Annotated in this window: 78 protein-coding genes, 2 other RNA genes and 5 pseudogenes; 49 read left to right on the plus strand and 36 right to left on the minus strand. The window is 69.6% G+C overall.

Annotated elements, in window-relative coordinates; translation table 11 throughout:
* Positions 1–150: 150 nt before the first annotated feature.
* From ACH4YP_RS44720 to ACH4YP_RS44740, 5 genes are all read left to right on the plus strand, one after another.
* The gene (locus ACH4YP_RS44720) at positions 151–1,071 is read left to right on the plus strand and encodes a carbohydrate ABC transporter permease (protein ID WP_398497110.1); all 921 of its coding nucleotides are present in this window, start codon (positions 151–153) and stop codon (positions 1,069–1,071) included.
* A gap of 107 nt (positions 1,072–1,178) precedes the next feature.
* A complete protein-coding gene (locus ACH4YP_RS44725) occupies positions 1,179–1,958 on the plus strand; it encodes a carbohydrate ABC transporter permease (protein WP_361053328.1) in 780 nt (259 codons plus the stop codon).
* Positions 1,958–2,962, plus strand: coding sequence for an alcohol dehydrogenase catalytic domain-containing protein (locus ACH4YP_RS44730; RefSeq protein ID WP_398497112.1), 1,005 nt, complete (start codon positions 1,958–1,960; stop codon positions 2,960–2,962). The genes ACH4YP_RS44725 and ACH4YP_RS44730 overlap by 1 nt, the downstream gene beginning before the upstream one ends.
* 17 nt (positions 2,963–2,979) lie before the next feature.
* The gene (locus tag ACH4YP_RS44735) at positions 2,980–3,768 is read left to right on the plus strand and encodes a class I fructose-bisphosphate aldolase (RefSeq protein ID WP_398497114.1); all 789 of its coding nucleotides are present in this window, start codon (positions 2,980–2,982) and stop codon (positions 3,766–3,768) included.
* A gap of 3 nt (positions 3,769–3,771) precedes the next feature.
* Positions 3,772–5,082, plus strand: coding sequence for an FGGY family carbohydrate kinase (locus ACH4YP_RS44740; RefSeq protein WP_398497116.1), 1,311 nt, complete (start codon positions 3,772–3,774; stop codon positions 5,080–5,082).
* Between the two features lie 537 nt (positions 5,083–5,619).
* On the opposite strand, the gene ACH4YP_RS44745 is transcribed toward ACH4YP_RS44740, so the two are convergent.
* On the minus strand, positions 5,620–6,459 hold the full coding sequence (locus ACH4YP_RS44745) for an alpha/beta fold hydrolase (protein WP_398497117.1): 840 nt from the start codon (positions 6,457–6,459) through the stop codon (positions 5,620–5,622).
* A gap of 136 nt (positions 6,460–6,595) precedes the next feature.
* Here ACH4YP_RS44745 and ACH4YP_RS44750 point away from each other — a divergent pair, with 136 nt between their 5' ends.
* Positions 6,596–7,210: a TetR/AcrR family transcriptional regulator gene (locus ACH4YP_RS44750; RefSeq protein WP_398497119.1), complete on the plus strand. Its 615-nt coding sequence runs from the start codon at positions 6,596–6,598 to the stop codon at positions 7,208–7,210.
* A gap of 7 nt (positions 7,211–7,217) precedes the next feature.
* Here the strand turns inward: ACH4YP_RS44750 and ACH4YP_RS44755 are convergent.
* The 3 genes and pseudogenes from ACH4YP_RS44755 to ACH4YP_RS44765 all read right to left on the minus strand — a co-directional run.
* Positions 7,218–7,292 (minus strand): annotated as a pseudogene (locus ACH4YP_RS44755) (short-chain dehydrogenase); the annotation flags it as partial.
* Position 7,293: 1 nt separating this feature from the next.
* Entirely contained in the window at positions 7,294–8,034 is a 741-nt protein-coding gene (locus ACH4YP_RS44760; RefSeq protein WP_398497120.1) for an alpha/beta fold hydrolase, read from the minus strand.
* 19 nt (positions 8,035–8,053) lie between these two features.
* On the minus strand, positions 8,054–8,773 hold the full coding sequence (locus ACH4YP_RS44765; RefSeq protein ID WP_361053347.1) for an SDR family oxidoreductase: 720 nt from the start codon (positions 8,771–8,773) through the stop codon (positions 8,054–8,056).
* Between the two features lie 486 nt (positions 8,774–9,259).
* Here ACH4YP_RS44765 and ACH4YP_RS44770 point away from each other — a divergent pair.
* Positions 9,260–9,553, plus strand: a pseudogene (locus tag ACH4YP_RS44770) (winged helix-turn-helix domain-containing protein); the annotation flags it as partial.
* Positions 9,554–9,812: 259 nt separating this feature from the next.
* Positions 9,813–10,709: an SDR family oxidoreductase gene (locus ACH4YP_RS44775; RefSeq protein ID WP_361053350.1), complete on the plus strand. Its 897-nt coding sequence runs from the start codon at positions 9,813–9,815 to the stop codon at positions 10,707–10,709.
* Positions 10,710–10,743: 34 nt separating this feature from the next.
* Here the strand turns inward: ACH4YP_RS44775 and ACH4YP_RS44780 are convergent, their stop codons facing one another.
* On the minus strand, positions 10,744–11,427 hold the full coding sequence (locus ACH4YP_RS44780) for a TetR/AcrR family transcriptional regulator (RefSeq protein WP_398497123.1): 684 nt from the start codon (positions 11,425–11,427) through the stop codon (positions 10,744–10,746).
* A 210-nt stretch (positions 11,428–11,637) separates the two neighbouring features.
* On the opposite strand from ACH4YP_RS44780, the gene ACH4YP_RS44785 reads away from it, so the two are divergent.
* From ACH4YP_RS44785 to ACH4YP_RS44795, 3 genes are read left to right on the plus strand one after another with little or no spacing between them, the layout of a single operon-like run.
* Positions 11,638–12,606 carry an enoyl-CoA hydratase/isomerase family protein gene (locus tag ACH4YP_RS44785; protein WP_398497125.1) on the plus strand — a complete coding sequence of 323 codons (969 nt, stop codon included), beginning with the start codon at positions 11,638–11,640 and terminating at the stop codon, positions 12,604–12,606.
* A 7-nt stretch (positions 12,607–12,613) separates the two neighbouring features.
* Positions 12,614–13,537: an alpha/beta hydrolase gene (locus tag ACH4YP_RS44790; RefSeq protein ID WP_398497127.1), complete on the plus strand. Its 924-nt coding sequence runs from the start codon at positions 12,614–12,616 to the stop codon at positions 13,535–13,537.
* A gap of 35 nt (positions 13,538–13,572) precedes the next feature.
* On the plus strand, positions 13,573–15,039 hold the full coding sequence (locus ACH4YP_RS44795; protein WP_398497129.1) for a class I adenylate-forming enzyme family protein: 1,467 nt from the start codon (positions 13,573–13,575) through the stop codon (positions 15,037–15,039).
* Here ACH4YP_RS44795 and ACH4YP_RS44800 read toward each other — a convergent pair.
* Positions 14,934–15,788 (minus strand): SpoIIE family protein phosphatase, encoded by an 855-nt coding sequence (locus ACH4YP_RS44800; RefSeq protein WP_398497131.1) that lies wholly within the window; start codon positions 15,786–15,788, stop codon positions 14,934–14,936. The two genes, ACH4YP_RS44795 and ACH4YP_RS44800, sit on opposite strands and share 106 nt — an antisense overlap.
* Positions 15,789–15,948: 160 nt before the next feature.
* Positions 15,949–16,479, minus strand: a complete 531-nt coding sequence (locus ACH4YP_RS44805) for a PP2C family protein-serine/threonine phosphatase (protein ID WP_398497133.1) — start codon at positions 16,477–16,479, stop codon at positions 15,949–15,951.
* A gap of 120 nt (positions 16,480–16,599) precedes the next feature.
* Here ACH4YP_RS44805 and ACH4YP_RS44810 point away from each other — a divergent pair, with 120 nt between their 5' ends.
* Entirely contained in the window at positions 16,600–17,154 is a 555-nt protein-coding gene (locus ACH4YP_RS44810) for a hypothetical protein (protein WP_398497135.1), read from the plus strand.
* 216 nt (positions 17,155–17,370) lie between these two features.
* On the opposite strand, the gene ACH4YP_RS44815 is transcribed toward ACH4YP_RS44810, so the two are convergent.
* The 3 genes from ACH4YP_RS44815 to ACH4YP_RS44825 form a co-directional block, all read right to left on the minus strand.
* A complete protein-coding gene (locus tag ACH4YP_RS44815; RefSeq protein WP_398497137.1) occupies positions 17,371–18,432 on the minus strand; it encodes an alpha/beta fold hydrolase in 1,062 nt (353 codons plus the stop codon).
* Between the two features lie 136 nt (positions 18,433–18,568).
* On the minus strand, positions 18,569–19,105 hold the full coding sequence (locus ACH4YP_RS44820; protein ID WP_398497139.1) for a 2,4'-dihydroxyacetophenone dioxygenase family protein: 537 nt from the start codon (positions 19,103–19,105) through the stop codon (positions 18,569–18,571).
* 114 nt (positions 19,106–19,219) lie between these two features.
* A complete protein-coding gene (locus ACH4YP_RS44825; protein ID WP_398497140.1) occupies positions 19,220–20,302 on the minus strand; it encodes a zinc-binding dehydrogenase in 1,083 nt (360 codons plus the stop codon).
* A 199-nt stretch (positions 20,303–20,501) separates the two neighbouring features.
* Here ACH4YP_RS44825 and ACH4YP_RS44830 point away from each other — a divergent pair, with 199 nt between their 5' ends.
* The 7 genes from ACH4YP_RS44830 (at position 20,502) to ACH4YP_RS44860 (ending at position 28,766) form a co-directional block, all read left to right on the plus strand.
* A complete protein-coding gene (locus ACH4YP_RS44830; protein WP_398497142.1) occupies positions 20,502–21,578 on the plus strand; it encodes an AraC family transcriptional regulator in 1,077 nt (358 codons plus the stop codon).
* A 104-nt stretch (positions 21,579–21,682) separates the two neighbouring features.
* Positions 21,683–22,177, plus strand: coding sequence for a winged helix-turn-helix transcriptional regulator (locus ACH4YP_RS44835; RefSeq protein ID WP_398497144.1), 495 nt, complete (start codon positions 21,683–21,685; stop codon positions 22,175–22,177).
* A 697-nt stretch (positions 22,178–22,874) separates the two neighbouring features.
* Positions 22,875–23,603: an alpha/beta fold hydrolase gene (locus tag ACH4YP_RS44840; protein WP_398497146.1), complete on the plus strand. Its 729-nt coding sequence runs from the start codon at positions 22,875–22,877 to the stop codon at positions 23,601–23,603.
* Between the two features lie 105 nt (positions 23,604–23,708).
* The gene (locus ACH4YP_RS44845) at positions 23,709–24,656 is read left to right on the plus strand and encodes a 3-hydroxyacyl-CoA dehydrogenase (RefSeq protein ID WP_398497148.1); all 948 of its coding nucleotides are present in this window, start codon (positions 23,709–23,711) and stop codon (positions 24,654–24,656) included.
* Between the two features lie 46 nt (positions 24,657–24,702).
* The gene (locus ACH4YP_RS44850) at positions 24,703–26,223 is read left to right on the plus strand and encodes a flavin-containing monooxygenase (protein WP_398497149.1); all 1,521 of its coding nucleotides are present in this window, start codon (positions 24,703–24,705) and stop codon (positions 26,221–26,223) included.
* The gene (locus tag ACH4YP_RS44855; protein ID WP_398497151.1) at positions 26,220–27,107 is read left to right on the plus strand and encodes an alpha/beta fold hydrolase; all 888 of its coding nucleotides are present in this window, start codon (positions 26,220–26,222) and stop codon (positions 27,105–27,107) included. Before ACH4YP_RS44850 ends, ACH4YP_RS44855 begins: the two co-directional genes overlap by 4 nt.
* Positions 27,108–27,152: 45 nt before the next feature.
* Positions 27,153–28,766 carry a 4-coumarate--CoA ligase family protein gene (locus ACH4YP_RS44860; RefSeq protein ID WP_398497153.1) on the plus strand — a complete coding sequence of 538 codons (1,614 nt, stop codon included), beginning with the start codon at positions 27,153–27,155 and terminating at the stop codon, positions 28,764–28,766.
* Positions 28,767–28,934: 168 nt separating this feature from the next.
* Here ACH4YP_RS44860 and ACH4YP_RS44865 read toward each other — a convergent pair whose 3' ends face one another.
* Entirely contained in the window at positions 28,935–29,831 is an 897-nt protein-coding gene (locus ACH4YP_RS44865) for a TIGR03620 family F420-dependent LLM class oxidoreductase (RefSeq protein WP_398497154.1), read from the minus strand.
* 89 nt (positions 29,832–29,920) lie between these two features.
* On the opposite strand from ACH4YP_RS44865, the gene ACH4YP_RS44870 reads away from it, so the two are divergent.
* The 5 genes from ACH4YP_RS44870 (at position 29,921) to ACH4YP_RS44890 (ending at position 35,937) form a co-directional block, all read left to right on the plus strand.
* Positions 29,921–30,502, plus strand: a complete 582-nt coding sequence (locus ACH4YP_RS44870; RefSeq protein WP_398497156.1) for a TetR/AcrR family transcriptional regulator — start codon at positions 29,921–29,923, stop codon at positions 30,500–30,502.
* A gap of 130 nt (positions 30,503–30,632) precedes the next feature.
* A complete protein-coding gene (locus ACH4YP_RS44875; RefSeq protein ID WP_398497158.1) occupies positions 30,633–31,649 on the plus strand; it encodes an NADP-dependent oxidoreductase in 1,017 nt (338 codons plus the stop codon).
* 601 nt (positions 31,650–32,250) lie between these two features.
* Positions 32,251–33,417, plus strand: a complete 1,167-nt coding sequence (locus ACH4YP_RS44880) for an epoxide hydrolase family protein (RefSeq protein ID WP_398497159.1) — start codon at positions 32,251–32,253, stop codon at positions 33,415–33,417.
* Between the two features lie 251 nt (positions 33,418–33,668).
* Positions 33,669–34,367 carry an SDR family oxidoreductase gene (locus ACH4YP_RS44885; RefSeq protein WP_398497161.1) on the plus strand — a complete coding sequence of 233 codons (699 nt, stop codon included), beginning with the start codon at positions 33,669–33,671 and terminating at the stop codon, positions 34,365–34,367.
* Positions 34,368–34,491: 124 nt separating this feature from the next.
* Complete coding sequence (locus ACH4YP_RS44890) at positions 34,492–35,937, plus strand: DHA2 family efflux MFS transporter permease subunit (protein ID WP_398497163.1); 1,446 nt, start codon at positions 34,492–34,494, stop codon at positions 35,935–35,937.
* 162 nt (positions 35,938–36,099) lie between these two features.
* On the opposite strand, the gene ACH4YP_RS44895 is transcribed toward ACH4YP_RS44890, so the two are convergent.
* Positions 36,100–36,975, minus strand: coding sequence for an alpha/beta fold hydrolase (locus tag ACH4YP_RS44895; RefSeq protein WP_398497165.1), 876 nt, complete (start codon positions 36,973–36,975; stop codon positions 36,100–36,102).
* A 64-nt stretch (positions 36,976–37,039) separates the two neighbouring features.
* On the opposite strand from ACH4YP_RS44895, the gene ACH4YP_RS44900 reads away from it, so the two are divergent.
* Positions 37,040–37,645, plus strand: a complete 606-nt coding sequence (locus ACH4YP_RS44900; RefSeq protein ID WP_398497166.1) for a CGNR zinc finger domain-containing protein — start codon at positions 37,040–37,042, stop codon at positions 37,643–37,645.
* A 35-nt stretch (positions 37,646–37,680) separates the two neighbouring features.
* Here the strand turns inward: ACH4YP_RS44900 and ACH4YP_RS44905 are convergent, their stop codons facing one another.
* Positions 37,681–38,154 carry a helix-turn-helix domain-containing protein gene (locus ACH4YP_RS44905; protein ID WP_361053570.1) on the minus strand — a complete coding sequence of 158 codons (474 nt, stop codon included), beginning with the start codon at positions 38,152–38,154 and terminating at the stop codon, positions 37,681–37,683.
* A gap of 140 nt (positions 38,155–38,294) precedes the next feature.
* Between ACH4YP_RS44905 and ACH4YP_RS44910 the strand changes: the two genes are divergently transcribed.
* On the plus strand, positions 38,295–39,308 hold the full coding sequence (locus tag ACH4YP_RS44910; protein WP_398497168.1) for an NADP-dependent oxidoreductase: 1,014 nt from the start codon (positions 38,295–38,297) through the stop codon (positions 39,306–39,308).
* Positions 39,309–39,982: 674 nt separating this feature from the next.
* Here the strand turns inward: ACH4YP_RS44910 and ACH4YP_RS44915 are convergent.
* From ACH4YP_RS44915 to ACH4YP_RS44925, 3 genes are all read right to left on the minus strand, one after another.
* Positions 39,983–40,372 (minus strand): enoyl-CoA hydratase/isomerase family protein, encoded by a 390-nt coding sequence (locus tag ACH4YP_RS44915; protein ID WP_398497170.1) that lies wholly within the window; start codon positions 40,370–40,372, stop codon positions 39,983–39,985.
* The gene (locus ACH4YP_RS44920) at positions 40,357–40,992 is read right to left on the minus strand and encodes an enoyl-CoA hydratase/isomerase family protein (protein ID WP_398497172.1); all 636 of its coding nucleotides are present in this window, start codon (positions 40,990–40,992) and stop codon (positions 40,357–40,359) included. Before ACH4YP_RS44920 ends, ACH4YP_RS44915 begins: the two co-directional genes overlap by 16 nt.
* A gap of 67 nt (positions 40,993–41,059) precedes the next feature.
* Entirely contained in the window at positions 41,060–42,220 is a 1,161-nt protein-coding gene (locus tag ACH4YP_RS44925) for an iron-containing alcohol dehydrogenase (RefSeq protein ID WP_398497173.1), read from the minus strand.
* A gap of 127 nt (positions 42,221–42,347) precedes the next feature.
* On the opposite strand from ACH4YP_RS44925, the gene ACH4YP_RS44930 reads away from it, so the two are divergent.
* The 5 genes from ACH4YP_RS44930 (at position 42,348) to ACH4YP_RS44950 (ending at position 50,769) form a co-directional block, all read left to right on the plus strand.
* On the plus strand, positions 42,348–43,310 hold the full coding sequence (locus tag ACH4YP_RS44930; RefSeq protein WP_361053427.1) for a LysR family transcriptional regulator: 963 nt from the start codon (positions 42,348–42,350) through the stop codon (positions 43,308–43,310).
* Positions 43,311–44,099: 789 nt separating this feature from the next.
* Positions 44,100–45,011, plus strand: a complete 912-nt coding sequence (locus ACH4YP_RS44935) for an alpha/beta hydrolase (RefSeq protein WP_398497175.1) — start codon at positions 44,100–44,102, stop codon at positions 45,009–45,011.
* Positions 45,012–45,195: 184 nt separating this feature from the next.
* Positions 45,196–47,085 carry a propionyl-CoA synthetase gene (locus ACH4YP_RS44940; protein ID WP_398497177.1) on the plus strand — a complete coding sequence of 630 codons (1,890 nt, stop codon included), beginning with the start codon at positions 45,196–45,198 and terminating at the stop codon, positions 47,083–47,085.
* Between the two features lie 90 nt (positions 47,086–47,175).
* Positions 47,176–49,368 carry a SpoIIE family protein phosphatase gene (locus ACH4YP_RS44945; RefSeq protein ID WP_398497179.1) on the plus strand — a complete coding sequence of 731 codons (2,193 nt, stop codon included), beginning with the start codon at positions 47,176–47,178 and terminating at the stop codon, positions 49,366–49,368.
* A 333-nt stretch (positions 49,369–49,701) separates the two neighbouring features.
* Entirely contained in the window at positions 49,702–50,769 is a 1,068-nt protein-coding gene (locus ACH4YP_RS44950) for an alkene reductase (RefSeq protein ID WP_398497181.1), read from the plus strand.
* A gap of 289 nt (positions 50,770–51,058) precedes the next feature.
* On the opposite strand, the pseudogene ACH4YP_RS44955 reads toward ACH4YP_RS44950, so the two are convergent.
* Positions 51,059–51,287, minus strand: a pseudogene (locus ACH4YP_RS44955) (PaaI family thioesterase); the annotation flags it as partial.
* 139 nt (positions 51,288–51,426) lie between these two features.
* Between ACH4YP_RS44955 and ACH4YP_RS44960 the strand changes: the two are divergent.
* Complete coding sequence (locus ACH4YP_RS44960; RefSeq protein ID WP_361053442.1) at positions 51,427–51,999, plus strand: TetR/AcrR family transcriptional regulator; 573 nt, start codon at positions 51,427–51,429, stop codon at positions 51,997–51,999.
* A gap of 427 nt (positions 52,000–52,426) precedes the next feature.
* Here the strand turns inward: ACH4YP_RS44960 and ACH4YP_RS44965 are convergent, their stop codons facing one another.
* Positions 52,427–53,293, minus strand: a complete 867-nt coding sequence (locus tag ACH4YP_RS44965; protein WP_398497183.1) for an alpha/beta fold hydrolase — start codon at positions 53,291–53,293, stop codon at positions 52,427–52,429.
* 870 nt (positions 53,294–54,163) lie between these two features.
* Between ACH4YP_RS44965 and ACH4YP_RS44970 the strand changes: the two genes are divergently transcribed.
* The 3 genes and pseudogenes from ACH4YP_RS44970 (at position 54,164) to ACH4YP_RS44980 (ending at position 57,058) form a co-directional block, all read left to right on the plus strand.
* A complete protein-coding gene (locus ACH4YP_RS44970) occupies positions 54,164–54,739 on the plus strand; it encodes a TetR/AcrR family transcriptional regulator (protein WP_361053573.1) in 576 nt (191 codons plus the stop codon).
* 426 nt (positions 54,740–55,165) lie between these two features.
* Positions 55,166–56,083 (plus strand): annotated as a pseudogene (locus tag ACH4YP_RS44975) (NADP-dependent oxidoreductase).
* Positions 56,084–56,188: 105 nt separating this feature from the next.
* On the plus strand, positions 56,189–57,058 hold the full coding sequence (locus ACH4YP_RS44980; protein WP_361053449.1) for an alpha/beta hydrolase: 870 nt from the start codon (positions 56,189–56,191) through the stop codon (positions 57,056–57,058).
* 249 nt (positions 57,059–57,307) lie between these two features.
* On the opposite strand, the gene rnpB (ACH4YP_RS44985) is transcribed toward ACH4YP_RS44980, so the two are convergent.
* From rnpB (ACH4YP_RS44985) to ACH4YP_RS45015, 7 genes and pseudogenes are all read right to left on the minus strand, one after another.
* An RNA gene (rnpB, locus tag ACH4YP_RS44985) (RNase P RNA component class A) lies at positions 57,308–57,723 on the minus strand.
* 52 nt (positions 57,724–57,775) lie between these two features.
* Positions 57,776–59,863, minus strand: a complete 2,088-nt coding sequence (locus tag ACH4YP_RS44990) for a zinc-ribbon domain-containing protein (RefSeq protein ID WP_398497185.1) — start codon at positions 59,861–59,863, stop codon at positions 57,776–57,778.
* A gap of 276 nt (positions 59,864–60,139) precedes the next feature.
* An RNA gene (rnpB, locus tag ACH4YP_RS44995) (RNase P RNA component class A) lies at positions 60,140–60,537 on the minus strand.
* Positions 60,538–60,669: 132 nt separating this feature from the next.
* Positions 60,670–61,437, minus strand: a pseudogene (locus ACH4YP_RS45000) (DMT family transporter); the annotation flags it as partial.
* A 19-nt stretch (positions 61,438–61,456) separates the two neighbouring features.
* Positions 61,457–62,122: an AraC family transcriptional regulator gene (locus ACH4YP_RS45005; RefSeq protein ID WP_398497187.1), complete on the minus strand. Its 666-nt coding sequence runs from the start codon at positions 62,120–62,122 to the stop codon at positions 61,457–61,459.
* Positions 62,089–62,598, minus strand: coding sequence for a TetR/AcrR family transcriptional regulator (locus tag ACH4YP_RS45010; RefSeq protein WP_398497212.1), 510 nt, complete (start codon positions 62,596–62,598; stop codon positions 62,089–62,091). The genes ACH4YP_RS45005 and ACH4YP_RS45010 overlap by 34 nt, the downstream gene beginning before the upstream one ends.
* 97 nt (positions 62,599–62,695) lie before the next feature.
* The gene (locus ACH4YP_RS45015) at positions 62,696–63,169 is read right to left on the minus strand and encodes a DUF4260 family protein (protein WP_398497189.1); all 474 of its coding nucleotides are present in this window, start codon (positions 63,167–63,169) and stop codon (positions 62,696–62,698) included.
* A gap of 177 nt (positions 63,170–63,346) precedes the next feature.
* Between ACH4YP_RS45015 and ACH4YP_RS45020 the strand changes: the two genes are divergently transcribed.
* Positions 63,347–64,126: a MerR family transcriptional regulator gene (locus tag ACH4YP_RS45020; RefSeq protein WP_398497191.1), complete on the plus strand. Its 780-nt coding sequence runs from the start codon at positions 63,347–63,349 to the stop codon at positions 64,124–64,126.
* Complete coding sequence (locus ACH4YP_RS45025) at positions 64,123–64,830, plus strand: hypothetical protein (RefSeq protein WP_361058733.1); 708 nt, start codon at positions 64,123–64,125, stop codon at positions 64,828–64,830. The genes ACH4YP_RS45020 and ACH4YP_RS45025 overlap by 4 nt, the downstream gene beginning before the upstream one ends.
* On the opposite strand, the gene ACH4YP_RS45030 is transcribed toward ACH4YP_RS45025, so the two are convergent.
* A complete protein-coding gene (locus ACH4YP_RS45030; protein ID WP_398497192.1) occupies positions 64,781–66,226 on the minus strand; it encodes an RNB domain-containing ribonuclease in 1,446 nt (481 codons plus the stop codon). The two genes, ACH4YP_RS45025 and ACH4YP_RS45030, sit on opposite strands and share 50 nt — an antisense overlap.
* 126 nt (positions 66,227–66,352) lie before the next feature.
* Here ACH4YP_RS45030 and yaaA point away from each other — a divergent pair, with 126 nt between their 5' ends.
* Positions 66,353–67,135, plus strand: coding sequence for a peroxide stress protein YaaA (gene yaaA / locus ACH4YP_RS45035; RefSeq protein ID WP_398497194.1), 783 nt, complete (start codon positions 66,353–66,355; stop codon positions 67,133–67,135).
* A gap of 133 nt (positions 67,136–67,268) precedes the next feature.
* The gene (gene eda / locus ACH4YP_RS45040) at positions 67,269–67,925 is read left to right on the plus strand and encodes a bifunctional 4-hydroxy-2-oxoglutarate aldolase/2-dehydro-3-deoxy-phosphogluconate aldolase (protein WP_361058727.1); all 657 of its coding nucleotides are present in this window, start codon (positions 67,269–67,271) and stop codon (positions 67,923–67,925) included.
* Positions 67,926–67,952: 27 nt separating this feature from the next.
* Here the strand turns inward: eda and ACH4YP_RS45045 are convergent, their stop codons facing one another.
* From ACH4YP_RS45045 to ACH4YP_RS45060, 4 genes are all read right to left on the minus strand, one after another.
* The gene (locus ACH4YP_RS45045) at positions 67,953–69,200 is read right to left on the minus strand and encodes a bifunctional RNase H/acid phosphatase (protein ID WP_398497196.1); all 1,248 of its coding nucleotides are present in this window, start codon (positions 69,198–69,200) and stop codon (positions 67,953–67,955) included.
* Between the two features lie 42 nt (positions 69,201–69,242).
* On the minus strand, positions 69,243–69,986 hold the full coding sequence (locus ACH4YP_RS45050; protein WP_361058813.1) for a C4-type zinc ribbon domain-containing protein: 744 nt from the start codon (positions 69,984–69,986) through the stop codon (positions 69,243–69,245).
* Positions 69,983–70,822, minus strand: a complete 840-nt coding sequence (locus ACH4YP_RS45055; protein ID WP_398497198.1) for a Nif3-like dinuclear metal center hexameric protein — start codon at positions 70,820–70,822, stop codon at positions 69,983–69,985. The genes ACH4YP_RS45050 and ACH4YP_RS45055 overlap by 4 nt, the downstream gene beginning before the upstream one ends.
* A gap of 111 nt (positions 70,823–70,933) precedes the next feature.
* Positions 70,934–71,977 (minus strand): iron-siderophore ABC transporter substrate-binding protein, encoded by a 1,044-nt coding sequence (locus ACH4YP_RS45060; protein ID WP_361058721.1) that lies wholly within the window; start codon positions 71,975–71,977, stop codon positions 70,934–70,936.
* A gap of 376 nt (positions 71,978–72,353) precedes the next feature.
* Between ACH4YP_RS45060 and ACH4YP_RS45065 the strand changes: the two genes are divergently transcribed.
* Positions 72,354–74,435 (plus strand): hypothetical protein, encoded by a 2,082-nt coding sequence (locus tag ACH4YP_RS45065; RefSeq protein ID WP_398497200.1) that lies wholly within the window; start codon positions 72,354–72,356, stop codon positions 74,433–74,435.
* Positions 74,436–74,525: 90 nt separating this feature from the next.
* Positions 74,526–74,702, plus strand: coding sequence for a hypothetical protein (locus tag ACH4YP_RS45070; protein WP_361058719.1), 177 nt, complete (start codon positions 74,526–74,528; stop codon positions 74,700–74,702).
* 91 nt (positions 74,703–74,793) lie between these two features.
* On the opposite strand, the gene ACH4YP_RS45075 is transcribed toward ACH4YP_RS45070, so the two are convergent.
* From ACH4YP_RS45075 to ACH4YP_RS45085, 3 genes are all read right to left on the minus strand, one after another.
* Positions 74,794–75,747: a 3-oxoacyl-ACP reductase gene (locus tag ACH4YP_RS45075; RefSeq protein WP_361058717.1), complete on the minus strand. Its 954-nt coding sequence runs from the start codon at positions 75,745–75,747 to the stop codon at positions 74,794–74,796.
* Positions 75,748–75,852: 105 nt separating this feature from the next.
* A complete protein-coding gene (locus ACH4YP_RS45080; RefSeq protein ID WP_361058715.1) occupies positions 75,853–76,929 on the minus strand; it encodes a Zn-dependent alcohol dehydrogenase in 1,077 nt (358 codons plus the stop codon).
* 148 nt (positions 76,930–77,077) lie between these two features.
* Entirely contained in the window at positions 77,078–77,953 is an 876-nt protein-coding gene (locus ACH4YP_RS45085) for a MaoC/PaaZ C-terminal domain-containing protein (RefSeq protein WP_361058713.1), read from the minus strand.
* Between the two features lie 315 nt (positions 77,954–78,268).
* Between ACH4YP_RS45085 and ACH4YP_RS45090 the strand changes: the two genes are divergently transcribed.
* The 4 genes from ACH4YP_RS45090 to ACH4YP_RS45105 all read left to right on the plus strand — a co-directional run bounded on the left by ACH4YP_RS45090 (position 78,269) and on the right by ACH4YP_RS45105 (position 82,050).
* The gene (locus ACH4YP_RS45090) at positions 78,269–79,234 is read left to right on the plus strand and encodes an ABC transporter ATP-binding protein (RefSeq protein WP_398497214.1); all 966 of its coding nucleotides are present in this window, start codon (positions 78,269–78,271) and stop codon (positions 79,232–79,234) included.
* Positions 79,234–79,950: an ABC transporter permease gene (locus ACH4YP_RS45095; RefSeq protein WP_361058711.1), complete on the plus strand. Its 717-nt coding sequence runs from the start codon at positions 79,234–79,236 to the stop codon at positions 79,948–79,950. The genes ACH4YP_RS45090 and ACH4YP_RS45095 overlap by 1 nt, the downstream gene beginning before the upstream one ends.
* Before the next feature lie 15 nt (positions 79,951–79,965).
* On the plus strand, positions 79,966–81,243 hold the full coding sequence (locus ACH4YP_RS45100; protein ID WP_398497202.1) for a sensor histidine kinase: 1,278 nt from the start codon (positions 79,966–79,968) through the stop codon (positions 81,241–81,243).
* 174 nt (positions 81,244–81,417) lie between these two features.
* On the plus strand, positions 81,418–82,050 hold the full coding sequence (locus ACH4YP_RS45105) for a response regulator transcription factor (RefSeq protein ID WP_361058809.1): 633 nt from the start codon (positions 81,418–81,420) through the stop codon (positions 82,048–82,050).
* A gap of 139 nt (positions 82,051–82,189) precedes the next feature.
* Here ACH4YP_RS45105 and ACH4YP_RS45110 read toward each other — a convergent pair whose 3' ends face one another.
* The 3 genes from ACH4YP_RS45110 to ACH4YP_RS45120 form a co-directional block, all read right to left on the minus strand.
* Positions 82,190–83,626 (minus strand): DHA2 family efflux MFS transporter permease subunit, encoded by a 1,437-nt coding sequence (locus tag ACH4YP_RS45110; RefSeq protein WP_398497204.1) that lies wholly within the window; start codon positions 83,624–83,626, stop codon positions 82,190–82,192.
* A gap of 101 nt (positions 83,627–83,727) precedes the next feature.
* Complete coding sequence (locus ACH4YP_RS45115; protein ID WP_398497205.1) at positions 83,728–84,918, minus strand: lipid-transfer protein; 1,191 nt, start codon at positions 84,916–84,918, stop codon at positions 83,728–83,730.
* A 20-nt stretch (positions 84,919–84,938) separates the two neighbouring features.
* The gene (locus ACH4YP_RS45120) at positions 84,939–87,158 is read right to left on the minus strand and encodes an acyl-CoA dehydrogenase (protein WP_398497207.1); all 2,220 of its coding nucleotides are present in this window, start codon (positions 87,156–87,158) and stop codon (positions 84,939–84,941) included.
* A 241-nt stretch (positions 87,159–87,399) separates the two neighbouring features.
* Here ACH4YP_RS45120 and ACH4YP_RS45125 point away from each other — a divergent pair, with 241 nt between their 5' ends.
* From ACH4YP_RS45125 to ACH4YP_RS45140, 4 genes are all read left to right on the plus strand, one after another.
* On the plus strand, positions 87,400–89,172 hold the full coding sequence (locus ACH4YP_RS45125; RefSeq protein WP_361072251.1) for an MFS transporter: 1,773 nt from the start codon (positions 87,400–87,402) through the stop codon (positions 89,170–89,172).
* A gap of 160 nt (positions 89,173–89,332) precedes the next feature.
* Entirely contained in the window at positions 89,333–89,983 is a 651-nt protein-coding gene (locus tag ACH4YP_RS45130; RefSeq protein ID WP_361072254.1) for a class I SAM-dependent methyltransferase, read from the plus strand.
* Between the two features lie 140 nt (positions 89,984–90,123).
* On the plus strand, positions 90,124–91,200 hold the full coding sequence (locus tag ACH4YP_RS45135) for an AraC family transcriptional regulator (RefSeq protein ID WP_398497209.1): 1,077 nt from the start codon (positions 90,124–90,126) through the stop codon (positions 91,198–91,200).
* 722 nt (positions 91,201–91,922) lie between these two features.
* On the plus strand, positions 91,923–92,909 hold the full coding sequence (locus ACH4YP_RS45140) for an N-acetylmuramoyl-L-alanine amidase (RefSeq protein WP_398497216.1): 987 nt from the start codon (positions 91,923–91,925) through the stop codon (positions 92,907–92,909).
* Positions 92,910–93,000: the final 91 nt, after the last annotated feature.

A 93,000-nucleotide genomic window follows, 5' to 3' on the forward strand; every position in this document is an offset into this window, starting at 1 on the left:
CAAACTTTTTTGTTTTCCGGCCAATAATAAATACCATATATCCCGGGGTGTGTTTTTAAATCCCGCCGGCATACCCCCCCCCCCCCGGGGGGGTGGGGGGGCCCCCCCCCCCCCCGCCCCCCCGCCCCACTACCCGGGAGGAAATGAGCCATGACCGCCATCAGCCAACCGGCCGCCCCGGTGAGGCCGCCGGTCCAGCGCAGGTCGTGGAGCCGGCGCGCCCCGCTGCTGCCGGCGCTCGTCATCACACTGGTGCTGACACAGATACCGTTCGTCCTCACCATCTGGTACTCGCTGCAGCGTTGGAACCTGCTCAACCCCGGCCAGAAGGGCTTCACCGGGCTCGACAACTACCGGGCCACCTTCACCGACGACACGTTCTGGAAAGCCATCTGGAACACGGGCGTGCTCACCGGCGGAGCGACGATCGCCAGCATGGTCGTCGGGCTCGGCCTGGCGATGCTGCTGCAGAAGAAGTTCCCGGGCCGCGGCGTTGCCCGCACGCTCGCGATCACCCCCTTCTTCGTCATGCCCGTGGCGGTTGCGTTGTTCTGGCGCAGCGCCATGTTCGACCCCTCGTTCGGGCTGCTCGGCTGGCTCACCGACCTGGTCGGGCTACCGCGTGTGAACTGGCTGAGCGAACAGTCGATGCTCTCCGTGACCATGATCACGTCATGGCGGTGGACACCGTTCGCCATGCTCGTACTGCTCGCCGGGCTGCAGGCGCTGCCCGACGATCAGCTCGAAGCCGCACGGGTCGACGGTGCCGGCTGGTGGCAGCAGTTCCGCAACGTGGTCCTGCCGCACCTGCGGCCGTTCCTTGAGCTGACCGCACTGCTGCTGAGCATGAACATCATCCAGACCTTCGGCGAGATCGCCCTGCTCACGGCCGGTGGCCCCGCATACGGGACAACCAACATCACGTACTACGTGTACCTGCGTGCGTTCAACGCGTTCGATTTCGGGACCGCCTCGGCGTACGGGCTGGTCGCGCTGGTACTCACCATCGCACTCGCGCTGCCGGCGTTGCGCCTGCTTTCCGGCATCTTCCAGCAGGAGGGACGGCGATGACCGCCACGGCCCCACCTCCCGTCCGCAAAGCCGCCGCCGCTCCCGCGCCGACGCGTGCTCCGCGCCGGAGTCGGCGTGGCAACGACACGGCCGGATGGCCCGTAGCCGTGCTCGGCTGGCTCGGATCGCTGGTGCTGTTCTCACCGATCGCGTACATGCTGCTCAAGAGCTTCCAGAGCGAGACCGATGCAGCGTCGCCATCACCCAAGTTGATATTCCGCCCGACGCTTGAGCACTACCAGAGCACGTTCCAAGCGGGCTTCTGGGCGTATGCGGGCAACTCGATCGTCGTCGCCCTGGTCTCGACGATCCTGGTGCTGCTGCTGGCCGTTCCCGCCGCGTACGCGCTCTCGGTGCGGCCGGTCGCCAAGGCGCAGGACATCCTGTTCTTCTTCATCAGCACCAAGATGATGCCGGTCGCGGCAGGCATCATCCCTCTCTACGTGGTCGCCCAGGAGATGCACCTACTGAACACCGTGGTCGTGCTGTTGATCCTGCACCTGGGCATGAACCTTCCGCTCGCCGTGTGGATGATCCGTTCGTTCCTCCAAGAGGTGCCGGGGGAGGTGCTCGAGGCCGCGGCGATGGACGGAGCGAGCCGGATGCGCATCATGCGCAGCATCGTGCTCCCGCTGGTTCGGCCCGGCCTCTGGTCGACGGCACTGCTGTGCTGCGTGTTCTCGTGGAACGAATACTTCTACGCGGTCAACCTCACCACCACCACCTCCACACTGCCCCTCTTCATGCAGAAGTTCCTGTCCTTCGGCGAGCTCTACACCGCCCAAGTGGCCGCCGTCGCCACCGTGGTGAGCATCCCCGTTGTCATCCTGGGGTGGATCTGCCAGCGCAGCCTCGTGCGCGGCCTGCTGTTCGGAGCGGTGAAGTGATGCGCGCGATCGTCCTTGACGGATTGGGCGGTGTCGAGCTGACCGAGGTGCCTGCCCCGGTGCCCGGCCGCGACGATGTCGTTGTCGCGCCCGCCGCGGTCGGCATCTGCGGCACCGATCTGCACCTGGTCGACGGCAGCTACGCCACTGGCCGCTACCCGGTCGTGCCGGGCCACGAGTTCGCCGGCACCGTCGTCGCAGTTGGCGCGGGTGTGCGCGCCCTCGCACCCGGAGACCTGGTAGGCGTCGACCCCAACGTCCCCTGCGATCGCTGCCGCTGGTGTCACGTCAGGGCCTACAACCTCTGCCTGCGCCTCGAGCCGGTCGGCGTGACGCGCGCCGGCGCCTGCGCCGAGCAGGTGGTCGTTCCGGCCCGGGTCACCTACCGGCTGCCCATCGGCATCGATGCCACGGTCGGCGCACTGATCGAGCCGCTGGCCTGCGTCCTCCACGCCCTTGACCGCGCACCTTCGCTGAAGGACAAGGACGTCCTCGTCTACGGGGCCGGTTCGATCGGCCTGCTTATCTGCGCGGTCGCACAGCAGCGCGGAGCAGGACGGGTTCAGATCGTCGAGCCGCACCAGGTCCGTCGCGATGCAGCCCTGCGCCTCGGCGCCGACCGGGCCGCCGCATCCGCGTCGATGCTCGACCTGGGCCGCGGCGCCGAGCTCGTCATGGAGGCCAGCGGCCACCCGGCCGCCGTCGCCGACGCCCTCGCCCGGATCGCCATCCGCGGCACCCTCGTGCAGATGGGCGTGACCGCACCGGAGACGGCCGTAGCGCTCCATCCGTTCGAGATCTTCGAAAAGGAGCTCACGGTACTGGGATCCAACAGTCTCGCCGACTGCTACCCGGCCGCCGTCGAGCAGATCTCCGGCCTGTCCGCAGCCATCCGGCCGCTGGTCACCCACACACTTCCGCTCGCGTCCTACGCCGACGCACTCGCGGTCGCCGCCTCACCCGAGGCACTGAAGGTGCACATCGCCCCCTCATGCAACAGCTGAACCGAGAGGCAACCCCCATGACCATGGCCTATCGCATGACCCGAACGCTGCCGCAGGATCGGGTAGCCATCATCATGCCCGTCGACCACGGACTCATCTTCGACCGGCTGACCAGTCTGGAAAACCCGGCCGCGGTCATCGAGGAGTTCGGCGGCGACGACATCACCGGCTTCATGATGAGTCCAGGCCTCGTCGTTCGCACTGAGCAGTACTTCGCCCAGCGGCCGCACCTGTCCCGGGTCATGGCGATCGACGCCTTCTACCACTACACCGACGCCGGCCACGGCGTCGGCGCCCTGCAGCACAGCGTCGAGGACGCGGTCCGGCTCGGCGTGGACTGCGTCAAGATGCTCATGCCGTGGAACACCACCAAGGCCGAACAGGCCGCGCTGGTCACGCGCGTGGGCAAGGTGATCTCGGACTGCGAGCGCTGGCAGATCCCCCTGATGCTCGAGCCGGTCATGCTGGGCGAGCCGCGCACCGCCGAGGTGATAGCGGCTGAGGAGCAGGCAGCGCGGATCGCATTCGACCTCGGCGCGCACATCATCAAGATCGCGTTCCCCGGCGAGGAGGGGACCCGGCGCCTGGTCGAGGACCTCGGGCTGCCCGTCGTCATCGCCGGTGGCCCCCGCACGGGCGACGCGGCCGAGACGGTCGACGCGGTCCGGCAGACCGTCGTAGCGGGCGCACGCGGCATCATTGTCGGCCGCAATGTCTGGCAGCGGGAGCTGCCGGAGGCGCACGCGGTCGTCGAGCAGTTGGCCGCCCTGTCCCGCGCCGACAATCGCACGCTGCAGACCGTCTAACCCATGACGGACATCTGGGCCGGCGCCGACCTGGGCAGCACCAACGTCAAGGTGTTGCTCACCGACAGCACCGGCACCGTGCTCGCCCGCGCGTCGTCTCCCACGCCACGCTCCGGGCTGTGCACCGACGCCGACACGCTGGTCGACACGCTCGAGGAACTGATCCTCCAGGCGGCGCACGAAGTCGGACGTTCCCGGCTGCGCGGGATCTGCGTCGCGGGGGTCGGCGAGGACGGCGTGCTGCACGCCGACGGCCGGCCACTCGGCCAGGCGCTGCCGTGGTTCGACCCGTCCCGGCGGACCGTCCTGGACCAACTGGCCGCCCTTCGCGGCCCGGATGACCGCGTCCGATACGGCGTCGAACTGGACGCCGCCCGCACCGTCGCCGCGTGGGCTCTCCTGACTCCCGACCAGGTCCACGCGGCGACGGGCTGGGTTGCGTGCAGCGACTACCCGGCCCTGCGCTGGACCGGCAGGGCAGTGATGTCCAGCAGCCTGGCCGCGCGCACCGGGGCATGGCTGCTCGAGCCAGGAGGATGGGACCAGGCCCGCGTCACGCCGTTCTTGCCGCTCGAGTTCCTGCCCCCGGTCGTCGCGGCCGGCACAGTGGTCGGCGAACTGCGCAGCAGACGCCTGGCCGGGCTGCTCAGTTCCGACGCCGTCGTCGTCGCGGGAGGTCACGACCACCCGGTCGCCGCGTCGGTCGTGCACCGACAGGATCCGGCTGCACCGCTCGACTCCATGGGCACCGCAGAGGTCATCGTCCGGGACGTCGCAGCCGGGCCGCCGCCGCAAGAGGTCGACCTGTCGCCCGCGATCCTCGGCCCCGGCCGAACCGCGTTGACCGTGGTCGAGCTGGACCGCAATATGTCCTGGCTGCGTAGTACGGGTCTGGGCGCTCAGGTCGACGCCGTCATGGCCGGCACCCTCGCCGCGCCTCCACCCGGCCCGCAGGTGTTCGTCCCGGGTGCCGCCGGTGGCGAGGCCCCGCGGTGGACGCCAGCCGCCCGGAAGCTGTCCGACGAACTGCGCGCGGCCGCAGCTGTGCGGCAGCTCGCCGAGGCCGGTGCTGTAGCCCTGCGCGGGCTGGCGCCGGACGCACAGGTCATCTACGGCGCCGGAGGCTGGACACGGGCGCCGGGCTGGATGCAGCTCAAGGCCGCCGCTGTGAGGGCGCCGTACCGCGTCCTGGCCGAGCCGGAACTCTCCGCCCTGGGCGCGGCCCAGCTCACTCTGCCCGGCCCGACAGCACCTGTGGCAGTGCGCGAGGCCGACCAGCGGGTCGCAGATCGGCTCATCGCAAGAGGTAAATGATCAGCTGCTCAGACTGTGTCGGCTGGCATCGCCTTCCGTCGTCACGGTGGAAGGTGATGCCATGCCCGCCCGCGATGCGACGGCTGGCAGGCCGCAGACCAGGCGGAAAGTACATCTGCGCTTCCTCTTTCCAGCGTGCCAGCACGGAAGGCGACTTCGGTGGCCGCGTTCAGCCACAGCCCCATCAGGCCCTGCGTCACGGCCTCGTCGAAGAGAACGCCGGCGAGGGCTGTCTTCCCGCTCCCTGCGGTGGCGTGGAAGACGAACGCCTCCGGTGAGGCGTCGGGATGGGCGATGGCGCACAGTACGTCATGACGGTCCCGGATAGGCGACGGCGAGCGGGCGGAACCCGCACGGAATCCGTCCCCGAGCCTTCGGACACCGCGGAACTGGGCAGCGTGGTGTGGTGCGCGACGTACTGGTGGCCGATCTCCACGATGTACTGGTCCCGGGCGGGGCCGCGTAGGTCCTGGCCGCCTGGTCCGGCGCCGGGTCGGTGGCGCCGTCAGGTAAGGCCGGGATCAGGGCGACGGTGTGTTACTCGTCGAGGAACTGAAGGGCGTGCTTCAGGAACCGCTCGGGGTACTGGAACTGTGCTCCGTGCCCAGCGTCGGGGTAGATCAGCAGCTGGGCGTTGGGGATGTTCTGGGCGAGGTGCCATGAGTTGATCGAGGCGATCATCACGTCGTTCTCGCCGTTGAGGACCAGCGTCGGCTGGATGATCGCGTTCAGGAAGGCATAGGGGTTCTCGCCCGGCAGCGGTTCCGCGTAGGCGATGGCTGCTTCGAACTGCGCCTGTGCGACTGCGGGCGAGCTCGGTGTGTCCTGGTCGGCCCGCTGGTGACGTCGCTCCCAGAACGCCTTGCCCGCTTCCTTCGCGACCTCCGAGCGACCGAAGAACAGGAAGAGGAAATCGTCCAGAGTGGGGACCGGATTCAGCGCGTAGGCAGGCACCTCGGGGTCACTCGTCGGGTCACCGCCTCGCAGGCCGGTGCCGAGCAGGAGGAGCTTGCGCACCAACTGGGGTTGGCGCAGCGTGACCTCCTGCGCCTGGTAACCGCCGATGGAGAAGCCGAGCAAGTCGACCTGCTCCAGCCCCAGCGCCTGGATGACCGCGGCGATGTCGTCGGCCATGTCCTCCATCCGGTTGCGCGGCGTGCCGGATGACGAGGCGATGCCGCGCCCGTTGTACAGGATGACCTCGCGGCCCTCGGCCAGGCCGTCGGTGAGCAGCGGGTCCCAATTGTCCATTCCGCCGCGGAAGTGCTGGATCAGGAAGATCGGGACACCGGAGGGCTTGCCCCAGCGGCGGTAGGCGAACCGGTCGCCATCGACCTCGATGAACTGGGTCGGTGCGGTTACGTGCGTGTCAGTCATGGCCTGAGCCTTTCTGGAGGGCGTGAGCAATACGATTACGGTCATAATCTAAAAAGTCAATCCCTTTGATGTCGATCGACATCTATGTACGCTCGACAGCGAGCGCAGAGCGTCGACGGAGGAAGGGACGACTGACATGCGGGTCACCAAGGCACAGGCCGAGCAGAACCGCGCCCGCATAGTCGCGACAGCCTCCCGACTGTTCCGTGAGCGTGGCTACGACGGCGTCGGCGTGGCGGAACTGATGGCAGCCGCCGGGTTCACCCATGGCGGGTTCTACAAGCACTTCAGCTCCAAGGCCGACCTGATGGCCGAAGCGTCCGCGAGCGGGCTCGCACAGACCGCGGCACGGACAGAGAGTCTGGACGCCGCCGAGTTCGTCGAGCACTACGTCTCGCGGGAGCACCGCGAGGGGCGCGGTGACGGCTGCACCATCGCGGCCCTCGGCGGCGACGCCGCACGTCAGCCGACGGACATCAAAAAGGAGTTCGCGGCAGGGATCGAGAGCCTGCTGACGGCCCTTCAGGCCCAGGCCCCGACTGATACGCCGGGGGATGCGGATCAGCGCGCGGTCCGTGCCACAGTGATCAACATGCTCGCCCACTCGGTCGGCGCGGTCATGTTGTCGCGGGCGTGCCCGGACGGTTCTCCGCTGGCTGACGAAATCCTCGATGTCTGCCGCAGGGAAATCCTCGCGTCTCTGGCACCCGGGAACAGCGACCAGCCGACGGCAAGCAGCCCGGAAGTCTGACCACAGCGTTCAGCCGCAGCGGGATGACGCCCGACAGGTCCACCGTCTCGGGACGGCGGGCCGCCGCGTAGACCTTCGCGCCGTCAGCTGCCGAGGAAGGCGTTCACCTCGGTGTCGAACTCGACGGGGTACTGGAAGAGGAATCCGTGCCCGGCGTCGGGGTAGATGCTCAGCTTCGCGTTGGGCAGGTGCTCCGCCAGTAGATAGGTGTTCTCGGTGGGGACCATCTCGTCGTTGTCGCCGTTGGCGACCAGGACGGACTGCTGGATGGACGCCAGACGCTGCAGGCGGGTGTCGTCGCGGACACCCCAGGCGGAGATCGCGATCAACTGGGCGTCGCGGACGGCGAGCGTGGACGGGGTGTCCCGCTCGGCGGTGCGCATGCCCAGGCGCTTGAGGAAGTCGACGCCCTTGGCCTGGCTGGAGGCGCTCTTCTCGAAGAACAGGGTGAGCAGACCCTCGGCGGTCGGGGCGTCACCGAAGGCGGTGTCACGGATGGCGGCCGCGGTGTACAGGTGGATGTTCCGTCCGCCCCGGGGGGGTGCCCGCCAGGACCAGGCGGCGCACCTGCCAGGGGCGGAAGTACTCCCTCGCGCCGACCCGAACCTTCGCGCACAAGCCGCTGAACCTGGACCACGGAAGCGGCCACGCCGCTGGCCGGGCTTGGGCTCCTGGCAGGCCCTCGGTGCTGCCTGTATCGGCGAGGGCAGCGGCGCCCCGGGCGAGGTCACCGCCGAAAGCGTGGCCACGATGATGATGTGGGAGGACCTCGCGGAGATCCCGCTCAACGGACCCGAGACGGAGGCCCCGAAGGGCTCCGACACACGACAGCCGGTAGAGCGTTCAGACTTGGCCGTTCACTGTGCGCAGCTCCGGGTACAGCGCCTCGACCGGGCCGCTGAGAGCTGCCTTGACCTGTGTGGTCAACTCGTCGGCCAGGACCTCGTATTCGCCGGCCTCGACGGCGTTGAAGACCGTCGCCACGAGCTCCGCCGGCAGCATCTTGGGGCCGTCGGCGTGCGCCGCCATGCGGGTGTCGACGTAGCTCATGTGCACACCCGTCACGTGGACACCTCTGGATGCGAGCTCGAGGCGCAGCGAGTTGGTGGCCGACCACAGTGCGGCCTTGGACGCGCTGTAGATACCACCGTAGGCGTACCAACTGCCAACGGAGTGCACGTCGACGAGGATCGACTCCGGCTGGGCGGCAAGGATCGGCGCGAAGGCACGCGCGAGGAAGACGGGACCGAAGAAGTTCGTCTCCATGTTCGCCCGAATGTCCGCCTCGGTCACGTCCAGGAGACTCGCACTCGGCGGGTTCGCGCCCGCGTTGTTGATGAGCGCGGTGACATCCGGTGCATCGGCGACGGCCGCGTCGATCGACGCGGGGTCGGTGACATCGAGGGTGAGGGGGACGATGCGCTCATCGTCCCAGGTACGGGGGGTGCGGGCGGTGGCGTAGACCTTGGCCGCGCCGCGGGCGAGGGCCTCGTGGACAAAGTGAGTTCCGATACCGCCGTTCGCTCCGGTGACGAGGACGACTGTTCCGTTGAGGGAGGGCATGTTCGCGTTCTTTCTGGTGTGGGGAGGCCGCACCGGTCGGTGCGGCGGATGAGGAGCGGAGGGTGAGCCGCCCGTCCTGGGTGGGGAAGTAACCCGCCGGCACATGATCAAGCGCGTGCCAGGACCGGGTAATCGGTGTGTCAGGCCCCGCCGCCGTACTGGGCGGTCAGGCCCACCTCGTTCAGGGGCCGCCGAGCTGCACGTTCCACCGGAGATGAGCAGCCTCAGCGAAGCGCGCTGCCTGTAGTACATCCGCGCGCCGGGTGTTCCCTCGAGATTGGTGCGGTTGAGGCGGACGGTAACGAACTTGAGGATCTCGGGACGGCCGAGCTCGTCCCGGCTGATGGCCTGCATGGAGTCGTTCATACGCTCCACGCTGCGGTATGCGAACCAAAGGGACAACGGCAGAAATGTCAGTAGTAGCCAGAGCCGTGCCACAGCAGACGCCACAAGCGAGCACAGCGAGTGGGTCGCAGTGATACGACGCTGGAGGCGGAGTTGGCGAAGGGGCCGGTGGCGCACGGCTGGCCGGACCAGCGCTGGACACTGTCACGGGTGAAGACCGTGATCGGCCGGCGTTTCCACAAGAGCTACACCCTCCAAGGGGTGCGCACGCTGCTGATCAGGCATGGCTTCTCCTGCCAGGTGCCGGCCAGGCGGGCCGCCGAACGCGACGAGGAGGCCATATGCGGCTGGGTGAAGGAGACCTGGCCGCACGTGGAAACACCGCGGCGGCGCCCGACGCATAGTTCGTCTTCGCGGAACTGGCGTGGAACCTGACGCGGAGCCAAACACCAAGCAACGGACCAAACACTCAGCTAGGCGGTCGGCCCACCTCGCCGTCCGTCACGGATGGTGACGATTCCACAAGGAAGATCGCGGGCCTCATCACGGAGATGCCGGGCCAACGTCGACTAGGGCCGCATCGATCAACGACTCTGCGATGGATCGCGCGTACACGAAACCCAGCAGGTGGATCGGCGGCAGTTCAGGCGTACGACATCTTGCGCTCCCTAAATAACGAAGTTATGTTGCCGCCATGAAACGTGACTTGCTAGGCAGAAGGCTGGTCGTCACCGGAGCCGCACGGGGCATCGGCGAGAAGGTAGCCCGTCTGGCCGCCGCCCGAGGCGCTGAGGTGACCCTGATCGGACTGGAGCCGGATCGCCTGCGTGACCTCGCCCGCGATCTGGGCCCCACCGCCTTCTGGCGTGAGGCCGATGTACGCGACGGCGCCGCGCTCCGGTTGGCCATCGATCAGGCCGCGGAGGTCATGGGCGGCATCGATCTCGTCGTCGCCAACGCCGGTGTCGTGGCGTACGGGACGGTGCGACAGACGGATGAGGCGTCGTTCGAGCGGGTCCTGGACATCAACCTGAACGGCGTGTTCCGCACCCTCAAGTACGCGACGCCCCATCTGGAGCGCAGCCGGGGCCACGTGCTGGTCGTGGCGTCCGCACTGTCCTTCATGCCGCTGGCGGCGATGGCCTCGTACGGCGCGAGCAAAGCCGCGGCCGAGCTGCTCGCGCTGACCTACCGCCAGGAGGTGGCACACCTCGGGGTCACGGTCGGCCTGGTGCACCCCTCCTGGATCAACACGGACCTCGTGAGGGGCGCCGAGGCGGACCTCCCCTCATTCCAGAGCCTGCGCCAACGGCTGCCCTACCCGGGCAACGTCACCACGAGCGCCGACCGAGCGGCCACCGCGATCGTCAACGGGCTCGCACGCCGCCGCAGCCGCGTGTACGTCCCGCGCGCAGTCGTCGTGGCCAACTGGGCGAAGGCCGCACTGAATTCACCACTAGCCTGGCCCTGGGCGAGGCGCTTCGCGGCCCGGGCGGTTCCGTCCCTCGAACGGGAGGTCACGGCATTGGGGAGGCATGACCAACTCACGCCAGGCACCGACGCACCCGCCGCAGAGACCAAGTCGTCCTAGCCGCGCACGGGGCGGTCTTCCGCCCACCCGACTTTCACCGCTCGTGAGCGATCGACTCGTAAAGGCGCGCGCCGACCTCGTGCGAGGCCTCGGCACGCTCCCGCTCATCCCCCAGCCCGACAGAGAAGTTCACACCCATCGGCAGCATGACCTCGACCACGGCGTCCTCGAACTCGACGAAATGCTCGGCCAGCTCGAGGGTGATATAGCCGTGGACCAGACTCCACAACTGAGCAGCTATGACCTCGGGTTCCTGCCGCTCGACCCGGCCGGAGTCCACGAGCCGTTCGCACGCCGCGGTGACGAGGGTGTGGGCTTCTCGGAAGGCCGGGGAATGGCCGCTGAAACGAAGGTCCGCATCCGACAGCGGCCGGTAGGTCGCACGAGTGGACAGCCCGAACATCAGGTCGTAGAGATGCGGGTTCTCGCGCGCCACTCGGCGGCAGGTCAAGGCCAGGGCGAAGAGATCCGCGATCGGATCCTCGGTCACCGGCACTCGGGCGAACGCCGCGCTGAGCTCCTTGAACCCATGGTCGGCGACGGCCCGCATCAGTTCGGGGATCCCACCGAAGTGGCTGTACACCACCATCGTCGAGAGTCCGCTCGCGGACGCCACCGTGCGCGCCTTGACGGCCGACGGACCCTGTTCGGCCAGCAGACCGATGGCGGCCTGTACCAGCCGCTGCGGTGCGTCGTCGAGTCTCGCCCGCCCTGCCATGTTTCTCCCGCCTCTACCGTTGACACGCCTGAAATAACTTGGTTATCTGACTCATCGCGGCAATAGTACACATCACGAGTGATGTGCCGTTTCGCACATGGGCGCCCATCCCTCTACGCGCCTTCACGCACTGTCCCAAATTCCTGGCGCTGGCACCCCCTCCCCCACGCGCTTTCCACTCCCCATGAACTCAGCCCGGGAGCAGAATCCATGCCATACCAAGACAAGGGTCATCTGGAGATCGAGGACCGCGGAGCCGTCCTGATCGTCCGGGTCGATGGCGGCCCGCACCAGCTGTTCGGCCTTGATATCGCCAACAAGCTGCACAAGCTGGTGACCCGGGTCGACCATGATCCGAACGTCCGCGCGGTCGTGTTCACGGGAGCACATCCCGGGCGGTTCGTCAGCCATGCCGCGGTCCGGTGGCTTCAGGAAGAGGGCGACGCAGGTCCCAGGCTCGGCCGGCGCGGTGCCGCCGCCGCGGTCCGCGTGGCGAAGTACGTGGACCGGTCCCGTGTCCTGAGTGCCCTCATGAGCAGGACCCCCATGCGGGGAGCCCTCCAGCTGGAGCACATCCACAGGGCTTTCCTCCGGATGAACAGCAGCGGTGTCCTCTTCGTCGCAGCCCTCAACGGATCGACTCTCGGCCTCGGCGCCGAGTTCGCCTGGGCATGCGATCTGCGGGTCATGGCCGACGGGGACTTCTTCATCGGCCAGCCGGAAATCCTCCTCGGCATCATTCCGGGCGGAGGCGGCACCCAGCGGCTGACCCGCCTGATCGGCACCCACCGGTCCCTGGCCGCGATCCTCGAGGGCAAGCCGTTCACTCCTGAGGAGGCTCTCGCCAACGGGGCGGTCGACAAGATCGTTCCTCAGGACAAGGTCGTCGCGCAGGCGGTCGAACTCGCCGAACACTTCGGGAAGCGGTCGAAGGCGTCGGTCGCGGCCGCCAAAAGGTCGGTGTACTTCGGCGGCTCGATGTCGCTGGAGGAGGGCCTGCACGTCGAGCGCGCCGAGTTCTTCGTCCAGGTCAAGACGCCGAACGGCCAGGACGGGATGCTCAGCTACATGAAGACGACGGACGTCAACGGCGAGCTCCCGCTGTACGAACCGGACACCTACGCGCAGGCGCTCGCCTCGGGCAGCGTCCACACACCCCGCTCAACGAAAGGACGGTGAGCCGACGATGAGCACCGCACACTCCTTCACCCGGCACGACATCACCTTCCCCTCCGGCGACAGCACATGTGCCGGATGGCTCTACCTCCCCAAGGGCGTCACCTCCCCGCCCGTTGTCATCCTCGGGCACGGCCTGGGTGCCACCCGTGAGATGCGCCTGGACGCCTTCGCCGAGCGATTCGCACAGGCCGGCATCGCCGCCGTGGCCTTCACCTACCGGCACTTCGGCGACAGCGGCGGCCACCCGCGCCAGCTACTGTCGATCAAGCGTCAACTCGCCGACTGGGACGCCGCCATCACCTACGTCAACACCCGCCAGGACGTCGACCGCACCCGTATCGCGGTGTGGGGCAGCTCCTTCGGCGGTGGCCACGCCATCACCGTCGCCGCACGCCATCCCGAACTGCGCGCGGCCGTGGCCCAGTGCCCGTTCACCGACGGCCTCGCCTCTGCGCTCGCGCTGGGCCCGGTCGCCTCACTCAGGATCGCGCCCGTGCTCGCTCGCGACCTGGCGACCAGGGTGCTCGGCAAGGCCCCCGCGATGGTCCCCATCGCCGCGGCCCCCGGTTCGCCGGCCCTCATGAACGCCGCGGACGCGCTGCCCGGATACCAGGCGCTGCAGCCTCCGGGGACGCAGTTCCGCAACGAGGTGGCGGCACGGGTCATTCCGACCATCGCCGCCTACCGGCCCGGGCGCGCGGCCAAGAGGGTCACCATGCCGATCCTCTTCTGCGTCAGCAACACCGACTCCGTCACGCCTCCCGCCGAGACCCTCAAGTACGCGCGCACCGCGCCCAGGGGGGAGATCAAGAGGTACGACGCCGGCCACTTCGACTTCTACACCGGCGAGACCTTCGAGGAACTGGTCCGTGACCAGGTCGAGTTCCTCACCCGCCAGCTGCACGCGGCACCCGCCGCGTCGACTCCTTGACCGGACCTCATCACACCGAGACAGGTACGCTCGCCATGAATTTCGCTTCTCTGCCCGACCGTCGCGCCGCTCTCGACCCCGATGGGCCAGCGGTCTCGGACGGGCGCCAGTCGCTTACCAACACTCAGTTGCTGGATCGCGTCCGTGCGGCAGCGCGTCAGCTCCAGGACCTCGGGATCGGTCCCGGCGACGTCGTGGCACTCAAGCTGACGAACCGCCTCGAGTTCGTCCTGCTGCTGTTCGCCGCCTGGCGGATCGGCGCCACCATCACGCCGGTCAACCCGAGCATGACCGACGTCGAGGTGGACCGACAGTTGAAGGACTCGGGCGCGCGTCTGCTGGTGGTCGAGGACCGCGCGGCGCCGGTCACGGACGGTACTGCCGTGCTCGCCGTCGGCGCGCTGTACGAAGAAGCCGTGGGGGCGGATCACGCGCCGCATGCGGACTCGTCCGCGCTGGCCCTGCTCATCTACACCAGCGGCACCACCGGGGTACCCAAGGGCGTGATGCTCGACCACGCCAACATCGACGCCATGGTGGAGATGGGGCGCCTGTCGTTGGAGCTCGGACCGGCGGACCGATGCCTGCTGATCCTGCCGCTCTTCCACGTCAACGGCATCGTGGTCAGCATCCTGACCCCTCTGTTCGTGGGCGCGAGCGTCGTCATCGCGGGCCGCCGGTTCGATCCGCGCAGCTTCTTCGACCTCGTCGAGCAGGAGCGCCCGACCTTCTTCAGCGCCGTGCCGACGATCTACGGCATGCTCGCCGCGCTCCCGGACGACGTTCGGCCCGACACTTCCTCGCTGAGGTTCGGGGTCTGCGGCGCCGCCCCCGCCTCGGCCGAGCTGCTGACCCGTTTCGAAGCCCGGTACGGGTTCCCTCTGGTCGAGGGGTACGGCCTGTCCGAAGCAACCTGCGGCTCCACCATCAACCCCGTGGCCGGCCCTCGACGCGCCGGCACCGTGGGGCTCCCCTTCCCCGGCCAGGAGATCCGGATCGTCGACGCCGACGGTACCGAGGTACCGACGGGCACCGACGGTGAGGTCCTCGTGCAGGGCCCCAACGTCATGCGTGGCTATCTCGGCCGTCCGGAGGAAACAGCCAGGGTCATCGTCGACGGCTGGTTGCACACGGGCGATGTGGGCCACCTCGACGCCGAGGGCTATCTGACGCTGGTCGGGCGCTCGAAAGACATGATCATCCGTGGCGGGGAGAACATCTACCCCAAGGAGATCGAGGACGTACTCGTGGGCGACCCGTCGGTGCTGGAAGCCGCCGTGATCGGCGTACCGGACCAGAAGTGGGGAGAGGTGGTCGTCGCCTACGTCCAGCCACGACCCGGGGTCACCGTCGATACAGCGGCGCTCAACGCGCTCTGCGCGCGCAGCCTCACCGGTTACAAGCGTCCGACCGCGTTCTTCGTGGTGGACGCCATCGCCAAGAACGCGGTCGGAAAGATCGACAAAGTCTCGCTGCGGACTGCCCACGCGGCGGTTTCCTGACCTTCACCGCATGCCCTGCCTGCCGCCGACGCTGTGAAGTCAGGCGGCACCGGCGGGCGAATCAGCTGTTCCGCCCAAATGACCTTGCCCTCGCGGTGGTACCGCGTACCCCAGTGCTCGCTGAGCTGGGCGACCAGGAACAGTCCACGGCCGCCCTCGTCGAAGGTCCGAGCGCGGCGCAGGTGCGGGGCGGTGCCGCTCGCGTCGGACACCTCGCAGGTCACGGTGGGCTGAAGAATCATCCGCAGTTGGATGGGGCTCCTGCCATAACGGATGGCGTTCGTCACCAGCTCGCTGACCACGAGCTCCGTGGTGAAGGCCATGTCCTCCAGCCCCCAGGCGGCCAGCCGCTCGGATGCGAAGGCGCGCGCCTCGCACACCACGGCCGGATCGGAGGGAAGATCCAGTGTGGCGACGTGGTCGGCGTCCAGCGCTCGGGTTCGTGCCACGAGAAGAGCGACGTCATCGGCGGGGCGGCTGGGCAACAGCGCGTCGAGCAGTCCGTCGCAGGTCTCCTCGAGCGAGGCGAGTGCCCGGGCGAGAACATCGGACAGCACCACGAGGGAGGCGTCCACGTCCCGGGCGCGGCTTTCGATGAGGCCGTCGATGTAGAGCACCAGAAGACTGCCCTGTGGCAGTTCGACCTGAGCGGTTTCGAAGGGGAGCCCGCCGAGGTCGAGCGGCGGACCGATCGGCAGATCCGGAAAATCGACCGCTCGGCCGGATCCCGCGTCGCCGGGCGTCACCATGGCCGGCAGAACGTGTGCGGCACTGGCCAGGGAACACACACGGAGACCGGGTCGTAGACCGCGTACAGACACGTGGCGCTCATCTCGTCCATGCCCCTCTGCTCCGTGCGCTGCAGCCGGATGACCACGTCATCGAGGTGGGTCAGCAGTTCGTCGGGGGTCAGTCGATGTCCGCCGACGTGCGGACGGTCCGCAGACGGCCCATCGTGGCCGAAGCCTGGAGGCCGCGGCCCACCACATCGCCCACGACCAGCGCGACGCGGGCTCCCGAAAGGGGGATCACGTCGTACCAGTCGCCGCCCACGCCCGCTCGGGACCCGCTAGGCAGGTAACGGGAGGCCGTCTCGACGGCGGGCTCCCCCGGCGCGTGCTGCGGCAGCAGGCTGCGTTGGAGCGTGAGAGCGGTGGCCCGCTCGTGTGTGTAGCGATGGGCGTTGTCGATGTTCACCGCCGCTCTGGAGGAGATCTCCTGGGCGAGGAGCAGATCGTCGTCGTCGAACGGATCCGTCGTGCGACGGCGGCAGAACTGTGCCAGCCCGAGCAGTTTTCCACGGGCCCACAACGGGACCAGGAGCACGGAGTGGATGCCGTCCGCGCCCGAGGTGCCCGCAAGGTCCGCATCCACCTTCAGCCATGTCGGCGCGTCGGAGGCTTTGATGCCGAGCCGGAGGGGTTGCCCGGTGGCCAGCACGAGCGCTGGCTCCGCCCCGTCCTCGTACGCGTGCGTCGGCCCTGGGCCGACTACGGAGACCGAGCCTCCGTCGGAGACGGATCGTGCGATCCGACGGAGTACCGGCGGATCGTCTGCTGGGTGCGTCTCTTCCCCGTGGAGGGCGGCGGCGAGAAGATCGACGGTGACGAGGTCGGCGAAGTGGGTAGTGCCGAGATCCGCCAGTTCCTGAGCGGTGCAGGCGGTGTCCAGGGTTGTCCCGATCCGTGTGCCGGCCTCATTGATGAGGGTCAGCCGCCGCTGCAACCATCGGTCGCGTGCCCTCTGATACGCCGTGACCGCCTGTTACGAGGTGCGATCGACATACTCGAAACCCATCGCGCTGGGTGCGATCGTCACCGCGTTGATCAGCTCAGGGTCCTTGGTGAGACGGCCCGTCTCCTCATGGAGCAGCTGAAGCAGACTCGCGTGCACGAGCCGGTAGACGCGCTAGAGCTCACTGATCTGAACCCCGTGCTCAGCGAGTCGGCAAGCGAAGCCGATGGCCGCGGGTGGCGTCGTGACCTCGGACAGTTCACGGCCGCCCTCAAGAAAGTCCAGAACGGTATCGACATGCTCGGACAGACCCGCCGGCGCAAGAGCGGCGATGTCCTCGTACTTCCACAGCTCGGGAAGCTCGCTGCGCAAGCGCTGTAGCGCCACTTGGGTCAGCTGGTCCGATCGGGGCTGGAGCCCTCGGGCGAGCTCTCGAAGGCAGACATGGGCGTCGGTTCCCATTAACCAAAATGTATAGACAAAGGTGTGTGCAAGCACCTTCCCCGTTTTCCGCCCAGGGCGGTTGCGCGTCCGAGGGGCTGGGCGACGACGGCCCTCACCGCCGCCACCCAGCCCGGTCAGGTGCCCCTTCCTGGATCAGAGACTGTCGAGGAAGCCGAGGAGCTCCCTGTTGACCGCCTCAGACTGCTCCTGCTGGATCCAGTGCCCGCAGTCGGCCAGGATCACCGATCCTCGCAGGTCGTGGACCTTCTCCCCGATCCGGGCGATCGCCTCCTGGCTCCAGATCGTCGTCACGTCGCGGTCTCCTCCGATGAAGAGCGCGGGCACGGTCACCGGCCTGTCCTGGTACTCGCCGAGGACCTCCCAGTTCAGATCGAGGGTCCGGTAGTAGTTCAGTGGGCCGGTCAGTCCGGTGTGCTCCAGCTCGGCCACGAGGAAGTCCACCTCGTCCTGGCCGATCCAGTGGGGCAGCTTCTCCGGCATTTCCAGCATCGCGCCGAACCCCTCCGTCCGCGGCACGCACATGGCCCCCCTCACGAACTCGCGGAGAAATTCCGGCGGGAGCGACGTGAGGTCGACGCCGGCGAGCTCGGGCGGCAGGGGACGGTCCGCAGACAGGCTGTAGAGGCCGCTGATGACCCACGACCGCACATCCGCTTCGATGACCTGCTCCGCAACGCCGCCAGGAAGCGAGAAGTACTCCTGGTAGAACAGCATGTCCGGGCCCGCCAGCTCGCGGGCGACCGCACCCGGGCGCCGCTCACCGAAGGCGTTGCCCGGCAGCGCCGACTGCGCCCGGCCACCGAACGGCACACCCAGTGCCACGACCCCGCGGAAGACGTCGGGCCGCGTCCACGCCGAGGCCCACGCCACCGGAGCCCCGTAGTCGTGGCCGACGATCACCGCGCTGGACTCGCCCAGCGCCTCGACGACACCGACGCAGTCCGCGACCGACTCGGTGATCCGGTACGCCGCTACGTCAGCGGGCTTGGACGACCGGCCGTATCCCCGCATGTCCATCGCCACGGCGCGATAGCCGGCGCCGGACAGCGCGTCCATCTGGTGCCGCCACGAGTACCAGGACTCAGGGAAACCATGGACCATCAGGACGATCGGGCCGGACGTACCGGCGATCCGCAGGTGGATGCGCTGTCCGTTGACCCGGACGGTGCGCTCTTCCCATTCAGAGAGGGGCATCGGCGGCCTCCATGTCGCTCTTGTGTGTAGAAACGTTTCTTCGACGCCGCACGGTCCCGTCGTGCCGCCCCGAACAAGGGCGGTGCGGGCATCGGTTCGCCGCTTCGGCCCCAATGCCCGCACCGCCGGTCCTTGGTTACGCGTCGCTGAACTTCGCCGTGCCACCGGTCAGGTACTTGACGGCACCGAAGCCCTGCGCCTGCGCGCACTGCTCGGTCAGCTTCTGGACGGTGACAGCGTCGAGGACCGAGTGGAACTGGCCCTCCTCGGTGAAGCTGACGTTGGCTCCGTAGATGATGAACAGCACGACCGTGGGCTCGGTGGTCGTCTCCGGCACGGCGAAGGTGTGGACCGAGGAGGCCGGCTCGTACAGGTACGACCCCGCGGTCTGGGGCTGGTCCGGGTACTCCTTGTAGATCCACTCCCCCTTCAGGGTGTAACCGTGCACCGGGCCGGTGTGGAGGTGGATGGGCAGTTCCACACCGGGAGCGAAGGTGCCGATGATCGCCCAGACCCCGATCTCGGGGTCGAGGAAGAGCGGCTGGAAGTCGATCCCGGGGCCCAGGGAGTCCTTCAGGACGGGGATGTCGTTCACGTTGACCGTGAGCAGTTCGGTCTGCGGGAGCGAGTTGACAGGGACCTTGTTGGCAGTCTGTTCGGCGGTGGTGGTCATGGCGGGTGCCTGCTTTCTCATGGTTGCCGCGGCCCACCGACGCGGGTCTCTACTGTCCCTGCGTGGGTCCTGACGCCGGCGGGCGACGGAAGGGCGGCTCGGATGCGGATCAGCTCACGGAACGACGATGATCTTGGCGTCCTTCTCGGGGTCGGCCAGCCTCGCGAAGGCCTCGGGCACGTCGTCGAGCGTGACGCGACTGGTGATGAACGCCTCGACCTGCAGCTCCCCGGAGGCGATGTGTCCCAGCGCCTGGGCGAACTCCTCGGGCGTGTAGGAGATACAGAAGGCCAGGTCGATCTCCTTCATGATCGCAAAGCTCGGGTAGAAGGAGTCCTGCACCATGCACAGGCCCGCGACGACGACCTTCGAGCAGGCCGCGGCTCCGGCCAGGATCTGCTGGATGATGCCGGGGACACCGACGCACTCGAAGATGACGGACGGACGGAACCCCGCCCCGGGGAACATCGGGGTCTGACGGCCCCACTGCGTCGCATCGGACGAGGCGGCGACCTCCTGCCACGACTCGTAGGGCGACGTCTCGCGCGGGTCGACCACGACGTCGGCGCCGAGGGCAGTGGCCATCGCCCTGCGCGACGGAGAGAAGTCCGACGCCACGATCGGGCCGATTCCCCGCATCTTCAGCACCGCGATCACCGCGAGCCCGATCGGGCCGCAGCCGATCACGAGTGGCACGTCGTCGGGCCCCAGGCCGCCGCGGTTGACGGCATGCAGGGCGACCGCGAGCGGTTCGGCAAGGGTGGCGATGTCGTCGGGCACGTGGTCGGGCACCGGAACGAGAAGGTCCTCGGACAGGAGCATGTACTCGGCGTACGCACCCGGGGTACTGGGCCCCCCGAAGCCGATGGTCACGGGTTCCGGCCGGAGCAGGAAAGGCACCGAGACGACGCGGCTGCCGGGGGCGAGCGTCTCGCGGCAGCCGGGACCGTACTCCACGATCTCGGCGCAGAACTCGTGGCCGAGGACGACCGGCTCGTCCAACTTGAAGAGCTCGACTCCGGCCGCCTCCTTTGCACTGTCCAGCAGCTGGGCGCCATGGGTGACACAGTGCAGGTCACTGCCGCAGATTCCCGCCGCGAGAACCTTGACGAGGGCCTCGCCGGGGCCGGGCTGCGGGAGCGGCGCCTCGGCCACCTCAAGACCACTGTTGATCATGACGACTGCTTTCATCGACATGAAATGCTCCTCGCACCGGTGTCGCAGCGACCGCTGGCGACGAGGGTTTGTGCTGCATGAACGCTGTTTCGCATAACTCTGTCTGCTTCCTCGAAGACGGAGATCGTCACGCTGGCGAGGTGACGCCGATTTGGATGCTGGCACCGACAGAGGCACTGAAACTTGTCCTGACGCGACTATTAGTTGACACTTGACGACTGTGACCAGTCTGATCCGTGGTCTCGCGCTCCTCGACGTCGCCGAGCTGGTGGCCGATCTCGGCGGTGACCCCGACGCGCTCATGCGCTCCCACGGCATCGACCCCGCGGCGGCCGGCGACTACGACACGTTCCTCCCCTACCCGTCCGTGGCCGCTGTGATCGGAGACGCGGCCGAGGAGCTTCACTGCCCCGATTTCGGGATGCGGCTGGCCCGCAGGCAGGGCATCCGGATGCTGGGTCCCGTCGCGGTCATCATCCGCAACGCGGAAACCGTGGAGGCGGCGATCGAGGGAGTCTCGCGGTGCCTGCACCACCTCGCGCCCCCCGACTCCACCGCGCTGATCCGGGAACCGCAGGCGGCGGTTTTCACGTACTCGACCAACCTGCGACGACTCGCTCATCACGACCAGATGATCGAGAAGGGCCTCGGCATCGCGATGGACGCATTCCGGTTGATGCTCGGGGAGAACTTCGTTCCGCTCCGGGTCACGGTGCAGCACCGCCGCATCGCACCCATGCAGAACTATCGCGAGATGTTCGGGTGTCACGTCGAGTTCGAGCGGGAGGTCAACTCGGTGCACCTGCCCCTTCACTCGTTGAACCAGCCGATCCGCGGTCGGGACGCCGCGGCGCTGGCCCTGGCCGAGAACTACCTCATCGGCATACGGCCCGACCTGGCAGTCGCCGATCACGTACGAGACATGACCCGGCGGCTCCTGGTCGTCAACCACGCCGGCCTTGTCGCGGTCGCAAGGGCGATGTCCCTGCACCCGCGGGTGCTCCAGCGCAGGCTCGCCGAGTCGGACACCTCCTTCGAGGAGATCCTCGACGACGTGCGGCGCGACATGGCATGGGATCTCTCCGCCACCGGCATGCAGATCTCCCAGATCGCGACCATGCTCGGCTACTCCGAGACCAGCAGCTACACACGAGCCTGCCGACGGTGGTACGGAGAATCGCCCAGACAGCTACGCGCGCGACGACGGGGCGCGCCGGAGTCCGCGTCGACCCGGCCGTCTCCAGCACGCGGCGCGGCATGGCCAACGCCGCCCACAAGTCCATCGCCGCCATCCTGATCATCAACGGCGGCGGCCTGGAAGCCTCCCCGTCACCCAGCTGCCAGGACACAGGCCGACGTACGGACCGACTCACAGCGATGACTCATCCGTAGACTTCCATCATGGAACGGAAGAGCTTTCAGGGCATGAACTGCCCGGTCGCGCTGGCGCTGGAGCAGGTCGGTGAGTGGTGGAGCATCCTCATCCTGCGCGACGCGACACACGGCATCACCCGGTTCGACGGGTTCCAGAAGAGCCTGGGCATCTCGCCGAACTCGCTGACCCGCCGACTCGGCGCACTCGTTGAGGCCGGCCTCCTCGAGCGCCGCCGCTACAGCGAACGCCCTCCGCGCGACGAGTACGTGCTCACCGAGGCCGGACACGCTTTCCAACCGGTACTCATCGCCCTCTACGCCTTCGGCAGCAACCACTTCCCCCCGGCGGCGCCGAACGTCCGCCTGGTGGACAAGGAGTCCGGCACCGACATCGATCCGCTGTTCATCGACCGTGCGACCGGCCGTCCCATCGACGAGGAGCACGCCATGTTCCTGCCGGGGCCGTCCGCGGACGACCGACTCCGAGCCGTACTCGAGCGGAGGAACGAGCACGCCTCCTGAACCCGCGGTGATCACCCTCACAACAACCAGTCACTTGCATGATGGTAGTGACTCTCCTACTGTGTGCCCTCAAGCCCGCAAGCGAGGATGAGCACGTGGGCCGTCGGCTCGGGTCAGATGGCCGAGCACCGCTCCACCGGCCACCGCCAAGGCGGGGCCAGTCACACAACGAGGTGTGCCATGAGCGCTTCAGCAAGCGGCCGAGCCGCCGATCAGCACCACGCAACGATCACGTCGAGCCGCCGAAGTGATCCGTTAAGGCTCGACCGGGGTGAACAACCCACCATCACGCAGCAGTTCTTTCCGGCAGACACCGGCAGGGCCGTCACCACGGATGCCGGATTCAGTGCCCCGCAGTGACCCGCAGTGACCCGCAGTGACCCGCACGGTGCCAGCCGTACTACCGGCGCACCGTACCTCTGGGCGATCAACCACTCGACACCGGACGGCCGTTGAGCACCTCCGTCGAGAACAGCGTCTCGCTGTCGCCGTCCCTCACTCAGACCTGACGGACGAACACCGCCCGCGTCGGCGACCACCCGGATCGCCAGTCGCGGAGTTGCCCGCGCTCTCGTGACCTTGCAGGTCGGCCCCGTGAACAGTCCTGCCCTGCAGCGGATCCCGTTGGCCTTGCCTTCCCCGGCGCCAAGTCCGAACCACAGCCTCCTGGGCATCATCAGTCGACTGGAGAGATCCATTGCCTGCCGTATTCGTTCATGGCGTTCCAGACACCCACCACGTATGGGACGACGTCCTTGACCACCTGACGCGGACCGATGTCATCGCACTCGCCCTGCCTGGCTTCGCAAGCCCCGTGCCGAAAGGCTTCACCGCCACCAAGGACGAGTACGCCGACTGGATCATCGCCCGCCTGGAGGAAATCGGCAGCCCGGTCGACCTCGTTGGCCATGACTGGGGCTGCGTCCTCACCTCCCGAGTCGCCTCGCTGCGTCCCGACCTGGTGAGGACCTGGGCCGGCGGCGACGCTTCGATCTCCGGTACGGACGAGTGGCACTCCATCGCGAAGATCTGGCAGACCCCCGAGGTCGGAGAGCAGTGGATGGCCGAGTTCGGCGCCTCGCAGTTGAGCGAGCTGCTGCAGGCCAACGGCGTGCCCGCCCGGCGTGCCGAGGAGAACGCGGGCCGTCTGGACGCCGTGATGAAGGACAGCATCCTTCGCCTCTACCGCTCGGCGGTCGATGTGTGGTCGGAGTGGGAGCCCGCTCTGGCCGACATCACCAGCCCCTCCCTCGTGTTCTGGGGCACCGACGACCAGTTCGAGCCGGTGGAGCGCGCCGACGCCGTCGCGAAGAGCGTCAGGGCGACAAGCCTTGTCAAGCTGGACAGCGGTCACTGGACGCCGCTCCAGCAGCCGCGGGAAGTCGCCGCCGCACTGACACGGCACTGGGAAAGCGTCCAGGCCTAGCCATCGCCTACGGAGCGAGTGTGCCGGCGCGGTCGACTCGATCGGCGTGAACCGTGCCGGCGCTCGCCTCTTCCGAACTCCTACCGACAAGTGGAAGAGAGAGCCATGTCCCGACTCGACCAAGTAACCGTTCTGGGCTCGGGTGTGCTGGGCGGACAGATCGCCTGGCACAGCGCGTTCAAGGGCAAGACCGTCACCGTGTACGACATCGCGCCGGACGCCATCGAACGCTGCCGGGCCGCGCACGACCAGTACGCCGCCATCTACCTGTCGGACGTCGGCGCCGATGACGCGGACATAGCCGCCACCCGTGAGCGCCTGACGTACAGCACCGACCTGACCACCGCCGTCTCACAGGCGGACCTGGTGATCGAGGCGGTGCCGGAGATCCCGGAGGTCAAGACAGCCGTGTACAAGGAGATGGCCGGACTCCTGCCTCCGGACGCCCTCGTCGCGACGAACTCCTCGACACTCCTCCCCAGGGACTTCGCCTCGGACACCGGACGTCCGGAGAAGTTCTGCGCTCTCCACTTCTCCAACCTGATCTGGGCGATGAACTTCGCCGAGCTCATGGCCCACCCGGGGACGTCGGCAGGGACTCTCACCGAGGTGACGGAGTTCGCCATCGAGATCGGCATGCTGCCGATCCCCGTGCGCAAGGAACAGAACGGGTACGTCGTCAACACGTGGCTGGTTCCCTTCCTCAACGCCGCGCAGACCCTCGTGACCAACGGAGTCGCCACCCCCGAGGACGTGGACCGCACGTTCCTGTACACCGGCGCCAGATTCGGGCCGCTGGGCATGATGGACATGGTCGGCATGAAGACCGTGTACGACGTCCTCTCCCACTGGGGAAGGGAGAGCGGCGATGCGCAGATGAGCGCCAACGCCGACTACGTCAAGCAGAACTTCCTCGACCACGGACTGCTGGGAATCCAGACCGGCAAGGGCTACTACGACTACCCCGACCCGGCCTACCAGCGTCCCGGTTTCCTCGACGTCCCGGACATCTCCGTCGTCCCTGACCTCGTGTCCTTGATCTCACCCCAGTGACCACGCCCTTCTCCCGGCTTACACCCACCAGACGAAGGAAACCGACATGAGCGCAGCCACTGAGGTGACACGGAGACTCGAGCACGTCGACGTGCTGATTGTCGGAGCCGGCATCTCCGGCATCGACCTGGGTCACCACCTGAAGACGAAGCAGCCGGACAAGACCTTCGCGATCGTCGACGGACGTGACGCGATCGGCGGGACCTGGGACCTGTTCCGTTACCCGGGCATCCGGTCCGACGCCGACATGCAGCAATTCGGCTTCGAGTTCAAGCCGTGGACCAGGGCCAACGCGATCGCCGACGCCCACGAGATCCTCGACTACCTGCGCGAGGCGATCACCGACGACGACCTCGACCGGCACCTGCACCTCGGCCACAAGGTCCTCAGCGCGGACTTCTCGTCCGACGAGGCCCGCTGGACCGTCACGTTGGAGCGCACCAGCGACGGCGAGCGGTTCGACGTCACCTGCGGCGTGCTGTTCTCCGCCGCCGGCTACTACGACTACGCCGGCGGCTTCACCCCCCACTTCGAGGGGCGCGAGGACTTCCGCGGCCCGATCGTCCATCCGCAGCAGTGGCCGGAGGATCTCGACTACACCGGCAAGAAGGTCGTCGTCATCGGCAGCGGCGCCACCGCCGTGTCGCTTCTGCCGTCGCTGGCCGAGAAGGCGGGCCACGTCACGATGCTGCAGCGCTCACCGTCGTACGTGCTGCCGGTGCCGCGCCAGGACCCGATCGCCAACACCCTGCGCCGACTGCTGCCGGAGATGCTCGCGTGGCGGGTCACCCGACGGTTCAACATCAAGCGCCAGAGCCTGATCCTGGCCGCCAGCCGACGCTACCCGAAGCAGATGCGCCGTCTGATCCGCAAGCTCAACACCAACGCGCTTCCCGAGGGCTACGCGGTCGACACCCACTTCAACCCCCGCTATAACCCGTGGGACCAGCGACTGTGCGTGGTCCCCGACTCCGACCTGTTCAAGACCATCTCCAGCGGTGCGGCATCCGTGGTCACCGACCGCATCGTGCGGTTCACCGAACACGGGATCCTGCTCGAGTCGGGTAGCGAGCTCGACGCCGACGTCATCGTCACGGCCACCGGGCTGAACATGCTGCCCTTCGGAGGGATCGCACTGCACGTCGACGGGCAGGCCGTCAATCTCCACGACCACTTCATCTACAAGTCCACGATGGTCAGCGGCGTGCCCAACTTCGCGTTCGCGCTCGGCTACACCACCAACGCGTGGACGCTCAAGGTCGACCTGGTCTCCAACCACCTGTGCCGACTCCTCGCCCACATGGACCGCCACGGCTACGCCACCGTCACCCCGGTCGCCGACGACCGGACGCTCATCGGAAAGCCGTTCCTCGACATGGACACGGCATACATCAACCGAGCCATGCATCTGTTCCCGCAGCAGGGCTCCCACGGCCCGTGGACGGTGAGCCAGGACTACGCCCTCGACCGTGCCCGGCTGGCCAACGCCCCGGTCGAGGACTCCGCGCTGAAGTTCACCGCCGCTGTGGTGGACACGAAGGCGGCGGCCAAGGAAGCGGCGGCATGAGCACCACCGCTTTCGTCTCGGTCGGCGGCCGACGCACCCGCGTCCGCATCGCGGGTGACCCGGCCGACCCGCCCGTGCTGCTGTTGCACGGCATCGGCCGCAGTCTCGAGGACTGGGCTCCGCAGTACCCACGCCTTGTCCAGGGACATCGGTTGATCACCCTCGACCTTCCGGGCTTCGGGTTCTCCGCCCGCTCCCCCGAACCCACCACGCTGAAGGTGCTGGCACGCGGAGTGATCGACACGCTCGACGTCCTCGGTGAGCAGCGACCGCTGCACGTGGTCGGCAACTCTCTCGGCGGCGCGGTCGCACAGCAGTTGCTCGTTCTCGATCCGGCCCGGGTGGCCGCCCTGGTGCTGGTCAACAGCGCCGGCTTCGGGGCCGAGGTCGCGCTCCCGATGCGGCTGCTGGCCGTCCCCGTCCTCGGCCGTCTTGCCACCCGACGCCCCACCCGCGCCGGCACCCGGATGTCCGAACGTCTGCCCTTCGCCGACCCGGCACTGGCCACCGGAGCACGTGTCGACCACGCCCTGGCCATCGCCCGACAGCCCGACGCGAACGCCGTGCTGCTGGAGACCGTCCGGGAACTCGCCACCGTGCGCGGTGTCAAGCCCGGCTGGCGGGCCGAACTGACCGCCGCCGTCGTGCAGCATCCCCGCCCCACACTGATCATCTGGGGCGACCGCGACCGAGTTCTGCCCGCCCGTCATCTCGACTCCGCCCGCCGACTGCTCCCGCATGCCGAGACCCATCTCCTCACCGGGATAGGCCATATGCCGCAGATCGAGTGCCCCGACGAGTTCGCCACCCGCGTCCTGGCGTTCCTCACCGCTACGGAACGCCTCACAGGCGCCCTCCCTCGGGACACCGCGACCACCCCCTGATCACCCCGACCACCGACACCTGTTCATGAGCAATGGAGACCAGCCATGGGTTTCGCCAGCCCGTTCCCTGCCGTCCACATCCCCGAAGTAAGCGTGTTCGACCTGCTTTTCACAGACATCGACCAGACGGATCTGGACCGGATCGCGCTCATCGATACGGCCGGTGGCGCCCGGACCACCTACCGTGAGCTGATCGAGCAGGTGAACGCGATGGCGGGCGCGCTGGCCGCTCGCGCGATCGATGTCGGGGACGTGGTGGGCCTCCTGGCCCCCAACTCGTCCCTGTTCGCCGTGGCCTTCCACGGCATTCTGCGGGCCGGCGCCACCGCGACCACCATCAACGCGTTGTTCACCGCCCCCGACATCGCCAAACAGCTCACCGACGCGAAAGCGACGACGCTGATCACCGTCAGCGCGTTGCTGCCGCAGGCACAGGAGGCGGCACGGAAGGTCGGGATCGCGCCGGAGCGGCTGATCGTCCTGGACGGCGAGGGTGAGGCCGCCACCGGACACCCGAACGCTGACGACCTGCTGGCTTCGGGCGCCCCTGCACCTCAGGTCGACTTCGATCCCGCCACGCACCTGGCCGTCCTGCCCTACAGCTCCGGAACCACCGGCAACCCCAAGGGCGTCATGCTCACGCACCGGAACCTGGTGGCCAACATGGCGCAGATCCGGCAGCTGCTCGCGATGAATTCCGACGACAGGATTCTCGCGGTGCTGCCGTTCTTCCACATCTACGGCATGACGGTGCTGCTCAACGCCGCGTTGCAGGCGCGGGCGGCGCTCGTGGTCATGCCCCGGTTCGATCTGACCGCATTCCTGGACACCATCCAGGAACACCGGGTCACCCATGGATTCATCGCGCCTCCGGTCGCGGTGGCGCTGGCGAAACATCCTCTGGTCGACCAGTACGACATGTCGGCACTGCGCATCGTCCTGTCCGGCGCCGCACCGTTGGACGCCGAACTCGGCGCCGCCGTGGCCGATCGGCTGGACGTTCGAGTGCTCCAAGGCTTCGGCATGAGTGAACTGAGCCCGGTCAGCCACATCATGCCCGCGGACGGGGGCCAGGAACGCTTCGGTGAGGTCGCGCCGCTGAACTCCTGCGGATGGGCCGTCCCCAACACGATCAACATGATCGTCGATCCCGCCACCGGTAAGGAGGTCACCTATCCCACGGAGGGGCTGAGCGAGCCGGGCGAGTTGTGGGTCAAGGGACCGAACGTGATGACCGGCTACCTCGGCAACGAGGAGGCGACCGCCTCCACGATCGACTCCGACGAGTTCCTGCACACCGGCGACCTCGCCAGGGTCGACCACGTCGGCCGGGTGTTCATCGTCGACCGGCTCAAGGAACTGATCAAGTACAAGGGCTACCAGGTACCGCCCGCCGAACTGGAGGCCCTGCTGCTGACCCACCCGGCCGTCGAAGACGCCGCGGTCATCGGCGTCACGGATGACGACGGTGAGGAGATCCCCAAGGCGTTCGTCGTCCGCCGGCCCGGCACCGACCTCACCGCGGACGAGGTCATCAAGTTCGTCGCGGGCCAGGTCGCCCCGTACAAGAAGGTCCGGCGGGTCGAGTTCATCGACGCCATCCCCAAGTCCGCGTCGGGCAAGATCCTTCGCAAGGACCTCCGTTCCCCGACCGGGTGACACACGGTCGGGGACGGGTGCGGGGCTCACTGCGCGGCTGTGCGGTGGGCCGCTCCGAAGCGTCGTCCGCCCGAGCGCGGCGATAGGCCGGGAAGTGCCTTGCCCGTGCTCGCCCGGTCACCGGCGCCGCGATTTGTCACAGGAGCGGCGCCCTGCTCAAACCGCAGATCAGGCGTTGCCGCGCCGGGGCAGAAGCGCCTCGCCGAGCATGCGCCAGTACGGCATGGCGGATGCGCCCGGCTCGATCCCGATCACCTGCACCGCGACATGATCGGCGCCGGCCGCGACATGGGCCTGGAGCTTCTCGGCGATGGTGTCCAGGTCGCCCCAGAACACGAGATCGTCGACGATGCGGTCGCTGCCACCGGCGATCTCCTCCTCCGAGTAGCCCAGCCGACGGAACTTCGCGATGTTGTAAGGGGAGTTCAGGTAGATGTGCAGGTGTTCGCGCGCGATCGCACGGGCCTTGTCAGGATCGGACTCGAACAGCACCGCGTGCTCGACGCCCAGGAACGCGTCGGGACCGAGGATCTCGCGCGCCTGCACGGTATGCGCAACATTGACGTGATAGGTCTGTGCGCCAGCCGTGCGCTCGCCGGCCAGTTCAAGCATTTTGGGCCCGTACGCGGCCATGATGCGGCGCATCGGAGCCTTCGGCAGGGGGTTGGGCGACTGGGTCCGCAGCGCGTCCATCTCGTCGAGGTAGGCAGTCATGGCCGCCAGGGGCTTGGTCCCCGGGCCGCCTCCGCCGCCGAAACCCAGACCGAGCACGTGCCGGTCGGGGTAGGCGTCGGCCAGCAGGAGACCGGCGCCGTACGCCCACTGAGCTCCGCGTGACCAGATCTGTGCGATGCCGTTGACGATGCGCAGCCGCTCGGTGGAGGAGAGCAAAAACCCGGCGTGCGTGAACGCGTCGCGCCCGAGGAGCTCGGGAATCCACAACGCCCCCCAGCCCTGCTCCTCGAGTTCCCGGACCGACTCCCGGATCTGCGCTGCCGGCTGGACCTCGAAGTCGAAGGTGTAGATCCCGAACGTCCCGAGATCCAGTCCATCAATGCTGCCCATCGAACATCTCCTCGTGTACGTGGTCGAACACAATGCATAGCTCTGCCGACCGCTTGGCATAGACAGACCTGTCTGTTAGCTTACTTCTCATGGACACCGCACCCAAGCGGCTCCCGGCCCGGGACCGCATTCTCGACACCGCCAGCACGCTGTTCTACGCCCACGGCATCCAGGCCGTGGGGGTGGACCGGCTGATCGCCGAGTCGGGAGTCGCCAAGGCCACCCTGTACAAGCATTTCCCCAGCAGGGACGACGTGGTCATCGCCTACCTGCGGCGGATGGACGACAACTGGCGGCGCCACCTGCGCTCAGCGGCACTCGCGGGCGGAGAGACCCCGCGCGAACAGCTCTTCGGCGTGTTCGTCACGCTGGAAAAGACTGCGCGAGAGGGCCGCCTGGGCTGTGCGTTCATCAACGCGGTGGCCGAGTACCTGCCCGGCAGCGCCGTACACGCCGTCGCAGCAGAGCACAAACACGCCGTACGAGCCTGGGTACGCGACCTGGCCACCTCGGCCGGGGCCCGGGATCCCGCCACGCTCGCCTTCCAGTTGACGCTGCTCATCGACGGCACCCTGGCGGCAACGCGCGTCGAACACGCCGGCGCCGCCGCCGGGGCCGCAAAGCAAGCAGCACGCGACCTACTGGACGCGGCCTGCCCGGTACCCGGCTGACCCGTCGGAACCTGGCCGATCAGCGGATGCCTGAATCGCTTTCGCGAGGACAGGCCCAATGCGTCAACAAGACAGACCTTTCTGTCTGCCACAAAGAAACACCAACCTCCCACGAAGGGACTTGATCCACATGTCCGAGCACACCCTGCCCACCACCGCACGCGCCTGGCACCTGGACTCCCGCCCGAAGGGCTGGCCGGAGGCGTCGGAGTTCTCGCTGCGCGAGGTCGACATCCCCGCGCTCGGCCCGGGGCAGCTCCTGGTCGCCAACGAGTACCTCTCGGTCGACCCCTACATGCGCGGCCGGATGAGCGACAAGAAATCCTACATCGAGCCCTACGACGTGGACGCGCCGCTGGACGGTCCCGCGGTCGGCCGTGTCCTGGCCTCCAACGCCGAGGGCTTCGCGCCCGGCGACCACGTGGTGCACTTCCTGGGCTGGCGTGACTACACGGTCCTCGACGCAGCGACCGCCCAGAAGGTGGACCCGAATCTCGCGCCGCTCAGCGCCTACCTGGGCGTGCTCGGCGTCACCGGCCTCACCGCGTACATCGGCCTTGAGCGGTTCGCGAAGATCGAGGAGGGCGACACCGTCTTCGTCTCCGGCGCAGCGGGCGCCGTCGGCAGCATCGCCGGCCAGATCGCCAAGCTGAAGGGCGCCGGACGGGTCATCGGCAGCGCGGGCTCGGACGAGAAGGTCAAACTGCTGGTCGAGGAGTACGGCTACGACGCGGCGTTCAACTACAAGAACGGGCCGGTCGCCGAGCAACTGGCCCAGGCCGCGCCGGACGGCATCGATGTCTTCTTCGACAACGTCGGCGGCGAGCACCTCGAGGCGGCGATCGGCGCCCTCAAGCTGCACGCACGGATCGTGCTGTGCGGGATGGTCTCCCAGTACAACGACGAGAAGGTCGTCGGCCCGCGCAACCTGTGGAACCTGTCCGTGACCCGTTCGGACATCCTGTCCTTCATGGTGAGCGAAGAGCTGGACCTCCAGCCGGGCTTCGTCCGCGAGGTCGGCGGCTGGCTCGCCACGGGCAAGCTCCACTACCGCGAAACGGTGCGGGAGGGTCTCGACGACACCCTGGACGCGTTCTTCGCCATGATGCAGGGTGAGAACGTCGGAAAGATGATCGTCAAGCTCTAAACCTGCCGCCCAGACAAGTGGCCGAGGGGCCCACCGAGCACACGGCGGGCCCCTCCACGGCCACGAACTCCCGCTCGGGTCGGCACATCGTTCCGAAGTCCCGCTCGTCGTCCACCCGCGTCGCTTCCGCCCCGACGAGTCCCGTCTGTCCCCCGCCTCGCCGGCCGCGCCTCGCCCTCGGCAGCGCGGATCGCGGCGGGCGTGCATGCCGCCTCCCACCGGGCACGGACCGGGCGCCAGCCGCGGGCATCGCGTCCGCGAGGTCGGCCGCGCTGTCGGCGTCACGACGCCGACGGCCGCCTTCTCTCTCCCCCCAGGGCCGCCACGGGTCCGCTGCTCTGGTCGTGAACGGGCTCATCCCCGCGCTCTGGGCCGGTGCCGGCGCAGCGGCCGCGGCGGCGGGGCCGCCGTTCCTGATGCCCCGCCGGCCCAAGGCCAACGGCCCGCCTCGGGTGCTGCTCCGGCTTCCCGGTCCGCGGTCCCTCATTTACTCCCTGAGTGACCTACTAGCGGCCCGGCCCGGTTCTCGTACCGGCGCGACGCCCAGACGCGCGCGAATCACCTCCCACCCGCACTTCCCAGCACAGGAAGCAGTGAGGACATGACAGGCAGAACCGACAGCGACAACGCCATCCGCCCGTTCCACATCGACGTAGCGCAGGCCGACCTGGACGACCTCCGCGAACGTCTCAGCCGCGTCCGGCTGCCCGACGCGATCCCCGGCACGGGATGGGAGATGGGCGTCCCGGTCGAGTATCTGACCGAGCTGGCCGAGTACTGGCGCACCACCTACGACTGGCGCGTCTGGGAGCGGCGGCTGAACGAACTGCCGCAGTTCACCACCACGATCGACGGCCAGCACATCCACTTCCTGCACGTCCGCTCCCCCGAGGCCGACGCGACCCCGTTGGTCCTCACCCACGGCTGGCCCGGCTCGTTCCTCGAGTTCCTGGACGTCATCGGCCCGCTCTCCGACCCGCGCGCGCACGGTGGCGACCCCACCGATGCCTTCCACCTGGTCATCCCGTCCATCCCCGGCTTCGGGTTCTCCAACCCGGTCACCGAACTCGGCTGGGGCCCCACCCGGGTGGCCGGTGCCTGGGCACAGCTGATGGCGCGCCTCGGCTACGACCGCTACGGCGCCCAGGGCGGCGACTGGGGCTCGATCGTCTCCAGGACAGTCGGCCTCGTCGATGCCGACCATGTCATCGGCGTGCACGTCAACTTCATGGAAACCGCGTCCTTCGGCACGCCCGAAGAGGTGGGCGGCCTCGGGCCGGACGACAAGGCCCGAGTCGAGCGCAACATGCAAGCCCAGACCGACGGCGGCGGCTACTTCACCCTTCAGGCGACCCGGCCGCAGACCATCGGGTTCGCGCTGGCCGACTCTCCGGCCGGGCAGCTCGCCTGGATCGCCGAGAAGTTCCATGAATGGACCGACAACCCCAAGGGCCTGCCCGGGGGCGCGGTCGACCGCGACCGGGTGCTCACCGACGTCACGCTGTACTGGCTGACCAACAGCGCCGCCTCATCGGCCCGCTTCTACTACGAGGTCACCCACTCCACGGCCTCCCCTGAGCGGTCACCCACCCCGCTGGGCGTCGCTGTCTTCCCGCACGACGTCGGACCCATCCGCTCCTTCGCGGAACGAGCCGCCCACGTCGTGCACTGGACCGAGTTCGACCGCGGTGGCCACTTCGCCGCGATGGAACAGCCCGAACTCCTCGTCGGCGACATCCGCGCCTTCTTCCGCGAACTGCCCCGCTGACTCGACTCGACGACGCCGCCCGCCCGCTGGCCCGCCGGAGGTCCGGATCGACCACAACGCGTGGGCCCGTGACGCGGGCCCACGCCGGTGCAGGTGGTGCTGGTCCGCTTGCGATCAACTGCTCTCGACACTTAATCTTACGATCGTAATTTTAATCGCAGAGTCTTCCCAGACGACTGCTCGGCTCTCCTTTCCGGCCAGACCACCTGTCTTCGGCCGACTGGGAACACCCACTTCACCAGGAACTCTCCATGGATCTCTCCACAAGTACCGCCCTTGTCACCGGAGCCAACCGGGGCTTCGGCCGGGCGCTCGCCGCCGAACTGCTCAGCCGCGGGGCCACCGTCTACGCCGGCGCCCGCAACCTCGACCAGGTCGACCTGCCCGGCGCCAAGCCGATCGCGTTGGACATCACCGACCCCGCCTCCGTGGCGGCCGCCGCCGCGGTCACCGGCGACGTGACGGTCCTGGTCAACAATGCGGGGTCCAGCACCGGCGCCGACCTGCTCACCGCTGACCTGAACGACATCCGCCTGGAGATGGACACCCACTACTTCGGCACCCTGTCGGTGGCCCGCACCTTCGCCCCCCAGATCGCGGCCAACGGCGGCGGAACGATCCTGAACATCCTGTCCGGCCTGTCCTGGGTCAGCTTCCCGGAATTCGGCGCCTACTGCGCCGCCAAGTCCGCGGAGTGGTCGCTCACCAACGCCCTGCGCCTGCAGCTCGCCGACCAGGGCATCCGAGTGGCTGGCCTACACGTCGGCTACATGGACACGGACATGGTCCGGGCAGTCGACGCGGCCAAGTCCGACCCGGCCGACATCGCCCGGATCGCCGTCGACGGCATCGCCGCCGGCGCCTACGAGATCCTCGCGGACAACGCCGCCCGCCAGGCGCAGGCCGCGCTGTCCGGGGGCGTCTCGGTGCTCTACCCACAGCTCCCCTGAGGGCCAGCGGTCCAGGAATCCTCCCCGAGCCGACGGATGCCGGGCCGGTGCTCGGTATCGCACGCCGCGCCCCGGCATCCGCGTCCATTGATCACTCGCCACGTACGTCTACCAAGGGAACGTCATGAACGAGCACCGCAAGCAATCGGCTCGGGGCGGCAGCGCCGTATGGGCCGTGGCCATCACCAGCGTGGCGGGATTCATCACCGCGCTCGACAACCTGATCGTCACCACCGCTCTGCCCTCCATCCGCGAGGACCTCGGCGGCGGCCTCGAAGACCTCGAATGGACGGTCAGCGCCTACACACTCACCTTCGCGGTCCTGCTCATGTTCGGCGCCTCCCTCGGCGACCGCTTCGGCCGCCGAAGACTGTTCGCCATCGGACTCGCGATCTTCACCGCCTCCTCAGCGGCCGCCGCACTCGCCCCCGGGATGAGTGAACTCATCGCCGCCCGCGCGGCGCAGGGCGTGGGGGCCGCGATCGTGACGCCGCTGACGCTCACCCTGCTGGCGGCCGCCGTCCCCGCCGAACGGCGCGGCGTGGCCTTCGGTATCTGGGGCGCCGCCAGCGGCATCGCCGTCGCCACCGGACCGCTCATCGGCGGCACACTCACCGAGCACCTCTCCTGGCAGTGGATCTTCTGGGTCAACGTCCCCATCGGCCTTGCACTGATCCCGCTCGCCCTGCTCAAGCTGGACGAGAGCCACGGCCCCCACCCGAGCCTCGACCTCATCGGCACTGTCCTGGCCAGCGGCGGTCTGTTCGGCATCGTCTACGCCCTGATACGCGGCAACGCCGACGGCTGGACCAGCACCCCGGTCCTGGGCGGCTTCATCGCCGGTGCGGCCCTGCTCATAGGCTTCGTCCTCTACGAACTGCGCGCCAAGCACCCGATGCTGCCGATGCGCCTCTTCCGCCACCGCTCCTTCAGCGCCATCAACGCCGCCAGCCTGCTGATGTTCCTGGGCATGTTCGGGGCGATCTTCCTGCTCAGCCAGTACCTGCAGACCGTCGGCGGCTACTCACCGATGGAAGCCGGTGTACGGATGCTGCCCTGGACCGCCATGCCCATGATCGCCGGGCCGCTGGCCGGGGCGTTGTCCGACCGCATCGGCGGCGCTCCCGTCGTCACGGTGGGCATGGCCCTCAACGCGGTGGGCCTCGGGCTCTGGGCGCTGGCCGTCGAGCCGCAGGTGTCGTACACCTCGCTACTGCCGGCACTGATCGTGTGCGGAATCGGCATGGGCATGTTCTTCGCCCCCAGCGCGAACCTAGTCATGAGCACGGTCCGCCCGGAGGAGCAGGGCATCGCCTCCGGCGCCAACAACGCGATCCGCGAGGTCGGCGGCGCCATCGGCGTCGCATCCCTGGCGGCGGTCTTCTCCGCACAGGGCGGATACGGATCGGCGTCGCTGTTCGTGGACGGGCTGGTCCCTGCGCTCTGGGTCGGGGCCGGCGCGGTCGCCCTTGCTGCGGCCCTGGCGTTGCTCATGCCCCGGCAGCGCAAGGCAGACGGCCCGGATGCCGGCTTCTCCGCGGGGGATGTTCCGGCCCCGGTCGCGATCTGAGGCCCGGCACCGAGGGGGCGGCCCAGCCTGTTGTGGCTGAGCCGCCCCCTCGGGCCGTCCTTCCGGGCCCGTTCGCCGTGCGGGGACATCGCAGCGAGGTCGAGGCCCTTCGGCCGGCTCACTCCGTGCCGGTACTCCCCGGCCGGAGTGCCGCCGCTCTCGTCACTCTGGTTTCGCTCCGTGCGTCAGGAAGGGCCGCAGATGCGCCAGCAGCGCCTCCGGTTGCTCCTCCGGGATGAAGTGGCCGCACTCCGGGATCTCGGCACCGGCCACCTCGTCCGCGTAGTCGCGCCAGATCTCCAGCGTCGGCAGGCGGGAAGGCAGCCCCACGGAACCCCACAGTGCCAGTACCGGCATGGTGAGGCGGCGGCCCTCGGCGGCGTCGATGTCGTCGAGGGCGACGTCCTCCTCCATGGCGCGGTAGTCGTCGAAACTCGCACGCATCGCACCCGGGCGGGAGAACGCGCGGACGTAGCCATCGACGGCTTCCGGTGTCAGGCCGTGGCGGTTGTAGGTCCACCGTTCGAAGAAGTACTCGAGATACCCGCGGATGTCGGGCCCCACAAGCCGCTCGGGCAGATCGGGCTGCATCTGGAACAGCCAGTGCCAATACCCGGAGGCCAGCGACGCGTCCAGCCGGCGGAACATCTCGCGGGTCGGCACGATGTCGAGCACGGCCAGCCGCTCCACCTGCTCCGGGCGGTCCAGCGCCCAGCGATGCCCCACACGGGCGCCGCGGTCATGGCCCACGACCGCGGCCTTGTCGAAGCCGAGCGCTTCGACAAGGCCGGCCATGTCGGCGGCCATCCGCCGCTTGTCGTAGCCGGTCGTGGGCTTGTCGCTCAGACCGTAGCCGCGCAGGTCGGGTGCCACGACGGTGTGGTCAGCGGCGAGATCGGACAGCACGGGCCGCCAGCAGTCTGAGGTCTGCGGCCAGCCGTGGAGCAGAACCAGCAGCGGGCCGGATCCCGCTCGGACGTAGTGCAGGCGCACCCCGTCCACCTGCGTCACTCCGGTCGTCACTGTCGGCTGTCCCATGAATGCACCTCTTCAGCACGAACTAACCCTCTTAGAGAGTTAAGCTAACGTGCAGAATGGAGGCGTGGCAACGGACGACACGTGGATCTGGGACGGCGGGCGGGTCTGCCTGGACTTCACCAACACCCTGCGCCGCCGTTGGCGGGCCATCCCGGAGGAGACGCTCCGGAATTCGGGCGACCTGGTCCTCTGGCTTCAGGAAGCCAGCCTGCTCGCACCGGGCACTCCGGACCCGGCCGATGCCGCCGTCCTGGCGTCGGGCCGACGACTGCGCGAGACGATCGACCGGGCCGTACTCGCGGTCGCCGACGGCCGGCTGCCCGCATCCATCGACGTGACACTGCTCAACCGATCGGCAGCGGAGGCCCCCCAGCCCGCCCTGCAGATCGCCATCAAGGACGGACACCTGGAGCCCACCGGCACCACAAGCCTGGCCACCGACCCCACAGTCGCGCTGGCACTCGTCGCCCAGGACGCCGTCGAGCTGCTCCTGTCCGCCGAGATCCGGCGGGTACGCGTCTGCGGCGCGGACCAGTGCGCCCTGCGCTTCCTGGACCGCTCCCCCGCCCACAACCGCCGCTGGTGCTCCATGTCCCGCTGTGGAAACCGCACCAAGGTCCGCCTCCACCAAGCCCGGGCCAGACGGAGTGAGCGCACCCCGGCGGACTGAGCCCACCACGAGCTCCTGGCGCAACCGCGCTCAGCTCACTCGGCGGGCTTCATACGAAAAGCGGGACCGGGGACGCTCTCGATGTCTCCCGCCTGCACGGCGTGGCCCCGTTCGCAGCGGATCTGGGCGTCGACATGCGCGCCGCATCCGCGGTGTCGCGTCAGTACGGCCGGGCCCTCAGGGTCGGCGCGGTAACGGTCACCCCACTGCAGGAGACCCATCACGGCCGGCACCAGATCCATGCCCTTGGGCGTGATCACGTACTTCGGCCGGCTCCGCGAGCCCGGCTCCTTGTAGGTCTCGGTGGCCAGGATCCCTTCCTCCACGAGCATCCGGAGCCGCGCCGCGAGAAGGTTGCGAGGACAGCCGAGGACGCGTTCGAAGTCACTGAACCGGGATGAGCCGTACCAGACCTCTCGCAGGATCAGGATCGTCCACTTCTCCCCCACGACCTCAAGGGTCCGGGCAATCGAGCAGTTCGACATGTCCCGGTCGAGACGGGGGTCCATGCCGACGTCCTGAAGCACTTCGGTCCTCGCATCCATGAGGGTGATTCTAACCTCACCTAAGTTTACTTTCCTATACTCAGCAAGTAGCGTCATGACCAGCACATCGACCACCGAGAAGACCACACAGAAAGGCGGCTGACATGAAGGCCTTCGTCGTCGAGAAGTACGGCAAGGACGGCGCACGCGCCGCACAGGTACCCGAGCCCACCGTCGGGGACCGCGACGTCCTGGTCAGAGTGAGCGCCGCCAGCATCAACCCGCTGGACAAAATGGTCCGCAACGGGGAGTTCAAGCAGCTACTGAAGTACAAGCTCCCATTCGTGCTCGGCCACGACGTGGCCGGCGTCGTGACGAAGGTCGGTTCCGCCGTACGCAGCTTCCAAGTCGGCGACGAGGTCTATGCCCGTCCGCGCGACCTGCGGATCGGAGGCTTCGCGGAGTACATCGCGATCGATCAGGACGACGTCGCTCCCAAACCGGCCTCGCTCACCCTCGAAGAGGCAGCCGCGGTGCCGCTGGTGGCCTTGGCCGCCTGGCAGGTTCTCGTCGACCGTGCCCACGTGAAGCCGGGTCAGAAGGTGCTCATCCACGCCGGTGCAGGTGGCCTCGGGTCGACGGTCGTCCAGCTCGCCAAGCACCTCGGCGCCACGGTGGCGACGACCACGGACACCGACACCGAGAAGCTGGTCAGGAGCCTCGGCGCCGACGTCGTCGTCGACTACACCAAGGAAGACTTCTCAAAGGTGCTGTCCGGCTACGACTTCGTGCTGGACTCCCTGGGCGGGGCGAACCTCGAGAAGTCGCTGACGGTACTGAAGCCCGGCGGCCTGGCCATCAGTGTCGTCGGCCCGCCGGACGCCGGGTTCGCCAAGCAGCTCGGCGCCCCGTCATTCATGGGCCTGGTCATGAATACACTCAGCCGCAAGGTCCGCAAGCGGGCCAAGGCACTGGGCGTGCGCTACCAGTTCTTCTTCATGCAGGCCAACGGTTCTCAGCTGCGCAAACTCAGCGCCCTCTACGACAGCGGGAAGCTCCGCCCGGTCATCGACAGGACCTTCCCGTTCGACCAGACACTCGAGGCGCTGTCGCACGTCGAGCAGGGCCGCACCAAGGCCGGCAAGGTCGTGGTCTCGATGGTGCCCGACAGCGACTGAGACCAGGCCGGCCACAGGCCTTGCGCCCGGCACGGTCACAGGAGGGGCGACGACGCCGTCGGCGATCCGTGGGCGACCACCGTACGCTCGCGACGCAGCGCGGGCTCGGCTCTACGCCGACCCGAGCCGTGGTCAAGGCCCTGCACCCAGTGCATGTCGGAGTGGGTCACGGCGGGCGGTCGCCACGCCTGCGTGAGCCCGCCGAGGCGGAGAGACGAGGTTTCGCCGTGTCGAGCGAGACACATGGACGGCTCGCGGCTCTCGTCGCTCACGACGGACGAGGACCTGGACAACGGCGCCTCGTTCTCCCGCTTCACGACCAGGGACGGCCTCCTCGCCACCGCGGTCACCGCCGGCAGCACCGACACAACGCGCCCGTCGTCACGCAGACGGTGCCCGGCCACGCCGCTCGGTCCAGAACGCGGCAACCGCGTAGGCGGTCGCCTTCTGTCGCCCTGCGAGGAGATCGGACGCTCTACGGGCGCAGTCAGACAGACATGCACCGACGGCGTACCTGCTGTCGTCGTAAGCGCGAGGGCGCTCGGCATTCCTCCCGGTCCCCGTCGAACCTCTGCCGCGGCAGTCTGCGCAGCCCGGCGGTCCCGTGTGTCGCGTGCCCCTTCTGCACGACCGGCCCCTCGCGCAATGCGATGCCCTGCTGACGGCGGAAACGCTCAGGCCGGCAGCGTCCGTCCGCCATGCGACGCACGTCGCCAGGTGGGACTGCGGTCCTTGTCGACCAGGGCCGCACGGACGCCCTCCAGGAAGTCCGGTGTCCGGATGGTCGTGCGGGTAAGGGCGAGTTCGGTGCCAAGGCACTCGCGCAACGTCTGCTGCCGGCCCCGGGCCAGCAGGGCGTGAGTGATCTCCAGACTCTGCGGTGAGGCGGACTCCAAGGCGACCAGCGCGCCTGCCGCCCAGGGGGTGTCGAGGTGGCGCAGGCGCTTCTCGATCTCGCCGTGGTTAGGTGCGCCGAACGTCCAGTCCACGTCCCCGCGTACCTCCGCCAGCCTGCTCTCCGCCACTGGGGAACGCCCGGCCAGGCGGCTCAGGATGGCGTCCACCGGGTCGCCGGGGCTGTCGGCCAGGGCATCCCGACCGCGTCGAGCCCGTCCCTGGGGACGAAGTGCGTGGCCAGCCCCGTGTACAAGGCGTCGGCCGCGTCGAGCCGGTGCCCGGTCAGTCCCAGGTACATACCGATCGCGCCGGGCAGCCGCGGCAGAAAGTAGCTCGCCCCGACGTCCGGAAAGAATCCGATCCCGGTCTCCGGCATCGCCAGCACCGCGCCCTCGGTGACGACGCGGAAGCTGCCGTGGACGGACAGACCGAGGCCGCCGCCCATGCACAGGCCGTCGATGAGCGACACGACCGGGACGGGATACTCCGCGATCCTGGCGTTGAGCCGGTACTCGGAGGCGAAGAACCGCTCACTGGCCTCGGCATCCCCGGCGAGGCTGTGCTCGCGGATCGTACGGATGTCTCCGCCGGCGCAGAACGCCTTCGTGCTGGTGCTGGCGAGCACCACCGCCGACAGCGATGTGCGCTCCCACCCGGCGAGCGCACCGTCGATGGCGACGACCATGTCTGTCGTCAGGGCGTTGAGCGCTTTGGGCCGGTTCAGCAGGATCCGGCCGACGCCGCGGTGCACGTCGGCGAGAACCTCGACCGCAGCGGTATCAGTCATGGTCGTCATCTCGTACTCCGCGCGGACCTGGCTACGGTGGCCATCACGGTTCCTCACTCGCCGGATTTCAGGCGTAGATCTGCGCGTAGAGATCCTGGATCTCGTCCGCAGTGGGCACGACGGGGTTGTTGGCGGGTGAGCCGGAGGCGAGCGCCTGCTCTGCCATGAGGGGCGACAGGCGGAACCACTCGTCCTTGTCGATACCGTGGGCTCTGGGGGTGGGCACCTCAAGATCCTGACACAGGGCGCGGAGCGCCTCCACGAACCTATTGGCCGCCAAGGCGTCGCTGTCGCCGTCGGTGGCGGCTCCGAGTGCACGGGCGCAGTCGGCGTACCGCCTCTCGGCGGCGGGTACGGAGAACGCTGTCACCACAGGGAAGAGCATCGCGTTCGACAGACCGTGGGCGACGTGGAAGTGAGCGCCGATCGGGCGGCTCATGCCGTGCACGAGCGCCACGCTGGAGTTGGAGAAGGCGATGCCGGCCTGGGTCGCGGCGAGCATCATCGCCTCGCGGGCCTTGATGTCTCCCCCGTCCGCATAGACGCGGCGGAGGTGCTGGCCGATGGTCCGGATCGTGTTCAGGGCAAGGCCGTCGGAGAACGGATTGGCCTTGCGGCTCACGTATGCCTCGACGGCATGAGTGAGCGCGTCGACACCGGTGTCGGCGGTCAGCCGGGACGGCATCGACAGGGTCAGTTCGAAGTCGACGACGGCGGCGACCGGCAGGAACGCCGGCCCCGAACAGAGCATCTTCTCGTCCGTGGCGCTGTCGGTGATGATGGTGAACTGGGTGGCCTCCGAGCCGCTGCCCGCGGTCGTGGGAACCGCAATCACCGGCAGCGCCGGGCCGAGGTTGGTGCGCGGGGCCTTGTAGTCCCGCATCCGGCCGCCTTGAACGCCCAGCAGGCCGAGGGCCTTCGCGGTGTCCAACGGGCTGCCGCCACCGAACCCGATCACCGAGTCCGCCCCGTGTTCCCGCAGCACGGTCAGACCCGCGCCGAGCGAGTCGGTCGTCGGATCCGGGACGGTGCCGGCGAACAGGCACGGCTGCAGCCCGGCGTCCCTCAACGTCGCCATCAGTCGTGCCGCCGCACCGGTCCCGGCAAGGAACGCGTCCGTCACCAGCAAGGGGCGGTGCAGGCCCAGCCCTGCGACGACGTCGCCCAGCTCGCCGACGGCGCCGCCGCCGACGCGCAGGATCCGCGGGAGAGAAACGCTGGCAACCATGGCGGCCCTTTCGGCAAGAACGGCGGGCAGGTCGCGCCCGCTGCCCTGACTGTGCGGTCCCGCACCGTGTGCGATCAACCACCAAAGGCGCACACCCACTGTGCAGAAATGCAGATACGGTCGAGGCGTGCGCCCCCACTCCACAGATGAGAACCCCGCCTCGCAACCGGCCAGCTCCCATCACCCCGTCGATCCGCGGAAACTCCGCGCGGACGATCTGCGCTACCTGCTCGCGCTGTCCCGCACCGGACGCCTGGTGACAGCCGCCGACGCACTCGGTGTCGATCACACCACCGTGTCACGCCGCATCGCCGCATTGGAGAAGGCCATCGGCCTGCACCTCATCGAGCGCGGCCCGGAGGGCTGGACGCTGACGGACATCGGAAGAGCCGTCTCCGAGAACGCGCGCGCCATCGAGGAGGCGATCGACCGCGTCGTCGACACCGTGGCGGGCCAGGACTCGCCCTCCCTCCACGGCACGGTGCGCGTCAGCGCGCCCGACGGCTTCGGCACTGCCTTCACCACACCCGCCCTCGTACGAGTGCGCCGCCAGCACCCTCAGCTCCAGGTCGAACTCATCACTGCGACACGGCAGCTCGCCCTGCGCCCGTCCGGCTTCGACCTCGCTCTCGTCATCGGCACTCCCTCCAGCAGCCGCCTGGTGACCGAGCACCTCACCGACTACACGCTCGGGCTCTACGCCTCCGCCAACTACCTCAGCCAGTACGGCCGGCCAGAGACAGTGACCGACCTGCGCGAGCACGCCCTCATCTTCTACATCGAGTCGATGCTGCAGGTCGGCGACCTCGACATCGAACGCCACCTCCCTGGAATGACCCCTGCCTTCTCCTCGACGAACGTCTTCGCCCAACTCGAAGCCACCCAACAGGGAGCCGGTATCGGCGTCCTGCCGGCTTTCCTGGCGCATCGGACGCAACTGCGCCGGCTACTCGCCGACGAGATCGACATCAGGCTTCCCATCACCCTGGCCGTCCGCCGCGAGGCGGTGACGCACCCCTCCGTACGCGCCGTGTGGACCGCCCTACGGCACGAGGTCGCCGAACGGGCCGCCGAGCTGATCCCGGAATGAACACCACGGTGCTTCCGGTGCCGTGAGGGCCCGCCGATCTCACCCGCCTGTCCGACGAATCAAGAAGCGGCGCCGAGTTGGGAGTTGGGACACGCTCGGGCGTCCCCTTCGTCGGTCAGGTCACGGGCGCCACAGTGGTGAGGACCCAAGGTTCGCTCGGTGTGGCGAGTTCACCGGGTGCGACGACGGTGTCGTCCGGCCCGTCCTGCTGCTCGGCGGACTCGGCACAGTACGCCAGCGGAGCCGGGCTGGACGGCGACCCAGGGCGTGGTCTCCGCATGGAATGGCGGGAGCCCTGGTGGGGTCATCGTCAGCGCAGGAGGATGCTTCCTCTGCCGCCTGCCCCTCGCCGGCATGCTGCGGGGTCGTCCGCAGCCTCAAAGGCATCAGCGCCCGCGGCGCAGCCTCTCCCGCTGCCGCCTGAAGGGTGAGGCCGAGCTTGCGGGCGGCGGCCCAGTCGACGAGGCAGTCGGTGCAATCACTTCGGTCCAGACCGGATGCAGTCTCCGCGAGCACTCCTGTAAGCCGTACCAGACCTTGCGCGGGATCAGGATCGCCCACGTCCCGCCCCACGACCTCAAGGGGTCGGGCGGCCGAGCAGTTCGACGTGTCCCGGTCGAGACGAGATCCATGCCGATGCCTTGAGGAGCCTCCCCGTATCCACGAAGGTGATTCCCGCCTCACCTGAGTTTACTTTCATATACTCAGCCAGTAGCGTCATGACCAGCACATCGACCCGGCTGCCGCGAGGGAATCCGGCACGGCACCCGTCTGAGAAGGAGCACCACCATGGGAGTAAGCCCAGAGGCACACGAGTTCGCGGAGTTCCTCGCGAGCGTGAGCGCGAAGTCGTCGGCACCCGGCCTCGACCTGGCCGTCATCCGCGACATCGTCGACTCCAACCACAAGGCGTCGACCGAGCCGGAAGGCGTCACCTACGCCGAGGTGGACGCAGGCGGCGTCCCCGCCCTCTGGGCCATTCCCGAGGGCGCCGATCCCGACAAGGCGCTGCTCCACTTCCACTTCGGCGGATCGGTCACCGCCTCGATGCACTCGGACCGCAAGGCCGCCGGCCACATCGCGAAGGCGGCCGGAGTCCGCTCGCTCGTCGTGGACTTCCGCCTGGCGCCCGAACACCCCTACCCGGCACAGCTCGACGACGCCGAGACGGCCTACCGGTGGCTGCTCTCACAGGGCTATGAGCCGCGGAACATCGGCAGCACGGGCCACTCGATCGGCGGCACGCTCGCGGTGATGCTCCCGCTGCGTCTGCTCGCGAGGGGCGAGGCGACCCCGGGCGCGATCGTCAGCGTCTCGCCGTGGACCGACCTCACCATCCAGAACGCGTCGGTGGACGAGAACGAAGACAACGACAAGATGCTCAGCAGGAACACCCTCGAGCTCTTCCGAGGAGCCTGGCTGCAGGACCCTTCTGTGGACTTCACCGACCCCGCGATCAGCATCGCGAACGCCGATCTGACCGGCCTGCCGCCCACGGCCGTCCACTACGGCGAGTACGAGACCCTCGCCGACGACGGCGCCCAGCTCGGCCGCCGACTCGCGGACTTCAAGGTCACCTCCGAGGTTCACCCGATGCCCGAAGGCCAGCACTCGTTCGTGCTGGGTGCCGGGCACGTACCCGAGGTGGACCAGGCCATCCAGCAGATGGGCCAGTGGCTCCGTAAGCACCTCGGCGCGTGAACAGAAGCTGCGCCTGACGGCGGGGCCCTGTCCGTCAGGCCGCCCCATCACCTCGATGCCGGTGACCGGCCCGCCGGTCTCCGGCATCCTGCTCGACCATGCCGGGCGGCATGCGGTACTTGTGTCCGACACCGTTCCGCACGCAACCCCACCACCGTCCCTCGATGCCACAAAGGAGTGCGCGATGGGAACGTACGAGGATGTCTTCCGCGCCAGTACCGAGGACCCGGAAAGCTTCTGGCTGACGGCGGCCGAGGGCATCGACTGGGATGTCGCTCCGCAACGCGCCCTGGACGCCTCGGGCGCACCCTTCTACCGCTGGTTTCCCGACGGGCGGCTCAACGTCTGTTTCAACGCGCTCGACCGACATGTCGAAGCCGGCCGCGGTGAACAGCCCGCGCTCGTCTACGACTCCCCCGTCACCGACACCCGCCGCACCTACACCTACGCACAGCTGAGGAACGAGGTGGCGGCCTTCGCCGGAGCACTCGCACAGCTCGGCGTGGGACACGGCGACCGGGTGGTCATCTACATGCCGATGGTCCCCGAGGTCGTGGTCGCGATGCTGGCCTGCGCACGCATCGGCGCCGTCCACTCGGTCGTCTTCGGCGGCTTCGCCCCGCGTGAACTCGCCCTCCGCATCGACGACGCCGCCCCCAAGGTGGTCGTCTCCGCCTCCTGCGGCATCGAGGGCAAGCGCGTCATCGCGTACAAGCCCCTGCTCGACCGGGCCATCCAACTCGCGGTCCACAAGCCGGAGAAGAGTGTGATCCTGCAACGCCCGCAGGAGTCGGCCGAGTTGGGAACCGACGACCTCGACTGGAGCGAACTGGTCGCCGCCGCGCCACCGGCCGACTGCGTTCCCGTCCCCGCCACCGATCCCCTCTACATCCTCTACACGTCCGGAACGACCGGGAAACCCAAGGGAGTCGTGCGTGACTGCGGCGGCTACGCGGTTGCCCTCCACTGGTCGATGAGGGCCGTCTACGACGTGGGTCCGGGCGAGACGATGTTCACCGGTTCCGATGTCGGCTGGGTCGTCGGGCACTCGTACATCGTCTACGCGCCCCTGCTGGCCGGCGCCACGACGGTCCTGTACGAGGGCAAGCCGGTCGGCACCCCGGACGCGGGCCAGTTCTGGCGCGTCGCCGCCGAATACCGAGCCAAGACCATGTTCACGGCGCCCACCGCCTTCCGGGCGATCAGGAAGGAGGACCCGAAGGGGACGCTCACCGCCGGCTACGACCTCTCTCACCTGCGCTATCTCTTCCTGGCCGGTGAGCGCCTCGACCCCGAGACCTATTACTGGGCGAGCGCCCTCCTGGGCGTCCCGGTGATCGACCACTGGTGGCAGACCGAGACGGGCTGGCCCATCGTCGCCAACCCCGTGGGCATCGAGGCCGCTCCCCTCAAGCCCGGCTCCCCCACCCGCCCGCTGCCGGGCTGGGACGTCCGCGTCCTCGACGCATCGGGCGAGCCGGTCCCCCCGGGCGCCGACGGTGCGATCGTCGTGAAGCTGCCCCTGCCGCCCGGCGCGCTCCCGACTCTCTGGAAGGACGACGACCGCTACGTCGCCTCCTACCTCTCCGCCCACGACGGCTACTACCTCACCGGCGACAGCGGCCACATCGACGACGACGGCTACGTCTTCGTCATGGGCCGCACCGACGACGTCATCAACGTCGCCGGCCACCGGCTGTCCACCGGCAGCATGGAAGAGGCCCTGGCCGCCCACCCCGACGTCGCCGAATGCGCCGTCATCGGCGTCGCCGACGCCCTCAAGGGACAGATCCCGCGCGGCTTCGTCGTCCTGAAAGCAGGCAGCAACCGGGAACCCAGCGAGGTCGAGGCCGAACTCGTCCAGCTCGTACGCGAACGCATCGGCGCCGTCGCCTCACTCAAGGACGTCGCGGTCGTGGCCGCCCTGCCCAAGACCCGCTCGGGAAAGATCCTCCGCAAGACGATGCGCGGCATCGCCGACGGCCACGACGAACCCATCCCCTCCACGGTCGACGACCCCGCCGTCATCGAAACCCTGCGCCCGGTTCTACGCCGCGCCAGTCACACACCGTGACCGGATGCCCCCCTTGCCTTCGGTGGGCGAGCGCGTCCACCGGACTCCGCGGGCACAGCCCGTCGGCCAGGGTGGGGGTACCTTGTGATTATGGGAACCGACGCCCATGTCTTCCTCAGCGATCTCGCTCGGGGCCTCTCACCCCGAGCGGATCAATTGGGCGACGTGGTGCTGCAACACCTGCTCAACGAGTTTCCCGAGGTGTGGAAGTACGAGGACATCGCCACCGTGGCGCCAGTGGCGTTGTCCGAACACATCGCCGCCGTTCTGGATTTCCTCGAGCGCGGCCTTGACATGACCGAGGTCAGGACGCCCCCCGCCGCCATCGAATTCGCCTGCCGACTCGCTGAGCACGGGGTGCCGATCAGCGAACTCCTTCGCGTCTACCGGCTCGTCCACGCAGGTCTGCTTGATCAGCTCTACACAGAAACAGCCCGTGTCGCCGGATCCCAGGAGCTGATCAACGCGACGACGGTCACCTTGAGCGCGATGGCCTTCGAATACGTCGATCGCACGGCGGAACAGGCTGTAGCGGCATACCAGCGGGAACGCGACCGCTGGCTGCAACGACGGCTGATCATGATCAACGAGGCCGGGACACGGATCGGGACCACCCTGGACACCACCCGCACCGCGCAGGAACTGGCAGACGTCGGTGCCGACCACCTCGCGGACCTCGTCACCGTCGACCTCCTTTCCTCCGCTCTCCAGGAGGAGGGGACGTACGCGGCGGACGGTCCCGCGACGCTCCGCCGAATCGCCCAGGCAGTCTCGGACAGCTGTCCGGACCTGGGAGATGTCACAGGGCAGACGCACACCTATCCGGAAGGCTCGGAACCGGCTCGTGTGCTGACCACCGGACAACCCCTGCGGCTCGGCATGACCGCCGATGGCGTCCCCACATGGCTGGCGATGTCGGCGGACCACGAGCTCGCCCTGCGCACCTTGGGCCTCCGCTCCATGCTGCTGGTCCCGCTGTGGGCCCGCGGAAGCCCGCTGGGACTCGCACAGTTCGTCCGCCGTGATACGGCTGCCCCCTTCGACGACGACGAGCTGCTTCTGGCCCAGGAGATCGCGTCCAGAGCGGCGGTGAACATCGACAACGCCCGTCGCTACACCCAGGAGCGTTCCACCGCACTCACCCTCCAACGCAGCCTGCTGCAGCACCACGTGCCGGAGGAGTCCGCCGTCGAGACGGCATCGCGCTACCTGCCCAGCGGATCGCGAGCGGGCGTGGGAGGCGACTGGTTCGACGTGATACCACTCTCCGGAGCCCGCGTCGCTCTCGTCGTGGGCGACGTGATCGGCCACGGTCTCCATGCCGCGGCCACCATGGGCCGGTTGCGAACGGCCGTCCGCACTCTGGCGGACATCGACCTGACCCCCGACGAACTGCTGACGCACCTTGACGACGTGGTCATCCGCCTGCAGCGCGAGGAGGAACGGGACACGGACGAGATCAGCGCCACCTGCCTGTACGCGGTCTACGACCCCGTCTCGCGCACGTGCTCCCTGGCCAGCGCCGGACACCTTCCGCCGGCCGTGGTGACTCCCCCGACCGCTGACGACGATGCCTCCGGATCCGGCGCGGTCGACTTCCCGGAGCTGCCGATAGGCCCGCCCCTGGGCCTGGGTGGACTCCCCTTCGAAACCACCCAGTTCGAACTGGCACCGGGCAGCCGGCTGGTGCTGTTCACCGACGGTCTCGTCCAAAGCCGCTCTCGTGACGTAGAGACCGCCCTCGCACTGCTGCGCGACGTTCTCGCCCGAGCACCGGCATCGCTCGAGGAGACCTGCGACGAGCTGCTCTCCACGCTGCTGCCCAGCCGTCCCGCAGATGACGTCGCCCTCCTGGTGGCACGAACCGGGGCTCTTGACGCCGATCACGTCGCCACCTGGGACCTCCCCTGCGACCCGGCTGTCGTCTCCAAGGCCCGCGTCCACGTAACCGATCAGCTGGCCGCCTGGGGTCTGGAAGAACTGGCCTTCACCACCGAGCTCGTGGTCAGCGAACTGGTGACGAACGCCATCCGCTACGGCAAGAGCCCCATCCAACTGCGGATGATCCTTCAATCCGCCCTGACGTGCGAAGTGTCCGACGCCAGCAGCACCTCCCCGCACCTGCGCCGCGCCCGGGTCTTCGACGAGGGCGGCCGCGGCCTGCTCCTGGTCGCCCAGCTCACCGAACACTGGGGCACACGGCACAACCGCGAGGGCAAGGTCATCTGGGCGGAGCAGCTGATCCCAGCCCCCCTTGCGGAAGTGCCGTCCGCTCTGGTGTGAGGTTCTGCGTCCACAGTGTCGCCACTGGCGTCCTTGAGCGCGACGCACGGACGTGTGCGTCGCCCTGCAGGCGACGCCACCACCCCAGCATGAAACGCCGCAAGTTTCTTGACTCACCCCACGGACCCCAGTTGCGACCGCCTGTCCCGCCGCATAATATTACGTACGTAATTCTAAAGGTCGCGCCGCCGACAGTTCGGCCCATGGGGGCACGACGTGTGCGCCGCCGGGCCCGGAAGCACGAAAGCCCGGCGTCCGCCCGGTCGACCACGCACACACGGTGTCCGCCCCCGCCCCTTAGCGACCCACCACCCATCACCTGAGGAATCACCCATGCTCAACGCCCTGTGGAACTCGACCACCGTCGGAGAGATCCCGCTGCCGCACCGGCTGGCCATGGCCCCCCTGACCCGCAGCCGGGCCACCCCGGACGGCGTCCCGACCGAGCTGAACGCCGAGTACTACGCCCAGCGCGCCTCGCACGCGCTCATCATCACCGAGGGCACCCAACCCTCCGCCGACGGCCAGGGCTACCCGGTGACCCCGGGCGTCTACACCGAGGAACACATCGCCGGCTGGCGCAAGGTCACCGACGCCGTACACAAGGCCGACGGGCGCATCGTCATCCAGCTGATGCACGTCGGACGCATCTCCCACCCGGACAACACACCCCACCACCGGCAGCCGGTGGCCCCCTCCGCGATCAAGCCGAGGGGCCAGACGTTCACCTCGTCCGGGCTCCAGGAGATGCCGGAGCCGCGCGAGCTGTCCACCGAAGAGGTCGCCGCGACAGTCGACGACTTCCGGCGCGCCGCCGCGGCCGCCATCGCGGCCGGCGCCGACGGCGTCGAGATCCACGGGGCCAACGGCTACCTGGTCAACCAGTTCCTCTTCCCCAGCACCAACCAGCGCACCGACCAGTACGGGGGCTCCCTCGACAACCGCATCCGTTTCGCGGTGGAGGTCGCCACGGCCGTGGCCGACGAGATCGGCGCCGGTCGCACCGGCATCCGGATCTCTCCCGGCAACCCCTTTCAGATCAACGACCTCGCGGAGAGTGACCCGCACGAGCTCTACCCGCACCTCCTCCGCGCCCTCGCCCCCCTCGACCTCGCCTACCTGCACATAGGCCACGGCGGCGACGAGGAACTCCTCTTCACCCTCCGGAAGTTGTGGCCGACCACGCTGGTCCTCAACCGGGGCGGGGCCGACATCGCCACCCGCGCCAAGGACGTCGAGGACGGCCTGGCCGACGTCATCACCGTTGGCTCGATGGCACTGGCCAACCCCGACCTCGTCGAGCGCGTACGCTCCGGCGCGCCCCTGAACACCCCCGACCCCGCCACCTTCTACGGCGGCGGCGCGGCCGGCTACACCGACTACCCCATCCACGCCGCCTGACGAAGGATCCGGTACCCGAGGGAACCATCGGCCTCGGGCCCCTCAACACAGCTGCGGCGCACGACGGCCCCGGCAACCCGAGGAGTTACGGGTCGCCACCGCCGTGCACCGGAGCCGTTCCACCTTGCACCCCGGCGTTCTGCGCCGAGGCCAAGGGAGTCCGGCATCACCGCACAGACATCACCCTCCGCAGATCAACAACGAGGAGAGATGAGGAAGGGGAGGGATGAGACGTCGGTGCGTCTGGAGCGAGGCCCGATTCACCGGTCGCCGTTAAGGGGCACTCTTGAGCGGGCGGCACCGGGAAGAGCAGGCAGCTACTGGTGGCGTGGGCCGGCAGACGGTCCGTCGCGTCGACCGACTACGCCTGCGCGAAGGCGGTTTGGCCTCCCTGGCTGACGACAGCACCGATGGCTCGCACCGAGCCCGCGTCCGCGGTGATCCGCCGCAGGAACTTCACCGTCAGGTCGAGCAAGGTGTATGCCATGAGGAAGGACTGGCTGGACGGCGCAACCGGCCATGAGCCATCGGCCCCCTGTCCGCACGGTTACAGATCACCAGCCGAGATCACCTGCGGCTCATAACATTACGCACGTCAGGCCATGGATTAGGCTTGGGTGCGAGGCAACGGCCTCACGGAGCCAGTGGAGGAAGCTCGTGGTGCGCTACGCCAAGGAGCACAAGCAGGTGACGCGGCAACGCATCATCGAGAAGGCCGGCCATCGGTTCAAGCAGGACGGCATCGACGGCTCGGGCATCTCCACGCTGATGTCGGACGCCGGGCTCACCAACGGCGCCTTCTACGCCCACTTCGCATCCAAGGACGACCTCGTCGCCCATGTCGTGGCCGAGGAACTGCGCACACAGGTCGCGAGCTACGGCACTCTGCGGCCCGGCCGCCCAGGACTCGAGGACTTCGTTCGCGAATACCTGTCGCCCGAGCACCGGGACCACCCCGGCCTCGGGTGCCCCTCCGCCGCCCTGCTGGAGGAGATCGGCCGCTGCGGGGACGAGACCAAGCAGGCCTACACCCACGGCGCGCGGGCGGTTGTGGAGGAGATCGCCGCCCGCCTGACACCCGGGGATCCGCGGTCCGCCCGGGGCAAGGCCATCGGGCTCTTCACCATGGTGGTGGGGACGTTGCAGCTGTCCCGCGCCCTGTCCGACCGGAAGTTCGCCGACGAGGTACTTGAGCAGGGAATCGAGAACGCCCTCGCATTCATGAGGTGAGGGGCATACCTACGGCCGCCCCACGGAGCCGCTGGGAGGTGCCTCCAACCAGAACCACCATCATCGCGGATGCCCCCCGAACCTCGGCCTGGTCGTCTTGTTCCGTCGGTCGCGCGGCCGGCCAGAACAGTCGGCTTGCAAGGGAGGGACACAACCACCGAGGCCCGTTCTTGCGTCAAGCACGGCTTCGCCCGCCTCAAGGACGGGACGATCCGCCGACCATGCCGCCCACGGCCAGCGACGGAAGAGTCCGCCGTGCCAGGCTCGGCTTCGCCGTCCCGCCGACCCTTGCCAGCACCGGATGACCGGAACGCAGTCAGGTCAGCACCTGCGAACGGGTGCCTCGAGCCGCTCACCCAAGGGGCGCCACAGCGCCGAGGCAACGCCTTCGGCCAAGCGGCGACCACACTTCACACCCACTGCCGATCTACCGTTCGAGGAACTCGAGAGCCGTCTCAACGAACTGCCGGTGGAACTGGAAGATGCCGCCGTGGCCGGCGTCGGGATAGAACACCAACTCACCGTTCGGCACCCTCCGCGCCAGGTCGGTCGAGTTCTGCGACGGAACCATCCTGTCGCTCTCACCGTTCGCGACGAGCACAGGCTGGTGAATGACGGAGAGGTCCTGGGGCCGCTCCAGCCCCCAGCGGTGAATAGCCTTGAGCTGATTGCTGTACGACATCGGGGAGATCGCCTTGTCCCGGTCCTGGGTCCGCTCCTTCAGCCGGGCCAGGAACTCCTTCCCGGCCCGACGCCCGCCCGCGGTGCGCGTGAAGAAGAGGAACTGCTTCGGGTCCTGAAAGGTGAACAGCCCCCGGACGGTGTCGAGATGGGACAGTCGGGTCACGTTCTTGATGCCCTCGCCGCCCGCGGGACCGGTACCCGTGAGAATCAGCCTGCGGACGAGGTCCGGATCGGTCTGCGCGATCACCTGGGCGATCATGCCGCCCATCGAGAAGCCATGAAGATCGACATGGTCGAAACCGAGCGCCCGGATGAAGGTGACGGCATCCTGCGCCATCGCCTGGATGGTGCGCGGCGTCGAACCGGTGGAAGCGCCGACGCCCCTGTTGTCGAACGTGACGACCCGCCGCTTGACGGCGATGCCGTCGACGACCCGAGGGTCCCAGTTGTCGAGAACCGCCGCGAGGTGGGTGAGAAAGACCACCGGGACACCGGACCGCGGACCGAGGTCGCGATAAGCGAAGGTCACTCCCCCGGCGGTGACCGTGCGGGTCGGTGCGTCCTTGTACGACGTCACCACGCCGCCTCGCACTTCCTGTGAATCAGTCATGGTCATGCCCTTCGGTGGGGGGCTTCTGCCAGCGCGCCACTCCTTCCTCACGGAGGGAAGGGCGCAGGGCAGTCGCCTGTGTCTCCCGACTGCGGCTGCAGTCTGCGGGGCCGATGGCGAGAAGCGGCAGGATCGAACCCTTGAGCGGTCGAGCCTCTCCGCATCACATCGATTATTAAAGTATGACCGTAATTCTAAGAGGCCGCAAGTCTATGCCCGCGCGAGATGACGGGTCAGGCCTGTCGGCAATCTCGGCCCTTCGCATCGCAGAGCAGGCACTCAGCCTCGGCAGCGCGGGCCGGATCCCGACGCCGTCGACGCGACAGCGACCCACAGGCCCCGCGCCCCTGGGGTCGGGCGCAACCCTGCCCTCCCTCTGGATCTCGACACTGGGAACCGCCCCGGGCCCTGGTCACCGGCGACATGCGGGCCCGCAGCGTGGAGTACCTCACGACGCACTCTCCGCCCACCCGGCAGGGCCACTTCCGTAACCCGCTCCCGCCGATGACGGGGCGCACAGAAATGCATGATCGTGCCGGACAAGACCTCGACGCACCGCGTCTCGTTCGACGAGCTTCCGGCCACCCCGACCACACTCGGCGGGAGCCGCGCCCGTCCACCCAAGGCGGCGGACCGCATCAGGTCGAACGGTCTGCCGAGACCGGCAAGCGCCAGGACGCCATCCGGCCAGCGATGAGACGGCCCGCCACGCAGCGGGCACCCGCCACGACGCCGACCGAGCAGCCATCGACGTCCTGAAATCATTAAATTACGTTCACAATACAATGCAGTGAGGGAGTCCGCAGAGCACGGCACCCCCTCCGACGAGCGCAGGAGCATACGGTGCGATACGGACAAGAACACAAGCAGATGACCAGGCAGCGGATCGTCGAGGCAGCCGGGCGCCGGTTCAAGCGGGACGGCATCGACGGCTCGGGCATCTCGACGCTCATGAAGGACGCGGGACTGACCAACGGCGCCTTCTACACCCACTTCACGTCGAAGGACGACCTCGTGGCCACCGCGGTCACCGACCAGTTGCAGGCGCAGAACGCGAGCATCGTCGCGCAGGCAGCTCCAGGCCGCGCCGGGCTCGAACAGATCGTGCGGTGGTACCTGTCCACCCAGCACCGCGACAGCCCCGACGACGGCTGCCCCTCCGCCGCGCTGCTCGACGAGATAGGGCGTTGCACGGACCCGACCAGGCAGGCGTACACCGAGGGCGTACTGGTGGTCATCGACGGCATCGCCGCCCGCCTGGCACCCGACGATCCGCTCTCGGTCCGCACCAAGGCACTCAGCGCCTACGCCATGATGGCCGGCACGCTGCAGCTCTCTCGAGCCCTCACCGCCGGGCAACTCGCCGACGAACTCCTCGAGCAGGGCATCCACAACGCCCTCGCACTGCTGGGCATCGGACATGAGCGCACCAAGACGCCGAACTGACGTACCTGCAGATTGCACGCGTCCGCACCACAGGTCGCCCACTTACGCCTGGGGCACACCACAGCAGCCTCGAGAGCAGCGGGCCCACTTGCGGTCCACCGACCCAGCAAATAACATTACGAACATAATCCAAAGGGTCCCATGACCCACGCCTGCCACACGGGTCGGCGCCAGCATCCACGGCACACGCCAGCACCCCCGGAGGGGTCCACCCACCGAGGTAAAGGTCGGGCACTACACCCGACACACCCCACTCGCGCTCAGGACCGAGGCACTCACCCCTCCGTCGGCAGCCAGAGTCAGACCTCCTCCCAGAAAGCCCATGGCCCAAAAGCCTGCATTCCATCATGATCACCGTCCACTTCCCGGGAAAGCCCGGGCTGAACAGCGCCCCCGTCCATCTGCGGACGAGACAGGGAGACGACGATGAGGGCCTTCACAGTGGGGCGCAACGGCAGCAAGGACGGCGTGCGTGTCGGCGACATGCCGGGAGCCGGACGTGGGCGCGGACGACGTGCTGGTCCGGATCCGGGCCGCGAGCGTCAACCCGCTCGACCGCATGATCCGGGACGGCGAGATGAAGACGATCCTGCCGTACAAGGTCCCGTTCGTCCTGGACAAGGACCTGGCCGGAGTGGTCGTCGAGGTGAGCGCGGCCGTCACGCGGTTCGCAGTGGGCGACGAGGTCTTCGCGCGGCCCGACAAGAACCGGATCGGCACGTTCGCCGAACGCATCGCGGTGCACCAGGACGACGTGGCGATCAAACCGGCCACACTCACCATGGAGAAGGCGGCGTCCCTCCCCCTGGTCGCCCTGGCCTCGTGGCAGGCACTGGTCGAACGGGCACACATCCAGCCCGGCCAGAAGGTCCTCATCCACGCGGGTTCCGGCGGCCTGGGCACGATCGCCATCCAGCTGGCCAAGCAGCTGGGCGCGTATGTGGCCACCACCACGAGCACGGCCAACGTCGACCTGGTGAAGCGGCTGGGCGCGGATGTCGTCGACGACTACAAGAAGCAGGCGTTCGAGACGGTCCTGCACGACTACGACGTCGTCCTGGACTCGCTCGGCGGCGAGACCCTCAAGAAGTCCCTGGACGTGCTCAAGCCCGGCGGGAAGGTCATCAGCGTCGCGGGCCCTCCCGACGCCGCAACGTGACGTACTCGCTCCTGTTCATGAAGGCCAGCGGCGACCAGTTGCGCGAGCTCACCCCTCTCATCGAGACCGGCAGGATCCGCCCCGTCGTCGACACCGTGTTCCCGTTCGAGTCGACCCGCGAAGCACTGGAGTACGTCGAAGCAGGGCGCCCGAAAGCCGGCAAGGTCGTCGCCAAGATGACGTGAGAGAACGGGCCTGCCGGGCCATCAAGGTGCTCCACAAGCGCCGGAACTACACCGCCAGCAGCAACCGAGAAGTGCCCTGAAACCCCACTACAGAAGGACCTGGACATGAACACACCGCGGAATCCCCCATCCCCCTCGACGTCGTCGTACAAGAGCGCGCCGACCCACTCCGTGTCCGTTCGCGGCGAGGACTTCGCCTACCGGGAAATCGGCTCCGAGGACGGCGTACCGCTGATCCTCCTGATTCACTTGGCCGGGACCCTGGACAACTGGGATCCACGCGTCGTAGACGGTCTCGCCGCACGACGCCGGGTCATCGCCTTCGACAACCGCGGGGTGGGCGGATCGAGCGGCTCCACCCCGGACACGATCGAGGCGATGGCTCGCGACGCAGTGCTGTTCATCCGAGCGCTCGGATTCGACCAGGTCGATCTGCTCGGTCTGTCGATGGGCGGCTTCATCGCCCAGGTCATCGCGGCAGAAGAACCGCACCTCGTCCGCAAGGTCATCCTCGCGGGCACGGGCCCCGCCGGAGGCCCCGGCATCGACAAGGTCCCGGCTCTCACCATCCAGGCCACGCTAAAGGGCACCCTGACCCGCCAGGACCCCAAGCTCTCCCTCTTCTTCACCGAAACCGGAGGTGGTCGGCAGGCCGGACGCGACTTCCTGGAACGACTGAAGGAGCGCACGCACCACCGCGACAAGGACATCTCGCTGCCGTCGTTCCGCGCCCAGCTGAAAGCCATCAAACGATGGGGCCGCCAGGCGCCGTCGGACCTGTCGGGCATCCGTCAACCGGTCCTCGTGGCAAACGGTGAGAACGACCGGATGGTACCCAGCCAGAACACACTCGACCTGGCCGCACGCCTGCCCCAGAGCGAACTCGTCCCCCTCTACCCGGACGCCGGACACGGAGGAATCTTCCAATACCACGATGAATTCTCGAAAAGGGCGCTTGCATTCCTCGAGTCCTGAACCTGAGCGGCTGTCCTTGGTGCGGGTCCTCACGGCCGCCGAGCTGACACGCGCCGATCAGAGTTGCGATGCGCCCTCCGGCGACTCGGAGACATCACTCATCGAACCCACCGCCCGGCGATGTGCACCGGTGCACATCGCGTGCACACTGGCACGGGAACTCCCGGAACTCGCAAGTGGAAGCGGGATGCGCCCAGACACAACAAGAGGCTCCGACCCGACCAAAAGCCCAGGTCAGAGCTTAGTTGGCAGACGAGTCGGGCTGTACGCCGGATTTTGTCGCCCGGCTACCTCGCGGCGGCCGGGGAGACGGCCATCCATCTAGGGCCGGCGTTGCCGCCGGCCTCGTGCGGTCTACCCGCGGACTCGGGCGGGCAGCCCTCGAACGTCCGCGCAGAGCCGCTCTTCTTGCGAAGAGGCGGCTCCTCTTGACCTTGCTCCGGGTGGGGTTTACCTAGCCGCCTGAGTCGCCTCAGGCGCTGGTGGTCTCTTACACCACCGTTTCACCCTTACCTGGGACCGAGGTCCCTGGCGGTTTGCTTTCTGTGGCACTGTCCCGCGGGTCACCCCGGGTGGCCGTTAGCCACCACCCTGCCCTGTGGAGTCCGGACGTTCCTCGGGAAGCACCCCCGAAAGGGGCTTCACGCGGCCGTCCGCCCGGCTCGTCTGCCGTGTCGACCATGGTAGCCGACCAGGCGCGGCTCGTGGTTTCTTCGGTCAGCGGCCGACGAGCGGACCCGGCGTCTCCTTGATCTGTGTCCCAGCCGCAAGCTCCTTGGTGGAGTAGTCGAGCCAGAGCTCTCCGGTCACCCTGCCCCGCGCGCCTAGTTGGCGTCCTGCGAGCAGCGCCCACTCGCGAACGCGTGCCTCATCCAGCAGCCCGTCCGGGCCGAGCAGGTCGTCGCGCCTGGCTTGGTCGAGCCGGTAGGAAGCGGTCACCCGGTCCGGGACCCGTCCGCTGCCACCGATGAACGTCCCCCGCTGTTGTGCCCAGGCTCGGACGGCGTGGGTCTCGGTCCCGGAGACAGTTGGTCGCCGACGCCGCCTGGCCTGTGTGGCCAGACACCCGCAACTACGGGTATTTCCGTAAGTAACCTGGGACTGGACAGCGGTGAACATCTCGGGACGGCCGCATGCGCACCGGTAGTCGCGGATGATCTCGTCTGGGTTTTCCGGATTCCGGTAGGGCTCGGAGACAGGTGACAGCAGGCTTTCGGCGTGCGGGGCCGTTGGTGCCAGGCGGCGTGGTGTCGGCGGGCCCGCCTTCTTCGGCTTGCGGCGAGGAGGACGCAGTTCGCCCCATACCGCGGTGATGTAAGCATCGGCAGCGGCCTGGTGCCGGACCGTGCCACCGTTGAGGTACGCGTCCGGGCCCGGCATGTCCCCAGGGAAGCGCGCCGAGAGGGCCAAGGCCACCGCCCTGGCCTGCTCGTAGACCGTGGCCCGTTCAGGTACCACCACGACCAGAGCGTGGGGAGCCTCCAACTCCGGCAGGTCGCCGATCCTCACGTGAACGAGCAGGTCCAGAAGTCCTGCTTCAACCAACACCCGGCTCTTGTCGCTCTCGTACTGACGGCGGTCCCGCTGTCTGGCCGAATGGTGGAATGCGCCGTCGTACTCGAGGCCTACGCGCACACCGTGAGGCAGATTGAAGACCGCGTCAACCTCGACGTCCTTGTAGCGCCAGTGGGCCGGCTTGTGCTCGGGCGGAACGGTGAGACGGTTTGAAGCAAAGTCGGGCGCACCGTCCGCCAGCCGTGGATCCCGGCCCTCCGGAGGTACGAGGTCGATGAGTCCGGCGAGTTCAGCGACCAGACGGACCTGCTCCTTCGATATCCCAGAAGTCGAGCACTTGCCGCAGCCGGCTCCCTGGACACGGTTGAGGATCGTTGCCTCCCACCCGTGTCCGTGACGGCATCTCCAAGGCAGGGTCGCGTACACACCCCGGCCACCCGCTTCGGCACCATGCTGCCGAGGAATGTTGTGCCGACTCGTAGACAGCCGACGCGGGTCAAGGTCCACATCATCCAACTCGTTCGCAATTTCCGGGAACCAGGTGAACAGCGAGTTCGTGTCGTCGATCACGTACCCCGCACACACCAGACAGCCGTCGCCTTGACGAGCTCGCTCTTTGACCACCGCGTCGAACCGGTGCTCAACTGGCTGCCACACTCCGGTACTTGGATCGACCACCCAAGTCCGGCAGGTCCACGACACTCTCTCGTGCGCAGCGTGGGTGATATCGCTCGCCAGCCTCTGTCCACGGTACTGAGCGGCCAGCGTCGGAAGGTCCGCGAGCCGAATCAAGCGCCGACACTCGGGGCACCCCGAACCTTTCTGAACGCGGTCCTTGGGCCAGGCCGGCCACGGCTCATGACCAAGGCCAAGGGGGCATTGCCACAGATACGGAATGACCTCGCCGCGTGTCTGAGCCGTCGCCAAGACGTTCTCGGGAAGGGCGAGGTTGTCTCGGTGCCACTGTGCCGCGACCTCCGGGATGTCCGCGACGGTGGTTTCTCCACGGCCACCGGTACGGCTGTTCCACCGGTCCTTGGCCGTGGCCTTGTGCCGATTCCAAAAAGCAGTGACTTCGGCCTGCCGGGCCTGGGCCACTGCGAGTTCCCTCTTGATCCGCTCACTGTGGGCCCCGTTGATGTTGTTCCAAACGGACCGCATCTGCCGAAGCATCCGTAACCGGTCCTCGCGCGCCCCGCTCCCGATTTCGAGCGGCGCGGGCTGAGGTGGCCAGGCGGCGGGTGCTGCCGCGTCACTCCCGGACGCGTCTGAACCTTGAGATGCGATCACGGCGTGAGGATACGAGCGAGGTCCGACAGAGCGGCATCACTGTCCAGATCATCCAGCTTTGACCAAGTCAGACGCCTCGGACGATATTTCTATATTGCCCGAGGCGTCTGACTGCCGGACACAACTCTGCTGGTCACAGCATCTCTTGCGAAAAGCGCCTGAGACAGCGAACACCGCCCTGCAGTCACCCGGCGAAATTCGACCCGGATTCGACCTGGCCTACGATTTCCGTCGCGCCGCAGCACTCTGACCTGGTCTTTTGTCGGACGGTAGCGGTATTCGGATGCTACGCCGGGTTCTGTCTCCCGGTCGCCTCGCGGCGGCCGGGGAGACGGCCATCCATCTAGGGCCGGCGTTGCCACCGGCCTCGTGCGGTCTACCCGCGGACTCGGGCGGGCTGCCCTCGAACGTCCGCGCAGAGCGCGCCTTGCGGCGGCTCCTCTTGACCTTGCTCCGGGTGGGGTTTACCTAGCCGCCTGAGTCGCCTCAGGCGCTGGTGGTCTCTTACACCACCGTTTCACCCTTACCTGGGACCGAGGTCCCTGGCGGTTTGCTTTCTGTGGCACTGTCCCGCGGGTCACCCCGGGTGGCCGTTAGCCACCACCCTGCCCTGTGGAGCCCGGACGTTCCTCGGGAAGCGCCCCCGAAGGGGACTCCACGCGGCCGTCCGCCCGGCTCGTCTGCCGTGTCGACCATGGTACCGGGCCCGCGGCCCGCCCTGGAACCGGAGCCGTCGGGGCCGCCGTCGCCAGGAACGAGCCCAGCAGGATCAGGGTGAACGCCGCCACCACTCCCGCCGTCAGCTCCTCGTTCAGGAACAGCACGCCCGCCGTCACCGCCACCGCCGGGTTGACGTACGTGAAGACCACCGCCCTCGTCGGACCCGCCTCCCTGATCAGTTCCAGGAAGACCACGAAGGCCAGCGCCGTGCAGATCACTCCCAGGCCGGAGAGCGACGCCAGGACTGCGGGGGATGGGGGCGATGTCGGCCATGTCAGCGCCGCCGCCGGGGCGTACACCAGCGCCGCCAGGAGCAGGCAGGGGGCTATCAGTTGCAGGGTCGGGACCGGTTTCAGGTAGCGGGCCATGATCAGCGGGGCCGTTGCGTAGCCCACCACCGTCACCAGCATCTCCGTCAGGGCGCGGGCGTTTCCGCCGGTCAGATGCGGGGCCGTCAGGACCGCCACGCCGGCCAGGCCCAGCCCCAGGCCTGCCATGCGGCGGGCGCCCAGGCGTTCCGTGTCTCCGAAGTAGCGGGCCAGGAGTACGCCCGCGATCAGCAGGCCCGCCGTCGAGCTGGAGAGGTGGCGTTCGGCGTCGGTCAGGGTCCACCAGGGGCCGATGATCTCGATGCAGGCGAAGGCCAGCATGGGGCGCCAGTGCGTACGTACGACTCCCACCAGGTTTCCCTGGCGGATCGCGAAGGGGAGGAGCATCGCCGCGCCCAGCGCGCATCGCGTGAACACCACCATGGACGCGGACATTCCACCGTCCACGGCCACTTTGATCATCAGGTAGGGGATGCCCCAGAGCACTCCCATCAGGGAGAAGAGAAACCAGCCGCGTGCAGTCATACGCGCAGTCTCGGCCGGGTCAGCGGCGGGTGTCTTGAACGCTGTTGCGGTACGCCGCCGGGGTCACGCCCAGTACCCGGCGGAACCAGCGCGTCAGGTGCGCCTGGTCCGCGAAGCCGACCAGCGCCGCCGCCTCGGCCGGACGGTGGCCCTTCTCCAGCAGGCAGCGGGCCCGGTTCACGCGGTGCTGGGCCAGCCAGGCGTACGGGGGCATCCCCATGCTCGTACGGAAGGCTCGGAGCAGTTGGTAGCGGGACAGGTCCAGGTCCGCTGCCAGGGCGGAGAGGGAGGGTGGAGAGAGGAGTTCGTCCGTCAGGCGGGCTCGGACCGTCTCGGCTATTCGGTCCGCGCCCGGGATTCTGTCGCACACCGGGCGGGCCGTCGAGTGGCGGCGGGCCAGGGCCCTGAGCAGCCACGGGATGCGGGACTCCGCCTCCAACGGGTCCGGGCAGACGCTCAGTTCGGTGTGTGCGAGGCGTAGGGCCGCGGCCAGTTCGGGGTCGTCGAGGAGGGGGTCGCGGAAGTGCGGGATGCCGTACGTGCCTTCGGTGAGCAGGGGGACCTCGGCGTACAGGGCCCGGTAGGCGTAGCCGTCGGATGCCGCGGGGCCGCCGGTGTGCGTCTCGCCGGGCGCGAGAACGACGTACCTCCTCAGGGGTGCAACGCCCGCGTGCCCTTCTTCCATGCCCCGGCCAGGTCGGCGTCGTCCGGAAAGCGGCCGTGGATCTCCAGGATCACCATCCCGTGGGCGAACGCCCAGGTGGCCCGGGCCAGGTCCATGTCGCCGCCGCAGGCCCGGACGAGGGGCGCGGCGGCGCGGTCCTCCAGGCCGGACGGGAGGAAGGCGCGGGGCAGCGGCCGCTCGGTGGCCAGGCAGTAGAGGTGGGGGTGTTCGAGGGCGTACGCGCGGTACGCCTCGGCCAGGGCCGGGATCGAGCCCGGGGCCCGGGTCTCGGCAGCCTCCAGCGCCGCCGCGGACTCGGCGAGCATCTGCGCGATCAGCTCGACCTCTACGGCCGACTTGTCGGGGAAGTGCTTGTAGAGGGACGGGGCCTTGATGCCCAGGTGGTCGGCGAGCGCCCGCATCGTCAGCGCGGCGGGCCCTGCCTCCTCCAGGAGCGCCCGGGCGGCCGCAACGATCGAACGGGCTCGTGGCGACAGCCCACCGCCCTGGGTGCCTTGTCGGTCACCACCCGGGGTGCCTTGTCGGTCACCACCCGGGGAGCCCTGCCGGTCGGCGACTTGGGTGCCCTGCCGGTCAGTCACGCTGGAAGCCCTCCTTCGTCCGCAGGCCGTAGCCGAAGGCGCGATCGTACGAGATGTGGGCGAGCCAGCCGCACAGGGCCGCGAAGGCCGGGGCCCAGGTGACCGGGCCGAAGGTGTGGAGCGTCATGAGGGCGAGCGGGACGAGCGCGCGGTGGGCGGTGTTGTAGTACGGGACCGCGCGGGGCTGGAGCCGGCCCTTCGCCATCCCGCGCGCGTCGCCGATGCCCACCAGGAACGTCAGGTCGGGCGCCATGAAGAACACGACGGCCAGGAGGCCCGCGAGCCAGCCGTGGTTCACGGCTTCGAGTACGGCGAAGGCCGACCAGAAGAGGGCGTTCAGCAGCCAGGCGGTGCGGCGGGCGGCCGAGAGGGCGCGGCGGCGCCGGGGAGCGGTGACCCTGCCGTCGGCGTCCGCAGTGTCGGCGGTGCCGGGCGCGGTGATCGTGCTCATTGCCGCCGTGCTCATTGCTGCCTCCTGCGACCGGGCGGTCGGGCTGTGCGGCGGGCCGCCGCGCAGCCATCTGGCTAACATTGTTAGCCACGACCGTACGGCTAACGACGTTAGCCGTCAATGGGTGCTCCGCGACCCGCCGGGAAAGCCATCGCTTGACCCTGCCGCAACGTCAACGTTTCTACTGAGGGCATGCGGATCGGAGAACTCGCCGCGACCGTCGGCGTCACGACGCGGACCGTCCGGCACTACCACCATCTCGGGCTGCTGCCCGAACCCGAGCGGCGTTCCAACGGCTACCGCGACTACGGCCTGCGGCACGCGGTCATGCTCGCCCGGATCAAACGGCTGACCGAGCTGGGGCTCGGTCTCGCCGAGGTGCGGGACGCCCTCGCGGACGACGCCGGGCGCGATCTCACCGAGGTGCTCGCCGAGCTCGACGACGACCTCGCGCGCCAGGAGGCGGCGATCCGGGAGCGGCGGCTGCGGCTGCGCGCTCTGCTGGACGGGAGCGGACTGACCGCCGAAGGGCCCGTGTCTCCCGAACTCGCCGCGATCTTCGGTGAGTTGACCCGGCATCCGGAACCGGCGATGGCCGCGAAGGACCGCGAGATAATCGCCTTCCTCGAAACGGTCGCGGCCCCGGAGGACCGTGAGCACCTGATGTCCGCGCTGCGTGCCACCGCGGACGTTCCCGGCGCCCTGGAGCGGACGCACGAGGCGTACGCCCTGCTCGACGCGCTCGTCGACGTCGACCCGGCCGACCCGCGCGTCGAGGAGGCCGCCCGCGCCCTCGCCGACTGCCTGCCCGACGAGGCCCTGGAAGGCATGGGCCTCGGTCAACTCGACCTGGAGGGAACCGACATGACCGGCAACGGCAGCTTCTTCCGTGCCTTTCTCGACGACTTCGCCCCCGCGCAGGCCGCGGCGGTCCGCCGGACGATCGAGCTGCTCGTGGAGCGTGCGCGATGAGCGCGGCGGACGCCGTGCGGACGGCGCGCGGTGTACCGGCGACCGGCGCCATGCGGGCCGTACGCGTCATGCGGCACCCCGTCGCCCACGAGGTGCGGCTGCTGGCGAGCATCGGCCGGTGGGTGGCCCGGCGGCCGCACGGCATCGGGCGCGGGCGGGCCTTCTCGTACGGGCGTGGCCAGGGCGCGATGATGTTCGGCTTCGGGTTCGTGTCCGTCCTCGAAAGCGTCTGCATGGCGGTGCTCCTGCGGAACCATCCCGCCGTCCACCGGGTCGTGTTCGCGCTCGACGTCTACACCCTGCTGCTGATCGTCGGCATGCACGCGGCGTCCGTGACCCGGCCGCATGTGCTCGACGACACGGGAGAGGAGGCTTTCCTGCGTATCCGCCGCGCCGCCCACGTCGACGTGCGCGTCCCGCTCGCCGCGATCTCCTCCGTACGCCGCGAGTTGGTCACCACGCACGAGAAGCGCGACGGCCGACTCGACCTGGCCATCGGCGCGCAGACCACGATCACCCTCGAACTCTCCTCCCCCGTAAGGCACTTCACCTTCCTCGGGCGCCCCAAGGACGTAACACTGATCCGCTTCCACGCCGACGAACCCGAGGCGCTGGTAAGGGAGATACGCGCCGCGCGGGAGCCCGCTCAGGAACTCACGCGGGAGCGAACAGCACCTTCGACGAGCCCGGGTCGGCCTGGGTGAGCCGTACCCGCAGCCGCTCCCCCAGCGGCAGTGACCCGGCCCCCTCCTCGCTCTTGATGCGGGCGACGACGGCCGGGGACTCCAACTGGACGGTTCCCACGGTGGGTTCGCGTTCCTGTACGTCCACGACGGTGCCGTCGAAGAGTTCGCCGACGCGGTCCTTGAGCAGCGCGGCCTCGACGATGTCGACGCACTCGCGCTCGACCGTGCCCGCGCGGCGGGTGCCCTCGGCCATCCGCTTCGGCAGGTCGGCGAGGGCGGCGAGCACCCACTCCGGCGGTTCCTCCCCTGCTGCCGCCGCCAGGCACAGTTCCGACGCGTAACGGTCGACCAGGCGCCGGAGCGGGGCCGTGCAGTGCGTGTAGGGCGCGGCCACGGCGGCGTGGGTGGTGAGGTCCGGGGTGGCGCCGCCCCGGAAGACCGTGTAGCCCGCGCCGCGCAGCAGCGTCGTGCACTCCTGGAGGAAGGCCGCGTGGTGGGGCAGGTGCGGGTCGAGGGAACGGATCAGCTCGGCGTACGAGACGTGGTGCGGCCAGTCGATGCGCAGCGCCCGCGCGGTACGCCGCAGCCGGCCGACCGCGCCGTCGGGGGCTGCCGGGAGTGTCCGCAGCACGCCCGTGCCGTACGCGAGCATCAGCTCGGCCGCGGCCATGCCCGTGAGGAGGGAGATCTGCGCGTTCCAGCCGTCGGCGGGAAGCGGGGCGCGGTAGGCGAGTTCGTACGCGCCGTCGCGCTCGGTGATCTCCTGCTCGGGGACGTTGAGGGAGATGCCGCCGCGGGCCACTTCCTGTTGTTCGCGGAGGAGTCCGATGTCCTTGAGGAGGGCGAGCGGTTCCTCGGCGGTGCCCGCGTCGAGTTGCTGCTGCACGGACTCGTAGTCGAGCTTGGCGCGGCTGCGGACGAGGGCGCGGCGGACGTCGGTGGCCGTGGGGCGGCCGTCCCCGTCCAGGTCGACGGTCCACAGGACGGCCGGGCAGGTCTGGTCGGGCAGCAGGCTCGCGGCGCCCTCGCTCAGCACCGGCGGGTGGAGGGGGATCTTGCCGTCCGGGAAGTAGAGGGTCGTGACCCTGCGGTGCGCTTCCGCGTCCAGGAGACCGCCCGGTACGACGAAACCAGCGACGTCGGCGATGGCGTACCGCACGCGGTAGCCGTCCGGGCGGCGGGACAGGTGCATCGCCTGGTCGAGGTCGGTGGACGTCGGCGGGTCGATGGTGAAGAGGGGGATGTCCGTCGCGTCGTACGCCGGAAGCGTGGGTTCACGGGCGGCCCGTTCCGCCTCGGCGAGCACCTCCGGCCCGAAGGCCTCGGGTACGTCGAGTTCGGTGCGCAGTGCGCGCAGCGCGGCCCACAGGGGCGCCTCGGCTGCGCCGGTCACACGAATCTGGCGGCGGGGCATAGGGCGAGCGTATGGCGGGGTGCGGCGGGCGGCACCCCGTAGGCTTGCGCGTACCCCTCTCACGTACCGAACGCCGTGCCCAACGCCCTACCCAATGCTCTACCGAATGCCCCAGGGAGAACCGCCGTGCTTGTGCTGCTGCCGCCGTCCGAAGGAAAGGCTCCCTCCGGGCGGGGCACGCCGTTGAAGCCGGAGTCGCTGTCGTTGCCGGGGCTCGCCGAGGCGCGGCAGGCGGTGTTCGAGGAGCTCGTCGAACTCTGCGCGGGCGACGAGGAGAAGGCCCGCGAGGTGCTCGGGCTGAGCGAGGGCCTGCGCGGCGAGGTCGCCAAGAACACGGAGCTGCGGACCGCGGGGGCGCGGCCCGCCGGGGAGATCTACACGGGGGTGTTGTACGACGCCCTCGACCTGGCCTCGCTCGACACGGCGGCCAAGCGGCGGGCGACGCGGTCACTGCTCGTCTTCTCGGGGTTGTGGGGTGCGGTCCGGGTGGCGGACCGGATTCCCTCGTACCGCTGCTCGATGGGTGTGAGGCTGCCGGGCCTCGGGGCGCTGGGCGGGCACTGGCGGGGGCCGATGGCCTCCGTGCTGCCCGAGGTGGCCGGGAGCGGCCTCGTGCTCGACCTGCGGTCCTCCTCGTACGTGGGCGCGTGGAAGCCGAAGGGGGAGGTCGCGGGGCGCACGGCGAGCGTACGGGTGCTGCACGCGCCGACCCGCAAGGTCGTCAGCCACTTCAACAAGGCGACCAAGGGGCGCATCGTCCGCAGCCTCATGCAGTCCGGCGCGGTGCCTTCGGGGCCCGCGGAACTGGTGGAGGCGCTGCGGGATCTCGGGTACGTGGTGGAGGCGGCGGCTCCCGCGGGGGCGGGGCGGGCGTGGATGCTGGACGTGCTGGTGGACGAGATCCACTGAGCGCGCGGGACTACTCGCTCAGCGTTCAGGCGGCTTGCTCAGCGTTCAGGCGGCTTGCTGGGCACGCGAGCCGTCTATTGCAGCATGTGCAACGACCTTTGCGCATGCTGACTGCCGCGGGCAGGATGAGCGCATGGCTTCGACCCTCCCCTCGTCACCGCTGTCCTCCCCCGTGCTCGAACTGGCGCCCGTCGTCCCCGTGGTCGTCGTCGACCACGTCGCGGACGCCGTACCGCTGGCCCGGGCGCTCGTCGCGGGCGGGCTGCCCGCGATCGAGGTGACGCTGCGGACGCCGGTGGCGCTCGACGCGCTCCGGGCGATCGCCGACGCGGTCCCTGAGGCGGTGGTCGGGGCCGGCACGGTCATCTCGCCGGAACAGGTGGCGCAGTCGGTCGCCGCCGGGGCGCGCTTCCTGGTGAGCCCGGGCTGGACGGACGTACTGCTCGATGCCATGAAGGCGTCCGGGGTGCCGTTCCTGCCGGGGGTCTCCACGACGTCGGAGGTCGTGGCGCTGCTGGAGCGGGGCGTGAGCGACATGAAGTTCTTCCCGGCCCAGGCGGCCGGCGGTACGGCGTACCTCAAGTCCCTGGCGGGGCCGCTCCCCCAGGCCCGCTTCTGCCCGACGGGGGGCGTCGGCCCGGCCGTCGCACCGGAGTACCTCGCCCTGCCCAACGTCCTGTGCGTGGGCGGCAGTTGGATGCTTCCGGCGGACGCGATCGCGGCCGGGGACTGGGCACGGGTGGAGACCCTGGCGAGGGAGGCCGCGAGCTTGGGACACGCCCCGAGCTGAGGCGCACCCCTCAGTAGGCGCCCCCGCTCAGCGCAGCGCAGACGTGTCGTTGAGCAGTCGTACGCTCGCGTTGCCGTCCGCGTAGTACGCCACCACCGAGAACGCCGCCGCCGACAGTTCCATGCGGAACAGGGCCTCCGGCGGGGCGCCCAGGGCCAGTCGTACGAGGGTCTTGATGGGCGTGACGTGGGAGACGAGAAGCACGGTGCGGCCGGTGTGCGCCGCGAGCAACTCGTCGCGGGCCGCTGCCACGCGGAGGGCCACCGCCTCGAAACTCTCGCCGCCGTCGGTGGGTTCGGCGTCCGGGGAACTCAGCCAGGCGTTCATGTCGTCCGGGTAGCGCTCGCGGACCTCGGCGAACGTCAGCCCCTCCCAGGCCCCGAAGTCCGTCTCGCGGAGCCCGTCCTCGATCCGTACGTCCAGTCCGAGCCGGGCGGCGACGATCGCCGCGGTCTCGCGGCAGCGGGCGAGGGGGGACGAGATGACGTCCTGTACGGTCCCGCGCGCGGCGAGTGCGGTCGCGACGCGCTCCGCCTGGTGGCGGCCCGTGTCCGACAGCGCGGGGTCGCTGCCGCCGCTTCCGGAGAACCGCTTCTGGGGGGTCAGGGGTGTCTCGCCGTGCCGGAGCAGTACGAGGGTGGTGGGGGTGCCGAGGTCCGGAGGGGCGCCTCCGGTGGCCGGTGCCTCGGAGGCCACGTTCCGTGCGGCTCGGATGTCGTCGGTGTCGGGGGTGGCGGCGGTCGACTGCGGGCGGGCCGTCCGGGGCTGGGCGCGCAGTTCCCCGCGCCCCTTGGTGGGCACCGCCGGCCTCGCGGTGCGACCCGCGTCCAAGTCCGCCGTCGACTGCGACGGTGACCACTGTTCGCCGCGCTTGCCCGCGTCCATCGCCTCGTTGGCCAAGCGGTCCGCGTGCTTGTTCTCGGCGCGGGGGATCCACTCGTACGTGACCTGGCCGGCCGGGAGGACGGAGCGGGCCTCCGCCGCGAGGGGGCGCATGGCGGGGTGTTTGATCTGCCAGCGGCCCGACATCTGCTCGACCACGAGCTTGGAGTCCATGCGGACCCGCACGGTGGCCGTGGGGTCGAGGTCGCGGGCCGCTCGCAGGCCCGCGACGAGGCCGCTGTACTCGGCGACGTTGTTCGTGGCGACGCCGAGATACTCCGCCGCCTCGGCCAGCGTCTCCCCCGTCACCGCGTCGATGACGACGGCTCCGTAGCCCGCGGGCCCCGGGTTTCCCCGGGAACCCCCGTCCGCCTCGACGATCAACTCGCGCAAGCCGAAGGCTCCTTACAGACGGCAAACCATTACAAAGACCTACTACAGACCCGACTCCGACGTACGGATCAGGATGCGGCGGCAGTTCTCGCAGCGCAGGACCGTGTCCGGGGCCGCCGCCTTCACGTCGTTCACCTCGGTGATGTTGAGCTCCAGCCGGCAGCCCTCGCAGCGGCGCTGGTAGAGACGGGCCGCGCCGACGCCGCCCTGCTGCTCGCGGAGCTTCTCGTAGAGCTTGAGGAGGTCGGCGGGGACGGAGCCCGCGATGACCTCGCGCTCCTTCGTCGCCGACGCGGCCTCGCCGTCGAGGGTCTCCTGCGCGGCGTCCCGGCGGGCCGTCGCGTCGTCGATCTTCGACTGGACGGACGAGACCCGCTCGGTCAGCTCGGCGACGCGCTCCTGCGCGGACTCGCGGCGCTCCATGATCTCCAGGACGACGTCCTCCAGGTCACCCTGGCGCTTGGCGAGGGACGCGATCTCGCGCTGGAGGTTCTCCAGGTCCTTGGAGGACGTGGCGGCGCCGGAGTCGAGGCGCTGCTGGTCGCGGGAGGCGCGCTGGCGCACCTGGTCGACGTCCTGCTCCGCCTTGGTCTGCTCGCGGGAGCAGTCGCTCTCCTCGGTCTGCGAGGCGACGAGCAGGTCCCGCAGCTGTGTGAGGTCCTTGGTCAGCGACTCGATCTCGGCGTGCTCGGGCAGCGACCTCCGCTTGTGCGCGAGCTGCTGCAGGCGGGCGTCGAGGGACTGGACGTCGAGAAGTCGGATCTGGTCGGCGGGCGCGGCGTTCAGTTGGGGGCTCCAGGTGAAGGGGAGTGGGAGTTCCACGGGTCGGTGACCGTCTTCGAGACATGGACCCGCAGGTCCCAGCCGTGACGGTCGGAAATCTCGTCGAGCTGGGCGGCGGCCAGCTCGCACCAGGGCCACTCGGTGGCCCAGTGCGCCGCGTCGAGCAGCGCGAGGGGACTGTGGGCGCGGGCTTCCGACGCCGGGTGGTGGCGCAGGTCCGCGGTGAGGAAGGCGTCCACGCCGACGGCGCGTACGTCGGCGAAGAGGCTGTCGCCCGAGCCGCCGCTGACCGCGACGGTCCGCACGAGCGCCTCGGGGTCGCCCGCGACGCGGATGCCCTGCGCGGTGGCGGGCAGCCGCTCGGCGGCGCGGGCGGCGAACTCGCGGAGGGTCAGCGGATGGTCCAGCTCGCAGACCCGGCCGAGGCCCCGGCGGCCGTCGGCGTCGGCGGGGTCCGGCACGAGGGGGCGCACGACGCGGAGGTCCAGGGCTCCGGCGAGGGCGTCGCTCACGCCCGGGTCGGCGCGGTCGGCGTTCGTGTGGGCGACGTGCAGCGCGATGTCGTTCTTGATGAGGGTGTGCACGACGCGGCCCTTGAAGTTCGAGGCCGCGACCGTCGTCGTACCGCGCAGATAGAGCGGGTGGTGGGTGACCAGCAGATCGGCGTCCAGCTTCACCGCCTCGTCCACGATCTCCTGGACCGGGTCGACGGCGAAGAGTACGCGGGAGACCTCCTGGTCGGGGTCTCCGCAGACCGTCCCGACCGCGTCCCAGTCCTCCGCGCTCGCGGGGGGCCAGAGAGCGTCGAGCGCGGCGATGACTTCAGACAGACGGGGCACGAACAAAAGGCTACCTGCCTTGTGTCCGTGCCCCACCGGTCGCGGGCTACTTGACCAGGTGTGACCGGGCGACCCCGCTCCAGGCCCCGGCTCGAACCGAGCCGCCGGGCCCTACTTGGCGAGGAAGCCCCTGAGGTCGTCGAGCACCTTGTCGGCCGCGGTGACGCCGAGGCCGAGGTACCAGGTCTCGTCGGGTACGTCCTTGGCCTGGCCGTCCGCGACCGCGCCGAGCTTCTTCCAGAGCGGGTTGTCCTCGGCGGTGGAGCGGTCGGTCTTCTTGGCGTCGCCGTAGACACCGGTGAAGATCCAGTCGGCGTCGGCGTCGTCGATCCGCTCCGGGCTGATCTCCGCCGCGAGGTCGTTGATCTGCTGGTTCTTGGGGCGTGGGATGCCGACGTCCTCAAGGATCGTGCCGATGAAGGACGCCTTCGCGTAGAGGCGGATCATGCCCGGCATGTAGCGGAGCATGGTGACGGTCGGCTTGTCGGGGCCGAGTTCGTCGCCGAGGGCCTTGGCCTTCTTCTCGTACGCGGCGAGCTTCGTCTTCGCCTCGGCCGTCCTGTCCAGCGCCGCCGCGTTGAGGAGGTAGTTCTCCTTCCAGGTGAAGCCCGGACGGATGGAGAACACGGTGGGGGCGATCTTGGAGAGCTGCGGGTAGAGCTTGGCGGCGCGCAGCTCGCTGCCGAGGATCAGGTCGGGCTTCAGGCCCGCGATCGCCTCCAGGTTGAGGGCGTTGATCGTGCCGATGTCCTTGGGGCCGCCCGCGTCCTTCTTCAGGTACGAGGGAATCCCCGCCGAGCCCTCGGTGGGCGCCCAGCCGACGGGCTTCACGCCGAGGGAGACGACGTTGTCGAGCTCGCCGACGTCGAGGACGACGACCCGCTCGGGCCGGGCCTTCAGCTCGGTCTCGCCCATCGCGTGCTCGATCGTGCGGGGGAACTCGCCGGCCTTGGCGGTCGTCCCCATCCTGGCCGTCTCCTCGGCCGCCTTCGCGAAGTCCTCGCCGCCGGTGGCGACGGACTTGCTGCCGGCGCCGTTGTCGGACTTTCCGGAGCCGGAACCCGAGTCCGAGTCGCCCGACCCGCAGGCGGCGAGCGAGAGAGCGGCCGCCACGGCGAGGGCGACGGCGGCGGAACCACGGCGTCGTAGGGACATCAGGCACACACTCCGGTGGTTCATGGTCAGGTTCGGGTTCACGTTTTCCCGTTCGGGACCGGGCTCGTGCCGCCCCGACCCCGGCGACGCACGAGGGCACGGCGGGGAACTCAGGAACCCCACAGACAGTACTCAAGCGCCACTTAGGCAGCCCTAACCATAGACCGCCCCGCCCCCGCTCAGCACACCCGCCCTCGTTCCCTCAGGTGAATCAGAAACGGGCCACTCTTATGTGTGAAGCCGTCACCTGCGGGTCCCACGCCTGTGCGTGCGAAAACTAGGTTTCGTGCCCGGAGGTGACCGAACGATGACGGCCTGTGCCTCCCCCGAGGTCTCGACTTCGCTCGAGCAGGGGGGAACCCCATCGTCCGCGGCGGTGAACGAGAACGAATGGGCCGCGCGAGCAGGGTGCGTGATCACCGTCGACGGGTCGTACGCGGCCCGCCTGGCCCGCAGCGGCGACTCCTGGTTCCCGGAGCGCTGGACCCTGGACGGCCCCGAGCCGTACGCCGTGCCGCTGCCCGGCAACCAGCCGGAGGAGCCCGGCACGGAGGTGCTGCCGATGGCGGACGGGCGGGTGCTCATCCACCGCCTCGTCGACGGACGGCACACGTTCTCGCTGCTGTACCCGACGGGCCCGGGGACGGGTGAGGTACTGCTCGGCGCGGTGGAATGCCCGGACGTGGGCACGGAGTTGCGGCTGCTGCCGCCCGCTCCGGCCGGCACCCGTGCGTACGCCCTTGCCGTGGGCCGGAGTTCGACCGCCGTGTGGCTGGTCGCGGGCGGCGCCTTCGGGCCCGAACATCTCGCGGAGGTACCGGGCCGCTGCTCGGGCGGGGTGTGGCTGGGCGGCGGGGACCGACTGCTCGCGCTGGACCGGCAGTTGGACGGCCGGACCAAGACGGTCGTGGTCGATCTGGAGCGCGGGGGCGAGGTGTCGCCGCTGCTGCAGATCTCCGAGCAGAGCAACGACCGGCTGCTCCTCGCGGACGCCGACAGCGGGCTGCTCCTGATCCGCTCGGACGCGCCGTCTCCCGGCCAGGAGCGGCTCGGCTGGGGCGTGTTGGGGAGCACGCTCCCGGTGCGCTTCCCGGAGTACCTGCAACTGCCCGGCCGCGCGGTCACTCCGTTCGCGATCCAGCCGGGGCAGGTGCTCACCCCGGAGAGCTGCGCGGTCGCCCTGCGGATCGGCGGCCCCCGGGGCAGCTGGCTCGGCGTGTGGCGTCCCGCCGAGCGGTATCTCCATCAACTGCCCGCGCCCAACGGCTGGTTGGCGGGCTCGGGCCAGTGGACCAGGGACGGGGTGCTCCATCTGCCGTACGCGACGGGGGCGGTGCCGTGCGGCGTGGCACGGGTGGGAGCACCCACGGGGGCGGGGGACGGGGGCCCGGGGGGTCCGGACCGTACGGCTGAGGCGCGGGGGGACGCGTCACGGGGGCTGTCGGTCACGGGTCCTCCGGAGCCCGCGGCGGCCCGTCCCGTACCACTCCAACAGGCACCCCTGACCGGACGCCTGATGGCGAACGCGTTCGCGGGCCGCCGGTTGGCACAGGCGGCGGGCCCGGGAGCGGGACGGCCAACCGGCCCGGGCTCGGGGCCGGTTGGCGCGGCGGGCGGCGCGGACTGGGCCGCCACCCAGGCCACGGAGCCGATCCGCAGGGAGGGCACGGGCTGGACTGCCGTGGAGGGTAGGGGGCAGGCCCGCAGAGAGGGCACCGGCTGGACTACCGTCGAAGACACCGGGCAGGCCCGCAGGGACGGCACCGGCTGGACTGCCGCCGAGGACACGGAGCGCGTCCGCAGAGAGGGCACCGGCTGGACTGCCGTTGAGAACACAGGGCAAGCCCGCAGGGACGACACCCGCTGGACTGCCGTCGAAGGCACGCAGCAGGCGAGCGCGGAGGGTGCAGGTCACTCGGCCGCCGAGCACGCGGGCCCTGCGACCGCCGAGGGTGCGAGCCCCGTGCCCGGCGACGTCACCGGCCGTACGAGCGCTGAGGGCGCGGGCCGTGCACCCGTCGAAGGTGCCGGCGGTGCGGCTGCCGGAAGTTCCCTTCACATGGTCCCGGCGGACACGGAAAGCACCCTTCGCATGATCCCGATCGACCCGGAAAGCCCCAGCCCCATGGCCGCTGAGGGAGCCGGCGGCACCGGCGGGGCTCCCGCTGAAAGCATTCGCCCAGCAGCCCAGGCGTCAGCCCAGACGGCGGTCCGGGCAGCGGTCCAACTGCCGGCCCAGGCGGCGGTTCAGGCGGTGCCCCCGCCCGGAGCTCCCTCTGAGGCCCGGCCCACCCCGCCCCCGGCCCCGCCTCCGCTCCCTCCCCCTCCCCCGGTGAACCCACTCCAAGTCGAGCAGGTGAGTACCGAGTGCCCGCCGGCCCTCCGTGCTCTCCGCGCCCTCCGGGTGAGTGCCGAAACGACGCCCCCTTCCGCTCCTCTCAAAGTGACCACCGAGTAGCCCCAACCACCCCTCAGCACTGTCACACCCGCCCGTTAGACTCGCCCGCGCTGTACCGAAGGATCTTGTTGACACGGGGTGATTTTCCACATGAGCGACACGAACACGATGGAGACGACGGCCACCGACCCGCGGGCGACGGTGGCCCAGGCAGCAGACGACGGTGGCCACGGCCGGCACCGGGGGCCCGTCTCCGCGCAGGAGGGCGAGGCGACCCCTCGCGGCCGGCACCGTAAGCCCGCCGAGCACGGCGACACGGGGGCCTGACGACCTCAGGTCCGAAGCGTCACACGGCCCCGCCCGACACTCGTCGGGCGGGGCCGCTGCGTGCGAGCACCACAACCGGGCTCCCGCGTGGTCACTCGTGCTTGAGGCCCAGCACCTCCGCCGCCGCGAACGTCTCCCCCGTCGGCCGGTCCGCGTAGTGCGGTGTGAGGAGCGCGTCGAGTTCGTCGTATGTGAAGGCGTCCTGCTTGGTGTCGAACTTGGCGGCCACGCGGGGCCGTTCGACGACCGCGACCATCCCGCCGTGCACGACGAGGAGCTGGCCGTTGACGTGCGCGGCCGCGGGCGAGGCCAAGTAGCCGACGAGCGGGGCGACATGCTCGGGAGCGAGCGGGTCGAGCCGGTCCTCGGACGCGTCGCCCGCCGGTTCCTGGAAGCCCGCGAAGACGTCCGCCGTCATCCGGGTCCGGGCGCGCGGGCAGATGACGTTCGCCGTGACGCCGTACTTCGTGAGCGCCAGTGCCGTCGAGGTGGTGAGCCCGACGATTCCGCCTTTCGCGGCGGCGTAGTTGGGCTGTCCCGCGGAGCCCGCGAGGAACGCCTCCGAGGAGGTGTTCACGATCCGCCCGTACACCGGCGCGTCCGCCGCCTTGGACCGGGCCCGCCAGTGCGCGGCCGCGAAGTGGGTGGTGTTGAAGTGGCCCTTCAGATGGACCCGGATCACCGAGTCCCACTCGTCCTCGGACATCGAGAAGACCATCCGGTCGCGCAGGATGCCTGCGTTGTTGACGAGGATGTCCAGCTGTCCGAACTCGGCCACCGCCAACTCGATCAGTTCCCGGGCCTGTTGGTGGTCGGCCACGTCCCCGGTGTGCGCGACGGCGCGACCGCCCGCCGCCCGGATCTCGGCGACGACCTCATCGGCGGGCGTGCCGGACGCGTCGCCGGAGCCGTCCCGGCCGGGCTGTCCGAAGTCGTTGACGACGACGGCGGCACCGAGCCGGGCGAGCTCCAGCGCCTCCGCCCGGCCCAGGCCGCGGCCGGCGCCCGTGACGACCGCGGACCGGCCCTCAAGTGGCAGTGACATCAAGGTCCTTTCAGGGATCGGCAGTTCGAGGTCCCGTATCGACGGGCGCTCAACGGACGGGCGCCAGATCTCGATGCACAGGCGCCAGATCTCGACGCACGGGCGTCAGATCTCGATGCACGTACGCAGCGCCACACCCGTACGCATCTGGTCGAGCGCCTCGTTGATGTCGCTCAGCGGCACCCGGTGGGTGATCAGCCCCTCCAGGTCGATGCGCCCGGCCCGCCAGAGGGCGACGGTCCGCTCGTAGGACCGCAGGACGTCCCCGCCGCCGTACATGGACGGCAGGATCCGCTTCTCGTCGAAGAACAGCTCGAACATGTTGAGCTGGAGGTGGTCGTCCATGGCGCCCGCGCCGACGACGACCAGGGTGCCGCCGCGGCGGGTGTTGTCGTACGCCGTGCGGGCGGTGGCGGAGCGGCCGACGACCTCGAAGACATAGTCGAAGCCCTCGCCGGCGGTCACCGTCTGCTTGGCGTCGGGGAGTTCGTCGGGCGACACGGCCCTGGTGGCGCCGAACTTCAGCGCGGCCTCGCGGCGGGAGGCGACCGGGTCGACGGCGACGATCTCGGCGGCGCCCTTGAGCCGGGCGCCCTGGATCGCGGAGATGCCGACGCCTCCGCAGCCGATGACGGCGACCGACGAACCGGCTTCCACGTCCGCGGTGTTGAGGGCTGCGCCGAGTCCGGTGGTAACGCCGCAGCCGATGAGGGCGGCGATGTCGAAGGGCACGTCTTCCGGGATCGGCACGGCGCAGCCCGCGTCGACGACGACCTCCTCGGTGAAGGTGCCGGTGCCCGCGAAGCCGAACAGATCACCGCCGGGGCGCTTGAAGTTGGGCGTGCCCGCGTTCATGAACCCGGCCAGACACAGCTGGGTCTGGCCGCGCTTGCAGGCGGGACAGGCTCCGCAGGCGGGCAGCCAGCAGACGACGACCCGGTCGCCGGGCTTGACGTTGGTGACGCCCTCGCCGACCTCCAGGATCTCGCCCGCCCCTTCGTGCCCGGGGACGAACGGCGCGGGCTGCGGCAGCACCCCGGCCATCGCGGAGAGGTCCGAGTGGCACAGGCCGGTGGCCCGCACCCGGATCCTCACCCGGCCGGGTCCGAAGCCCGTCGCCTCGACGTCGTCGAGTATCTCCAGCTTGTCCTGGCCTATCTCGTGCAGTACGGCTGCGCGCATGGTGCGGCTCCCCTCGGAAACGTACGTACGACACTCAGGTGTGCCGACACTCGGATGCGGGACTCACGTGCGGTGCCCGTGAGCGGTACTCATGGGCGGTACTCATGGGCCGTGCTCAAGGGCGGGTCCTACGGCTCAGGTGCAGGGCTCAGCTGTGCTCCACGACGGTGTCGGCGAGGACCGGTGCGTCGTCCCGGTCGGCGGCGCCCACCGTCACCCGGACCGTGCCGTCCCCCTGCCACATGCGGATGCGCAGCGTCTCGCCCGGGTACACGACCCCGGCGAAGCGCGTGGCGTAGGAGCGGACCCGGCCGACGTCGCCACCGAGTGCCGTGTCCACGACGGCCTTCAGCGTCATCCCGTACGTGCACAGCCCGTGCAGGATCGGCCGGTCGAAGCCGGCGAGCTTGGCGAACTCGGGGTCGGCGTGCAGCGGGTTCCAGTCGCCGGAGAGCCGGTACAGGAGCGCCTGGTCCTCGCGGATCGGGCGCTCGACCGTCCTGTCCGGATCGCCTGTCGGCGGTTCGGGTCGGGTGGAGGGGCCGCGGTCGCCGCCGAAGCCGCCTTCGCCGCGTACGAAGATCTGGGCGTCGTTGGTCCACAACGGGCCCTCGTCGTCGGCGACATCGGTGCGCATGACGAGGACGGCGGCCTTGCCCTTGTCGTACACGGCCGCGATCCGCCCGGTGGCGGTCGCCCGGCCCTCGACGGGGATCGGGCGGTGCAGCGTGATGCTCTGGCCGCCGTGCAGGACGTGCGCGAGGTTCACGTCGACGCCCGGCATGGAGAGGCTGTTGATCACGCCCGGTGAGCCGGCGCCCGCAACGGTGGCGAAGCTCGGCAGTACGTGCAGCCGCGACTCCAGGGTGTAGCGCAGCTCGTCGGGGTCCGTCGCGGGGCTGTCCTTGTCGGGGTTCGCGCCGGCGCCGAGGCCGAGGTGGTAGAGCTGGACGTCCTTGTGACCCCAGGCGATCCCGGCGGACCGGGGCTCGGCCGCGAGAGCCTGGGCAACGTCGATGGGCATGGGGCTCCTGACTGCTGGCGGGGAAGACCCCGATGCGGCCGTCCGCACCGTCGGCCGCACCGAGGTCGACACTGAGCCGAGGAACCCGCCTGTTCTAGAACGCGTTCCAGTCCGGCGACCACCTGTATAGCTCAGGGCCCGGCACATGTGAAGACTCCTGACGGCATGTCAGATGGGTGGCGCGGACGCGACAGTGACAGCGGCAGTGACATTTGTCCTGCCCGAGTCCGTACATTGCGCATCTGCCGCGCCGGCCCCCGGATTCGTAGCGTCGTACCCATGACGAAGACGGGGACGAGGACGCGGTCGAAGACGATGGCCGACACGACGGGGACGGCGGCGGCGACCACGGCGGACGGGGGCGCGGACCAGGCCGTTTCCTTCGCGGGGGCAGTCAAGGCCTTCGGTGCGGTACGGGCCGTGGACGGTGTCGACCTGGAGATCGCGCGCGGCGAGACGGTCGCTCTGCTGGGCCGCAACGGCGCCGGCAAGTCCAGCACGATCTCACTCCTGCTGGGGCTGAACGACCCGGACGAGGGCGTCGTACGCCTCTTCGGCGGCACTCCGGAGGAAGCCGTACGGGCGGGTCGCGTGGGCGCGATGCTCCAGGACGGCCGGCCGGTGCCGCGGGTGACGGTGGGTGAACTGGTCGGGTTCGTGGCCGGTACGTATCCCGCGCCGATGCCCGTCGCCGAGGCGCTGGAGCTGGCGGGCATCGCCGAGCTGGCCGGGCGGCGCGTGGACCGGCTCTCCGGGGGCCAGACGCAGCGGGTGCGGTTCGCCGTCGCGCTCGTCGGGAACCCCGCGCTGATCGTGCTCGACGAGCCGACCGCGGCGCTGGACGTGGAGGCGCGGTACGCCTTCTGGGACTCGATGCGGGCGTTCACGCGGCGCGGTCACACCATCCTCTTCTCCACCCACTACCTGGAGGAGGCGGACGCCAACGCCGACCGGATCGTCGTCATCGACCACGGGCGGATCGTCGCCGACGGCACCGCCGAGCAGCTCAAGCGGGCCGCGGGCGGCAGCCTCGTCGCCTTCGACCTCGCCGGCGCCGGCACGGACGGGCTGGCGGCCCTGCCCGGTGTGGTCTCCGTGGAGGTGCGCGGGGACCGGGCGCGGCTGCGGACCGACGACTCGGACGCGACGGTGATCGCGCTCGCCGAGCGCGGCGCGATACGCGCCCTGGAGGTCGTGCCGGCCTCGCTGGACGACGCGTTCCTCGCCCTGACCTCCTCCGACGCCTCTGCCCCCGCCCGTACCTTCCTGGAGACGGTGTGATGCTCGACTATCTGCGGCTCGAAGTGCGCCGGACGCTGCGCGACACCGGCTTCGTGATCGGCGGGGTCGTGATGCCGGTGGTGATGTATCTGCTGTTCACGAACCTCGACGGCGCCGACCGCGACTGGCGGACCGTCTCGATGATCGGCATGGCGGCGTACGGCGCGATGGGCTCGGCCCTGAACACCGGTGGCGGGGTCGCCGAGGACCGGACCGTCGGCTGGCTGCGGCAGTTGCGGATCACGCCGATGAGCCCGCGCCAGGTCGTGATGGGCCGGGCGCTCACAGGCGCGGTGACGGTGCTGCCCGCGATCGTCGCGGTCCTCGTGGCGGGCTGCCTGATCAACGGCGTACGGCTGGACGCCTGGAAGTGGGCGGCGATCGCGCTGCTGCTGTGGCTCGGCTCGATCCCCTTCACCCTGCTCGGCCTCGGCAACGGCTACCGGCTGACCGCGCAGGCCACGGGTGTGATGAACATGGTGTGCAACCTGACGCTCGCGGTGATCGGCGGCCTGTGGTTCCCGGTGAGCCTCTTCCCCTCCTGGCTCCGGTCCCTTTCCTCCTACGCACCCACGAACCGGTTCGCGCAGCTCGGCACGTCGGTCGCCGACGGACACGCGCCCGCGCTCGGGGCGGTGCTGGTGCTGACCGGGTGGCTGCTGGCCTTCGGCTCGTACGCTGTGGTCTCGTACCGCAGGACCGCGCGGACCGTCTGAACGGGGGCTGAGGACATGTCGTGGTCGCGAAGGACCAGCTGCCGGATGGCCGAGTTGCAGGAGTCGCGGACCGACCGGAAGGCCGAACGGAACGCGTTCGTGGCCGACCAGAAGGCCGCACGGAAGACCGGAAAGCTCCCGGAGCACCTGGGCCCGCCGCCCAGCGGTTTCTCGCTCCTCCCCTGGCTTCTGATGGGCATAGGCGCCTTCTCCAACCTCTTCCAGGGCAAGACCCCGAACCCGTGGATCGGCGGCATCGGCCTCCTCGTCTTCAACTCCCTCTACATCCACGTGGTGTTCCGCGCCTTCACGAAGGAGGCGCGCGAGGCCCGCTCCACCCGGGGCGCGCTGGTCGCGCTGGGCGTGGTGACCTGTCTCCTCGGCGGTCTGTACGGCGGCAGCTGGCTGCTCTTCTTCCCGCTGCTCGGCCTGGCCGCGGGCGCCATCGTCCGTGGGCCGTGGCTCGGCAGGACCGGCATCGGGCTGAGCGCGCTCGCGGGTGTCGTGGCCGGGCTGCGGGACGGCTGGGGCGCGGTGAACGTCGCGTACGGCACGTTCCTGTCCACCATGGTGACCGCGGCGATCCTCTCCCTGTCGGACGCCGTACGTGAACTGCGCGCGGCCCGCGAGGAGTTGGCCCGCCAGGCCGTGGAGAAGGAACGCCTTCGCTTCTCCCGTGACCTGCACGACCTCCTCGGCCACACCCTCTCCGTCATCGTCGTGAAGTCGGAGGCGGCCCGTCGGCTCGCGCCCCGCGACATGGACGCGGCGCTGGTCCAGGTCTCCGACATCGAGTCCGTCGGCCGCCAGGCGCTCACCGAGATCCGCGAGGCGGTCACCGGCTACCGGGACGGCAGCCTGGCCACGGACCTCGACCGGGCCCGCTCGGCCCTCCAGGCCGCCGGTATCGAACCGGTCGTCCGCCAGTCCGGGCCGCCGCTCGCCGCCCAGACCGAGGTCCTGCTCGGCTGGGTCGTCCGCGAGGCGGTCACCAACGCGGTGCGCCACAGTGGCGCGGGGCGCTGTGAGATCACGGTGGACGGTTCGGCAGAGCACGTTCGGCTGCGCGTCACGGACGACGGTCGTGGGGTGGCGCCGCCGGCCGCGCCGGAATCGGCCGTGCCCGGCATCGGCGGTACCGGGCTGAAGGGGCTGACCGAGCGGCTCGCTGCGGCGGGGGGCTCGTTGGAGGCGGGGCCCGGGGCGCGGAACGGGTTCACTGTGACGGCGGAGCTTCCGGTGGATCTGGGCGAGCGGACGGGGATGGCGGAACCGGTGGAGGCCGCTCGGTAGGTGCGGGTCAGCTCCGCCGGGGGGTGTGTTTTCGGCCGCGGGTGAGTGGGAGCTGGGGTGCGCGGTTCCCCGCGCCCCTGAAAGGCAGGGGTGCGGAACTTCGCGACCAGCACCCACCGGGCCCGTAGCCATCGACGCACCCCGGCTGAGCCCTACTCTTGGGCCGTGAACGAGATGCCCCGGGATCACCGGCCCGCCAAGTCCATCCGCGTGCTGCTCGCCGAGGACCAGGGGATGATGCGGGGCGCCCTCGCCCTGCTCCTCGGTCTGGAGGCGGACATCGAGGTGGTGGCGCAGGTCGGGACGGGGGACGCGATCGTGGGGGCGGCCCTGGAGTCGCGGCCGGACGTGGCGCTGCTGGACATCGAACTGCCCGGGATCAGCGGCCTGGACGCCGCCGGGCTGCTCCGGGACGAGGTGCCCGACTGCCGGGTGCTGATCCTCACCACCTTCGGCCGGCCGGGGTATCTGCGGCGGGCCATGGAGGCGGGCGCCGCGGGGTTCCTCGTCAAGGACGGGCCCGTGGAGGAACTGGCCGAGGCGATCCGCCGGGTGCTGACCGGCGAGACGGTCATCGATCCCGCGCTCGCCGCCGCCGCGCTGGGTGCCGGGCCCAATCCGCTCACCGCCCGCGAGTGCGACGTACTGAAGGCCTCGGTGGACGGCGCTACGGTCGCCGACATCGCGTCCAAGCTCCACCTCTCCGAGTCGACCGTCCGCAACTACCTCTCGTCGGCGATCGGCAAGACGGCGACGCGGAATCGCATGGAGGCCATGCGGGAGGCTCGCCAGCAGGGGTGGCTCTGAGCGGGGGTGTGTTTTCGGTGCGAGTGGGTGGGGGGCTGGAGTGCGCGGTTCCTCGCGCCCCTGAAGAGCATGGGGTACCGCTCGCCTTCAGGGGCGCGAGGAACCGCGCACCCCAGCCACGCCCCACCCGCACCGCACCTCATCCCCGCCCCGCAACCCCCCGCGGAAGCCACACCAGCATCAGCACAACACCCCCGAGCAACACACACCCACCCGTGCGGAACACCAGCGCGTACCCCTCCGCCAGCGCCTCCGGCGAGACCCCGCCCCCGGTCCGCGCCGCGGCGATCGTCGCCATCACGGAGAGCCCCAGCGAACCACCCATCGTGCGGGACGTGTTGATCAGCCCCGACACCAGCCCCGCCTCCCCCGGCTCCGCCCCCGACGTGGCCAGCGCGGCGAGCGGCGTCGCGGACAGCCCGGCGCCGAGCATCATCAGGATCCCGGGGAACATGATCGCGGTGAGGTACGCGCCGTCGGCGGTCATCGTGGACTGCCAGCCGAACCCGGCGGCGGCCACCAGCGCCCCGAGCACCGCGACGTTCCGCGCTCCCACGACGGGCATCAGACGCGGCGCGACCTTCGAGCCGAGGATCACCGCGAGCGAGCTGGGCACGAGCGCGAGTCCGGCGTCCAGCGGCGAGTAGCCGAGCACGTTCTGCGCGTACAGCGTCATGAAGAACCACATGCAGAACATCGCCGAGCCGCACAGGAACATCGCCACGTTCGCCGAGGACACGGACCTCAGCCGGAACAGCCTCAGCGGCATCAGCGGCGCCTTCGTCCGCGCCTCGACGAGCAGGAACAGCCCGATCAGGGCGGCCCCGGCGGCCAGTGGCACCAGGGTCGCGGCCGAGGTCCACCCCTCGGCCTCGGTCTGCACGATCCCGTACGCGAGGGTCGCGAGGCCGGCCGTCACCAGCAGGGCCCCCGGCAGGTCGAGCCGCCGACGCTCACCGGCCCGGCTCTCGACGAGCCAGAGCAGGGCGCCGGCCAGCACCACCGCGCCGATGGGCACGTTGATCAGCAGGACCCAGCGCCACGACAGCCCGTCGACCAGGACCCCGCCGACGAGCCCGCCCGCCGCGCCGCCGCCCCCGCCGACGGCGGTCCAGGTCGCGATGGCCCGGGCGCGTGCCGCGCCCTCGGGCACGGCCGACGTCAGGATCGTCAGCGTCGAGGGCGCGAGCACCGCCGCCCCGAGGCCCTGCACGGCCCGTGCGGCCAGCAGCTGCCAGCCCTCCTGGGCGAGCCCGCCCGCGAGCGAGGCCAGCGTGAACAGCGCGAGCCCGATCAGGAACATCCGCTTGCGGCCGTACAGGTCGCCGGCCCGCCCGCCGAGCAGCATGAATCCGGCGAAGGCGATCGTGTACGCGTTGACGACCCACTGGAGCCCCGGGGCGCTCAGCCCCAGGTCGGCCCGCATCGACGGCAACGCCGTATTGACCACGGACACATCGAGGACGACGAGGAACTGTCCCGCGCAGGCGAGTGCGACCACCACCCAGGTGGGCGGCGCGGCACGACCGGACACGGGTATCTCTGCGGCGGTTCTGAGGGTGGGCATGGGTGTCATGCTCGCAGCGACCCCGTGCCCCGTACATCGGAATTTCGCTGCACGCCCGTCCGCCGCAGGACCTAGGACCTCTGTCGCCCTCTCCCACCCGCCCGGCCCGCCTATCCCCGCCTCAGCAGGGTCACGACCGCCGCGCCCCCGAGCCCGATGTTGTGGGCGAGGCCCACGCGCGCGTCCGTCATCTGCCGGGCCGCCGCCTCGCCCCTCAACTGCCATACCAGCTCGGCGACTTGGGCGATCCCGGTGGCTCCCAGAGGATGCCCCTTCGAGATGAGGCCGCCCGAGGGGTTCACCACCCAGCGCCCGCCGTACGTCGTCGCGCCCGACTCCACGAGCTTCCCGGACTCGCCCTCCTCGCACATGCCGAGCGCCTCGTACGTCAGCAGTTCGTTGACGGAGAAGCAGTCGTGGAGTTCCACGACGTCGACGTCCTCGATGCCGAGCCCTGCCCTCTCGTACACCTGCCGGGCGGCGGCCCGGGACATCGGCTGCCCGACGACGTCGATGCACGAACCGGACGCGAACGACTCCTCCGTGTCCGTCGTCATCGCCTGCGCGACGATCTCCACGGCCCGCTCCCCCAGCCCGTGCCGTTCCACGAACCGCTCCGACACGACGACGGCCGCGGCGGCCCCGTCCGAGGTGGGCGAGCACTGGAGTTTGGTGAGCGGCGCGTGCACGGTACGCGCGGCGAGGATCTCGTCGACCGAGTAGACGTCCTGGAACTGGGCGTAGGGGTTGTTCGCCGAGTGCCGGTGGTTCTTGGCTCCCACGGCCGCGAGCTGCGCCTCCGTCGTGCCGTACTTCTCCATGTGCTCGCGCGCCGCATCGCCGAAGATCTGGGCGGTGGGCGGCGTCATCTCGAAGCCGTGCCGCGCCGCCATCACGGCGTAATGACGCGCAACCGGTGACGTCTTGAAGTCGCCGCCGTCGGCCCCGCCCCCGAGCGCGCCCCGCGCCATCTTCTCGAACCCCACCGCCAGTACGCAGTCGCTCGCGCCGCCCTCCACGAACTGCCGGGCGAGCATCAGCGCGGTCGAGCCGGTCGCGCAGTTGTTGTTCACGTTGTAGACGGGCACTCCGCTCAGGCCGAGTTCGTAGACGGCCCGCTGTCCGGCCGTGGAGGCCTGGAAGCAGTAGCCGACGGGCACCTGCTCCACGGCGTCGTAGGAGATCCCGGCGTCCGCGAGGGCGCCCGTGCCCGCCTCCCGGACCATGTCCCAGTACTGCCAGTCCCTGGTCTCCGGCTTCTCGAACTTGGTCATGCCCACACCGACGACGTATGCCTTCATGACTCTCCCCGGTCTCCCGTTCACTGGTCCCTCGGCAGGCCGAGGATGCGCTCCGCGACCACGTTCAGCTGCACCTGCGTCGTCCCGCCGGCGATGGTCAGACACCGGCTGAGCAGGAATCCGTGCACGGCCCGTTCCCCGGCGCCCTCGCGCAACGCGCCTGCCGGGCCGAGTAGTTCGAGTGCCAGCTCGGCGACCTTCTGCTGGTGCGCGGTCTGGACGAGCTTGCGTACGGAGGCACCGGCGCCCGGCTCCACGCCGGAGACCTGCCGCATGGTCGTACGGAGTCCGATGCAGCCCAGCGCGTGGGCCTCCGCGATCAGGGTTCCGACGCGTTCCCGCACGGTGTCGTCGAGGCCGGCGGAACGGGCGACGATCGCTTCGAGGCCGGTGCCGAAGGTCAACTGGTCGGCCATGTGGACGCGTTCGTTGCCGAGGGTGTTGCGCGCGACCCGCCAGCCGTCGTCGACCGAACCGACCACGGCGTCGGCGGGCAGCACCACGTCGTCGAAGTAGACCTCGTTGAAGAGCGATTCGCCGGTGATCTCCTTCAGCGGACGGATCTCGATGCCGTCCGTCTCCTTCATGTCGACGACGAAGTACGTGAGCCCCTTGTGCTTGGGCGCGTCCGGGTTCGTCCGGGCGAGGAGGATCCCGTAGTCCGCCCACTGCGCCGAACTCGTCCACACCTTCTGCCCGTTGACCCGCCAGCGCCCGTCCGCCGTCCGCTCGGCCCGCGTTCGGAGCGAGGCGAGGTCCGACCCGGCACCGGGCTCCGAGAAGAGCTGGCACCACAGCACGTCCCCGCAGAGCGTCGGCAGCAGATACCGCTCCTGCTGCTCGCAGGTCCCGTAGGCGATGAGCGACGGTACGACCCAGGTGGCGATCCCCAGGTCGCCGACGCGCACTCCGGCGGCGGCCAGTTCCTCCTGTACGGCGAGCTGCTGGACGGGGCCGGCACCGAGTCCGTACGGCGGGGGCAGATGGGGTGCGGTGTAGCCGGTGGGCGCCAACTCCCTTCGTACGGCGGCCGGTTCGAGGCCGCGTACGCGTGCGATGACGGCGCGGGCCGCCTCCCGGTGCCGCGCGGCCTCCACCTCGGGAAGCTCCGTACGGAGCTCACGTCTCGCCCCGTTCTCCGCCGCTCCGACCGCCCGCAGGAGGTGCCCGCCACCGAGCAACTGCCGTGCCACCAGGGCCCGTCGGAGGTAGAGATGCGCGTCGTGTTCCCAGGTGAAGCCGATGCCGCCCAGCACCTGGACGCAGTCCTTGGCGCACGAGAGGGCCGCGTCGAGCGCGACACCGGCGGCGAGTGCGGTCACCAACTCCCGTACCTCGTCGGGTTCTTGTACGGCTCTGGCGGCGTCCCACGCCAGCGCGCCGGCCCGCTCGACGCGGACCAGCATGTCGGCGCACAGGTGCTTGATCCCCTGGAACTGCCCGATCGGCCGGCCGAACTGCTCCCGCACCTTCGCGTACGCGGCCGCGGTCTCCAGCGCCCACGCGGCGGTCCCGCACGCGTCGGCGGCGAACACGGCGGCGGCGAGGTCCCGCACGAGCGCCGAGTCGACGTCGAGGACACGGTCGGCCGGGACGCGTACCGCCGTGGCCACGACCTCCGCGGTCGCCCGCGTCGGGTCGGCGCTCTCGTGGACGCGGACGGAGAGGTCCGAGGCGTCCACGGCCAGCCACAGCGTGCGCCCGCCCGGCGCCCCAGTCCCAGTTCCAGCCCCCGACGCCGACGCCGACGCCGACGCCGCCAGGATCAGCACGTCCGCGTCGCCGCCGGACAGTACGGGCGGAGCCGTCCCGTCGAGCACGTACCCGTACCCGTCCGCGTCGGCCACGGCGGTCAGCGTCCCGGTCCCGAGGGCGACCGCCCCGATCCGCTCGCCCTCGGCCACGGCCCGTACCAGCTCCCCGGCCGCGGCGCCCGCCCTCGCGAGTACCAGCGAGGCGAGCGCGTTCGCGGTGTACGGCCCCGGCAGGGCCGCCCGCGCGGCCTCCTCCAGTACGACGGCGAGGTCGAGCACCGTCCCGCCGCCGCCTCCGTACTCCTCCGGGAGGTGCACCGCGAGGAATCCCTGCGCGGCGAGCGCGTCCCAGTGGGCGGGGCGTCCGCCCTGGCCGCCGGGTGCGTCGAGCAGTTTGCGCGTTTCCTCTGGTGGCACCGTCCGGGCGATCCAGCCGCGTACGGCCTCGGCCAGGTCCCGCTGTTCCCGCGTGATCCCGATCCCCATGCGGCGCAGACTAGAACACGTTCCAATCTGACGGAAGGTCAGATACGGACCGATCCACCTCCGATCCGCCTTCCCCCCCTTCGACCCACCTCCGACCCACTCCCGATCCACCCCTCCTCCACGTCTCCATGTAATGAGACAGTCAAGAATTCGTTAGCGGCTCGAAGCAACGGAATAGTTGCCTGGGCGCACGGGGTTCACCCTGCATCTACCCCGCTCACGCCTCTGGAGGCAGCACGTAATGACCCGGACAACGACGGACCCGCGCACCCGAAGGCCCGGCGGCGGCGGAATCGTTCCGGTGCTGGCCTTCGCGGGCATCGTTGTCGCGGTGATGCAGACCCTGCTCGTGCCGGTCATCAAGGACCTGCCCGAGCTGCTGGGCACCTCGCCGAGCAACGCCACCTGGGTGATGACCTCGACCCTGCTCGCGGGCGCCGTGGCCACACCGATCATGGGGCGCCTCGGCGACCTGTACGGCAAGCGGCGCATGCTGATCGCGAGCCTGGCCGTGATGGTCGTGGGCTCGCTGATAGCCGGCTTCACCAGTGAACTGCTCGTGATGATCACCGGCCGCGCCCTTCAGGGCTTCGCGATGGGCGCCATCCCGCTCGGCATCGGCCTGATGCGCGACGAGCTGCCGCGCGAGAAGCTCGGCTCGGCGATGGCCCTGATGAGCTCCTCGATCGGCGTCGGCGGTGGTCTGGCCCTGCCGGTCGCCGCCCTCGTCGCGCAGCACGCCGACTGGCACGCGCTCTTCTTCGGCTCCGCGGGCCTGGGCGCCCTCTCGATCCTGCTCACCCTGGCCTTCGTACCGGAATCGCCGATGCGCGCCGAGGGCACCTTCGACGGCTGGGGCGCGCTCGGCCTCTCCGCCGGTCTCGTCCTCTTCCTCCTGCCGATCACCAAGGGCAGCGACTGGGGCTGGACGTCCGGCACCACGCTCGGCCTGTTCGGCGCGGCGGCCCTCGTCCTCCTCCTGTGGGGCCTGATGGAGCTGCGTGTGAAGGCGCCGCTGGTCGACCTGCGCACCACGGCCCGCCGCCCGGTGCTCTTCACCAACCTCGCCTCGATCATGGTCGGCGTCGCCTTCTACGCCGTCTCGCTCGTCCTGCCCCAGCTCCTCCAGCTGCCCACGTCGACCGGTTACGGCCTCGGCCAGTCCATGCTCGTCGCGGGTCTGTGCGTGGCACCGCTCGGCCTGACGATGATGTTCACGGCGCCGGTGTACGCCCGTATCTCCGCCAAGTACGGCCCCAAGGTCACCCTGATGATCGGCATGCTGATCATCGCGGTCGGCTACGGCGCCGGTCTCGGCCTGATGAGCGCCGCCTGGCAGACCATCGTCATCGCCGTCGTCCTGGGCGCGGGCATCGGTCTCGCGTACTCCTCGCTGCCCGCACTGATCATCGGCGCCGTCCCGGCGTCGGAGACCGGCGCGGCGAACGGCCTCAACACGCTGATGCGCTCGATCGGTACGTCCGTGTCCAGTGCCGTGATCGGCATGGTCCTGGCGAACACGGCGGACCAGGTGGGCGGCGTCGCCGTCCCCACGATGCAGGGGTTCCGGGTGTCCTTCCTGATCGCCACGGGTGCGGTGCTGGTGGGGCTGGTGTTCGCGGCGTTCCTGCCGGGGCGGCGGGCTACGGCGAACGCGGAGAAGCCGCATCTGATCGCGTCCAGCGAGGACGCCGAATACGGCGAGGCCGCGTCGCCTGAACCGGCCCCGGCCGGCCAGACCGCTCCGGCCGGTTTCCGCGGCCGCGTCCTCACCGCGGACGGTGTCCCGGTCGCGCGGGCCAAGGTCACGCTGATCGACCGGCGGGGTCGGCAGGCGGGGGCGACGCTCTCGGCGGAGGGCGGCGGCTATGTGCTCGCCGTGCCCTCGGAGGGTGCGTACGTGCTGGCCGTCACGGCCGGGGGGCATGGGCCGCTTGCCTCGGGGGCGAGCCATCCCGGTGGGGTGCGGGTGGTCGAGGTGGATCTCGCGCTGCCGAGCGTCGTCCCCGCGTAGCGCTCCGCGGGAAGGGCCGGGAGGGATCGGGAGAGGTCGGATTTAGGGTGCGGGTCGGTCGGTGCTGGGCGCGCAGTTCCCCGCGCCCCTGACAGGGCGGGCTGCGCCCTGCCCTGTCACCATGGGGCGCCCGGACACCCGTACGACCTGGAGGAACCCCATGCCCGTCGCACCCAAGCCCGAGATTCTCGCTGCCTTCGAGGGTGCCAAGGGGTTCATGCCCGTGGAGGAAGGGCTCGCGTTGTACGAGGCCGCCGTCGAGGCGGGGCGGCTGGGGCTGCCGCTGCTGGAGGTCGGCACCTACTGCGGGCGTTCCACGGTCCTGCTGGCCGGCGCCGCCCGCGAGGCCGGTGTCACGGCGGTCACCGTCGACCACCACCGCGGCAGCGAGGAGCAGCAACCGGGCTGGGACTACCACGACCCGGCGACGGTCGACCCGGAGCTCGGGGTCATGGACACGCTCCCGGCCTTCCGCCGTACGCTCCACCGGGCGGGCCTGGAGGACCACGTGGTCGCCGTCGTCGGCCGCTCTCCGCAGATCGCCGCCTTCTGGAACTCGCCCCTCGGCCTCGTCTTCATAGACGGCGGCCACACCGACGAGCACGCGACCGGCGACTACGAGGGCTGGGCGCCCCATGTCGCCGAGGGCGGACTGCTGCTCATCCACGACGTGTTCCCCGACCCGGTGGACGAGTTCACCGGGCAGGCGCCGTATCGCGTGTATCTGCGGGCGCTGGAGTCGGGCGCGTTCACGGAGGTCTCCGCGACGGATTCGCTGCGGGTGCTGCGGCGGACGGGCGCGGGGGTCTGACGGCAGGACCGGCCCGGCCCGAGACGGCCTCCCACGGCGCCCGGATTCACCGTACGAAGACCGTATGAAGATTGAAGTACCCTCCGCACGGGCGGAATCGGGCGGCGGAGCGCCCGGCGGCCGGGGAGAGACGGGGCGGGATGATCGGGACGGTGTTCCGGAGCGAGGACGTGCCTGCGGAGCACAGGTTCGACTACTGGCGTGAGCTGGTCCACCGGGCGATCGCACCGAGCGACATCACCAGTGACCACGCCGGCGACTTCTGGGCGGAGCAGCGCCTGCTGGAGCTGGGGCCGGTGATGGTGTGGCCGACGTCGTTCCTGCCCTCGCGATTCCGGCGCACCGAGAAGATGGTGCGTCAGTGCGACCCCGACATGTACCACCTGTCCCTGATGCTCGGCGGCGGGCTGGGGCTGGACCACATCGGGCGGACCGACCTGTACGGCCCGCGCGACCTGTGGGTGACCGACACCTCTGAGCCGTACGACGTGCGACCGCCGGACGGCGGGGGCCGCCGGCTGATCACCGGCGTGGCCGTGGACTTCCCCAAGTCACTGCTGCCCCTGCCGCCGGACCGGGTCCGGGAACTGCTGGGCAGGCGGCTGTCGGGGCGGGAGGGGACCGGCTCGCTGCTGACGGAGTTCCTCACCGGCCTGGACCGGCAGTCCGCCGCCCTCCAGCCGTCCGACGCACCGCGTCTGGGAACGGTGCTGCTCGACCTGCTGTCGGCCTGGTTCGCCCACGTGCTCGACGTGGAGGACACCCTGCCGCCGGAGACCCGCCACCGGGCCATGACCACGCGCATACGGGCGTTCATCCGGCAGAACCTGCGCGACCCGGGGCTCACACCGCCCGTGATCGCCGCCGCGCACCACATCTCCGTCAGCTATCTGCACCGGCTCTTCCAGGAACAGGCGCCGGGCGAGGACGGAGAGGGCGAGACGGTCGCGGCCTGGATCCGCCGTCTGCGACTGGAGGGTGCCCGGCGCGAACTGGCGGACCCCGCGCTGTTCGCCGTCCCCATCCACACCGTCGCCGCCCGCTGGGGCCTCCCCCGCGCCTCCGACTTCGCCCGCGCCTTTCGCACCGCGTACGGGCTCACGCCCAAGGAGTACCGGCTCCAGGCACTCTCCTCGCCGGAGCAGCCGGAGCAGCCGGAGCAGCCGGAGCAGCCGCAGTCGCAGCCGCAGCCGCAGCCGCAGCCGCAGCCGGAGTAGACGCAGAGCGCAGGAACTGTGGACTCACGCCTAACGACAGCCCCAGGAGTGACACACATCCTGGTGCGGGGGAAGGCTGCGAGGCCTCAGGAGGGGCGTCCCACGGGGGAGGGCGCCCCTCCTTCCTTTCGAGCACACGGAAATTCGAGTACGCGGAAAGAGATGAGCAGTTGACGCGGAGCAGAGTGCCAGGAACGTCCAGGATGCGAAGACGAGCCGTCGCCGCGGCGGCCGTCGCCCTGCTGAGCGCGCCCGTGCTGACCGGGTCCTCGCTGACCGGCACCGCGTCGGCGGCGGAGAGCGCCGAGACGGCCGGGACCACGGTGGCGGCCGGGACCAACGTGGCGGCCGCGGCCGCCAAGGCGCCGGTGTACGCCCGGCTCTACAACCAGGCCACCGGAAAGTGCCTCGCCGTCCGGACAGGTACCCGATGGCCGACGAGTACGCGCCCGGCAAGTTCTTCGTCGTCTGGGAACACGACATCTCACGCATCAAGGTGAACAAGCTCGACATCTCCGACACGTAGACATTCGCAGGACGGCTGTACGCGACACAGGCGGGCCGGAGCACCCGATCACGGGCGCTCCGGCCCGCACCGCGTGGTCGCCGACACGGCCACAAGCGCGGTCGCCGACACCATCACCGGCGTGGCCGTCGACACCGTCACCGGCGTGGCCCAGGGAAACCTGCGGACCCCGGGGCCTGCCCGTAAGGTGGCAGGCGTGTCGTACGTAGGTCCTGACTTCGAACCTCCCCGCCCCCCGCGCCACCCCCTGCGCGCCCCCCTGACCGTGGCCGTCGCCGCGCTCGTGCCGGGCGCGCTGATCGGCTGGCTGGTGTGGCAGACGGTGGGGGACTCCGGCGGGGACGCACAGGCGTCGCCCTCATCCCCCTCGTCCGCGTACTCCTCGTCGGGCCGGTCCGCCGTGCCGGGCGCCTCGGACGACGGCAAGGAGCAACCCGGCGACTCCGGCCGGACGGGCGCCGGCGAGGAGTCCGGCGGGTCGCCCTCCGCCTCGGCCCCCGCCGCCTCCGGCTCTCTCAAGGGCAAGGTCGTCGTCATCGACCCCGGTCACAACCCCGGCAACTTCCAGCACACGTCCGAGATCAACAAACAGGTGAACATCGGGACGAACTCGAAGGAGTGCGACACAACAGGTACGGCGACCAACGACGGCTACACCGAGGCGAAGTTCACCCTCGACGTCGCCCGTCGGATGCGCACCGTCCTGGAGAAGGAGGGCGCCACCGTGAAGTTCACGCAGGACGGCGACCGCTCCTGGGGCCCGTGCGTCGACGAGCGGGCCGAGATCGGGAACAACGCGGACGCCGACGCCGTGGTGTCGATCCACGCGGACGGCGCGGGGCCCGGCAACCGCGGCTTCCATGTGATCCTGCCCGGCTCGGTGCACTCCGGCGCGGCCGACACCCGGCCGATCGTGGCCTCGTCCCGCGAACTCGGCGAGCGCGTCGCGGGCGGCTTCCTGCGCGTCACCGGCAGCGCCCCCTCCAACTACATCGGCGGCGGCACCGGCCTGGACGTCCGCAAGGACCTCGGCGGTCTCAATCTGTCAACGGTTCCGAAGGTCTTCATCGAGTGCGGCAACATGCGCGACAGCAAGGACGCCGCCCAGCTGACCAGCAGCGCGTGGAGGCAGAAGGCGGCGCAAGGAATCGCGGACGGCATCTCTGACTTCTTGGACCCCTAGGGCCTGTGTGAGGTCGTGATCAATCTCGGGTTCTGGTCCCGTGCGGGGCCGGGACCTGGTAGGACGCTGGGTGTGACACGTAGGCAACTCA

Source organism: Streptomyces sp. NPDC020747 (assembly GCF_044334695.1).
Lineage (GTDB): Bacteria > Actinomycetota > Actinomycetes > Streptomycetales > Streptomycetaceae > Streptomyces.

Excerpts from the sequence above, each read along its gene's own strand:
- ACH4YP_RS45030 (WP_398497192.1), bottom strand. The coding sequence starts at position 66,226 with ATGCCCCGCCGCCAGATTCGTGTGACCGGCGCAGCCGAGGCGCCCCTG.
- ACH4YP_RS44820 (WP_398497139.1), bottom strand. The coding sequence starts at position 19,105 with ATGACCACCACCGCCGAACAGACTGCCAACAAGGTCCCTGTCAACTCG.
- ACH4YP_RS44870 (WP_398497156.1), top strand. The coding sequence starts at position 29,921 with ATGGACACCGCACCCAAGCGGCTCCCGGCCCGGGACCGCATTCTCGAC.
- ACH4YP_RS45135 (WP_398497209.1), top strand. The coding sequence starts at position 90,124 with ATGATCGGGACGGTGTTCCGGAGCGAGGACGTGCCTGCGGAGCACAGG.
- ACH4YP_RS44740 (WP_398497116.1), top strand. The coding sequence starts at position 3,772 with ATGACGGACATCTGGGCCGGCGCCGACCTGGGCAGCACCAACGTCAAG.
- ACH4YP_RS44780 (WP_398497123.1), bottom strand. The coding sequence starts at position 11,427 with ATGGCAGGGCGGGCGAGACTCGACGACGCACCGCAGCGGCTGGTACAG.
- ACH4YP_RS45085 (WP_361058713.1), bottom strand. The coding sequence starts at position 77,953 with ATGCCCATCGACGTTGCCCAGGCTCTCGCGGCCGAGCCCCGGTCCGCC.
- ACH4YP_RS44890 (WP_398497163.1), top strand. The coding sequence starts at position 34,492 with ATGAACGAGCACCGCAAGCAATCGGCTCGGGGCGGCAGCGCCGTATGG.
- eda (WP_361058727.1), top strand. The coding sequence starts at position 67,269 with ATGGCTTCGACCCTCCCCTCGTCACCGCTGTCCTCCCCCGTGCTCGAA.
- ACH4YP_RS44925 (WP_398497173.1), bottom strand. The coding sequence starts at position 42,220 with ATGGTTGCCAGCGTTTCTCTCCCGCGGATCCTGCGCGTCGGCGGCGGC.
- ACH4YP_RS44950 (WP_398497181.1), top strand. The coding sequence starts at position 49,702 with ATGCTCAACGCCCTGTGGAACTCGACCACCGTCGGAGAGATCCCGCTG.
- ACH4YP_RS45075 (WP_361058717.1), bottom strand. The coding sequence starts at position 75,747 with ATGTCACTGCCACTTGAGGGCCGGTCCGCGGTCGTCACGGGCGCCGGC.
- ACH4YP_RS45080 (WP_361058715.1), bottom strand. The coding sequence starts at position 76,929 with ATGCGCGCAGCCGTACTGCACGAGATAGGCCAGGACAAGCTGGAGATA.
- ACH4YP_RS44790 (WP_398497127.1), top strand. The coding sequence starts at position 12,614 with ATGAGCACCGCACACTCCTTCACCCGGCACGACATCACCTTCCCCTCC.
- ACH4YP_RS44815 (WP_398497137.1), bottom strand. The coding sequence starts at position 18,432 with ATGCCCCTCTCTGAATGGGAAGAGCGCACCGTCCGGGTCAACGGACAG.
- ACH4YP_RS44825 (WP_398497140.1), bottom strand. The coding sequence starts at position 20,302 with ATGTCGATGAAAGCAGTCGTCATGATCAACAGTGGTCTTGAGGTGGCC.
- ACH4YP_RS44885 (WP_398497161.1), top strand. The coding sequence starts at position 33,669 with ATGGATCTCTCCACAAGTACCGCCCTTGTCACCGGAGCCAACCGGGGC.
- ACH4YP_RS44910 (WP_398497168.1), top strand. The coding sequence starts at position 38,295 with ATGAAGGCCTTCGTCGTCGAGAAGTACGGCAAGGACGGCGCACGCGCC.
- ACH4YP_RS44765 (WP_361053347.1), bottom strand. The coding sequence starts at position 8,773 with ATGCCCTCCCTCAACGGAACAGTCGTCCTCGTCACCGGAGCGAACGGC.
- ACH4YP_RS44850 (WP_398497149.1), top strand. The coding sequence starts at position 24,703 with ATGAGCGCAGCCACTGAGGTGACACGGAGACTCGAGCACGTCGACGTG.
- ACH4YP_RS44750 (WP_398497119.1), top strand. The coding sequence starts at position 6,596 with ATGCGGGTCACCAAGGCACAGGCCGAGCAGAACCGCGCCCGCATAGTC.
- ACH4YP_RS44835 (WP_398497144.1), top strand. The coding sequence starts at position 21,683 with ATGGAACGGAAGAGCTTTCAGGGCATGAACTGCCCGGTCGCGCTGGCG.
- ACH4YP_RS45015 (WP_398497189.1), bottom strand. The coding sequence starts at position 63,169 with ATGAGCACGGCGGCAATGAGCACGATCACCGCGCCCGGCACCGCCGAC.
- ACH4YP_RS45025 (WP_361058733.1), top strand. The coding sequence starts at position 64,123 with ATGAGCGCGGCGGACGCCGTGCGGACGGCGCGCGGTGTACCGGCGACC.
- ACH4YP_RS45005 (WP_398497187.1), bottom strand. The coding sequence starts at position 62,122 with ATGGAAGAAGGGCACGCGGGCGTTGCACCCCTGAGGAGGTACGTCGTT.
- ACH4YP_RS45115 (WP_398497205.1), bottom strand. The coding sequence starts at position 84,918 with ATGAAGGCATACGTCGTCGGTGTGGGCATGACCAAGTTCGAGAAGCCG.
- ACH4YP_RS44860 (WP_398497153.1), top strand. The coding sequence starts at position 27,153 with ATGGGTTTCGCCAGCCCGTTCCCTGCCGTCCACATCCCCGAAGTAAGC.
- ACH4YP_RS44795 (WP_398497129.1), top strand. The coding sequence starts at position 13,573 with ATGAATTTCGCTTCTCTGCCCGACCGTCGCGCCGCTCTCGACCCCGAT.
- ACH4YP_RS44970 (WP_361053573.1), top strand. The coding sequence starts at position 54,164 with ATGACCAGGCAGCGGATCGTCGAGGCAGCCGGGCGCCGGTTCAAGCGG.
- ACH4YP_RS45125 (WP_361072251.1), top strand. The coding sequence starts at position 87,400 with ATGACCCGGACAACGACGGACCCGCGCACCCGAAGGCCCGGCGGCGGC.
- ACH4YP_RS44775 (WP_361053350.1), top strand. The coding sequence starts at position 9,813 with ATGAAACGTGACTTGCTAGGCAGAAGGCTGGTCGTCACCGGAGCCGCA.
- ACH4YP_RS44880 (WP_398497159.1), top strand. The coding sequence starts at position 32,251 with ATGACAGGCAGAACCGACAGCGACAACGCCATCCGCCCGTTCCACATC.
- ACH4YP_RS45105 (WP_361058809.1), top strand. The coding sequence starts at position 81,418 with ATGCCCCGGGATCACCGGCCCGCCAAGTCCATCCGCGTGCTGCTCGCC.
- ACH4YP_RS44895 (WP_398497165.1), bottom strand. The coding sequence starts at position 36,975 with ATGGGACAGCCGACAGTGACGACCGGAGTGACGCAGGTGGACGGGGTG.
- ACH4YP_RS44980 (WP_361053449.1), top strand. The coding sequence starts at position 56,189 with ATGAACACACCGCGGAATCCCCCATCCCCCTCGACGTCGTCGTACAAG.
- ACH4YP_RS45110 (WP_398497204.1), bottom strand. The coding sequence starts at position 83,626 with ATGACACCCATGCCCACCCTCAGAACCGCCGCAGAGATACCCGTGTCC.
- ACH4YP_RS44720 (WP_398497110.1), top strand. The coding sequence starts at position 151 with ATGACCGCCATCAGCCAACCGGCCGCCCCGGTGAGGCCGCCGGTCCAG.
- ACH4YP_RS45070 (WP_361058719.1), top strand. The coding sequence starts at position 74,526 with ATGAGCGACACGAACACGATGGAGACGACGGCCACCGACCCGCGGGCG.
- ACH4YP_RS44845 (WP_398497148.1), top strand. The coding sequence starts at position 23,709 with ATGTCCCGACTCGACCAAGTAACCGTTCTGGGCTCGGGTGTGCTGGGC.
- ACH4YP_RS44945 (WP_398497179.1), top strand. The coding sequence starts at position 47,176 with ATGGGAACCGACGCCCATGTCTTCCTCAGCGATCTCGCTCGGGGCCTC.
- ACH4YP_RS44875 (WP_398497158.1), top strand. The coding sequence starts at position 30,633 with ATGTCCGAGCACACCCTGCCCACCACCGCACGCGCCTGGCACCTGGAC.
- ACH4YP_RS44785 (WP_398497125.1), top strand. The coding sequence starts at position 11,638 with ATGCCATACCAAGACAAGGGTCATCTGGAGATCGAGGACCGCGGAGCC.
- ACH4YP_RS44800 (WP_398497131.1), bottom strand. The coding sequence starts at position 15,788 with ATGGTGACGCCCGGCGACGCGGGATCCGGCCGAGCGGTCGATTTTCCG.
- ACH4YP_RS44735 (WP_398497114.1), top strand. The coding sequence starts at position 2,980 with ATGACCATGGCCTATCGCATGACCCGAACGCTGCCGCAGGATCGGGTA.
- ACH4YP_RS44935 (WP_398497175.1), top strand. The coding sequence starts at position 44,100 with ATGGGAGTAAGCCCAGAGGCACACGAGTTCGCGGAGTTCCTCGCGAGC.
- ACH4YP_RS45120 (WP_398497207.1), bottom strand. The coding sequence starts at position 87,158 with ATGGGGATCGGGATCACGCGGGAACAGCGGGACCTGGCCGAGGCCGTA.
- ACH4YP_RS44940 (WP_398497177.1), top strand. The coding sequence starts at position 45,196 with ATGGGAACGTACGAGGATGTCTTCCGCGCCAGTACCGAGGACCCGGAA.
- ACH4YP_RS44905 (WP_361053570.1), bottom strand. The coding sequence starts at position 38,154 with ATGGACCCCCGTCTCGACCGGGACATGTCGAACTGCTCGATTGCCCGG.
- ACH4YP_RS44745 (WP_398497117.1), bottom strand. The coding sequence starts at position 6,459 with ATGACTGACACGCACGTAACCGCACCGACCCAGTTCATCGAGGTCGAT.
- ACH4YP_RS44730 (WP_398497112.1), top strand. The coding sequence starts at position 1,958 with ATGCGCGCGATCGTCCTTGACGGATTGGGCGGTGTCGAGCTGACCGAG.
- ACH4YP_RS45130 (WP_361072254.1), top strand. The coding sequence starts at position 89,333 with ATGCCCGTCGCACCCAAGCCCGAGATTCTCGCTGCCTTCGAGGGTGCC.
- ACH4YP_RS45060 (WP_361058721.1), bottom strand. The coding sequence starts at position 71,977 with ATGTCCCTACGACGCCGTGGTTCCGCCGCCGTCGCCCTCGCCGTGGCG.
- ACH4YP_RS44920 (WP_398497172.1), bottom strand. The coding sequence starts at position 40,992 with ATGACTGATACCGCTGCGGTCGAGGTTCTCGCCGACGTGCACCGCGGC.
- ACH4YP_RS45020 (WP_398497191.1), top strand. The coding sequence starts at position 63,347 with ATGCGGATCGGAGAACTCGCCGCGACCGTCGGCGTCACGACGCGGACC.
- ACH4YP_RS45090 (WP_398497214.1), top strand. The coding sequence starts at position 78,269 with ATGGCCGACACGACGGGGACGGCGGCGGCGACCACGGCGGACGGGGGC.
- ACH4YP_RS45100 (WP_398497202.1), top strand. The coding sequence starts at position 79,966 with ATGTCGTGGTCGCGAAGGACCAGCTGCCGGATGGCCGAGTTGCAGGAG.
- ACH4YP_RS44855 (WP_398497151.1), top strand. The coding sequence starts at position 26,220 with ATGAGCACCACCGCTTTCGTCTCGGTCGGCGGCCGACGCACCCGCGTC.
- ACH4YP_RS45095 (WP_361058711.1), top strand. The coding sequence starts at position 79,234 with ATGCTCGACTATCTGCGGCTCGAAGTGCGCCGGACGCTGCGCGACACC.
- ACH4YP_RS44965 (WP_398497183.1), bottom strand. The coding sequence starts at position 53,293 with ATGACTGATTCACAGGAAGTGCGAGGCGGCGTGGTGACGTCGTACAAG.
- ACH4YP_RS44865 (WP_398497154.1), bottom strand. The coding sequence starts at position 29,831 with ATGGGCAGCATTGATGGACTGGATCTCGGGACGTTCGGGATCTACACC.